The sequence below is a fragment of the Microbacterium ginsengisoli genome, assembly GCF_000956535.1.
GTDB lineage: Bacteria > Actinomycetota > Actinomycetes > Actinomycetales > Microbacteriaceae > Microbacterium > Microbacterium ginsengisoli.
This window is the reverse complement of sequence record NZ_JYIY01000076.1, coordinates 55958-158668: the sequence shown is the minus strand read 5'-3', so window position 1 is coordinate 158668 and position 102711 is coordinate 55958. Positions and strand designations below refer to the sequence as shown.

Genomic DNA, 102711 nt, shown 5'->3' with positions numbered 1-102711 from the left:
CCCCGGCACCCGCGAAACCGGCGCCGGCGCAGCCCGCACCCGCACCCGCACAGCCCGCACCCGCGCCCGCGCAACCGGACGTCACCTACAAGAACTGCTCCGAGGTGCGCGCGGCCGGCAAAGCGCCGCTGTACCGCGGTCAGCCCGGGTACGCCGCAAAGCTCGACCGCGACGGCGACGGGATCGCCTGCGAGTGAGCGCCCCGCGCGCCTAGACTGGGGGCGAACCCCTGCCCGCGACATCCGGAGCTTCGCAATGCCCACCATCGTCGTCGACGTCATGCCCAAGGCCGAACTGCTCGACCCGCAGGGGAAGGCCGTCACCGGCGCGTTCGCGCGACTCGGCGTCGACGCCTTCAGCGGAGTGCGCATCGGCAAGCGCTTCGAGCTGACCGTCGAGGGCGAGGTGTCCGACGAGGTGCTCGCCGAGGCATCCCGTGTCGCCGCCGAGGTGCTGTCGAACTCCGTCATCGAGGACGTCGTCGGCATCGAGGTCGTCGAGTGACGGTACGCATCGGGGTCGTCACCTTCCCCGGCTCGCTCGACGACGTCGACGCACGCCGCGCGGTGCGCATCGCCGGTGCCGAGCCGGTCGCCCTGTGGCACGCGTCGCACGATCTCGACGGCGTCGACGCGCTGATCCTGCCCGGCGGCTTCAGCTACGGCGACTACCTGCGTGCCGGCGCCATCGCGGCCCTCGCGCCGATCATGCGCGACGTGAAGGATGCCGCGGCGAAGGGCATGCCCGTACTCGGCATCTGCAACGGCTTCCAGATGCTCGTCGAGGCGCACCTGCTGCCGGGCGGACTCATCCGCAACGCGCACCAGCAGTTCATCCGCCGCGACCAGCGCCTGCGCGTCGAGAACACGTCCACCGCGTGGACGAGCGACTTCGCCGACGGTCAGGAGATCGTCATCCCCCTGAAGAACGCGGACGGCGGCTACGTCGCCTCCGACGACGAGCTCGACCGTCTCGAGGGCGAGGGACTCGTCGCGTTCCGCTACATCGGCGTGAACCCGAACGGGTCGCTGCGCGACATCGCCGGCCTCACCAACCCGGCGGGCAACGTCGTGGGCCTGATGCCGCACCCCGAGCACGCCGTCGAACCCGGCTTCGGTCCCTCGACCGCGGCCGCGATGCGGTCGGGCGTCGACGGCCTGTCGTTCTTCTCATCGGCGATCGCGGCCGTCGTCGGCGCCGCCGCCTGACCCGGCCGGGCGCACCACCCGACCGAGCGTGCAGCACCGCGCACACGCCGCGACCTGGCGCCCGTCGGCGCGGGGGTAACGTCGAGGTGTGACATCCCCTCTCGTCGTCTCGGTTCCCACCGAGGGCCTCGCCCGTGATCTGCAACCGCTTCCCGAGAACGTCGAGGTGGTGGTCTGGCCGATGACCGGCCCCGCCCCCTGCGACCGCATCGACATCGTCGTACCGCCGTACCAGAACCTCAACGCCGCCCTCGGGCAGCTGGCCGGGGTCGAGGTCGGACTCGTGCAGAGCCAGTCGATCGGCTACGAGGGCATCGCCGCACTGCTGCCCGCGGGCGTTCCGCTCGCGAACGCCGCGGGCGTGCACGAGACCTCCACCGCCGAGCTCGCCGTGGGTCTCGCGATCGCGTCGCTGCGGCGCCTCGACCAGTTCGCCCGCGACACCGCGACCGCCACCTGGAACCCGGTCTTCGGCACGAGCCTCGCCGACCGCCGTGTGCTCGTGCTCGGCTGGGGCGGCGTCGGGAAGGCGATCGGCGCGCGACTGATCCCGTTCGAGGTCGACCTCACCGCCGTCGCCTCGCGAGCCCGCGACGAGGACGGCGTCGCCGTGCACGGCGTCGACGAGCTCGCCGACCTGCTGCCGCGCACCGAGGTGCTCATCCTCGCTCTTCCGGGCGGCCACAGCACGCGCCACATCATCGACGCCGCCGCGCTCGCCCTGCTCCCCGATGGCGCGCTCGTCGTGAACGTCGGCCGCGGGCCGCTCATCGACACCGACGCGCTCGTCGCGGAGACCGCGTCCCGGCGCCTGCGCGCCGCGCTCGATGTGACCGACCCCGAGCCGCTTCCCGCCGACCACCCGCTGTGGCGGTCGCCGGGTGTGCTCATCGCCCCTCACGTCGGCGGGGCGTCGAGCGCGATGCGCCCCCGCCTGGTGCGCGTGCTGCGCGATCAGATCACGCGCGCCGCACGCGGCGCCGCACCGATCAACATCGTCGTCGCCGGCTGATCGCGGCTACGAGTTGGGCGTGACCGGGGTGCGGGCGACCGGGTAGGCGTCGACCGTCACGGTGGCGTCGCGCGCCGTGAACCGCAGATCGGCGCCGTCGGGGAACGCCTGCTCGACGGCGGGCGTGAAGACGACCGGACGACCGTTCGAGGCGAGCGGGTTCGTGTCCGCACTCGTGCCGATACGCACATCGACCACGACCGGAAGGGTGCCGAGTGCGCAGCCGATGAGCGAGGCATCCGGATAGACATCGGGCTGCGGGATCACGGCGATGCACCGCATGTCTCCCGCGGGCGGAATCACCGTGTAGACGGACATCCCGAGGTACGACTCGTACGCCTGCGACGAGGTGGAGGTGCCCGTGAACATGACTGCCGACGGCGCATCACCGGGGATGCGCTGCAGCACGGCGGCGTGCTGCGAGGTGACGACGTGGGTGACGAGAAGCGTCGTACCCGTCGACAGTCCGGCCACGACGACGAGGCTCGCGATCCACCAGATCGCGGTGACCCGATCGACGCGCGGGCGCATGCGACGCCACAGCGACACATCGGATGCCGCCCCATCCGCGTCGCGCTCACCCCCACCGCTCGCACGCGATCCGTCGCCGGGATCCGGCACAGCGCCCGAGTCGGTGGCCGGATCGTCCGCGGGGCGGACGACGGGCGGCTCGAGGACCGAGCGTGTCCTGACGGTCGCCGCGGGGGCCGCGGCATCCGTCGCCCTGCGGCCCTCCAGCACGTCGAGGCGCGCGAGCGCGACGGGATCTCCCGCGATGTCGGCGTGGGGTCCGTACGCGCGCAGTCGCAGCGCGGCGAGCTCGGCGCGTTCGTCGCCGGTCACGGCGCGGGCCGTTCGTCGATGTCGCGACCATCCCACAGATCGTCGCAGGCGACGAATGTCGCCCCGTGCACGGCGAGATAGGGGCCGGCACCCCGGTCGCCCGCGACGGTGGCCGCCACCTCGGCCCAGTGGTCGCGGCCGATCAGAACCGGGTGCGACGGGGCGCCCGCGACGGTCGCCTGCACGAGAGCGGATGCCGCGGCCTCCGCGGCGGCCCCGAGCACGCGCGCGACCGCGGCCGCCGGCAGCGTCGGGGTGTCGACGGGCACGATCACCGCGAGCTCCGCCCCGGTCGCGGCCGCGGCGTCCAGAGCCGAGCGCACGCTCGCCGACAGCCCGTCGTTCCAGTCGGGCACCAGCACGGCACGACCGGGGGCGGGGATGCGCCGGGCGACCTCCGCCGCGGCGGCGCCCACCGTCACGAGCACCGGGTCGCAGCCGGACGCGGCGAGAAGCGCCACCGCCCGGTCGAGCCAGGGCGTGCCGTCGGCATCGGCCGCGAGCGCCTTCGGCCCGCCGTAGCGGGTGCCCGCGCCCGCCGCGAGCACGATCCCGCAGGGTGCCCCCACGACCGGCAACGGCGTCACGTCCACCGCGCCAGCGTAGCCCGCCCGAAACACGCGAGGGCTAGCGTGGCGGCATGCTCGAGCTTGCGACCGACCTGCTGCCGCTGCTCGCGGCGGGCGAGCGCGTCGCGGTCGTGACGGTCGCGCACGTGGCGCGTTCGGCGCCGCGCGGCGCCGGCGCGGCGATGGCGATCACGTCCGACGCGCGGGCGATCGGCTCGATCTCCGGCGGCTGCGTCGAGGCGGATGCGGTCGCGCTCGCCCTCTCGTGCCTGGCGACCGGACGGGGTCAGACCGCGCGCTTCGGCTTCACCGACGAGCAGGCCTACGCCGCCGGTCTTGCCTGCGGCGGCTCGATCGAGGCTGTGGTCAGTGTGCTCGATCCCGCCGACACGGTCGTGCGCGACGCTCTCGAACGCGTCGCGGCGGGTCGCCGCGCGGCGGTCGGCATCGTCGCCGCGGGGCCCGACACCGGTCGCATCCTCCCCCTCGACGCCGGCGGCAGCGAGACGCGCCTCGGCGAGCATGACGGATGCCCCGTGCTCGCCGTCGTGCAGACGCCCCCGCCCGCGCTGTACCTGCTGGGTGCCGGCGAGCACGCCGCCGCGCTGTGCAGGGTGGCCGCCGCCGCCGGCTTCGCGGTCACCGTGTGCGACGCGTGGGAGCTGCTGGCGACGCGAGAGAGGTTCCCCGCGGCAACCCGGATCGTCGTCGACCTGCCGCACGACTTCCTCGCGACGCTCGACCCCGTCGACCTCGACGACCGCACCGCGATCTGCGTGCTCACCCACGACGAGCGCCTCGACGTGCCCGCCCTCGAGGTCGCGCTGCGGCTTCCGGTCGGCTTCGTCGGGGCGATGGGCGCCCGCTCGACCGTCGCGCACCGAGCCACGCGGCTGCGCGAGGCGGGGCTCGGCGACGACGACCTCGCCCGGCTGCACTCGCCGCTCGGGCTCGACCTCGGCGGACGCACTCCCGAGGAGACCGCGCTCTCGGTGCTCGCCGAGATCGTCGCAGCACGCCACGGCGGATCCGCGGTGCCGCTGCGAGAGCGCGGGGGCGCCATCCACGCCCGCGCCGCCGCCGACACGATGCTGCCGACCGAGGCGGATGCCGCGGCATCCGCCTGCGCCCTGCCCGCCCTCGCGACCCTGGAGGCACACCGGTGAGCCTCACCCCGCCACTGCCCGCCGACGCGCTCGCTCCCGTCGACCTCGGCCATCTCGAGCACGCGATCACCCTCGCCCGCGCCGCCCGCGACCGCGGCGACCATCCGTTCGGGGCTGTCGTGGTCGCGCCCGACGGCACGGTCGTCGAGGGCCTGAACTCGGTCGTCACACAGGACGACCCGACCGGCCACGCCGAGACGAACCTCGTGCGCGCCGCCGCCGCGCGGCTCACGACCGAGGCGCTGCGGGGCGCCACCCTCTACACGAGCACCGAGCCGTGCGCGATGTGCACCGGCGCGATCTACTGGGCGGGGATCCCGCGCGTCGTCTATGCGCTCGGCGAGGACGAGCTGATCCGCATCGTGCAGGCGCAGGAGGGCATCCCGACGCTCGCGCTCCCCTGCCGCGAGGTGTTCGCCCGCGGCGGGCGCCCGGTCGAGGTCATCGGACCGGTGCTGCTGCCCGAGGCGGCGGCTGTGCACGACGGCTTCTGGATCTGACCCGGGCCGAGAGCCGGTTCACGACCGGCGACGAGCGGATGCCGCGATCCCCCGCCGCGGCCGCAGCGTGACCGTGAACTCCAGTCGCACCGGACGGGTGACCGTGATGTCGAGCGCGCGGGTCAGCATGGCGACGATGAGGGTCGCCTCGATCCACGCGAACTGCTCGCCGATGCACCCGCGCGGCCCCGCACCGAACGGCACGAAGTCATAGCGCAGCCCGCCGGGCCGGCACTCCCACCGATCGGGATCGAACACGGTCGGCTCGTCGTACCACCGCGCGCTGCGGTGGATGACCCACGGCGACACCCCGACGACGTCGCCCGGCGACGCCTCGAATCCCCCGAACGCGATCGGCGCGTCGAGCGAGCGCCCGAACACCCAGGCCGGCGGGAACAGGCGGATCGTCTCCTGCACGACGCGCCGCGTGAACGGCAGCCGGCCGCGCGGGTCGAGCCACGAGGCATCCCCCGCCTCATCGACCTCGGCGCGGATGCGTTCGGCCAGGTCGGGGCGCGACGAGAGCTGCCAGAGGCAGAAGGCGATGGCGTTCGCGGTCGTCTCGTGACCGGCGACCATGAGGGTGATCACCTCGTCGGCGATCTCCGCATCGGTGAGCCGGTCGGCCCCGCCGCTCTCGGGGTCGCGTGCCGCCACGAGCGTCGACAGCGCGTCGCGCCCGTCGGCGCCGGACGCCCGCCGTTCGGCGACCAACCGGGTCACGAGGGCGAGCAGTCGCCCACGGGCCTCGACGATGCGACCCGACGTCACGACCTCGGCGCCCGCGCGCGCTCCGGGCCGCAGGCGCACGAACTCGGTCAGCGCTGTCTGCAGCGCCGTGCGCACCTCGTCGGCGTGGTCGTCGAGTCGCGCGCCGAGGATCGTGCGCCCCACGATCAGCAGGGTGAGTCGGGTCATCTCGGCGTGCAGATCGACGGATGCCGCGGCCAGCCGCTCGATGCTCGCCTGCACCTCCTCGACCATCACCGCGGTGTACGCGTCGAGCTGCGTGGGGGAGAACGCCGCCCCGACGAGCCGGCGCGCCCGCGCGTGAGCCGCCCCCTCCGACGTCAGCAGACCCTGCCCGAGCAGCGCGCTCGTGGCCTGCACGCCCGGCCCCTTGTGCACGTCGCCCGCGTGGGTGACCAGGAGGGTGCGCACGTCGTCGGGCTCGGTCAGCAGGAAGACCCGCCGCCGACCGCGCCCCATGCGGATTGTCTCGCGCCCGTCACGGGTGAGCCGGCGCAGCATCGCGCCCGGGTTGCGGGTGGGAAGCGCCAGGGCGCTCTGCGCGGCCACCTCGAGGATCGACCGCGGGCGCGCTCCGAGCACGGCGGGCGCGCTCATGCGCCGCACGCCCAGTCGACCTCGCCGCTGAGGGTGTGCCCGCTCTCGGTCACCGAGAGGTGCAGCGACCCGCCCGAGGCGGTCGTGGTGACCGGCACCGCCGGGAGGGCGAGCGGGTAGGTGACACCGCCCTCGGTGATCGTGCCGGAGAGCGTGCCCGACCACGACCCGGGCCCGGTGTACCCGACGATGCGCACGCTCATCGTCACCGAGTACCCCTGAATCTCGGCGGACGCGACGCTCGCGTGATACGTGCGCGCCGACACCGCGCACGCGACATCGGTGTTCACGTGCCCCGCCACCGCGAGCGGCGATGTGATCGCAAGGGTGAGCGACCCGGCGCCACCCGATCCGGTGCCGACGGCGGTCGGCGAGGGGATCGGTGCGGCCGACGGGAGCGAGGACGACGGCGTGCCGGTGGGCGCCGGCGACACAGCGGCACTCAGGTCGCTGCGCGACACCTGGCCGCAGCCGGCGAGCGCGAGCACGGCGGCGAGCGCGGCGACGAGCGCAGCGACGGCGAGGGGGGCGGATCGTCTCATGGCGGTCCCTTCGAGCGGGTGACGGGTGCGCTCACCGTATGCACGCGTCTCGGCCCCCGCAACCGTGCCACGTGGCACTCGAGTGCCATTTCACGCCGGCCCGCCCGCGGGTGAAGGATGTCTGCACAGGAGGCCCCATGACGCCCACGGATGCCCCGCCCGACCGCCGCGAGCGCAACCGCCGCCGGGTCAGGGAGGCGCTGCGCACAGCCGCGCTCGAGCTCTTCAGCGAGAAGGGCTTCGCGGAGACGACCGTCACCGACATCACCGAGCGCGCCGACGTGTCGCGCCGCACGTTCTTCCGCTACTTCGAGAGCAAGGAGGACGTCATCGGCAACGATCTTCGCGACCTCCTCCCCCGCGTGCTGCGAGAGCTCGAGAGCCGTCCGCGTGACGAGCATCCGCTCGCGTCGATCCACGCGTCGGTGCTGTCGGTCGTCCCAGAGAAGGGGCCGCCGGCCCTGGTCTTCCGCATCGGCCGACGTGCCGAGCTGCTGCCGTTCGGGCGCCGACTGCTGCCCGTGCTGATGCAGTGGGAGCAGGGCATCGCCGCGACGCTCCTGGTGCGGTGGGGCGCGACGCCGGCTGCGGCATCCGAGGAGCTGCGCCTTCGCGCCACCGTCACCGCGTGCGCGGCGACCTCGGCCCTGCGGTGCGCGGCGCTCTACACCCGCATGACCCCGACGGGGCAGTTCACCGTCGACCCCGACATCGTCTCGGTGGTCACCCGCGCCCTCGACATCATCGCCGAGGGGTGCCCGCCTCCCGGCTGAGCGGATGCCGCGGCCTCCGACACGACCGCGAAACACGCGAGTGTTAGCGTCACCAACAACGCGTGTCCTATCTACCATGACCGCCCGGATCTGGGGGCGGATCCGTCGGCTCAGGGCGGGGACGGCGACGATTCCGTTCGTCCATCCACCCCAGGAGCCGCCCCCATGTCCACCGTCGTCGACAAATCCCAGGCAGGGCTCACCGCCCGCCAGTACCACGTCGGACTCGAGCCGGGCGAGGTCTCCTCGGTCGCGCTGCTGCCCGGTGACCCGTTCCGCGTCCCCCTCGTGGCGGAGTTCCTCACCGGCGTGCGCGAGGTCGCGTGGCGCCGCGAGCACCGCACGATGACCGGCTGGTACAAGGAGCGCCTCATCACCGCGACCTCCACCGGCATGGGCTGCCCGTCGACCGCGATCGCCGTCGAGGAGCTCGCGCGCGTCGGGGTGCGCTCGTTCATCCGTGTGGGCAGCTCGGCGGGCCTGCAGCCCGGCATCGCCCCCGGTGACCTGCTCGTGAGCGAAGGCAGCTTCCGCAACGACGGCACCACCGACGCCTACCTCCCGAAGGGTTTCCCGGCGGTGCCCGATCTCGAGCTCACGACGACCCTGGCGCGCCACGCCAGCCGCATCGCGGAAGCCGCCGGAACGCGCTCGCACACCGGCATCAGCGTGAGCGACGACGCGTTCTACGCCGAGACGCCCGAATGGATCGGCGAGCTGAACCGCATGGGCATCCTGAACGTCGAGATGGAGGCATCCGCTCTCTACGTCGTCGCGCGTCTGCGGGGGCTGCGCGCCGGCATGGTGTGCGCGTGCTCGAGCAACCTCGTCGAGGGCGCGTCGCTGTACGACGAGTCGAACGCGGCCCTCAAGGACGGCTGGATGCGTTCGATCGAAGCCGCCCTCGACACCGCGGTGGAGCTTCAGCTGTGACCGCGCGTCGCGTGCTCGAGGGCGCCTACGTCGCCACGGTGGATGCCGCGGGCACCGAGCACCGCGCCGGGCACGTGGTCGTCGACGGCGACCTGATCGTCGCGGTGGGCGACGGCCCCGCCCCCGCCGAGCTGCGGGACGGCGCCGAGATCATCGACGCGCGCGGCACCCTCGTCACCCCGGGACTCGTCAACACCCACCACCACCTCTACCAGTGGCTCACGCGCGGCTACGCGCAGGATGCGATCCTGTTCGACTGGCTGACGGCGCTCTACCCGCTGTGGGCGCGCATCGACGCCGACCTCGTCGAGGCGGGCGCCGCCGGCGCCATGGCGGTGCTCGCCCGCTCCGGCTGCACCACGGTCGGCGATCACCACTACGTGTTCCCGCAGGGATCCGGCGACATCGTGGGCGGGCTCGTGGCCGCGGCATCCCGCATCGGCGTGCGTCTGCACGCGACGCGGGGGTCGATGGACCTCGGCGCCTCGCAGGGAGGACTGCCGCCCGACTTCGCGGTCGAGACGACGGATGCCGCGCTCGCGGCGTCGCAGCAGGCGGTCGAGCGGTGGCACGACGCGTCCTTCTCGTCGACGGTGCGCATCGCGATCGCGCCCTGCTCGCCGTTCTCGGTGACCGCCGATCTGCTGCGCGAGGCCGCCGTGCTCGCGCGCGCGCTCGACGTACGGCTGCACACGCACGCGTCGGAGACGGTCGAGGAGGACGCCTTCTGCCAGGAGCGGTTCGGCATGAGCCCGACCGACTACCTCGACAGCCTCGGCTGGCTCGGCGACGACGTGTGGATGGCGCACGCCGTGCACCTCGACGCCCCCTCGATCGCACGGTACGCGGCCACCGGCACCGGCGTCGCGCACTGCCCGTCGTCGAACGCGCGGCTCGCCGCCGGCATCGCGCCCGTGCACGACATGCTGCGCGCCGGGGTTCCGGTCGGGCTCGGCGTCGACGGCTCGGCGTCGAACGAATCGGGCCAGCTCGGCATCGAGATCCGCGAGGCCGTGCTCATGAACCGGCTGCGTACCGGCTCCGACTCGTTCTCGGTGCGCGACGGCCTGCGCATCGCGACCATCGGCGGCGCCCGCGTGCTCGGACGCGACGCCGAGCTGGGCTCGCTCGAGCCCGGCAAGCTCGCCGACATCGCGGTGTGGCGCATCGACGGGGTGGAGCACGCGGGCATCCTCGACCCGGTGGCCGCCCTCGGGCTGGGCGCGCTCCCGCCCCTCGCCCGCCTGTGGGTCGGCGGACGCGACGTCGTCGTCGACGGCGCCCTGGCGACCGCCGAGGAGCCCGTGCTCGCCGAGGCCGTCGCCCGCGCCTCGGCGGACCTCGCCGCCCGGGCGTAGGGCGCGCTGGGGCGCACTGCCCGGGCCCGCGAAACACCCGCGAAACCGCGGTTTGGTTTGCTGGGTCACGGAGGAATGTTGTGGACATCAACACGGTCGAGAGCTATCGGCTCGCGCGCACCCGCGGCGACCTCGCCCTCGCGCCGGGCGAGGTGATCTTCGCGGGCGGCACGTGGCTGATGAGCGAACCGCAGCCCGAGACATCCGGGTTCGTCGATATCACCGCGATGGACTGGCCCTTCCTCGAGATCTCCGCCGACGGCCTGCGCATCGGCGCGACCTGCCCGATCGCCCACCTCGTCGCGTGGGCCGAGGGTCGGGGCAGCGAGCCCGTGCCCGCCGACTGGCCGGCCGCGCACCTCGCCGTCGACGGCGCACACGCGCTGCTCGCGTCGTTCAAGATCTGGAACGCCGCGACCGTCGGCGGCAACGTCTGCCGCTCGTTCGCCGCGGCCGGCATGGTGTCGTTCGCTGTCGCCCTCGACGCCGTCGCGTGGGTGTGGCGCCCCGACGGCACCGACCTGCGACTGCCCGTGAGCGAGCTCGTCACCGGCAACGGCGAGAACACCCTCGCGGCCGGCGAGGTGCTGCGGGCGATCGAGATCCCCGCGTACGCCCTGCGCTCCCGGGCGCGCCTGCAGAAGATCGCGCTCGCCGAGCTCGGGCGCTCGGGTGCCGTCGTGACCGGCCGCGTCGACCCCGACGGCGCGAGCGTCTTCGCGATCACGGCGGCGACGCTGCATCCGGTCGTGCGACGGTTCCCGTCACTGCCGGATGCCGCGGCCCTCGCCGCCGCGGTCGAATCGGCGCCGTCGTACTACACCGACCCGCTCGGGCCGGCCGACTGGCGCCGCGGCGTGAGCCGTGCGCTCGCGGAGCGCATCCGCATCGAGCTGGAGGCGGGCGCATGAGGTTCACCGTCGACGGCACCCCGCGCGACGCCGAGCCGCGGGCGGGACAGTGCCTGCGCACGCTGCTGCGAGAGACCGGCACGACGAGCGTGAAGAAGGGATGCGACGCCGGCGACTGCGGCGCCTGCTCCGTGCTCGTCGACGGCACGCCTGTGCACTCGTGCATCACCCCGGCGCACCGCGCCCAGGGGCGGGAGGTCACGACGGCGGCGGGGCTCGCGCCCGGCGACGAGCTGCATCCGGTGCAGGAGGCGCTCGTCGAGCACTTCGGATTCCAGTGCGGGTTCTGCACGCCCGGCATGAGCGTGACCGCGTCGACCTTCGACGCCGACGACGTCGACGACCTCGACCGGCGCCTCAAGGGCAACCTGTGCCGCTGCACCGGGTACCGGCCGATCCGCGAGGCCGTCCGCGAGGCGGTGCTCGGCCCGGTGCGGGAGACCGGGGCCGGCTACACGGGCGGCGGTGCGGCCCCGGGCGCCGACACCTCCCCCGCCCCGACAGCGGGGGCGGACGGCGTCGGCCGCTCGGTGCGCCCCGCGCCCGCCCGGCGCGTGGTGCAGGGTCTCGAACCGTACACGTTCGACGAGCCTGTGCCCGGATCGCTCGTGCTGCGCGTGATCGGCTCGCCGCACGCGCACGCGCGCATCCGCTCGATCGACACCGCCGCCGCACGCGCGGCGCCCGGGGTCGTGGCCGTCTTCACCCACGAGGACGCGCCCGCCGTGCACTACTCGACGGGCCGTCACGAGCACCGCACCGACGACCCCGACGACACACTGCTGCTCGACACCGTCGTGCGGCACGTCGGGCAGCGGGTCGCGGCGGTCGTCGCCGAGACCGCCGGCGCCGCCGAGGCGGCCTGCCGTCTCATCGAGGTCGACTACGAGGTGCTCCCCGCGGTGCTCGACCCGGAGGCGGCCCGCGCACCCGGCGCCCCGCTGCTGCACGCCGACCGCACCCCCGCCGATCGGGTCGCCGAACCCCACCGCAACGTCATCGCGTCGCTGCACGAGGGGCACGGCGGTGACATCGACGCGGCCCTCGCCGAGAGCGCCGTCACCGTGTCGGGCACGTGGCGCACGCAGCGCGTCTCGCACGCGCAGCTCGAGACGCACGGCTGCGTCGGCTGGCTCGACGGCGACGGCCGCCTCGTCATCCGATCGTCCACGCAGGTGCCGTTCCTCACGCGCGACGAGATCGCGCACATCTTCGACCTCGACCCCGACCAGGTACGCGTGCACACGGCGCGGGTCGGCGGCGGCTTCGGCGGCAAGCAGGAGATCTTCGCCGAGGACCTCGTCGCGCTCGCCGTGCTGCGCACCGGCCGCCCGGTCGCCTACGAGTTCAGCCGCGCCGAGGAGTTCCAGCGCACGTCGGTGCGGCATCCGATGCGGGTCGCGGTGACCCTCGGGGCGGATGCCGCGGGCACCCTCACCGCGATGAAGATCGACCTGCTGAGCGACACCGGCGCCTACGGCAACCACGCCATCGGGGTGATGTTCCACTCGCTCGCCGAGTCGACCACGATCTACCGCGCCCCGGTGCGTCGCCTCGACGCCGAGGTCGTTTACACGAACAACGTGCCCTCGGGGGCGTTCCGCGGCTACGGCCTCGGGCAGGTCGTGCTCGCGGTGGAGTCCGCGATGGACATGCTCGCCGAACGTCTCGACATCGACCCGTTCGACCTGCGGCGCCGCAACGCCGTCGTCGAGGGCGACAACCTGCACCCCGACCAGGACGAGTACGAATCCGACCTCGTCTGGGGCAGCTACGGTCTCGACCAGTGCCTCGACCTCGCCCAGGGCGCTCTCGAGCGCGGCAACGGCGTCGACGCTCCCGACGGCTGGCTCGTCGGCGAGGGGATGGCCGCGGCGATGATCGCCACGATGGCCCCGCGCGGACACATCGCACACACCACGGCGACGCTCCGGCCCGACGGCACCTACGTGCTGCGCGCCGGCACGGTGGAGTTCGGCAACGGCACCCACACGGTGCTGCGGCAGATCGCGGCATCCGTCTTCGATGTCGGCTTCGACCGCCTCGAGGCCCGCTTCGCCGACACCGACGAGGTGCGGCACGACACCGGCGCGTTCGCGTCGGCGGGCATCACCGTGACCGGCAAGGCGCTGCATGCCGCATGCCTGACGCTGCGTGATCGGATGCGGCGCACCGCCGCCGCGCTCACGGGCACCGAGGAGTCGGCGGCCGTGGTGACCGGCGACGGGGTGCGCACCCCTGCGCGGATCGTCGGCTTCGGCGAGCTCGTGGCCGCGGCGCCCGCTGCGGAGCGCACCGAGGAGGGGCTCGTCGGCGACGGTGCCGAGTACGGCGACCTGCGCTCGCTCGCCTTCAACGTGCACGCGACCCGGGTGGCCGTCGATCCCGAGACCGGCACCGTGCGCATCCTGCAGAACATCCAGTCGGCCGACGCCGGCTTCGTCATGAACCCGGCGCAGTGCCGCGGCCAGATCGAGGGCGGCGTCGCCCAGGGGGTCGGCAGCGCGCTCTACGAGGAGGTCATGATCGGCGACGACGGCCGGGTGATCAACCCGGTCTTCCGCACCTACCGCGTGCCGCAGTCCGCCGACGTGCCCGACACCGAGGTGCTGTTCGCGTCGACGAACGACGACCTCGGCCCCTTCGGCGCCAAGTCGATGAGCGAGTCGCCCTACAACCCCGTGTCGGCGGCGATCGGCAACGCGATCAGCCGCGCGATCGGGGTGCGCGTGTTCGAGCAGCCGTTCTCGCGCGACCGCGTGTGGCGGGCCCTGCAGGCCGGCGGTCGGTGACGCGGGCAGAGGGTGACGCTCAGTCGGTCGCGGCGGAGTGCGGCGGCCGCTGCTTGACGATCAGCAGCCGGAACGGTGCGCCGTCAGCCGACCACGTGCGGTGGGCGACGCCGCCGGCGTAGTACGACGCGTCGCCCACGCCGAGCTCGGTCACCTCGCCGTCGAGGTCGAGGCACACACGTCCGTCGAGCACGTAGGAGAACTCGTCCTCCGCGTGGGCGAAGTAGTCGCCGGGCGCGGTGTTGTCGGCCGCGTAGACCATCGGATGGAACGGGCGCACCGGGTGGGCCAGCAGCCTCCCCGACCCGACGGCGAAGTCGGCTTCGAGGTCTCCGCCGGCGCCGCGGTGCACCTCGGTCGCCGGCACGTCGGCAGTCGGCGCCTCGGCGGCGGCGATCAGCTCGAGCGGGCTCGTGCCGAGCGCCACCGCGATGCGGCGCAGTGATCCGAGGCTCGGTTGGGCGAGTCCGCGCTCCAGCTGGCTGAGGAACGGATGCGACAGCTCGGTCGCGGTCGCGAGCTGCACGAGGGTGAGCCCGCGGGCCTTGCGCAGTCCGCGCACGTGCGCGCCGAGCAGTCCCGCCGCAAGCAGATCGGATGCCGCGGCACCCCCGACGATCGCGGGTTCGGCGCTCACGCGCTACACGCCCCGCTGGCCCTGCATGCCCATCCGGGCCAGCACCACGTTCTCGATGATCTGGATGACGTTGTAGAGCACGAGCGCGACGGCGGTGACCCCGGCGATCGACGCCCAGACGGCGTTGTACTGCGCCTGCGACAGGTAGCCGCCGATGCTGCCGCCGACACCGCCGCCGACCGCCAGCCATTCGGCGAGCAGTGCGCCCGTGATGGCGCCGGGCACGGAGATGCGCACGGCCGCGAAGAACGCCGGGAGCGACGAGGGCATCGCGACCTTCATGAGGCGCGCGAACGAGCCGCCACCGTAGACGGTGACGAGGTCGTTCATCTGCGGTGCGGCGGATTTCAGGCCGAACGAGATGTTCACGAGCGCCGGGAAGAGCACCACGATGCCGCCGATCACCGCGATCGACCAGACCTCGCGACCGAAGATGAGGATGATCACGGGTGCCATGGCGACCAGCGGCACCGACCTCAGCAGCATGGCGATCGGCATGAGCGCGTGCTCGGCGCCCTTGCTCAGCTGGAAGATCATGGCACCGACGAGGGCGACGAGGAGGCCCGCGATGAAGCCGACGACCGAGTGGGCGAGGGTCTCGCCGATGGTCGCGAAGATCTTGTCGCGGTTGGTCGCCGCGGCGGGAACCACGAACAGGTAGTTCCAGACGTCGAGCGGGCCCTTCGCGACGAACTTGGAGACGTTCAGCAGCGACAGGGCGCCGGCCCACAGCACGATGACCGCGACGATGGTGCCGACGAAGTTCACGACGCTCCACAGCAGCGCGCGCAGCACGCTGCGCCGCGCCTGGGCGCGCAGGGTACGGGTGAGGTCAGTGGCGGACTCGGATGCCGCGACGGCCGTCGTCATGAGCGCCCCTTCGACCAGGGCGCGATCGCCCGCGCGATGAACCCGACGAGCACGTAGCCGAGCATCGCCACGAGACCGCTCAGCAGCGCGATCGCCCACACCTGGGGCGCATTGAGCTGCTGCTGCGCGATGACCATGATCACACCGACGCCCACTTCGACCTTGCCGAAGAACTCACCGAGCACGGCGCCGAGGAACGCGGCCGGAACGGCGATCTGCAGGGCGTTGAGGATTGCGGGAAGGGCGGCGATGAGACGCACCTTCACCAGCTGCGTGAACTTCGACCCACCGTAAACCGTGACCACGTCGAGGCTCGACTTGTCGGCCGACTTGAGGCCGAGCAGCGCTCCGACGACGGTCGTGAAGAAGACCGAGAGGGCGGCGAGGAAGATCGCGGTGCCCGAGGGCTGCCCGATCGGCGGGGCGCCGATGAGCACCACGGCGATCTGGCCGAGCGCGACGATCGGAACGCAGTAGGTGAGGATCGCCAGCTGCATCGCGACCGACTCGAGGCGCGGGACGACGAGCACGACGGCCGCGAGGAGCAGCGCGAGCACGTTGCCCCAGAGGTATCCGATGCCCGCTTCCGCGAGGGTCACGGCGAAGTTCTTCGCGTAGAAGTCCCACCCGGTCTGCGCGATCGTGACGACGACCTCGAGCGGCGTCGGGATCGGCCGCAGGCCGGTCGGGGTGACCCAGGCGAGCCCGACGATCCACCACACGATCACGAGGGCGACGCCCCCGATGAGCCCCGTCATCCACGGCGGGAGACGGACGTCCTCGAACGTGACGCCGCGGCCCTTCGTCGGGGAGTCAGTGGTCATCGGTGGCTGCGCCTCCCGCGCCGAACAGCAGATCGGACGCGTGATCGACGTAGGCGTGGAACTCCGGGGTGCGCATCATCTCGGGGGTGCGCGGGCGGGGGAGGTCGATCGTCATGACCTCCTTGATGCGTCCGGGCCGCGGGCTCATGACCGCGACCTGGTCGGAGAGGAAGATCGCCTCGGAGATGCCGTGCGTCACGAGCAGGGTCGTCGCGGGCTTCTCGGTCCAGATGCGCAGCAGCTCGAGGTTCAGGCGCTGCCGGGTCATGTCGTCGAGCGCGCCGAACGGCTCGTCGAACAGCAGCACCTGCGGCTTGAGGATGAGGGAGCGGGCGATCGAGACGCGCTGGCGCATGCCGCCCGACAGCTGCGCGGGCTTGGCCTTCTCGAAGCCCTTGAGACCGACGAGCTCGATCATCTCGGTGACGTAGTCGTTGTCGACCTTCTGTCCCGCGATCTCGAACGGAAGGCGGATGTTCGACAGCACGCTGCGCCACGGCATGAGGGCCGAGTCCTGGAAGGCGATGCCGAGCTTGTGGTCGCGGCGGAGCTCCTTGGGGCTCTTGCCGTCGACGCGAGTGGTTCCGCTGGTGGGCTGCTCGAGCCCCGCCAGGATGCGCAAGATCGTCGACTTGCCGCATCCTGACGGGCCGAGCAGCGACAGGAACGTGCCCTGTGCGGTGTGGAGGTTGGCGTCCTGCAGCGCGACCACGTTCTTGCGGCCGGTCGTGAAGACCTTGTTCAGTGCGGTGATCTGAAGGCCGGTGCCCAGGTTGTCCTGGGCACCGGTCTCGACAGCGGGCTGCGTCACGACGCTCTTCTCCGTGTGCTGGTGCTGATTACTTGGCGTACTTCACGAGGCCGGGGTTCTCCTGGTAGACCTCGGTGAGCAGCGACATGTCGAACAGGTCGGAGGCCTTCAGGGTGATGCCGGCGCCCGAGAGCGACTTGATGGTTGCATCCTGCAGGGTCTGCGAGATGGTGAACAGGCCGTTCTGCGCGGTCTCGTCGGAGACGACGAGCTTCTGCGCCTGCTCGGTCGCACCGGCGATCGAGTTGGTCAGGTCGAGTCCGAGGTCCTTGCCGTAGGTGTTGACGGCGAGCTCGGCGCCGGCCTGCGGGTTGTTGACCGCGTCGGACCAGCCCTGGATCTCCGCCTTCAGGAACGCCTTCAGTTTGTCGCGGTTCTTCGCGATCTGGTCGTCGGTCGTCGTGATGGTCTCGGCGACGAACGGCAGGCCGTTGTCGGCGAACGGGAGGTTCGCGACGCTGTAGCCCTTGGCGGCCACGGTGATCGACTCGTTCGTGAGGTAGGCGATGTAGCCGTCGATCTCACCGGAGAGCAGCGGCGCCGGGTCGTACTGCACGGGCACGACGGTCAGGTCGCTCTCGCTCATGCCGTTGGCTGCGAGGAACGCGTCGAACAGTGCCTTGTTCGAGTCCTGCACGCCGATCTTCTTGCCCTTGAGGTCCGAGGGCTTGGTGATGTTGCCCTTGTCGGCCAGCGAGAGCACCGTGAACGGGTTCTTCTGGTAGGTCGTGCCGATGATCTTCAGCGGCGCGCCCTCCGAGGCGACGACCGAACCGATCGAGACGGCGTCGGAGAGGGCCACATCGGCCTTGCCCGAGAGCAGCTCGCTCGCACCGGTCGAGGGGCCGGGGGTCATGTTGACCTTCGAGAAGCCGGCGGCGGTGAAGTAGCCGTTCGCGTCGGCGAGGAACTCGCCCGAGAACTCCTCGTTCTTGATCCACGACAGCTGCAGGTTCAGCTCGCCGTAGGTGCCGGGGGCGACCGAGGCGGCGCCGGTCGACGTGGGGGCCGTCGTGCTCGACGAGCTCGACGAGCAGGCGGACAGGGCGACGGCCGACACGGCGACCGCCGCAAGGGCGACCGCCGCGCGCAGCGCGCGCTTCGAGGTGCGGATGTTCATATGCTGTGTCTCCAGATGCTGAGTGCGTCGGGTCGGGACTCGTCTCTCACGTACCCGCCGGGTGCTCTGGGAACGACGAGGCAGCGGCGCAAGGGGCGACTCACTCGACGCTAGGCGATGGAGATTTCATCAACATCCGCTCGAATGTTTCCGCGGCGTTACGCGTCGCTTCGAACCGGAGTCGGTGATCAGCGGCGCTCGTGGCCGAGGAGCACCACTGATTCTGCCAGCGCCCGGATGCCCGCGGCGACGTCGGCGGCGCTGACCGCCTCATCGGGATGGTGGCTGATGCCGTCGGGGTTGCGGAGGAACAGCATTCCGACGTCGGTGATCGCCCCGATCGTCATCGCATCGTGACCTGCCCGCGAGAAGATCGTCGCCGGATCGGATGCCCCGGGGGCGCCGGTCGCGCCGATGCCCTCGCGCACGACGTCCTGCAGCAGCGGCGCGCACATGACCGCGGCGGCGTTGTGCACCTCGCGTGAGCGCCATCGCAGGCCGCGGCGACCCATGATGCCGTCGAGCTCGCGGGAGATCTCGTCGAACACGCGGTCGCGTTCGCCGTCGAACTCGCCGCGCAGGTCGAGGGAGAAGTGGGTCTCGCCGGGGACGATGTTGACCGCCCCGGGGAAGGCCTCGAACTGGCCGACCGTGCCGATGATGTGATGCTCGGTGCGGCAGATGCGCTCGATCGCGAGCGCCGCCTCGCTCGCACCGAGCAGGGCGTCACGGCGCATGTCATAGGGAGTTCCGCCCGCGTGCCGGGCCTCGCCCTCGACGACGAGCTGGAAGCGGCGCGCCGACGCGATCGACGACACCACGGCGAGGGCCTCCCCCCGCCGGTCGAGTTCCGGGCCCTGCTCGATGTGCGCCTCGAGGTAGCCCACGAGGCTGTCGGGGCGTCGCGCGGCCTCACCGATGCGTCCGGGGTCGAGTCCGAACTCGAGGAAGGCCTGGCGCAGAGTGGTGCCCGCGGCATCCGTCAGCGCCCACCAGTCGTCGTTCCACAGTCCCGCGACCGCCGACGACCCGAGCAGCGCCTTGCCGAAGCGGGTGCCCTCCTCGTCGCTGAAGGCGACGACCTCGATCGCGAACGGGAACGGCGAGCGCCATGCACTGTCGCTGTCGCCCGCGGGCACGCGCAGCAGACGCACGATCTCGAGGCCCATGAGCACGCCCACGATGCCGTCGTAGCGCCCCGCGTCGGGCACGGTGTCGAGATGCGAGCCGATGAGGAGCGCGGGAGCGTCGGAGATCACCGCGCCCGACGGATCGAGCACATCCAGGCGGCCGAGCTGGTTGCCCGCGGCATCCTGTCGGGTGCGCATGCCGAGCTCGCGCATCCACTCCGCGGCGAGACGGTTCACTCGGGCGTGCTCCGCCGACAGGTAGACGCGCTCGATGCCCTGGTCGGCGGCGCTGACCCGGGCGAGCTCGTCGCAGCGGTTCATGACGCGCCTCGCCGCGGCCGCGATGCGGTCGGGCGATCCGAGGGACGGCAGCGTCACGCGGGCGCCCCCGCGAACACGTCGCGCGCCGCCTCGACACCGCCGCCCACGGGCACGGCCGCGCCGAAGCGCCGCAGCACGCTCTCGAGCGCCGCGAGGGTGGTGAGCACGGCGTCCTTGCGGGCGTTGTAGCCCATCGTGCCGATGCGCCACACGCGACCGTGCAGCGGACCGAACGACGTGCCGATCTCGATGCCGAAGTCGTCGAGCAGCGCGGCGCGGGCGACGTCTCCCGGAACCCCCTCGGGGATCTCCACCGCGACCACGTTCGCCATCTTGTGGGCGACGTCGCCGAAGACCGTCAGCCCCAGCGCCTCGACGCCGGCGAGCATGGCGTCACCCGCGAGCCGGTGGCGCGCTATGACCGCGTCGCGGCCCTCGCCCAGCAGCACGCGCGCGCACTCGCGGGCGGCGTAGAGCATGCTCGTCGCCTCGGTGTGGTGGTTGAGCCGGCGCGGACCCCAGTAGTCGAGGATCATGCCGAGATCGAAGTAGTTCGAGCGCACGAAATCGGATGCCGCGGCATCCCCCTCCTCGCGGATGCCGGCCTCCACGCGGCTGCGCGAGCGGACCACCTCGACCGCGCGGGGCGACAGCGTGATCGGCGCCGACCCGGACGGACCGCCGAGGCACTTCTGCAGGCCGGCGGTGGCGGCATCCAGCCCCCAGGCATCGGCCTCGAACGGGTTGCCGCCGAGCGACGCGGTCGCGTCGGAGTAGAACAGCACGCCGTGGCGGGCGCAGATCGCGCCGATCTCGTCGAGCGGCTGGTTCATGGTGGTCGAGGTGTCGCCCTGCACGAGGGCGAGCAGGGTGGGCTTGACCCGCACGATGGCCTCTTCGATGGCCGACGGGGTGAACACCTGGCCCCAGGCGGTCTCGATCGTGTGCACCTCGGCGAGCGCGCGCTCGGCGATCTCGGCGAGCAGGTGCCCGAACCGCCCGAACACGGGCACGAGCACCCGGTCGCCCGGGCGCACGAGCGAGACGATCGCCGCCTCGATGCCGGCGCGCGAGGTGCCGTCTATGAGCAGGGTCGCGTCGTTGCCTGTCGCCCAGACCTCGCGGTAGAGCTGTTGGGTCTCGGCCATCGCCTGCGTCATGAACGGGTCGTACTGCCCGACGAGCGGCGCCGACATGGCCCGCAGCACGCTCGGGTACGCCGAGATGGGGCCGGGCCCCATCAGTAGGCGCGCGGGCGGGTCGATCGGGCCGGGGAGGGTCACGGGAGGTCCTTTCGGAGGGCGAGGCCGGCGGCGAGACGACGCGCGAAGCGCACCAGCGCGACATCCGTGCCCGGCCGGGAGACGAAGCAGACGCCGACGGGGGCGGGTCCGAGCTGCGAGGGCACGGTGAGCAGCGGCACCGAGATCGCGGGCGCGCCGCCGACGGCGGCGGGGGCGGTCATGCGCAGGGTCGCCTGGCGCACCGCGTCGACGCGGTCGCCGTCGGAGGTGCGCATGGGCGCCGGGCCGGGCACGGTCGGCAGCACCAGCACGGCGTCGCGCACCAGACTCTGCACGTGGTCGCGGAGCGGCTCGAGGGCGGCGCGTGCCGCGGTCTCGTCGTCGCGGGTGACGGATGCCGCGATGCGGAACCGTTCGGCGACGGCGGCGCCCAGCGCGGTCGGGTGCGCGCGCACCCACTCGGCGTTGTTGCGCCAGGCCTCGGCGCCCTGCACGGTGCGGAACGCGGCCAGGTAGTCGTCGAGGGATCCGACGCTGACCCGGCGAAGGCTCGGCGCGTCATCGAGGCCGGCGATGCGGGCGAGCAGCGCTTCGAACGCCGCGCGCGTCTCGGGCTCGGCGGCCTCGACGATCTCGTCGGGCACGAGCAGGCGGGCGGGCAGATCGGCGCCCGACTCGCCGAAGACGCTCTCGGTCGAGGTCGACCCGTCGTAGCTCAGCGACCAGTCGACGACCCGCTGCAGGGTGTCGCCGTCGCGGGTGAGCCAGCCGATCGTGTCGAACGACTGGGCGAGGGGCAGCAGCCCCTGGCGCGGCACGAGGCCGTGGGTCGTGCGCAGTCCCCAGAGCCCCTGGTAGGAGGCGGGAACACGGATGGAGCCGGCCGTGTCGGTCGCGAGCCCCACCGACGCCTGCCCGGTGGCGACGGCCGTCGCCGGGCCGCTCGACGACCCGCCGGGCAGGGCACCAGCGAGGGCGCCGTTGGGCGGGGTGCCGTAATGGGCGTTGTCGCCGGCGATCGAATAGGCGAACTCGTCGGTGCGGGCGATTCCCCGCAGCGACGCCCCGCCGCGCAGCAGCTCCGACACGGCGGCGGCGTTCGCCGTCTCGGGGCGGGCCGTCTCGAGGAAGGTCGGGTTGCCGGCACCGATGCGATAGCCCTTGATGGCGAAGAGGTCCTTGACGGCGACGGTGAGACCGTCGAGCGGCCCCTCCCATGCGCCCTGCAGCAGCGGGTCGCCGACCGAGCGCCACACCGACCGGTCGAGCGCCTGCGCGCGCGCGGTGACGTGGGCCGCGGTGATCAGCCAGCGGCCGTCGAGGCGCTCCCAGATCTGCGTCTGCAGGCCGGTGCCGCCGCCGCGGTAGCGCGAGATCGACACGAGCAGCGCGACATCCGGCGCCAGCTCTCGGTACTCGATGCGCTCGATCTCGCGCGGCGGCACCCCGCCCCGCACCCCGCGGAACGCGCTGATCGCGTCGTGACCGACGAGCAGGCCCGCCGCGTCGCCGCGCAGGGTGCCGGGTCCGGGGGCGAACAGCTCGTCGAGCACGGCGAGATCGTTGTCGAGGATCGCCCGCTCATACCGGTCGAACGCGGTGAAGAGGGCATCGGGGATGTCGCGGCTCACGGCACCCCCGGGGCATCCGTGGTCGTGGCCGGTGTGGCGCGCGCGACCCCGGCCGCGGCGCGCGCGACCCTCGCCGTGAGAACAGGCGAACTCTCGTGCACAGGACGCTTCGTCACGTGTGGTCCTGTTCCGGCGCGTTCTCCTGCGGTCCAGCCGCGGCGGGCGTGGCGGGCGTCGCAGGCACCGCCGGCACCGCGGCGAAATCCGCCACTCGGATGCGCGCGTGCACGCCGGTGACGATGTCGACGACCTGCGAGATGTCGAAGTCGGTCGCCGCCGACAGGTAGGCATAGGCGAGGTGCTCGGACATGCCCCAGCGCGCCTGGATGAGGGCGAGCGCCGCCCGCACGCAGGCGCGCATCGCCTCATTGAGGTCGCGGTCGAGGCCGGTCGGCACGAGGTAGTCGGCGGTCTCGACGAGCGGGCCGAGCACGTCGCCGAAGGCGGCGAGCGCCTCGGCGCGCGGCACGACGTCGAAGCGCAGCGTCGCCCGCAGCGACGCCTCGAGCGCGGTGAGCGCCACCTCGCCGTCGCCCTGAGCGAAGTGCGGGTCTCCGACGTAGGCGAGGGCGCCGTCGACCTGCACGGGCAGGTAGAGCACCGAGCCCTCGGTGAGCAGCTTGATGTCGATGTTGCCGCCGAAGTTCGAGGGCGGCACCGAGTGGGGGCGCTCGTCGCTGTCGGGCGCGACGCCCATGGTGCCGAGGAACGGCGCGAGCGGGAACTCCACCACGCGCGGACCGCCGTCGGTGAGCGGGAGGGTGCCGACGAGGCATCCGTCGCGGTCCTCCACCGGGGTGAACACGCTCATCGTGCCCTCGCCGCGCGGCAGCTCGCCGGGGAGCGCGCCCTTGCCGTGCCGGTTCGAGATGACCCCGTACGGCACCCGCGGCTGCAGGGCGACGACGGTGATCTTCAGCAGGTCGCCGCGGCGGGCGCCCTCGATGCGCACGGGCCCGGTGACGACGTGCGGTCCGTCGGCGGCGGGGTCGCGCGAGAGCGCCGCGGCGATCGCGACGGCGTCGTCGAGCACGGATGCCGCGACCACCCCGTGACCGGTGAAGTAGCCGAGCGGGTCCTTGCCCTGGTCCTCGAGGATGCCCTCGTGGCTGACCGTGTCGATCGTCACCGTGGTGCCCGCGGGAACGGTGAGCACGGGCGCGTCGGCGCGCGAGGGCAGGCGCCCCCACGTGACCGTCTCGGGGCTCGCCGGCAGGTAGACGTCGGCCGGGATGGGTCCGGTGTGGGGCTGGAGGATCTCGAACGTCATCGTTCCGCTCCTGTGGGTCGCAGGGTGTGCAGGATCTCGGCGCCGGCTCGCACGCCGACCCCCTCGCCGAGGCGGAAGACCTCGTGCCCGGCGAGATAGGTGCGCTCGACGCGGCCCGTCAGGGTCTGGCCGTGCCACGGCGAGAGCTTGTTGCGGTACTCGAGCTCGGCCGCGTCGACCGTCCAGGCGCGATCGGGCGCGAAGACGGCGAGGTGCGCGGGGGCGCCGACGGCGATCTCGCCGAGGCCGGGCTGGCCGGCGATGCGCGCGGGACCCTCGGTCATGAGCGGCAGCACGCGCTCGAGGGGGATGCCGCGTCCCGCCGCCGCGGTCCAGATCGCCGCGAGCCCGGTCTGCAGCCCCGCGATCCCGCCCCACGCGAGGCCGAAGTCGCCGCCGCCCTGCTCCTTGAGCTCGCGGGTCGAGGGCGAGTGGTCGCTGACGATCGCGTCGATCGTGCCGTCGAGCACGCCCACCCACAGGAGGTCCTGGTTGGCGCGGTCGCGGATCGGCGGGCAGCACTTGAAGGCGCCCGCACCGTCTGGCACATCCTCGGCGGCGAGGGTCAGGTAATGGGGGCAGGTCTCGACGGTGAGGCGCACACCGTCCGCCTTCGCGGCGCGCACCGCGTCGAGGGCGCCGCCGTCGGAGACGTGCACGATGTGGGCGCGGCCACCCGTGCGGCGAGAGGCCTCGATGACCTGCTCGATGGCCGCCTGCTCGCTCATCGGCGGGCGGGTCGCGAGGAAGTCGGCGTAGTGCACGCCGAGCGCGCCGTCGCCGTGCAGGTGGGCGGGGTCTTCCGCGTGCACGATGAGCACGCCGTCGAATGTCGCGATCTCGGCGAGCGCCGCCTCGAGCTGGTCGGCGTCGAGGTGGCCGAACTGGTCGATGCCCGACGGAGACAGGAAGCACTTGAAGCCGACGACACCGGCGGCGGCGAGGTCGGCGAGGGAGCCGAGGTTCTCGGGCACGGCGCCGCCCCAGTAGCCGACGTCGACGGCGAGCTTGCCGGCGGCGGCGGCCCGCTTGGCGGCGAGCGCCTCGGGGGTGGTCGTGACCGGCACGCTGTTCAGCGGCATGTCGAAGAGGGTCGTGACGCCGCCGGCGGCGGCGGCGGCGGTGCCGGTGGCGAAGCCCTCCCACTCGGTGCGGCCCGGCTCGTCGAGGTGCACGTGCGAGTCGACGAGGCCCGGCAGCAGCACGGTGTCGTCGGGCAGGACGACGTCGGCGTCGGGGTCGAACGGCCCGATGGCGGTGATCACGCCGTCGACGATCGAGACGGATGCCTCGTCGAACCCTCCGGCGACGAGCACACGGCGGGCCGCGATCGTGAAGGCGGGGGTCGTGCGCGACATGGCCCCACCCTAGGGCCGGTGCGTTTCACAGATGTAACCAGGATGAACATTCTGTGACGCGTGCGGGCGGCCTCGCTCGCCGATCCGGCGGCCGCCTCGGCCACCGGATCGGCGCGAGGCGACACCTGCCGCCCGGATAGGGTGACGCCATGCGCATCGCCGAGTTCGACGCCCTGCCCGCGCGCGACGCGGAGGCCGTCGTCTCGGTGTGGGCGGCGATCCCCGCCTGGGTGACGGATGTCGTCGCCCACCGCCCGTACGGCACGGTCGAGGCCCTCGCCGACCATGCCGCGCGGACGGCGGGTGCGTGGTCCCGCGCCGACCTCGACGCCGCCCTCGCCCACCACCCCCGCATCGGCGAGAAGCCGCACGGCGCGGGCGCGGAGGCCGCGGCATCCCGAACCGAGCAGGCCGCGATGGCGACGGCCGACGACGACGTCACCGCGGCGATCGCGCAGGGCAACCGCGACTACGAGCAGCGCTTCGGGCGCGTGTTCCTCATCCGCGCGGCGGGCCGCACACCCGCGGAGATCCTCGCCGCCCTCACCCGCCGCCTCGCCCACGACCCCGAGACCGAGGAGCGCGAGGCCGCCGCCCAGCTCGCCGAGATCGCCCTGCTGCGCCTGCGCACCGCCGTCACCGAAGGAGACCCCGCATGAGCCACCTCACCACCCACGTGCTCGACGCCGCCACGGGCGCTCCGGCGTCGGGCGTCGGCGTCGTGCTCGCCCACGCCTCCGGCGCGGTCATCGCCCAGGGCGCCACCGACGGCGACGGCCGGCTCGCGCTCGGACCCGACACGCTCACCGCCGGCGACTACACGCTGACGTTCCTCACCGGCCCGTACTTCGCGGCGGTCGGCGTCGAGACGTTCTACCCGCACGTCGCCGTCACGTTCCGCGTGCAGCCGGGCCGCGCGCACTACCACGTGCCCCTGCTGCTGAGCCCGTTCGCCTACTCCACCTACCGCGGCAGCTGACCCGCGCTGCCGGTCGATCGCCGCCCGCCCGCGTCGACGTGACGGGTGCGGGATGCCGCGGGCCGCGGCATCCGGCACGAAACGCGCCCGTGATGTGCGCGCCCTAGGGTGCCGACCATGCGCGTGATCATCATCGGGGCCGGCATCGGCGGAACCAGTGCCGCCCTCGCCCTGCAGAAGCTCGGCCACGACGTGGTCGTCTACGACCAGATGCGGGAGAACAAGCCCGTCGGGGCGGCCCTGTCGCTGTGGTCCAACGGCGTGAAGGTGCTCAACTGGCTCGGCCTCGGCGACGAGGTCGCCGCCCTCGGCGGCCGCATGGACGACATGGCCTACTACGAGGGGTTCGGCGGCGCCGAGATGTGCCGCTTCTCGCTCGAGACGGTGACGACCCAGACCGGGCAGCGCCCCTACCCGGTGGCGCGCGCCGACCTGCAGGCGCTGCTGATGGAGCGCGTCGGCACCGACCGCGTGCACCTCGGCCGCAAGCTCGTCGCGGTGTCGGAGGCCGACGGGATCGTCACCGCCACGTTCGCCGACGGCACGACCGACACCGCCGACGTGCTGATCGGGGCCGACGGCGCCCGTTCTCTCGTGCGCGACTACGTGACCCGCGCCGACGAGGGCGGCACGCGCATCGAGCGCACCTACTCGGGCTACACGAACTTCAACGGCCTGGTGCCCGTCGACGAGCGCATCGGGTCGGCGACCCAGTGGACCACCTACGTCGCCGACGGCAAGCGCTGCGCGGTCATGCCGGTGGCGGGTGACCGGTTCTACTTCTTCGTCGACATCCCGCAGCCCTCGGGTCTGCCCTACGACAAGCAGGCCGACGGCAAGCGTCCGCTCGAGGAGGCGTTCGCCGGCTGGGCTCCGGGCGCCGAGGCGCTCATCGCGGCGATCGACCCCGAGACATCCCTCAACCGGGTCGAGATCTGGGACATCGACCCCTTCCACACCTGGGTGCGCGGAAGCGTGGCGATCCTCGGCGACGCGGCCCACAACACGTCGCCCGACATCGGGCAGGGCGCGTGCTCGGCGCTCGAGGACTCCTTCGCGCTCGGCATCGTGTTCGCGACCAACACCCTCGGCGTGCCCGACGCGCTGCGGCGCTACGAGAAGATCCGCGCCGAGCGTGCCGGCGACCTCGTGCTGCGCGCCCGCAAGCGCGCGTGGGAGACCCACGCGTTCGACCCGGCCGTGACCGACGCCTGGTACGAGAGCCTGCGGGGCGCCGACGGCGTCGGCATCATCCGCGGCATCGTCGGCAACATCGAGGACAGCCCGGTCAACCTCGGCGGCGGGCTGCTGTGACCGCTGCGGTCTACCGCGGCCACCTCGTGCACATCGCGGGCGCGCCCGTGGCGGGCGACGTCGATGCCTCGCTCGTCTCCGAGCCCGACGGGGTGCTGGTCGTGGACGCGACCGGACGCGTCGCGTTCTCGGGCGCCTGGCGCGATCTTCCCGCCGAGTGGGCCGAGGCCCCGGTCACCGAGACCGGCGGCGTGCTGCTGCCGGGCTTCGTCGACACCCACCTGCACTTCCCGCAGACCTTCACCACCGACGCGTTCGGGGGCGGCGAGCTGCTCGAATGGCTCGAGCACTGCGTGTTCCCCGCCGAGTCCCGTCTCGCCGACGCGGCCTTCGCCGACGCGATCGCACGGGCGTTCGTCGCCCGCCGGGTGGCTGTCGGCACGACGGCGGCGATGGTGTTCGGCTCGGCGTTCCCGGTCGCGCAGGAGGCCCTGTTCTCCCGCACCCTGCAGGCAGGCCTGCGGGTGGTGAGCGGCCGCGGCATCCAGACCGTCGGCCCCGCCTCGGCCACCGCCCTTCTCACCAGCGAGGCCGACGCGCTCGCGCTGACCCGCGACGAGATCGACGCCTGGCACGGGCAGGATGCCGCCGGCCCCGCGGCCGACGCGACGCGCGCGCTCGCGCAGGTCGCCGTCGTGCCGCGCTTCAGCCTGTCGGTGACGCCGACGACGCTGCGGGGGCTCGGCGAGCTGTACGGCGAGGCGCGCGAGCGGGGCGTCTACTTCCACTCGCACCTCAACGAGAACAACCGTCCGGGCGACGGCGAGATCGCCGCGGTGCGCGAGGTCTACGGCACCCGCACCTACCTCGACACCTACGACGGGCACTTCATGCCCGAATCGGCATACGGGGGCGAGAGCCTGCTGGGGCGGCGCAGCATCCTGGCCCACGCGGTGCACTGCGAGGACACCGAGCTCGCCCGGCTCGCCGAGACCGGCTCATCGATCGCGCACTGCCCGACATCGCAGCTGTTCCTCGGCAGCGGCACCATGCCCTGGCGTCGCACGCTCGCACACGGCGTCACCGTGGCCCTCGGCACCGATGTCGGGGCGGGCGACGAGTGGCTCATCCCGCGTGTGCTCTCCGACGCATACAAGGTGCACATGACCGAGCCCGGTGACGACGCGATCGCGCTGCACCCCGCCGAGCTGCTCTTCCTCGGCACCCTCGCCGGTGCCCGCGCGCTCGACCAGGAGCACGTGTTCGGCAACCTCGACGCCGGCAAGGAGGCCGACTTCGTCGTGGTGCGGCCGCAGGACCAGCCCGGCTTCGCCGACGTACTCGCGCACAGCGGGGAACCCGGGACATCCGCCCATCTGTTCACGCTGCTGCTGGGCATGCGCGAGCAGGCGGTCGCACAGGTCTACGTGCGGGGGCGGCGCGTCGTCGCGCGGACCGCCTGACCTCAGACAGTGAACAGGGCGTGCACGTCGCCCGTGAGCGCCCGGCCGCCGAGCGCGGTGAGCTCGAGCAGCACGGCGGTGCCCGCGACCGTGCCGCCCAGACGCTCGACGAGGCCCTGCGCGGCGGCGATCGTGCCGCCGGTCGCAAGCACGTCGTCGATCAGCAGCACCCGGGTGCCGGGGGCGATGTCGTCGTGCATCTCGATCGTCGCGGTCGCGTACTCGAGGGCGTAGTCGACGGATGCCGCGGGTCGCGGCAGCTTGCCCGCCTTGCGGATCGGCACGAGACCGGCATGACCGGCGACCGCCGCGGCGGCCGCCAGCAGGAATCCGCGCGCCTCGATCCCGGCGACGACGTCGTAGGTGCCCTCGAACGGGGCGAGGAGGCCGTCGATCACCGCACGGAACGCGTCGGCGTCGGCGAGCAGCGGCGTGATGTCGCGGAAGTTGATGCCCGGCGTCGGGAAGTCGGGAACGATCGCGATGAGACTCTCGGCGCGGGCGAGGTCGGCGGCAGACGGGGCTTCGATGGGCACGCGGTCACGATACCCGGCGCGTGTTTCCGGCGTGGGGCGGGCGTCCCTTCGCTCCCCCGGCCGCGCCACCCCTCCCGCGGCGGCGAGTCGCCGAGCTGCTGCGTTCCCGCAGCCCGCGCCCGACGCCGCCCTCAGGCGATGGGGCGGCCGCCCGCAGGCGATGGGGCGGCCGCCCGCGCGCCCGAGCGCGCCCGCGGCGACGACGATCGCGCGGCGGGCGGCGACGGTCACATCGGCGCCGTCGTAGCGAGCCGCGAGGAAACCCGCGGCGAACGCGTCGCCCGCACCCGTCGGGTCGACCACCCGCACGCGCGGCGCCGGCAGGTGCACGCCGCGCTCACCCCGCTCCGCGACGAACACGCCGTCCCCACCGAGGGTGATGACGACGGCGGGCACGATCTCGAGCAGCGCCTCGGCCGCGAGCCGCGGGTCCTCTTCGCCGGTGAGCGCCTCGGCCTCCGCGCGGTTCGGAAGCAGCACGTCGGTGCCGGCGATCGTGTCGAGGAAGGTCTGCGCGCCGATGTCCCGCAGGAAACCGGCCGACGACGGGTCGACGGTGACATCCAGCCCCGCCGCCTTCGCCCTCGGGATCAGGGCGGCCGTGTCGACCCGCCGCCACGCGTCGAGCATTGAGTGCCCGGTGAGGTGCAGAGCGGATGCCGCGTCCAGCTGCTCGTCGTCGAGCACGGCCGGGGACAGCGAGCGGGCGGCGCCGCCGTCGGTGAGGAAGCTGCGCCGGTCGCCGTCGACGATCACGATGATGCGCCCGGTGGCGAGCACCGGGTCCTCGTCGATGAGCGCCTCGACGCCGAACGCCTCCAGGGAGGCCCGGTGCCGGGGGCCGTCACCCGCGCCCACGCGACCGACGAACCGCACCGCGGCGCCGAGCGATCCGAGCCACGCGGCGACGTTCGCGGCCGACCCGCCCTGGGTCGACACGATCGTCGACAGCGTGTCGGTCTCGGGCCGGATCGGCCCCGCGGGCACGACAATGATGTCGTCGATCACGTCGCCGATCACGAGGATCGGCCGCGCGCCCCCCGTCACGGCAGGCTCAGGCCCCGGCCGCGAACGCCGTCGCGATGCGGGCCGCGAGGCGCACGTTGTTGCGGGCGATGTCGAGGTTCACCTCGAGGCTCTTGCCCCCCGACAGCTCGACGATGCGCAGCAGCAGGAAGGGCGTCACCGCCTTGCCGCGCACCCCCTGCGCGTCGGCCTCGGCGAACGCCTCCGCGAGTACCCGGTCGTGCTCGACCAGGTCCCACTCGAGCTCGGGCGGGAGGGGGTTGGCGACGACGAGGCCGGCTCCGGTGCCGAGGAGGTCCTGTGCGCGCAGGATCGCCGCGACATCCGCCGGGTCATCGACCCGCCAGTCGAGCGTCAGGTCGGACTCGCGCAGCCAGAACCGGGGGAACACGTCGGTGCCGAAGCCCACGACCGGCACGCTCAGCGTCTCGAGGCGCTCCAGGGTCGCAGGCAGGTCGAGCACGCTCTTCGCACCCGCCGAGACGACGGCGACCGGGCTGTGCGCGAGCACCGACAGGTCGGCCGACTCGTCGAAGGTGTCCTGGGCGCCGCGGTGCACACCGCCGAGGCCGCCGGTCGCGAACACGCGCACCCCGGCGAGGCCGGCGAGGTACGCGGTCGCGGCGACGGTGGTGGCACCGCTGCGGCCGAGCGCGGCGAGGATCGCGAGGTCGCGCACGCTCGCCTTGGCGAGGTCCTCCTCGGCGATGCGCCGCACCTCGTCGGGCTCGAGGCCCACCCGCGGCACGCCGTCGAGCACCGCGATGGTCGCCGGCGTCACGCCCTGCGACCGCAGGATCTCCTCGAACTCGCGCGCCGCCTCGAGGTTGCGCGGCCGCGGCAGGCCGTGGCTGATGATCGTGGACTCGAGGGCGACGACGGGACGGCCGTCGGCGAGCGCCGCGGCGACCTCGGTCGACAGGCGCAGAGCGGGGTGGATGGTCACCCGACCAGCGTAGGGCCGGTGGACCGAGGCATCCGTCGAATCGATACGATTTCTGCCGTACCCTGGTGCCCATGACCTCGACGACGGATGTCTCTCCCCTGCCGAGCACCCCCGGGCACGAGTGGTGGCGCACCGCCGTGATCTACCAGATCTACCCGCGCTCGTTCGCGGACTCCAACGGCGACGGCATCGGCGACCTGCCCGGCATCACGTCGCGCCTGGACGCCCTCGCCGACCTCGGCGTCGACGCGATCTGGCTGAGCCCGTTCATGGTCTCCCCCCAGCGTGACGCCGGCTACGACGTCGCCGACTACTGCGACGTCGACCCCCTGTTCGGCACGCTCGCCGACTTCGACGAGATGCTGGCGCAGGCGCACAGCCGCGGCATCCGAGTGATCGTCGACCTCGTGCCCAACCACTCGTCCGATCAGCACGTGTGGTTCCAGCAGGCGCTGAAGGCCGCGCCCGGCAGCCCGGAGCGCGCCCGCTACATCTTCCGCGACGGCAAGGGCGAGAACGGCGAGCTGCCCCCGAACAACTGGGAGTCGGTGTTCGGCGGCGGCATGTGGGAGCGCGTGACCGAGGCCGACGGCACCCTCGGCCAGTGGTACCTGCACATCTTCGACGTCACCCAGGCCGACTTCGACTGGGACAACCCCGAGGTGCGCGAGTACTTCCGGGGCGTGCTGCGGTTCTGGCTCGACCGCGGTGTCGACGGATTCCGGGTCGATGTCGCGCACGGCATGATCAAGAAGGCGGGCCTTCCCGACTACGTCCCGCCGGTCGACGGCGGCTCGATGGGTGGCGAGGACGACGACGTGCCCTACTGGGGCCAGCCGGGCGTGCACGAGATCTACCGCGACTGGCACGAGGTGCTCGCCGAGTACGACGGCGACCGGGCCCTGTGCGCCGAGGCATGGCTGCCCACGCCCGAGAAGACCGCCCTGTGGGTGCGGCCCGACGAGATGCACCAGGCGTTCAACTTCCCCTACCTCACCACCGAGTGGGAGGCGGAGCCGCTGCGCCAGGTGATCGTCGACTCGCTGCGCGCCTTCCCCGCCGTCGGCGCGCCCGCCACCTGGGTGCTCTCCAACCACGACGTGATCCGGCATGCCTCCCGGCTCGCCCTCACGGCGCCGAGCCCGCAGGGCGAGGGAATCGGCCCGCTGTCGGCGGCCCAGCCGATCCCGGCGCTCGGTCTGCGTCGCGCGCGGGCGGCGACATCCCTCATGCTCGCCCTGCCCGGCTCCGCCTACGTCTACCAGGGCGAGGAGCTCGGGCTGCCCGAGGCCATCGACATCCCCGACGACAAGCGCCAGGACCCGACGTGGTTCCGCACGAACCACGAGAAGTACGGCCGTGACGGATGCCGCGTGCCCCTGCCCTGGACGTCGACCGGCCCCTCGTTCGGCTTCAACTCGACGGGCGCGTCGTGGCTGCCCCAGCCGGCGGAATGGGCGGAGCACGCCCGCGACGCCGAGACCGGCGACCCCGACTCCACCCTGTCGCTCTACCGCGACCTGCTCGCGACACGTCGCGCCTACGGTCTGGGCGCCGGCGCCGTCGAGTGGCTCGACGGGTTCGGCGACGACGTCATCGCGTTCCGCAACGGCGACGTGACGGTCGTCGCGAACGTCGGGGCATCCCCGGTGGCGCTGCCCGCCGGCGACGTTCTCGTCGCGAGCGAACCGGGCATCGAGAAGACCCTGCCCGCCGACACCACGGTCTGGCTGCGCGCCTGACTCGCCGTGTCCGCGCGTCGCGCAGCGGCATGACGCGCGGACGCACTCGCCGCGGCGGCGGCTCGGGCACAGGCATGTTCGCCGCGACGGCGATCTGCCCGGAGGCGCCGGCGACCTAACCTCGCCGAAAGCCATCCACGAGCGGGAGTTCTCATGCGCATCCTCATCATCGGCGCGGGCGGGGTCGGATCGGCGGCGGTGCGTATCGCCGTACGTCGCGACTTCTTCGAGGCATTGGTCGTCGCCGACTACGACCCGGCGCGTCCGCAGGCCCTCGTCGACGCCGTCGGCGACCCTCGAGTGATCGCCGCACAGGTCGACGCCTCGAACGCGGACTCGGTCGCCGACCTCATCCGCGCGCACGACATCACCCACGTGCTCAACGCCGTCGACCCGCGGTTCGTGATGCCGATCTTCGACGGGGCGTTCGCAGCCGGCGCCACCTACCTCGACATGGCGATGAGCCTGTCGCACCCGCATCCCGACCAGCCGCACGCTCTGCCCGGTGTCAAGCTCGGCGACGAGCAGTTCGCGAAGGCCGCCGAGTGGGAGGCCGCCGGGCGCCTGGCGCTCGTCGGCATCGGCGTCGAGCCGGGCCTGTCGGACGTCTTCGCCCGCTACGCCGAAGACGAGCTGTTCGACGAGATCGACGAGCTCGGCGTACGCGACGGCGCGAACCTCGTCGTCGCCGGGTACGACTTCGCCCCGTCCTTCTCCATCTGGACGACCATCGAGGAGTGCCTGAACCCGCCGGTCATCTACGAAGAGGGCACCGGCTGGTTCACGACGCCGCCGTTCTCCGAGCCCGAGGTGTTCGATTTCCCCGACGGCATCGGCCCGGTCGAGTGCGTGAACGTCGAGCACGAGGAGGTGCTGCTCATGCCCCGCTGGACGAAGGCGAAGCGCGTCACCTTCAAGTACGGTCTCGGCGACGAGTTCATCGGCGTGCTCAAGACCCTGCACAAGCTCGGGCTCGACAAGACCGACAAGGTGACCGTGAAGGGCGTGGATGTCTCGCCCCGTGACGTCGTGGCCGCATGCCTGCCCGACCCGGCCACCCTCGGCGACAAGATGAGCGGCAAGACCTGCGCCGGCGTCTGGGTGCGCGGCACCGGCAAGGACGGCAAGCCCCGGTCGACGTACCTCTATCACGTGGCCGACAACGAGGAGACGATGCGCGAGTACGGCTCGCAGGCCGTGGTCTGGCAGACAGCCATCAACCCCGTCGTCGCCCTCGAACTGCTCGCCACCGGTGTGTGGTCGGGCACGGGCGTACTCGGCCCCGAGGCGTTCTCGGCGACCCCGTTCCTCGACCTGCTCGCCGCCGCCGCCCCGGCCGGCTACGGATCGCCGTGGGGCATCGAGGAGAAGCCGATCGACTGAGCCGCGCCGGGCGACGCTCGCGTAGGGTCGGGGCATGCCTCTCGACCTCGACGCGATCTATGTCGACCTGCACCGCCACCCCGAGCTCTCCTTCCAGGAGCACCGCACGGCCGGGGTGATCTCCGAGCACCTGACCGCGCTCGGCATCCCGCACGAGACGGGCGTCGGTCGCACAGGCGTCGTCGCGACGCTCGAGAACGGCGACGGCCCGGTCATCTGGCTGCGCGCCGACACCGACGGGCTCCCGGTGCCCGAGCAGACCGGCCTCGACTACGCGAGCACCGCGCGCGGCGTCGACCCGGCGGGCGTCGATGTGCCCGTCATGCACGCGTGCGGGCACGACATGCACATCACCGCGCTGCTCGGCGCGCTCGAGCGCCTGTGGACCGAGCGGGGCGGCTGGGCGGGCACGATCGTGGCGCTGTTCCAGCCGGCGGAGGAGTTCGGCGCGGGCGCTCGGGCGATGCTCGACGACGGCCTGCTCGACCGGTTCCCGCGGCCCGAGGTGGTGCTCGGCCAGCACGTGACGAGCACCCTCCCCGCGGGCCGTCTGGGTGCCCGGCCGGGCACGCAGATGGCCGCCGCCGAGGGCCTCACCGTCACGCTCCACGGGCGCGGCGGCCACGGCTCGCGCCCGCACGAGACGATCGACCCGGTCGTGCTCGCGGCGGCGACGGTGATGCGGCTGCAGACGATCGTCGCCCGCGAGACGAGTGCGCAGGACATCGCGGTCGTGACCGTCGGCTCCATCCACGCCGGCCTGAAGCACAACATCATCCCCGCCGAGGCGACCCTCGAGCTGAGCCTGCGCTACACGACCGACGACCAGCGCGAGCGACTGCTCAGCCAGGTGCACCGCATCGTGAACGCCGAGGCCGCGGCATCCGGGGTCGAGGTTCCGCCCACGTTCGACGGCGTCTTCACCCTGCCGCCCACCATCAACGACGAGGCGGCGACCGAGCGCGTCATGGGCGCGTTCCGCGCGGCGTTCGGCGAGCACGACGTCGTCGACCCCGGGCTGTTCACCGGCAGCGAGGATGTCTCGTGGTTCGCGCGCGACGCGGGGGTTCCCCTCGTCTACTGGTTCTGGGGCGGCGTCGACCCCGAGGCGTACGCCGCCGCGGTCGCGGCCGGCACGCTCGGTCGCGACATCCCGGCGAACCACTCGCCGTTCTATGCGCCGGTCATGCACCCGACGATCGAGCGGGGCGTCGACGCGCTCGTCGTCGCCGCCCGCGCCTGGCTCGGCTGAGCGCGCGAGACCGTGCGCGCGGCTGACCGTTCGGCGCCCCGTCGAGCACGATCGGAGAAGCACGCACAGAATCGCGCGGGGTACCGTGTGCTCGATGCCGCCGCGTGCGGCCCGAGTGGAGGAGACGCCATGACCCCGAGCGACGAGACGTTCAGCGCCGAGGAGCGCGCCGCCATGAAAGAGGCGGCAGCCGAGAAGCGCACCGCCGCCAAGCGCGCCAAGGACGCGGACAAGGCCGCCGCCGAGCTGCAGGACGTCATCGACAAGATCGCGACCTTCTCCGACTTCGATCGGCCGCTCGCCGAGAAGGTGCACGAGATCGTGACGACCGTCGCCCCGCAGCTCGCGCCGAAGCTCTGGTACGGCATGCCGTCGTACGCGAACGCCGAGGGCAAGTCGGTGCTGTTCTTCAAGGACGCCGCGAAGTTCAAGGACCACTACGCGACCCTCGGATTCCAGGCGACGGCCCACCTCGACGAGGGCACGTTCTGGGCGAAGGAGTTCGCGATCACGGCCATCGACGACGCCGTCGCCGCCCAGATCGCCGAGCTCGTGCGCCGCGCGGTGAGCTGAGGCATCCGCTCTCGATATCGCGTCGGGGATGCCGCATCCGCACCTGCGGACGGCATCCCTCACAACGATCGGGTGAACCCTCAGGAATCCGCGTTGCGGCGCCGTCGGCAAGCGCGTAATGTCGCGCGTCGTGACAAACGACGGTTCCGAACACGGCACGGACGCCACGGCGGCTGACCCGGTCCCGGACACACCCATCGCCAAGCGCATCCTCATCGGTGATCCGCTGGCCTCCACCGACGCCGAGGACCATCTGCTGCGCAAGCGCATGGCCCTTCCGATCTTCGCGTCGGACGCGCTGTCGTCGGTCGCGTACGCCCCGCAGGAACTACTCATGATCCTGCTGATCGGCGGTACCGCGTTCCTCGCGTTCAGCCCCTGGATCGCGACCGCCGTGGTCGTGCTGCTGATCGTCGTGGTGCTGTCGTACCGGCAGCTCATCAAGGCCTACCCGTCGGGCGGCGGCGACTACGAGGTCGCCCGCGTGAACCTCGGTGAGAAGTCGGGCGTCGTGGTCGCCTCGGCCCTGCTCGTCGACTACATCCTGACGGTCGCGGTGTCGGTCGCCTCCGGCGTCGACAACATCATCTCCGCGCTGCCGGTGCTCAACACGTGGCGCGTCGAGCTCTCGATCGGCTTCGTCGTGTTGCTCGTGCTCGTCAACCTCCGCGGCGTGCGCGAGGCATCCCGCGCCTTCGCTCTGCCGACCTACATCTTCATCGGCTCGATCGCGCTGATGATCGTGGTGGGTCTTGCGCGCTGGGCCGTCGGCGACACCCCCATCGCCTCGAGCGCCGGCTTCGCGGTCAAGGCCGAGGACATCACGCAGGCGGGCATCATCCTGCTCATCCTGCGCGCGTTCTCCAGCGGCTGCTCGGCGCTCACCGGCGTCGAGGCGGTGTCGAACGGCGTGCCCGCCTTCCGCCGCCCGAAGGTGAAGAACGCGCAGCGCACGCTGACCGCGATGGGCCTCATCGCGATCATCCTGTTCGCCGGCCTCACGATGCTCGCCCTGGTCGCGGGAGTGCGCTATTCGGAGGACCCGTGTGCACTCGTGGGCTTCGACTGCGTCAACCAGCCCCAGCCGAGCCTCATGGCACAGGTCGCCGCGGCCACCTTCGGCAACAACTCGATCCTGTTCTTCGTCGTGCAGGCGGCGACCGCGGCGGTGCTGCTGCTCGCGGCGAACACCGCCTTCAACGGCTTCCCGCTGCTGGGCGCGACCCTCGCCCGCGACGGCTACGCACCCAAGGCCCTCAACACCCGCGGCGACCGTCTCGTCTTCTCGAACGGCATGGTCGCGCTGGGCCTGGCCGCGATCATCGTGCTCGCCGTCACCCAAGCGAACCTCACGACACTGATCCAGCTGTACATCATCGGCGTCTTCGTGTCCTTCTCGCTCGGACAGGCCGGCATGGTCGTGCACTGGCGGCGCGAGTTGAAGAAGCTGAAGTCCCTCACGCCCGAAGCACGGGCGCAGAAGTCCGCGAGCTTCACGCACCGCGAGATCTGGAACGGCCTGGTCATCAACGCGACGGGCGCCGGCTTCACGGCGGTCGTGTTCATCGTCGTGACGATCACCAAGTTCGTGCACGGCGCCTGGCTCGTGTTCCTCGCCATCCCGATCCTGTCGCTGCTGATGATCGGCGTGAACCGGTACTACCGCGATGTCGAGCACGAGATCCGCTTCGACGACCATGTGCACTTCGGCTCCGCGGGTGACGTGGCGATCGTGCTGGTCGGCAAGCTCCAGAAGCCGGTCGCGAAGGCTCTCGACTACGCGCTCGCCGCACGCCACGACAAGACGATCGCGCTGCACGTCGCGCTCACCAAGGAGAGCGGCGACGACATCCAGAAGGAATGGGTCGACCACCGGATGCCGGTGCCCCTGGTCATCCTCGACTCGCCCTATCGCGCCTACGTCGCACCGATCGTCGGCTACATCGAGAAGTACCGCGAGAAGTACGGCCCCGCCGTCGTCACCGTCTATCTGCCGCAGTACATCGTCGGTCACTGGTGGGAGAACTTCCTGCACAACCGGCGCTCGCGGCGCATCGCGCAGCAGCTCATGCTCGTGCACGGCGTCTCGATCACCCTCGTGCCGTGGATGCTCGACTCGTCGGAACTCATCTACGGTCGTCGCTCCCGCCCGCTCCCGGGCCAGCAGCGCGCGGGTCGCGGCACCGAGCCGACGGTCGGGTCGCTGCCCGGCGCCCGCGGTCGCGACTGAGACGCCGCCGCGCCCGCCGTCCTCACGCGGCGTAGCCTGGAGGGATGACGTCGCTCGTGCCCGACCTGGCAGCCCTGCGCGCCGATTTCCCCCTGCTCGACCGTGAGATCGACGGTCACCCGGTCGTGTACCTCGACTCGGGGGCGACAAGCCAGAAGCCGCGCATCGTGCTCGACGCGGAGCGCGAGTTCCTCGAGCGCGAGAACGCGGCCGTGCACCGTGGCGCCCACACTCTCGCCGCCGAGGCGACCATCCGCTTCGAAGACGCCCGCGAGGCGGTCGCCGGCTTCGTCGGCGCCCCCGCCGAGCAGCTGGTGTGGACGAGCGGCGCGACGGCAGGCCTCAACTTGCTCGCGTACGGCATCGGCAACGCCACGGCCGGGCGCGGAGGCGCGGCATCCGCTCACCTGGCCCTGCGCCCCGGCGACGAGATCGTCGTGACCGAGGCGGAGCACCACGCGAACCTCATCCCGTGGCAGGAGCTCGCGGCCCGCACCGGCGCCGTCGTGCGGGCGATCCCGGTGCACGACGACGGCACGCTCGACCTCGATGCCGCCCGCGCCCTCATCGGCCCGCGCACCCGCGTGGTCGCCTTCACGCACGTCTCGAACGTGCTCGGCATCGTCAACCCGGTGGCCGAGCTCGTCGCGCTCGCGCACGGCGTCGGCGCCCTCGCCGTGCTCGACGCCTGCCAGTCGGCCCCCCACCTGCCGCTCGACCTGCCCGCGCTCGGGGTGGATGCCGCGGTCTTCTCGGGTCACAAGATGCTCGGCCCCTACGGGGTGGGCGCCCTCTACGGCACCGCCGAGCTGCTCGAGGCGCTGCCGCCGTTCCTCACGGGCGGCTCGATGATCACGACCGTCACCCTCGAGGGCGCGGAGTACCTGCCGCCGCCGCAGCGGTTCGAGGCGGGCACCCAGCCCGTGTCGCAGGCGGTCGCCCTGGCCGCCGCCGCACGCTACCTCGACGGCATCGGCATGGCCCGCGTGCGCGACCACGAGCACGAGCTCGAGCGACGCCTGCGCGACGGACTGCGGGAGATCCCGGGGGTGCGGCTGCTCGGCGACGCCGATGTCGAACGGGTCGGGCTCGCCTCGTTCGACGTGGCGGGCGTGCACGCGCACGACGTGGGCCAGTACCTCGACGCCCGCGGCATCGCGGTGCGCGTCGGACACCATTGCGCCCAGCCGCTGCACCGCCGGTTCGGCGTGACGGCGACGGTGCGCGCCTCGACGCACGTGTACAACACGAGCGCCGACGTCGACGCGCTCGTCGAGGGCGTCGCGGGCGTGCGTGCGTTCTTCGGAGCCGACGCGTGAACGGCCTCGAGCAGCTCTACCAGCAGCTGATCCTCGACCACTCTAAGCACCCGCACGGCTTCGGGCTCGACGCCGCCGCCGAGGGGTCGCCGCGCTCGCACCAGCGCAACCCGATCTGCGGCGACGAGATCACGCTGACCGCCACGGTCGAGAACGGCGAGGTGAGCCACATCGTGTGGGAGGGCGCCGGCTGCTCGATCTCTCAGGCCTCCGCATCGATGCTGTCCGCGCTCGTCGACGAGGAGGACGGGATGCCGCGGGCCGAGGCATCCGCTCTGATCGCCTCGTTCCGCGAGGCGCTGCGCTCGCGCGGGCAGATCGCCCTCGACGAGGAGGAGTTCGGCGACGCCGCCGCGCTCTCGGGCGTCTCGAAGTACACCGCTCGGGTGAAGTGCGCGATGCTCGCGTGGGTCGCCCTCGAGGACGTGCTCGCCCGCTCTTGAGATCCGGGCGTCGGGCCCGCCGCAGCGGACGTGGGGCCGCGTGCGCACGGATTCCGTGAGTGCCCGTGCGGGCGCCGTATGGATTCCGTAAGGACGCCGTCCGGGGTGCTCCGGGCGGTGTTCGATCGGGTGTCGTGCCCCCACCGGGCACCCGCGTCCTCGCGGATCCGCACCTCTGGAGTCCTCGTGCTCGATCTCATCTGCATCCTCGGCATCGTCGCGCTCTTCGCGATCGTCGCCCTCGTCGCCAAGGGGGTGGAGAAGCTGTGATCGTCTTCTCGATCGTCGCGGCCGTGCTCGCCCTCGCCGCGATCGCCTACCTCGTCGTCGCCCTCGTCGCCCCCGAGAAGTTCTGATGGATGCCGCGACCATCTGGGCCGGCATCGCACAGGCCGCGACCCTCATCCTCGTCCTCGTCGTGCTGTACCGCCCCCTCGGCGACTACATGGCGTGGATCTTCACCGCCCGCAAGAACCTCGTCGTGGAACGCGGCATCTACCGCGTCATCGGGGTGGATGCGGCATCCGAGCAGACCTGGCAGGCCTACCTGCGCGGGGTGCTGCTGTTCTCGTTCGTCGGCGTGATCTTCGTGTACGCCCTGGAGCGGCTGCAGCAGTGGCTGCCGTACTCGCTGGGGCTTCCCGCGGTTCCCGAGGGTCTCGCCTTCAACACCGCGATCTCGTTCGTCACCAACACCAACTGGCAGTCGTACTCGCCCGAGCAGACGATGGGCTACACGGTGCAGTTCGCCGGCCTCGCGGTGCAGAACTTCGTGTCGGCCGCGGTCGGCATCGCGATCGCCGTGGCCCTGGTGCGCGGGTTCGCGCGCCGCCGGGCCACCACGATCGGCAACTTCTGGGTCGACATCGTGCGCGTCATCTGGCGGCTGCTGCTGCCGGTCTCGATCATCGCCGCGGTCGCGCTGATCGTCGCGGGCGTCGTCCAGAACGTGTCGTCGTGGACCGATGTCACCACCGTCACCGGGCAGACGCAGTCGATCCCGGGCGGCACCGTCGCCTCGCAGGAGGCCATCAAGGAGCTCGGCACGAACGGCGGCGGGTTCTTCAACGCGAACTCCGCCCACCCGTTCGAGAATCCCACGCCGTGGACCAACCTCCTCGAGATGGTGCTGATGCTCGCGATCCCGTTCGCGCTGCCGCGCACGTTCGGTCGCATGGTCGGCGACAACCGCCAGGGCTACGCGATCGTCTCGGTCATGGGCACCCTGTTCCTCGCGTCGATCGTCGCGGTGAGCTGGCTGGAGGCGTCGGGCCTCGGCGCGGCGGCACAGGCCGCGGGCGGGGCGATGGAGGGCAAGGAGCAGCGGTTCGGCATCCTCGGATCGGCCCTGTTCTCCTCGACCACCACCCTCACCTCGACGGGCGCGGTCAACTCGATGCACGACTCGTTCACGCCACTCGGCGGCATGATCCCGATGGTCAACATGATGCTCGGCGAGGTCGCCCCCGGCGGCACCGGCTCGGGTCTCTACGGCATGCTCATCCTCGCGATCATCGCCGTCTTCGTGGGCGGTCTGCTCATCGGGCGCACACCCGAGTACCTCGGCAAGAAGATCGGCCCCCGCGAGATCAAGCTCGCGAGCCTCTACCTGCTCGCCACCCCGACCCTCGTGCTGCTGGGCGTGGGCGCGAGCTTCGCGATCCCGCCGATCCGCGACGAGATCGAGAACGTGTCGATGCTGAACCCCGGCGTGCACGGCTTCAGCGAGGTGCTCTACGCGTTCACCTCGGCCGCGAACAACAACGGCTCCGCGTTCGCCGGACTGACCGCGAACACCGGATGGCTGGACGCTGCCCTCGCGGTCGCAATGCTGCTCGGCCGGTTCGTGCCGATCGTGCTCGTGCTCGCCCTCGCCGGATCCCTCGCCGCCCAGGGCACGCTCCCGACGACGGCCGGCACGCTGCCGACGCACCGCCCCCAGTTCGTGGGCCTGCTGATCGGCGTGTCGATCATCTTCACCGCTCTCACCTACTTCCCCGTGCTCGCGCTCGGGCCCCTGGCAGAAGGACTGTCCTGATCATGACCACCACCGCTCCGGTCGCCGAGAAGGCGACTCCCCGTTCGCGCGCGTTCAGCCGCGAACAGGTGCTGCAGGCACTTCCCGGCGCCCTGCGCAAACTCAACCCCGCCACCCAGTGGCACAGCCCCGTCATGCTGCTGGTCTGGGTGGGTGCCGCCCTCACGACGCTCATCGCGATCGCCGAGCCGTTCCTGCACCAGGACGGACCGGCCGTTCCCGCAGGATTCACCTGGGGCATCGCGATCTGGCTGTGGCTGACGGTCGTGTTCGCGAACCTGGCCGAGTCGGTCGCCGAGGGTCGCGGCAAGGCGCAGGCCGCGTCGCTGCGCAAGACCCGCACGACGACGTCGGCCCGCAAGGTGGTCGCCTACGATCCGGCGACGGATGCCGCGGCCACCGCGGCCGAGACCGTCGAGATCGCGTCGGCCGAGCTGCGGCTCGGCGACGTGGTCGTCGTGACCGCGGGCGAGCTCATCCCGGGCGACGGCGACATCGTCGACGGCATCGCGACGGTCGACGAGTCGGCGATCACGGGCGAGTCCGCACCGGTCGTGCGCGAGTCGGGCGGCGACCGCAGTGCGGTCACCGGCGGCACCCGCGTGCTCAGCGACCGCATCGTGGTGCGCATCACCGCAAAGCCGGGAGAGACCTTCGTCGACCGTATGATCGCGCTCGTCGAGGGCGCGGCTCGTCAGCGCACGCCCAACGAGATCGCGCTGTCGATCCTGCTGGCGAGCCTGTCGATCGTGTTCGTGATCGTGGTGCTGACGCTGCAGCCGATCGCGGCCGCCGTGGGCGCCCCGGTGGGCATCCCGGTGCTCGTCGCCCTGCTCGTGTGCCTCATCCCCACGACGATCGGCGCGCTGCTGAGCGCCATCGGCATCGCCGGCATGGATCGTCTCGTGCAGCGCAACGTGCTGGCGATGTCGGGCCGTGCGGTCGAGGCTGCCGGTGACGTGTCGACGCTGCTGCTCGACAAGACCGGCACCATCACGTACGGCAACCGTCGCGCGTCCGAGTTCGTGCGCATGCCCGGCGTCGGCGACGAGGTGCTCGCGCAGACCGCGGCGCTCTCGTCGCTCGCCGATCCCACCCCCGAGGGCACCTCGGTCGTCGAGCTGGCGACGAGCCGCGGCATCCGTGCGGAGCTGCCGGCCGGCGCCGTGTTCGTGCCGTTCACCGCGCAGACGCGCATGTCGGGCGTCGACCTCCACGACGGCACCGCGGTGCGCAAGGGCGCCGGCTCCGCCGTCACGGCGTGGCTGACCGGCGCGGGCGTGGAGATCTCCGACCACACCCGCCAGACCCTCACTCGCATCACCGACCAGATCGCCGGATCGGGCGGCACCCCGCTCGTCGTCGCGACCCTGGACGCCGCGGGCATCGGCGCGATCCTCGGCGTCATCCACCTGAAGGACGTGGTGAAGGACGGCCTGAAGGAGCGGTTCGCCGAGCTGCGGGCGATGGGCATCCGCACCGTCATGATCACGGGCGACAATCCGCTGACGGCGAAGGCGATCGCCGCGGAGGCGGGGGTCGACGACTTCCTCGCCGAGGCAACCCCGGAGGACAAGCTCGCGCTGATCAAGAAGGAGCAGGGGGGCGGGCGGCTCGTCGCGATGACCGGCGACGGCACGAACGACGCCCCCGCGCTCGCGCAGGCCGATGTCGGCGTGGCGATGAACACGGGCACGTCGGCGGCGAAGGAGGCCGGCAACATGGTCGACCTCGACTCCGACCCGACGAAGCTGATCGACATCGTGCGCATCGGCAAGCAGCTGCTCATCACGCGCGGCGCACTGACCACCTTCTCGCTCGCGAACGACGTCGCCAAGTACTTCGCCATCATCCCGGCGATGTTCATGACGGTGTTCCCGGGCCTGGCGGCGCTGAACATCATGGGGCTGCACTCACCCGCCTCGGCGGTCACCAGCGCCATCATCTTCAACGCGCTGGTCATCATCGCCCTCGTGCCCCTCGCCCTGCGCGGGGTGGCGTACAAGCCGGCGAGCGCCGCGCGCATCCTCAACCGCAACCTGCTCGTCTACGGCATCGGCGGTGTCATCGCCCCGTTCATCGGCATCAAGCTGATCGACCTGGTCGTCGGCCTCATCCCCGGCTTCTGACCGAAGAAAAGAGACAGACATGTCCACGCTCTCGCGCACCTCGCTGCGCACCTTCGGCGTCGCCGTCCGTGCGATGCTCGTCTTCACGCTGATCCTCGGCATCGGCTACACCGCCGTGGTGACCGCGGTCGGCCAGCTGGTGTTCCCGTGGCAGGCGAACGGGTCGCTCGTCACCGACTCGTCGGGACAGACGGTCGGAAGCTCCCTGATCGGCCAGCAGTTCCTCGACACCGAGGGGAACCCCTCGCCGCGGTACTTCCAGCCGCGGCCGTCGGCGGCGGGCGAGGGCTACGACCCGACGGCCTCGGGCGGCTCCAACCTCGGCCCCACCAACCAGAAGCTCGTCGACGCGATCACCGGGCGCCGGGCGGCCGTCGCCGCGTTCGAGGGTGTCGACCCGTCGCTCGTTCCCGCCGACGCGATCACCGCGTCGGGCTCGGGTCTCGACTCCGACATCTCGGTGGCCTACGCCGACCTGCAGGTGGCCCGCATCGCCCGCGAACGGGGGCTCAGCGAACAGGTCGTGCAGCAGCTGGTCGCGTCTAAGATCGAGCCGCGAGACCTCGGGTACCTCGGCGAGTCCCGGGTCAACGTGCTCGAGCTCAACCTGGCGCTCGACGCGCTCTCGCACTGAGACCTCGGGCGAAGGACGGACGACGATGCGACGGGGGCGACTGCGGGTCCTGCTCGGGGCCGCCCCCGGCGTCGGCAAGACCTACGCGATGCTCGAGGAGGGCCACCGGCTCTCCGCCGAGGGCGCCGATGTCGTCGTCGGCGTCGTCGAGACGCACGGGCGCGCGGCCACCGCCGCGCTGACCCGGGGTCTCGAGGTCGTTCCGCTGCGACGCGACCGGCACCGCGGGGTGAGCCTCGACGAGCTCGACGTCGAGGCGGTGATCACGCGGCATCCGTCGGTCGCCCTCATCGACGAGCTCGCCCACACGAACGCGCCCGGGTCGGCGCATGCGAAACGGTGGGAGGACGTCGAGCAGCTGCGGGACGCGGGCATCGACGTGATCACGACCGTCAACGTGCAGCACATCGCCTCTCTCAGCGACGTGATCGAGCAGATCACCGGCACCGTGCAGCGTGAGACGGTGCCCGATGCAGTGGTGCGGGGCGCCGACCAGATCGAGGTCGTCGACCTCGCCCCGCAGTCGCTGCGCGACCGGCTCTCCGCCGGTCTCGTCTACCCGGCGGAGCGGGTGGATGCCGCGCTGTCGAACTACTTCCGGCTGGGAAACCTCACGGCGCTGCGCGAGCTCGCGCTGCTGTGGCTCGCCGACGAGGTCGACTCCGCGCTCAAGCAGTACCGCGCCGAGCACGACATCGACGGCACGTGGACGACGCGTGAGCGCGTCGTGGTCGCGCTCACCGGCGGGCCGGAGGGCGAGACGCTCATCCGACGCGGCGCCCGCATCGCAGCCCGCTCGGCGGGCGGCGAACTGCTGGCGGTGCACGTGCTCAGCCAGGACGGCCTGCGGGGGGCGACGCCGGGGGCGCTCGCCACCCAGCGCGCACTCGTCGAGCAGCTCGGCGGCACCTATCACCAGCTCGTCGGCGACGACGTCGCGCACACCCTGGTGGAGTTCGCGCGCAGCGTGAACGCGAGCCAGCTCGTCATCGGCGTCAGCCGCCGCAGCCGCATGAGCGCGGCACTCACCGGGTCGGGCATCGGCGCGACGGTCATCCGCGATTCGGGCGACATCGACGTGCACATCGTCACCCACTCGGCGGCGGGCGGGAAGCTGCGCCTCCCCCGCGTGCGGGGCGGGGCGCTCAGCCGCGGACGGCGCCTGCTCGGGTTCGCCGTCGCGCTCGTCGGCGGGCCGCTGCTGTCGTGGCTGCTGTTCTCGTTCCGCAGCGACGACTCGATCACCTCCGACGTGCTCGCCTACCAGCTGCTCGTCGTGATCGTCGCGCTCGTCGGCGGCATCTGGCCCGCACTGTTCGCCGCGGTGCTGTCGGGATTCACGCTCGACTACCTGTTCGTGCAGCCGCTGTTCACGATCACGATCGCCCATCCGCTGCACGCGCTCGCCCTGGGCCTCTACGTCGTCATCGCGATCCTGGTGAGCTACATCGTCGACCAGGCGGCCCGGCGTGCCCGGGTCGCCGAGCGCGCGACGGCGGAGGCGCGTCTGCTCGCCACCATCGCGGGCAGCGTGCTGCGCGGCGACAGTGCCGTCGAGGCGCTCGTCAGCCGCGCCCGTGAGGCGTTCGGGCTGCACGCAGTGCGGCTGGTCGGCGAGGGCGGCACGGTGCTGGCCGAGGATGTCGCCGACGGGCCGGCGCCCGCGAACGCCGCGTGCACGCGGCTCCCGGTCGGGGCGCGGGTGGGCGGCGCGCCGCGGGCGACGCTGGAGCTGACCGGCGACGAGCCGGATGGGGCATCCCGTCGGCTGCTCGATGTGATCGTCGCGCAGCTCGCCGCCGCGATCGACCATCTCGAACTGACCGCGGCCGCACGCGAGGCGGACGCCCTCGCCGAGACCGACCAGGTGCGCTCGGCGCTGCTGTCGGCCGTGAGCCACGACCTGCGCCGGCCTCTCGCGGCGGCGGTCGCGGCCGTCGGCGGGCTGCGGGCGGCCGATGTGCGGCTGAGCCCGACCGACCGCGCCGAGCTGCTCGAGACCGCGGACGAGAGCCTGCGCACCCTGTCGATGCTCGTGACCGACCTGCTCGATGTGAGCCGTGTGCAGGCGGGGGTGCTGGCGGTGTCGCTCGCACCGGTCGATGCCGCCGGCGCCCTGCTGGCGGCGCTCGACGAGCTCGGCTACGGCCCCGACGAGGTCGAGGTGGCGCTCGATCCCGACCTGCCGCCGCTCGTCGCCGACCCGGTGCTGCTGCAGCGGGTGCTCGTGAACCTCCTCGCCAACGCGCGCCGCTTCGCGGCACCCGGAACCCATGTGGTGGTCACGACGAGCCGGCTGGGCGAGCTCGCGCAGATCCGGGTGATCGACCGCGGCCCCGGGGTGCCGGCCGACCGCCGCGACGACATCTTCGCGCCGTTCCAGCGGCAGGGCGACACCGACAACACGACCGGCCTCGGTCTCGGGCTCGCGATTTCCCGCGGGTTCACCGAGGGCATGGGCGGCACGCTCACCCCCGAGGACACCCCGGGCGGCGGGCTCACGATGGTCGTGGAGCTGCCGGTGCAGCCGGCCGCCGAGACGACGACGCAGGGGGCGCGATGAAGGTTCTGGTGGCCGATGACGACCCGCAGCTCGTGCGGGCGCTGCGCATCACGCTGTCGGCGCACGGCTACGAGGTGATCGCCGCGCCCGACGGGGCGGCGGCGGTGACGCTCGCCGCGCAGGCGCATCCCGACATCGTGCTGCTCGATCTCGGGATGCCGCGGCTCGACGGCGTGCAGGTCATCGAGGCGCTGCGCGGCTGGACGACCGCGCCGATCATCGTGGTCTCGGGGCGCACGGGCTCGGCCGACAAGGTGGAGGCGCTCGACGCCGGCGCCGACGACTACGTCACGAAGCCGTTCCAGGTCGACGAGCTGCTGGCGCGGCTGCGCGCATTGGCGCGTCGGCGACCGGATGCCGCGGGCGAGCCGGTGGTGCGTTTCGCCGACGTGACGATCGACCTGGCCGCCAAGTCGGTGATGCGGGCGGGCGCACGCGTGCATCTGACGCCGACCGAGTGGCGGATGCTGGAGTTCCTCGCCCGCAACCCCGACGCGCTGGTCACCCGGCAGACGCTCTTGAAGGAGATCTGGGCGAGCGAGCAGATCGCCGACACCGGGTATCTGCGCCTCTACATGTCGCAGCTGCGCAAGAAGCTCGAGGCCGACCCCGCCCACCCGGTGCACCTTCTCACCGAGCAGGGCATGGGCTACCGCCTGGTGCCGGGCGACTAGCGCCCGGCACCGGGCGGCGCGCCGTCAGACGGCGGCGAGCGCGTCGAGCCGCTGGTAGCTGCGCTCCATGCCCTCGGTCATGCCGGTGGCGAGGATCATGTCGCGGGTCGCGGCATCCGGGTATTCGATCAGCAGCGTGAGAAGGGTGACGCCGTCCTCTTCGTAGAGAGTCAGGTCGTTGAGGGTCGACGGCCCGGGCATGCCGGTCATGCGCTCGGTGGTCACGACGCGGCGCGGGGCGTCGACGACGAGCGTGTCGCCCTCGAACCCGAACGCCTGGCCCTCCCCGCCCTCGACGGGAGCCCACGCGTAGCGGTAGGTGTCGCCTGCGGCGAGCCCGGGTTCGGCGATCGTCATCTCCCACCCGTCGGGGCCGAGCAGCCAGGTCTTGAGCAGCTCGGGCTCGTGGTGCGCGCGCCACACCAGCTCACGGGGGCCTTCGATGAGTCGGGTGATGCGCACGTGGGTGTCGTCGAGAACCTCGACCTGGGTGCCGGCGCCGAGGGCGTAGTCACGCAGGTCGCGCAGCACCGCGTCGAGCTGGCTGATCGCCATGGTGAAGCCTTCGCGCATGCCCATCGCGAGCATCTGCTCGAGCGCCTCGACCGAGACGAAGTGGGAGACGCTGACCAGGCGTGCGCCGGTCGGGGTGGGCTCGACGGCGAACGTCGCCCGCATGCCGGGCATGTCGGGCACGCTGTCGCCGTTCTCGTCGGCGAAGGTGTCGAGCACCTCGAAGCGGTGCGGGGCGTCGATGACGAGGAACTCCCACCGGGCGTGCGCGAGCTCTCCGCGCGGGCCGGTCATGTGGTAGCTCGCGATGCCACCGACCGTGAAGTCGAAGCGGGTGAACGAGGCAGGCCATCCGGGCGGGCCCCAGAAGCGCTCGAGCTGGGCGGGTTCGGTGAACGCGCGCCAGAGCCGCTCGGGGGTGGCGGCGACGTCGGCGATGAGGGTGAGGGTGAGGGCCTCGGGGTCGACGGTGACGGAGGTGACGGGCATGGCGAGTTCCTCTTTTCGGGGCGGATGCCGCGGCGCGGCGTCCTTCGGGGGGATCAGGCGGGGGTGTCGTCTTCGGCGAGCAGAGCGTCGAGCCGGTCGATGCGGGAGCGCCAGACGCGCTCGTACTCGGCCAGCAGGCGCCGTGCCCGCGCGATGGTGTCGGGATCGGCGCGCACGAGTCGCTCCCTCCCTTCCGCACGTTTGACGACGAGGTGGGCGGCCTCGAGCACGGCGACGTGCTTCTGCACGGCGGCGAAGCTCATGTCGTAGGCCGCGGCGAGCGCCGAGACTGTCTGCTCACCCGTGAGGGTGCGCTGCAGGATGTCGCGGCGCGTGGCGTCGGCGAGGGCCCGGAAGATGCGGTCCACGTCGGCGTCGGCGAGTTCAGTAAATACAACCATTTGGTTGTAGGTTACGACGCGCTCCCGACAGGGTCAAGCCCCCGATCACGCCCGCGCGCGATCGGCGGCGCGCTCCACACCGAGGAAGATCGCCACGAAGCCGAGGAGCAGCGGCACACCGAGCCACACGACTCCCGAGACGACGCCGACCACGGTCATCCACGCCTCGGTCAGCGGCGCGGGCATCACCCACACCACCGCCTGCATCACGGCGAACGCCACGGCGCCCCCGAGCGGAACCCAGCGCCACGGGCGCGGGACGACATCGACCCGGGCGATCTCGACCGCGGCGACGATCGCGGCACCCAGCATGAGCACCAGCAGCGCGAGGCTGTAGAGCGCGATCTCCGCGCCGCCGGCCACGGTCAGTGCCTCGTTCGCCGGAGTCGGGTCGACGTACCCCTGCACGAGCACCAGCGCGCTGAGTGCGAGCAGGGCGACCGTGCCGAGCGGGCGCCGGCCGGTGACGCTCGCCGCCCGGGTGAAGCCCACCGCGAAGAGCGCGTACGCCGCCGCGGTGAGCGCGGGCGCGATCGGCGGGGTGCCACCACGCGGAATCGCCGTCTGCGAGGTCCAGAGCGCGCCGATCACGAGCAGCGCCCCGGCAACGACCCACGATCGAGCGGTCATCATCGACTCCCTCATAGCAACATCACAGCACGTGATCCGACGGCGCACAACGGATGCCGCGGCATCCGCTCACGACGGCGGTAGCACCCGACGCGCCCCCAAGAACCATCGCGTCGGGTACTCCGCCCCACCCCCGGGCTACCGCCCGGGGGCTGTGAGTCCGAGCGCGGCGCAGAACGACGCATCGTCCTTGCCGGCCGCGTTCGGAAGTACGGCGATCCGTCGGTCCGACAGCACGCAGGCCGTCGGGTTGGGCACGTACGGCCCCGCCGGCGCGTCCTCGCCCGTGCGCACGGCCGTATAGCTCGCCTCGCACACGGCGAGAGCGGTCGCGACACGGTCGGCCATCGACAGTTCGGTGTTCTTGTCACGGTCGGTCTCGACCGACGTGGACGTGCTGTGGTTCGACGTCAGATCGGTGCTCGTGTAGCAGTCGAACGTCACGTTGCGGTCGTCGACCGAGGCGAACAGGGCCGCGACGCCCGCCGTCGAGGCGGCGAGCACGAGGGCCGTCGCACCCGCGACCCACCAGAATCGGCGGCGGCGACGCGTGCGACGCACGGCGATGGTCGTGAGCACCTCGCGACGCATGCGCGCGATCTGCTCGTCGGTCGGGGGAAGCTGAAGAGTCATGATGTCGACCCCTCCTCTTCGCCGGGCGTGAGCGCCGCCCGCAGGCGCGCACGGATACGGGACAGCCGATTGCGGATGACGCCGTGGGACACGTCGAAGGCCTCGGCGGCCTGCGCGTAGCTGAACCCGTATTCGATGCACAGGTCGAACAGGCACTGGTCGTCGAACGAGAGGGCCGAGATCGCGGAGGCGATGGCGTCGGAGAGCAGGCGCCGCTCGATCTCTTCGGCGGGTCCGGGGGCGCGGGTGGCCACGGTGTCGTCGAGATCGGTCGATCGCTGCTGGTCCCGCACGCGCTTGCGGATGTGCGAGCGGGAGACGTTGCGGCACGTGACGAGCAGCCACGGCAGCGTGGAGCCGCCGACCAGGTGGATCGCGTGGGCCTTCTCGAACGCGACCACGAAGACGTCCTGGGTGACGTCCTCCGCGGCGTGGGGGTCGAGGCCGAGGCTCGCGGCGAACCGGTAGACGGTGGCGACATGACGGTCGTACAGCGCGCCGAACGCGCGGGAGTCGCCCGTGGAGACGGCCGCGAGCAGCGCGCGGTCGTCGGAGACATCGGTCTCCGTCGCGCTCAGCTCAGCCGTCATACCTGGTAATGCCCGTCGCCTCGGATTCGTCTCAGATTCTTCTGGACTTTTTTTCGCGGCTCCCGCACGACGGCCTCCGCACCAGGATGCCCGCTGCGCGCGGGTTTGACCCGGCAGGCGCCCGTGCGCCACGATCGGCTCGGGGAGCCCTCGCAAGGGCCGATCATCAGGGGGAGATGATGGGGGAACGTTTCGCGCGGCGTCATGTCGCAGAGCTGGTGGGTGTGCTGATCGGCGCCGCGCTCGTGGTCAGTTCGGCGACGCCGGCCCGGGCGGATGCCGGGGGCGGCGAGAACTGCGGCGTCTTCCTCGAGTCCGGGCTCACGATCTGCGCCCCCGCGGGCGATGACCTCCACGCCGCAGTCACCGCGCAGACCGGCTACACGATCGTCGACGGCGACGAGACCGACGCGGGTCGTGCCACGACGGTCAGCTACCTGCTCGCGCGGCTCTACGACAACGCCGACTACGGCGGCGCGTACTACGAGGTGTGGGGATCATCTGGCTGCTCGTCGGCGGTCGGCGTGCGCGGCGTCGCCGACATCGGCGTCGGCTGGTACGGCAGGGTGAGCTCGTTCCAGGGCTTCTCGAGCTGCCGGGTCAAGGTGTGGCAGAACACGTCGTTCACCGGGTCGAGCGTCGGTTTCGCGTCATCGAGCAGCTACGTCGGCGCGGTCATGAACGACCAGACGCGTTCGGTGCAGGTCGTCTACTGAGCGGATGCCGCGGCATCCCGTTCGTCTGTCGGCACCCTGTCGCCGCTGTTCGCACCGCCGCGCCCGCAGCACCGTCATGAGCAGCCTCACCGCGGACGGATTTCGCCGAGCCCGACGGCGCCCGGACACGGCAGCGCGACGACATCGCCGACACCGAGGTCGGCGGGCAGCACCACGGTGCAGGCACCCAGCCGCCACCGGCGTTCCGCGGCGTGCGAGATGCGCCCGAGCAGTCGGGCCTCGGCCCAGCACGGCGCGAGCTCGTCGAGACGGGCGTCGAGGCGCAGCATCCCGTCGTCGCATCCGGTGACCGCCGCCACGAGCACGCTCGTCGACGCTGTCGCCGAGGGGACGCCGCCCGACAGCGGCACGATCGCGGGCGCCGTCGTCACGCACGGGGTGCCGCACAGGTCCGCGTAGCGCAGCACCGAGACGCCGGCGATCACCACGTCGCGCGTGGTCGCGTGGGTGCGGGCGGGCCAGGCGTCGCACGCGAGGGGCGCCGGCAGCGAGTCGCGCGGGGTGGGCAACAGGGAGGTGAGTGTCATGACTCCGGTCTATGGGCGACGGGATGCCGCATCCCCCGCCGCTCACGGATCCCATGCGCCCGCGCGCCCGATCCTCACGCGCGTCCGGCACGGGTGCGCCGGCGCGCGCCCCGGCTAGACTTGCCGCATCCCCGGCAGCCCTCGATTCTTGGAGACCAGCCGCGTGAGCACCCCCGCCGCTCCCCTCGGCAAGATCGCCGACACCGTCGCCGACGCCGAAGCCACCCCCGAGAAGGAGCAGCCGTACGCGGCGCTCGGTCTCAAGCCCGACGAGTATGCGCAGATCCGCGAGATCCTCGGCCGCCGTCCCACCAGCGGCGAGCTGGCGATGTACTCGGTCATGTGGAGCGAGCACTGCTCCTACAAGTCGAGCAAGATCTACCTGCGCCAGTTCGGCCAGAAGGTCAGCGACGAGATGCGCGAGCGCCTCATGGTCGGCATGGGCCAGAACGCGGGCGTCGTCGACATCGGCGAGGGCTGGGCGGTGACCTTCAAGGTCGAGTCGCACAACCACCCGAGCTACATCGAGCCGTTCCAGGGCGCCGCGACCGGCGTCGGCGGCATCGTGCGCGACATCATCTCGATGGGCGCGCGCCCGGTGGCCGTCATGGACCAGCTGCGCTTCGGTGCGATCGATCACCCCGACACTGCCCGCGTCGTGCACGGCGTCGTCAGCGGCATCTCCTTCTACGGCAACTGCCTGGGCCTGCCGAACATCGGCGGTGAGACCGTGTTCGACGCGGTCTACCAGGGCAACCCGCTCGTCAACGCGCTCGCCGTGGGCGTGCTGCGCCACGACGACCTGAAGCTCGCGAACGCGGTCGGCCCCGGCAACAAGGTGGTGCTGTTCGGCGCCCGCACCGGCGGCGACGGCATCGGCGGGGCATCCATCCTCGCGTCCGACACGTTCGCCGACGGCGGCCCCACCAAGCGCCCGGCCGTGCAGGTCGGCGACCCGTTCGCCGAGAAGGTGCTCATCGAGTGCTGCCTCGAGCTCTACCGCGACGAGCTGGTCGAGGCGATCCAGGACCTCGGCGCCGCCGGCATCTCGTGCGCCACGAGCGAGCTCGCCGCGAACGGCGGCTCGGGCATGCGCGTCGACCTCGAGAAGGTGCTGCTGCGCGACCCCTCGCTCACGCCCGAGGAGATCCTCATGAGCGAGAGCCAGGAGCGCATGATGGCGATCGTGCGCCCCGAGAAGCTCGACGAGTTCCTGGCCGTGACCGGCAAGTGGGACGTCGAGACGAGCGTGCTGGGCGAGGTCACCGGCGACGGTCGTCTCGAGATCTTCTGGCACGGCGAGAAGATCGTCGACGTCGACCCCTCGACGGTCGCGGTCGACGGCCCGGTCTACGAGCGTCCGGTGGCCTACCCGACGTGGATCGACGCCCTGCAGGACGATTCCGCCGCCGCCCTCGAGCGCAGCGCCGACGCCGACACCCTGCGTGCGCAGTTCACCGCGCTGGTCTCGAGCCCGAACCTCGCGGATGCCTCGTGGGTCACGAACCAGTACGACTACTACGTGCTCGGCAACACGGCCCTCTCGTTCCCCGATGACGCGGGCATGGTTCGCGTCGACGAGCAGTCGGGTCTCGGGTTCGCGATCGCGACCGACTGCAACGGCCGCTTCTGCCAGCTCGACCCCTACGAGGGCGCGAAGCTCGCCCTCGCCGAGGCCTACCGCAACGTCGCCGTCACCGGCGCCGTGCCCACGGCTGTCACCGACTGCCTCAACTTCGGCAGCCCCGAGAACCCCGAGGTCATGTGGCAGTTCTCACGGGCCGTCGAGGGCCTGTCGGACGGCTGCCTCGAGCTCGGCATCCCCGTCACCGGCGGCAACGTGAGCTTCTACAACCAGACCGGCGACACCCCGATCCACCCGACCCCGGTCGTCGGCGTGCTCGGCATCATCGACGACGTCGCGGCGCGCATCCCGTCGGGCTGGCAGGACGCCGGCGAGAACATCTACCTGCTGGGGGTCACCTCCACCGAGCTCAGCGGCTCGCAGTGGGCGCAAACGGTGCACGGACACCTCGGCGGCCGCCCGCCGAAGGTGGACCTCGCGGCCGAGAAGCGCCTCGCCGAGCTGCTGCGCGCAGCGGGCGACCAGGGTCTCGTCTCCAGCGCCCACGACCTGTCCGAGGGCGGGCTCGCGCAGAGCCTCACCGACGGCGTGCTGCGCTTCGGCGTCGGCGCGCGGGTGTGGCTGACGGAGATCATCGAGCGCGACGGGGTGGATGCGGCATCCGCCCTGTTCTCGGAGTCGACCGGCCGCGTGCTCGTGACCGTGCCCCGCGAGGAGGACGTCAAGTTCCGCGGGCTCTGCGAGGGGCGCGGCTACCCGGTGCTGCGCATCGGGGTGACCGACGCCCCCGCCGACGGCTCGGCCAGCGCCCTCGAGGTGCAGGGCCTGTTCACCCTGCCGGTGCCCGAGCTGCGGGCACTGTCGACCGGCACGCTGCCGGCCGCGTTCGGCGCGATCGTGACGGAGCCGGAGGTCGTGCGATGAGCGATTCACCCGATGACCTGGGGGAGCGCCCTTACACGACCCGCACGCGCATCGTCGCGTGGGTCGTGATCATCGCGCTCGTGCTCGTCGGCGGCGGCGCGACCGTCGTTTCGCTGCTGATCCACTGACCCGCGGGCCGCGCGCGGGCGCGGTTACGATGAGGGCGTGGACCAGTTCTGGGGTTTCGCCGCGCACTACTGGTGGTTGGCGTTCCCGCTGTTCGGGGTGGTCGCGGCGGCCGGCCGCGGCTGGGAGCGCAATGCCCGACGGCGCCACGAACGACGCCTCGAGGTGCTGCGCACGAAAGGCGAGATCCGTGCGGCGCAGATCGCCGCCCGGAAGGATCCGAAGGCCGTCGGCTCGGCGCGTCCCGCGCAGAAGGATGCCGCGCTCTCCCCGCTCGCCCAGCTGTTCGCCGATCACGACGAGGTGCGCCGGCGGTGGCTCGAGTACGAGCTGGATGTCTCGAAGGCGATCGCGTACCCCGCGATGAGCGACGGTCGTCAGCCGCTCACGGCCGCGTTCCTGCGCGCCGGGAAGAAGGCCGACCGGCTGCGGCCCGCCGAAGGTCGCAAGGTGTCCGCGGACGAGCTGCGCGAGTACCGCGAGGCCGTCACCGACTACGAGGTCGCGTTCGATCTCGCCGAGCGCGATGCACGACGCCTGCGCGACTCCGGGTTCACCGAGGCAGAGCGCAAGCGCCTGCACACGGCGCAGCAGCTGTTGACGGTCGCCGTCGACGAGGCGGCGACGCCCGCCGAGCGCCAGCTCGCCTACCAGCGGGTGCGCGAGGAGCTCGACGGGCTCATCTCGCTCTCCGACGAGGCGCTCGACGTGCTCGAGAAGAAGGTCGCCCTCGAGATCACCGCGCCGAAGGCGACTCCGACGGCGCACGAGGCGACCTCCGGTCCCGACCGCGCGTGAGGCAGGTTGCGGCGGGTGACAGCGCGGGTTGTGGGCGCGGGCGGGCGATTCCGAGAATGAGCGCGTGAGCTCCCTGCCCCCGACCTCCTCCCCCGCCGCGGCGGCTCCGACGCCGCGGCTGTCCGCGCGTGACGTGCAGGTGCTCGACAACCCGGCATGGTTCTCCCTGACAGGCCCGCACGCGCGATTCGCCCTCGGCGACGATCTCGCGCGACGCTATCCCGGCGACGTCGCGCCCTTCGTCGCGGTGCGCGACTGGAACGACCCCGGGGTGTGGGATCGACTGCACCGCCTGGTCGGGCCGTCGGCCGAGATCGGCCTCAACGGCGCCCCCGACGCGCTGCCGGACGGATGGGAGGTGCTCGGCGGAGGGTCGGGCGTGCAGCTGGTCGAGACCGACGTCCTCTCGCCCCGCCCGGAGCCCGAAGCGGTGCTGCTCGGTGCCGACGACGTGCCCGAGATGCTCGCGATCGTCGAACGCAACCAGCCGGGACCCTTCCTCCCCCGCACCCACGAGCTCGGACGCTACATCGGCATCCGCCGCGACGGACGCCTCATCGCCATGGCCGGTGAGCGGCTGCACCCGTCCGGCTGGACCGAGATCAGCGCGGTGTCGGTCGATGCCGACCATCGTCGCCAGGGGCTCGCGTCACGGCTCGTGCTCGACGTCGCGTTCCACATCCAGCAGCGCGGCGACCGCGCGCTGCTGCACGCGGCGGCGACCAACGTGGGCGCGATCGCCGCCTACGAGAGGCTCGGCTTCGTCCTGCGCCGGCACACCACGTTCGCCGCAGTGCGCACACCGGCGGTCGACCCGTCCTAGTCGCTCGCAAGACGTCGAGGCGGGCGATCCGCTCGACGTCGCCGCAGCAGTCGGGGGCCGCAGATCGAACCCCACGCCGGCACCCGGTTTCCGCCATACTGAAACCGGGTGCCGGGGGGCACCTGTTGATGCCGGTGCCCGCCGGCGAAAGGGGTAAGAATCATGGACTTCCTGTCGAACTTCGGGAGCCTCCTGTGGTGGTTCCTGTCGATCTTCGTGTTCGTCGCCTACCTGATGGCGCTGTTCTCGATCATCGGTGACCTGTTCCGCGACCACACGCTCAACGGCTGGTGGAAGGCGCTGTGGATCCTCTTCCTGATCTTCGTGCCGTTCCTGACCGCCCTCGTCTACCTGATCGCGCGCGGTCAGGGCATGGCCGAGCGCAGCCGCGCCCAGGCCACGAAGGCGCAGGAGGCGGCCGACGACTACATCCGCTCCGTGTCGGGAACGAGCGCGGCCGATGAGATCGCGAAGGCGAAGGCGCTGCTCGACGCCGGAACGATCACGGCAGCCGAGTACGAGTCGCTCAAGGCGCGCGCGCTCGCGGGCTGACCGATGACCGACGAACGACCGTCCCCGTCGCGCGCCCGCGCCTGGGGGCGGTCGTTCGCGTCGGGGCTGGTGCTCACGATCGCGCTCGTGCTCGCGCCGCTGTCGATCATCACGGGCTGGGCCCGGGTGCAGCTCGTCGACACCGACGCGTTCGTCGCCGCGTACGCCCCGCTCGCGCACGACCCCGCCGTCCAGCAGAGCGTCACCGATGCGACGATGACGGTCATCGCCCAGCACGTGGACTATACGGCGATCGCCGGCCAGGTCATCGACGGCATCACCTCGCTCGGCACCGGCCCTCTCGCAACCCAGGCGCTCGACGCCCTCAAGGGACCCGCCGCGCAGGGCCTCGAGTCGGTCGTGCGCACGAACGTCGCGAGATTCGTGGCATCCGACCCGTTCGCGACCGTCTTCTCGACCGCGTTGCGCACCACCCACGCCCAGCTGGTGAAGACGATGCAGGGCGACCCGAACGCGCTCGTCTCGGTCGCCTCCGACGGCACCATCGGGCTCGAGCTCGGCCCCGTCGTCGCCGCGGTCCGCCAGCACCTCATCGACTCGCAGGTGCCGTTCGCCGCGCAGATCCCGGCGGTGCAGCGCACCATCCCGATCGCCCAGGCCGATGCACTGCCGACCGCGCAGACCGGCTACGCGGTCGCGGTCGCCGTCGGCGCGTGGCTGCCGTTCGCCGCCGCGGTGCTCCTGGTCGCGGGCATCCTGCTGGCCCGCCGCCGCCACCGGGCGGCCGTCGTCGCCGGCCTCGCCCTCGCGCTCGGCACGCTGATCCTCATCATCGGGCGCGCGGTCGCGGCATCCATCGTCAGCGCCGCACTGGCTCCGCAGGGCATTTCGGATGCCGCCTCCGCGGCCCTGTTCTCGGTCGTCACCGACGGCATGGTCTCGGTCGCGGCATGGACGTGCGCGGGCGGCGTGCTCGGTGCGGTCGCGGTGTGGATCGCAGGCCCCTGGCGCCCGGCACGCGCGATCCGGGCGAAGGTGCGCACCCGGACCACGAGGACGTCCACGGCCTGAGCTGTGGATTCTCCCGGCACCGTCTCGGCGTCGCCGATTACCGTCGAGAGGTGATCCTCCCCGACGGCGCCCGCCGCACGCTCATCGTCCTGTCGATCGCGACCTGTGCCGTCGGCGTCATGGTGATGATCGCCGCCGGCCGACTCGACCTGCTCGCCGACGACAGCGCGAGAGTGCACCGTATCGGGATGTGGATCGCGATCTCCGGCGTGGCGATCGGCCTGGTGGCCGCGGCATCCGATCTGGTGCGACGCCGACGTCGCGACTGACAGGGGCGATGGCGCGCCGTCAGGACTCGACGTGCTCGCCCTCGACGGCTTCCTCCGTCGTCGAGGCCTCCACGGCCGCCGACTCCGTCTCGGCCGCGAACTCCGGCTCCTCGGAGATCACACCGGTCTCGGGGCGGATGAGCTCGCGCACCTCGGCCATGAAGCTGGTGAGCTGCTGCTGCTGCCAGCGCAGCTGCCGCGTGCGGTCCTCGGCGTCGCGCAGCACCGTCGTGGTGTGTCCGATCACGCTGTCGACGATCTTCTGCGCCTTGAGCTTCGCCTTGTCGACGGTCTCGCGGGCGCGGAGCTGGCTGTCCGCCTCGATCTGCGACGCTTGGGCGCGCATGAGCTTCTCGTAGTCATCGGCCTTCGCCGAGATGCGCTGCGCGTGGTCGAGCGACGCGGCGACCTGCTCGTTGGCGTCGGAGGTGATGCGCTCGGCGTGGGCGACCGCCTGGTTGTGCAGCACGAGGAACTCCTGCTGGGCGTCGTCCTGACGGCGGGTGAGCGCCTCCTCGAACTCGAGCACGCGGGCGTTCATCTCGCGCACGTCGCGCTCGGCGTCGGCGCGCTGCTCGGTGGTCTCGCGGGTGACCATCGAGCGCAGCGCCGCAGCGCCCTTCTCGGCCTCGGTGCGGATGGCCGCGGCCTCCTGCTCGGCCTGCGTCACCTTCTCCGCGGCGTGCGCGGCCTCGCGCTCGATGCGGGCCTCGTGGGCGGTGTACTCGGTGTCGATCTTCAGGCGCACCTGGTCGGCGTCGTGCTGCGCCTGGGCGAGGATGCGGGCGGTGTCGGAGTCGAGCGTCGCACGACGCTCGGTGATCTCCTCACGGGCGGCGGCGAGGAGGCGCTCGGCCTGCTGCGCGGCGTTCTGGATGAGCAGGTTCGCCTGCTCCTCCGCGACGTGCAGCACCGCCTCGAACTGCTGCCGGCTCTGCGGCTCGTCGCCGTCGCGCTCGAGACCGCCCCCGGCGAACTCGGTGGTCAGCGCGGTCACCCGCGCCTCGGCATCGGCGGCGCGCGCCTCCGCAGCGGCGAGGTCGGCCTTGAGCTTCGCGGTGGCCTTCTCACGGTCGGCGTCGGCCTTGGCGCTCGCACCCTTCGCCTTCTCGGCCTCCGCCTTCGCCTTCTCGGCCTCCGCCTTCGCCTTGTCGGCCTCTACGCGCTCCTCCGCGCGTGCCGCCTCGACGTCGGCGTCACGGCGCTCGGCGGCGGCGGCGAGATCAGCCGTCGCGCGCTGCAGCTTGCCCTGCAGGTCGGCGAGCGCGGTGTCGACCTCTTGTCGGTCGTATCCGCGGAACCCGACGGTGAAATAGGTGTGTTCGCCGCCGCTCTGGATGAGCTGGTCGAAGGATCCGTTGCTGCCCTGCTGCGCGGGGGTGTCGCTCATGATGCGGCGCCTTACTCGTCGAGATCGGTCATGCGCTCCGCCGGCGAAGCGCTCCTGAGCGCGCGCGTGCGGAGCGCGACGTGCAGGATTCGCGTCCATCGTAGGGGGCGAGCCCTGGGGGATTCATCCCCCAGGCGATGGATCTTCCGAGAGGAACGCTCAGCGCGCGTCGGCGGCGGCGGTGTGGTGGCGGATGACCTCGGCCACCACGAAGTTGAACCACTTCTCGGCGAAGGCGGGGTCGAGGTCGGCGTCGGCGGCGAGCGCGCGCAGTCGGGCGATCTGCTGCTCCTCACGTGCCGGGTCGGAGGCAGGCATGCCGTGCTCGGCCTTGAGATGGCCGACCTGAGTGGTGCTGCGGAACCGCTCGGCGAGCAGATAGATGAGGGCGGCGTCGATGTTGTCGATGCTGGCGCGCAGGCGGCTGAGCGCGACGCGCGGGTCGGTGGTGTCGGACAAGATGGCCTCCTCGCGCTCGACCCTAGCGCCTCCGCCTCGGCGCGATCCGCGCGGGGTGCGCCGCAGCCCTAGAGTGTGAGCCATGAGCGACGCTCCCGCAGAGGTGTCCACCGAGGCATCCTCGTCCGCCACGACCGCATCGAGAGATGCCGCGGCCTCCCGAAGGCCGAAGACGACCGCCGGGCGCGCCATGGCCGCGATCGGCAATCCGTTCGCGTTCGGCTTCTTCCTCACCCTCGGCGGTCTGGTCGCACTCGTGCTCGGGCTCGCGATCTCGAACCTGTCGACGGTGCTCATCTACATCGTGTTCGCCCTGTTCGCCGCCCTCGGACTCGACCCGGTGGTGCGCGCGCTCGAGCGTCGGGGACTGGCCCGGGTGTGGGGCATCGTCATCGTCTTCGCCGGCTTCGCCGTCGTGCTCGCCGGCGTGCTGCTGCTGATCGTCCCGACCGTGGTGACGCAGATCGCCGGCTTCGTCGCCAACGTGCCGAGCCTCATCCGCGACTTCCAGGCGTCGGACCTCTACGCCTGGCTGCAGGCGAACTTCGGCAGCAATGTCGGCGAGATCGTCAGCCAGGTGCAGGGGTTCCTGACGAACCCGGCGAACCTCACCGCGATCGGCGGCGGCGTGCTGCAGGTGACGGTGTCGGTCATCTCGACCATCTCGGGCATCATCATCGTGCTCGTGCTGACGCTCTACTTCATCGCCAGCCTGGATGTCATCAAGCAGGCCTTCTACCGCCTCGTTCCCGCCCACGGCCGGGAGAGCGTCGCCGACCTGACCGATCAGATCACGCAGTCGATCGGCGGGTACCTCATGGGGATGGTCATCCTCGCGTTCTTCAACTCGCTGTTCGCGGGGCTGCTCTACTTTTTCCTCGGGCTCCCCTTCCCGCTGCTGATGGCGGTGATCGCGTTCTGCATCACCCTCATCCCGTTGGTCGGAACGGTGGCGTTCTGGGTGATCGGCTCGTCGCTCGCGCTGTTCGCGAGCCCGGTGGGCGCGCTCGTGTTCGCGGCCCTCTACCTCATCTACATGCAGGTCGAGGCGTACGTGCTGACGCCGCGCATCATGAACCGCGCGATCTCGATCCCCGGATCGCTCGTCGTCATCGGCGCCCTCGTCGGCGGCACATTGCTGGGTCTTCTCGGCGCGCTTGTGGCGATCCCGGTGACCGCATCGATCCTGCTGATCATCAAGAAGGTCATCATCCCGAGACAGGACGCGAAGGTCTGACCGGGCACGGGGATCCCCCGGCGCCCACGAGCGCGGTCGGACTCAGCGTGCCGGGTCGGCCGCGCAGGCGGGATCGCCCGCGGCGGTGACGGCCATCCGACGGTCGGGATCGACCCGGCCGAGAATCGCGAGTACGAGGCGCGAGAGGTCGTCGACGTCCGCGTCGTCCAGGTCGGCGAGGACGAACGAGCGCACCGCCTCCTCGTAGCGCGGTCGCGCATCCGCGAAGCGCTGCTCGCCCGCGCTCGTGAGCACCGCGTTGGTCGCCCGGCCGTCCTCGGCGCAGGGCGCCCGATCGACGAGGCCCTTGCGTTCGAGACCGGTCACGACGCGGGACAGTCGCGGCAGGGTGGCGTTCGTGCGCGACGCAAGTGCGGTCAGTCGCAACCGGCGGGCGGGCGCCTCGTGGAGGGCCTCGAGCAGCGTGTACTCGAACGAAGTGAGGTCGCTCGCGGCCATCTGCTGGTCGAGCGTGCGCGGCAGCAGCTCGAGCAGTGCGTGCAGGCGCGCCACCGAAACGCGCTCCTCATATCGCAGTCCCTCGGCCGGCATGCGGCCATCCTAGCAGTTGGTTGCAATTACAAGTAAGTGGGCGTACGGTAACACTTGTATCTACAAGCAATGCCCCGTCGTCGCGGGGCACGAGGGAAGGAACCCCATGGCCCACGTCACGATCTTCGGCACCGGCAACATGGCGAACGCGATCGGCGGAGTCTTCGCCGAGGGCGGCAGCAGCGTCACCTACATCTCCGCCGAGGAGTCGGGCACCGCCCCGATCGTCGGCGACATCGTCGTGCTCGCCGTGCCTTACCCGGCCGTCGCGGGCATCCTCTCGGCGTATGGCGAGCAGCTCGCGGGCAAGACCGTCGTCGACATCACCAACCCGCTCAACTTCGAGACCTTCGACTCGCTCGTCGTGCCGGCCGGGTCCTCCGCTGCCGCTGAGATCCAGGCCGCGCTTCCGCAGAGCTCGGTGGTGAAGGCGTTCAACACCACCTTCGCCGCAACGCTCGTCGCGAAGACGGTCGGTGGAGCGCCCACCACCGTGCAGGTCGCCGGCGACTCCGCCGAGGCCAAGAGCGCGCTCATCGCGGCCATCGCCGCCGGGGGCGTGCAGGCGATCGACGCCGGCGCACTCTCCCGTGCACACGAACTGGAGGCCCTCGGCTTCCTCCAGTTGACCCTCGCCGTCCGCGAGGCCATCTCGTGGACCGGCGGCTTCGCGGTCGTCCGCTGACCCGTCCGGGCGGGGGCCAAGGCCCCCGCCCGCTCGACCTCGCTCCGCTCGAAAGGCTCCCCCCATGCTGATCCGTGAGACCGCGGCATCCGACCCTCTCGCCACCAGCGCTCCCGTCGTCGCCCTGCTGCTGCACGGCTACGGAGCGAGCGAGCGCGACCTCGCCGGCATCGGCGACCGCCTCACCGCGGGACTCCCGTGGGTGTCCCTGCGCGCGCCGCTGGCCCTACCCCAGGGCGGAGCCGCGTGGTTCCCTGTCACGGTGCCCGGCTCCCCCGACCCGCAGCCCGTCGTCGAGGCGACCGAGGCGATCTGGACCTGGGTCCAGGAGAACCTGCTGCCCGATGCCCGGATCGTGCCGATCGGCTTCTCGCAGGGAGGACTCATGGCGAGCCAGCTGCTGCGCACCCGCCCCGAACGGGTCGCCGCCACCGCGGTGCTGGGGGGTTTCGTGCTCGGCGCCGCACAGCCGGCGGACCCGCTGCTTCGCCGCATGAAGCCGGAGGCGTTCTGGGCGCGGGGTGACGCCGACCGCGTCATCGCGACCCCGGCCGTCGAACGCACCGAGGCCTGGCTCCCCTCGCACACGACCCTCACCGCTCGGGTCTATCCCGGGCTCGGCCACACGATCGATCAGCGGGTGCTCGATGATCTCGCCGTGTTCCTCGCGGCCGCCGTGCCGCTCGGAGCGTCGACGATCTGACACCGCTCATGCGCACGCTGCCCCGCCGGTGGGCGCCTGCCGTGGCGCTCAGCGCGCGACGAGGATGCGTGTGGGGTTCGGCGCCTCGGTGCGGTGCCGCACGCGTCCCGGTACGCCCGTGCGTAGGTCGAGTGCGAGCGACGCGATGCTGCCGCTGCGCTCGCCTGCGACAAGCAGGGTGTCGCGCTGCACGGTGTGGTCGCGCGGCCAGCTCACCCCCGACTCCACGAGGGCGAGCGGGGTGAGATCGGTGCCGGTGCCGGCCACGCGCACGGTGGCGATCGTGTCGCTGCCCCGCAACCCCAGGTAGACCCGCTCGGCATCACGAGAGAGCACGATGCCCGCCGCGAGGTCGCCGGCGGGCGCACCCAGCGACAGACCCGCCACGATGCGCCACGCACCCGACGCATCCGGCGCGAGCGCGAAGAGCTCGGCGCTCAGCTCGGTGACGACGTACAGGTGACCGCTCGGGTGCCAGACCGCGTGCCGCGGCCCGCTGCCCCGCGGGAGCACGACCTCTCCGACCGGACGCAGCCGCGACCCCGACGGTCGCCAGAACCGCACCAGGTCGAAGCCCATGTCGGTGGTGGCGACGAGTCCGCGCGGCAGGAAGGTCGCATGGTGGGCGCGCGAGACGCGCACTTCGGGGTCGACCTCGACGACGACGGCGGGTTCGACGGATGCCTCGGGCTCGGCGTAGTCGGGAACGAGATGCGCGAACTCCGCCCCCGCCGCCTCACGCAGGGCACGCGCCGCAGCGGCGAGATCGATCGCGTCCACCGTGGGGTGCGCGGGTGCCCGGCCCACCGACTCCCCCGCGACCGCGAAGGGGTCGCCGGACGAGAACGGATCCCCGGCTGACGCCGCGATCTCCGGCGTATGCGGGCGGCCCGCGGCATCCAGCCCCATCGCCACGACACGACCGTCCCCCCAGCAGCTCGCGATGAGCCGCGTGCCGTCGGGGTCGACGGCGACGTGGCAGACCAGGTCGCCGGCGGGAACCGGATCGCCGAGGCGGGCGAAGCCGCGCTCGCTCGTGCGACGGAAGGCCTGCACGGCCCCCTGTCCCTCGAGTGCCGCGTAGACGACGTCGAGCCTCGGGTGGGCGCTGAGCCACGACGGCGAGGATGCCGCCGCCGCCGTGCCGGCGAAGGCCAACGGCCCGCCCGCGAGGTGGTCGATCACCTCACCGGCGCGCAGCTCGCCGATGCCGGCGGCCTCGCCGCCCATGTCGGCACCGTACCCGCCGAGCCAGAACCGCATGGCGCGGGTCAGTCGACGAGATCGTGGCGCACGATGACGGCGTCGCGCGCGGGGCCGACACCGATCACCGAGATGCGGGTGCCGCTCATCTGCTCGAGCGCGAGCACGTAGTCCTGCGCCTCGAGGGGAAGCTCGTCGAAGGTGCGGGCACCCGAGATGTCCTCGCTCCAGCCCGGGAAGTACTCCAGGATCGGGGTCGCATGGTGGAAGTCGCTCTGGTTCACCGGCACCTCGTCGAACCTCTCACCGTCGACGTCGTAGGCCACGCACACCGGGATCTCGTCGAGGCCGGTGAGGATGTCGAGCTTGGTGAGCACGAGGTCGGTGATGCCGTTGATGCGCGTCGCGTATCGGGTGATGGGCGCGTCGTACCAGCCCACCCGACGCGGACGGCCGGTGGTCGTGCCGAACTCGAAGCCGCGCGATCGCAGCCATTCGCCCTGTTCGTCGAACAGCTCGGTCGGGAAGGGACCCGAGCCGACCCGCGTCGTGTAGGCCTTCACGATGCCGACGATGCGGTCGAGGCGGTTCGGGCCGACACCGGAGCCGGTCGCGGCGCCGCCGGCCGTCGCCGACGAGCTCGTGACGAACGGGTACGTGCCGTGGTCGACGTCGAGCATCGTGGCCTGTCCGCCCTCGAACACCACGACATCGCCCGCGTCGAGCGCCTCGCTGAGCAGCAGGGCGGTGTCGGCGACCATCGGGCGCAGGCGCTCGGCGTAGGAGAGCAGGTCGTCGACGATCTCGTCGACGGCGATCGCGCGACGGTTGAAGACCTTCACCAGCAGGTGGTTCTTCTGGTCGAGGGCGCCCTCGACCTTCTGACGCAGGATGTTCTCGTCGAAGAGGTCCTGCACGCGGATGCCGACACGGTTGATCTTGTCGGCGTAGGCGGGGCCGATGCCGCGCCCGGTCGTGCCGATCTGGCGCTTGCCGAGGAAGCGCTCGGTCACCTTGTCGAGGGTGCGGTGGTACTGCGTGATGATGTGGGCGTTCGCGCTGATGCGCAGGCGCGACGTGTCGAGACCGCGGGCGGCGAGCGCCTCGAGCTCGTAGAACAGCACCTCGAGGTCGACGACGACGCCGTTGCCGATGACGGGGTTCACGCCGGGCGACAGGATGCCGGAGGGAAGGAGGTGCAGCGCGTACTTCTCGTCGCCGATCACGACGGTGTGGCCGGCGTTGTTGCCTCCGTTGAACTTGACGACCCAGTCGGTGCGGTCGCCGAGCAGGTCGGTGGCCTTGCCCTTCCCCTCGTCACCCCACTGCACGCCGACGATGACAATTCCGGGCATGGTGGCTCCTCACCTAGCAGAGGGGGTTACACCCCATCCTATCGAGAGGCCCGCTCGGGAGCGGGATGGCGCGGACGCCGGTGTACAGCATCCCCCTACAGTGAGCAGATGACGACGCTGCAGACCCCCGGCTGGGCACGCACCTGGACGCTCGTGCGCGCCGCGGGAGCGCTCATCATCCTCACGGCGATCATCGGCCAGGCCGAGGTCACCTTCGGCGGCGCGATCGCGAACGGGCTCGACGTGGGCGTCGTGCTCGTGAACTTCTTCAGCTTCTTCACGATCCTCTCCAATGTCGGGTCGGTCGTGATCCTCGCCGCGGTGGCGGTGTGGTCCGTCACCGGCGGGCGGGGTGGCGTCTCGCCTCTCCCCCGGGGTCTCGCGGTCGTGCTCGCCTGCGTGAGCACCTACATGATCATCACGGGCATCGTCTACAACACCCTGCTGCGCGGCATCCCGCTGCCGCAGGGCACGACCGTCGAATGGGCGAACGAGATCCTGCACGTGGTCGGTCCGATCATCCTGTTGGCCGATGTGCTGGTGGGCGCGCGGGTGCGGTCGTTGGGATGGCGCGTGGTGCCGATCGTGCTCGCGTTCCCGATCGTGTGGGTCGTCTACACCCTCGTGCGCGGGCCGCTCGTGACCAACCCCAACACGGGGGCGCCGTACTGGTACCCCTACCCGTTCCTCGACCCGAACGCGCAGGCGTCGGGCTACGCCGGGGTGGCGCTCTGGGTCGCGATCATCTCCGCGGCGTTCATCGTGGTCGGCGTCCTCGTGGTCTGGGTGGGGCGTCTGCGCACCCGCTCCTGACCGCGCCCGAGCGCGGGGCACGCGGCATCCGGCTCGGTAGGCTGGTGCCCATGTCGAAAGTGCTGCAGTCCCTCCCCGTCGGCGAGCGCGTCGGCATCGCGTTCTCGGGGGGCCTTGACACCTCGGTCGCGGTGGCCTGGATGCGCGACAAGGGCGCCATCCCCTGCACCTACACCGGTGACCTCGGCCAGCCCGATGAGACCGACATCGATGCGATCCCGGGGCGCGCGCTCGAGTACGGTGCCGAGGTCTCGCGCCTGGTCGACTGCAAGACGGCCCTCGTCGAGGAGGGCTTCGTCGCGCTGACCTGTGGCGCGTTCCACATCCGCTCGGGCGGACGCACCTACTTCAACACCACCCCCATCGGCCGCGCCGTCACCGGCACGCTGCTCGTGCGCGCGATGAAGGAGGACGGCGTCGACATCTGGGGTGACGGTTCGACCTACAAGGGCAACGACATCGAGCGGTTCTACCGCTACGGCCTGCTCGCGAACCCCGCGCTGCGCATCTACAAGCCGTGGCTCGACGCCGACTTCGTGACCGAGCTCGGCGGCCGGCAGGAGATGAGCGAGTGGCTCGTCGCCCACGGCTTCCCCTATCGCGACAGCGCCGAGAAGGCCTATTCGACCGACGCCAACATCTGGGGGGCGACGCACGAGGCGAAGACCCTCGAGCACCTGGATGTCTCACTCGAGACCGTCGAGCCCATCATGGGCGTTCGCTTCTGGGACCCGTCCGTCGAGATCGCCGCAGAGGACGTCACCGTGACGTTCGAGGCCGGGCGCCCGGTGGCGCTGAACGGCGTCGAGTTCCGCGACCCGGTGGCGCTCGTGTTCGAGGCGAACCGCATCGGCGGCCGCCACGGCCTGGGCATGAGCGACCAGATCGAGAACCGCATCATCGAGGCGAAGTCCCGCGGCATCTACGAGGCGCCGGGTATGGCGCTGCTGTTCATCGCGTACGAGCGACTCGTGAACAGCATCCTCAACGAGGACACCCTCGCGACCTACCACGAACAGGGTCGCCGTCTCGGCCGCCTCATGTACGAGGGTCGCTGGCTCGAGCCCCAGTCGCTCATGCTGCGCGAGTCGATCCAGAAGTGGGTCGGGTCGACGATCACCGGCTCGGTGACGCTGCGCCTGCGTCGCGGCGAGGACTACACGATCCTCGACACGACGGCCGTCGGCATGTCGTACGCACCCGAGAAGCTCTCGATGGAGCGTGTCGGCGACGCCGCATTCGGCCCGGTCGACCGCATCGGCCAGCTCACGATGCGCAACCTCGACATCGCCGACTCCCGCGCGCGCCTCGAGCAGTACGCGGCGCAGGGTCTCATCGGCGGTCCGACGGGCGCTCTCGTCGGACGTCTCGAGTCGGGCGCCGCGGACGAGATCGTCGAGAACGCCGAGCCGTTCTCCGACGCGCGCGAGGCCCTCGCCGACGCGACCGACGCGGCGAACGAGTCGTCGGCCTTCGACGCCGGAACCGACTGAAAGTCATCACCCCGAATTAACTTGCACACCTCTGTGCAAGTTAGCGTAGACTGACGGGCATGCCCCCCGGTGTGCCCCCTGCCGCGCCCGCACGCGCGCGACGAGCGGATGCCGCGACCAATCGGGTCGCGCTCGTGCGGGCCGCGCAGACCGTGCTCGCCCGCGACCCCCACGCCTCGATCGACACGATCGCCCGCGAGGCCGGCCTCAGTCGTCGCGCCGTCTACGGTCACTTCCCCGACCGCGACAGCCTGGTGCGCGCGGTCATCGCGGTCGCTGCCGAGCGGTTCAACGCGATCGCGACGAGCACGCTCGACATCGACCCCGCGATCGCCCTCGCCACGCTCGCCGCGCGGCTGTGGGCGGAGGCCGCACAGGTGCAGGCCTCCGCGAGCCTCGCCGTCGACGACGACCACGTCGACGAGACCGCCCGCTCCCTCGGGCCGTTGCGTGAGCGGCTGCGCGGGATCGTCGACCGCGGCGTCGCCGGCGGCGCATTCCGCCGCGACCTCCCGCCCGCCCTCCTCGCTCGCGTCATCGAGGAGGCCGCGCGCGCAGCGCTCCGCGAGCTGACAGATATCGACGACGTCGACGCCCGCGATGTCGCCGTGCGCCTCGTGCTGAGCGTCGCGGGACTGTCATGGCACGAGGCATCCGACCTGCTGAGCACCCACCCCGCCGTTCTCGAGGAGGACTGATGCGCATCGAGCTGACCGACGTGTCGAAGGGTCGCGGCGGCGAGGCGCTGCCGTCGACCACGATCGCCTACGAGTCGGGGGTCGCCCGTCTCGCGACCGCCGAGACCGAGCAGCGGCCGACAGTGCTGGGCCTGCTGGCCGCCGGACGCATGAGCAGCGGCACCGGCGAGGTGCGCATCGACGGACGAGCGGATGCCGCGGCCCTGCGTCGACGCATCGCCCTGGTCGACGCGCCCGACGTGTGCGATCCGGCCCCCGATGTCACGGTCGCCGGCGTCGCCGCCGAGGAGCTGATGTTCGCCGGCGCTCCGTCCCACCCCCGCGCGGTGCGCGCGTGGCTGCGTTCGCACGACCTCGACGCCCATTCCCGCACGCCGATCGCCGACCTCGAGCCGGCCGCGCGGGTGAGGATGCTGCTCGAGCTCGCCCTGCTACGGCGCGGCGTCGACGGCGTCGTGCTGGTCTCCCCCGACCGCCACGGCGGCGACCCGGTCGCGTGGTGGTCGATCGCCGAGGAGATCGCCGCCCGCGACGTGGCCGTGCTGGTGATCGCCGGCGAGGCGTCGGCGATGGTGCTGGCCGGCGCCGCGGTGCGGGCGACCGACCCGCTCCCGCCCCTGCCCGTCGAGCCCGAGGGGACGGGCGACCAGACGAGCGAGCCCGAGCCGGGCGCCGACGGCGCCTCGGTGTACGCGCCCGTGGGCGACCCGACGAGCGAGCCCCTCGACTCCCCCCACACTCCCGACCCCACCGAGGACCCCCGATGAAGATCCCCGCCATGATCGCGGCGGAACTGCGCCGCCTCACCGCCACCCGCATGGCCGTCATCGCGCTCATCGCGCTCATGTGCGTGCCGATCCTCTACGGCGGCCTGTACCTGTGGGCCAACCAGGACCCGTACGGCAAGCTGGCCGACGTTCCCGTCGGCCTCGTCGTCGAGGACACCGGCGTCGCGGCATCCGGCGACCAGCCCGCGTCGAACTACGGCGAGCAGGTCGCCGACCAGCTGATGTCGAGCGGAACGTTCGCATGGCAACGCCTGACTCCTGCCGAGGCGCAGGCCTCGCTCGCGCAGGGCGGCGTCGACTTCACGGTGACGATCCCGGCCGACTTCTCGGCCGCTCTCACCTCCGCTGCCGGCACCGATCCGCACGCGGCGACGATCTCGCTGCAGACCAACGACGCGAACAACTACCTGGCGTCCACGATCGGCTCGCAGGCGGTCGCGAAGATCCAGGTCTCGGTCACGCAGCTCGTCGGCAAACAGGCGGCCCTGCGGCTGCTCACCGGCATCAGCGACATCCGCTCGAACCTGGTGACGGCGGCGGACGGCGCGACGAGCCTCGCGAGCGGGGCGGATGCCGCGGCATCCGGTGCGAACACGGCCGCCGCAGGAGCGGCGCAACTCTCCGACGGCACGTCCCAGCTCGCCGCCGGGGCGGGCACGCTCAGCGCGGGCGCCGACCGGGTGGCGAGCGGCGCCGCCCAGGTCGCCTCGGGCACGGCGCAACTCGCGCAGACGGCCGATCAGGTGGGTGCGGTCGCGAACCAGGCCGCCGGTGCGCTGCCGCAGGTGCGGTCGGCCATTGCGCAGCAGCTCGCGGACCAGGGGCTCACCCAGGCCCAGATCGACCAGGTGCTCGCGCAGCTCGATCCGCTCGGCACCCAGCTGACGGCGGCGAACACGCAGCTGCAGGCCGCTGTCGGCAAGATCGACCAGCTCAACGCGGGCGCGCAGCAGGTCTCGAGCGGGGCGAGCCAGGTCGCCGATGGCGCGTCGAGCCTGGCAAGCGGGGCGGATGCCGCGGCATCCGGTGCCTCTCAGCTGAAGGACGGCACGGCCCAGCTGGCGAGCGGGCTGACGACGCTCGATCAGGGCGCCGCGAAGCTGCGCGACGGACTCGAGAGCGGGCTGTCGCAGATCCCGGACTCGTCGGCCGAGCTTCGCGAGAAGCAGGCGGAGACGATCTCGGACCCGGTGACGGTCACCTCGGGCAAGCTCGCCTCCGCCGAGGACTACGGCGCGGGCCTCGCCCCCTTCTTCGTGGCCCTCGCCGGCTGGATCGGCATCTACGCCCTGTTCCTGATCGTGAAGCCGATCTCCCGGCGAGCCGTGACCGCGCTGCACTCGCCCCTGCGGGTGACGGTCGCCGGTTGGCTGACCCCGGGGCTGCTCGGCGGCGTGCAGATGCTGGGACTGTTCGGCGTGCTGGCGGTCGCGCTCGGGTTCACCTTCGCGAACCCCGTCGCCACGCTCGGCATCATGCTGGTCGCCTCGCTGACCTACGCCGCGATCGTGCTGGCGCTGAACGTGTGGCTCGGGTCGGTCGGGCAGTTCCTCGGGTTGGTGCTCATGGTGCTGCAGCTGGTCACCGCGGGCGGCACCTTCCCGTGGCAGACGCTCCCCGGGCCGCTCGCCGCACTGCATCATGTACTGCCGATGGGATATGTCGTCGACGCCATGCGCCAGCTCATGTACGGCGGCGACCTGTCGCGCGTTCCCGGCGATCTCGCGGTGCTGTTCACCTGGATGATCGGCGCGCTGCTCCTGGCCGCGATCGGCGTGACGCGGATGACCCACCGCCGCACCCTGCGCGATCTGCAGCCGAGCCTCATCGGGTGAGATGAGGGGGGCGGATGCCGCGGCATCCGCCCCCCTCACCCTGCGTGGCCGCGAGCGTCGCACCACAGGCGGGGCCCCGCCCGCACAGGAACTCCCGCGGGAACAGGGCGATCACGCCCGAATCGTCCTGTTCTCGCGCATTCTCCTGCACTCAGCCGCTGTAGGCGCCCGCGGCGATGTCCTCGGCGAGGGTCGGCCCGGTCGGCTCCCAGGCGAAGCGCTCACGGGTGAGCGTGGCGGAAGCGGCGATGTCGGCGGCGAAGAACCGCCCGATCCACCCGAAGTGCGCATCGGCGTCGGCGGGGGCGACAGAACGCACCGGCACGCCGAGTGCGGCACCGAGCCACGCCGCGATGTCGCGAGCCGGAATTCCGTCCTCAGCGACAGCGTGCACGATCGTCCCGGGCTCGCCGCCCTCGATCGCGAGCCGCACGAGACGGGCAGCGTCGGTGCGGTGTACCGCGGGCCAGCGGTTCATGCCGTCGCCGACATATCCGGCGAACCCCTGCGTGCGGGCGATGCGGGCGAGCTCCGCGGTGAAGCCGTGGTCGCCCATGCCGTGCACCGTCGGGGCGAAGCGGGCCGCCATGGCGCGCACACCCTGCGCCGCCCAGCCGAGCGCGAGGTTCTCGCTGCCGCCGCGCATCGATTCGATGCCGTGCTGCGTGGACGGCGTCGCCTCGGTGAGGGTCTGCCCGGGGTAGCCCGCCATGCCGGAGGCGACGATGAGCGCACCGCCACGAGGCGCGAGCGTCTCGGCGAGCGCGGCGACGGCATGGTGCTCGATCACCCCTGACTCGGCGAACCGTGCGAAGTCGTGCACGAAGGCGAGGTGGGCCACGGCGTCGGCGCCGGCGGCGCCGGCGCGCAGCGAGTCGAGGTCGGTCAGCTCGCCGCGCAGCACCTCGATGCCGCGGGCGGCGAGGGTGTCGGCGGCGGCCGCGGTGCGAGCGAGGCCGACGACCTCATGTCCTGCCGAGAGCAGTTCGGCCGACACGGCGGTTCCGATCCAGCCGGTGGCTCCGGTGACGAAGATGCGCATGATGCGCTCCCTTCCTGATGTCAGTGTGTGACATCAGGCTAGCACCCAACGTCAGTCACTGTCATCACTATGATCGACGTATGGGTCGATGGGAACCGGGAGCACGCGAGCGACTCGCGCGCGCCGCGCTCGACCTCTATGTCGAGCGCGGGTTCGACGAGACATCCGTCGGCGACATCGCCGCGCGCGCAGGAGTCACTGAGCGCACCTTCTTCCGACACTTCGCCGACAAGCGCGAGGTGCTCTTCCAGGGATCGGCCGTGCTCCAGCAGCGGGTCGTCGACGCGATCGCCGCCGCGGACCACCGACTCACGCCGTTACAGATCATGATCACGGTGATGCGGGAGACGCAGGACTACTTCCCCGACCACGATTTCGTGGCCGCCCGTCAGGCCGCGATCGACCGCAACACGAGCCTGCGGGAGCGCGAGCTGCTCAAGCTCGCCACCATGCGCGCCGCCGCCGCCGACGCGCTACGCGCGCGAGGCGTCGACGACCTGTCGGCCGACCTCGCCGCCGACGCCGGCGTCTCGCTGTTCCACCAGGGGTTCCAGCGCTGGGTGGCCGGCGCCGCCCCCGACCTCGTCTCGGGCATCGACGACGCGGCATCCGCTCTCCGCGGCCTCACCGCCTGACGCGACGCTCCGCGCTCGACATGACGGAACGCCGCACCCGAGGGGTGCGGCGTTCCGTGGGGTGGCGCTCAGAGAGCGGCGCGCAGTCCCTCGACGAGAGGCGTCGTGGGGCGTCCGATGAGCGCGGCGAGAGAGCCGTCTCCGCCGTCGAGCTGGCCCTCGGCCGTGCTCGCGTCCATCGCGGCGACGAATCCGGCCGTGCCAGCGTCGAGCCCGGCGGCCTCGAGCGCGGCGGCGCGCTCGGCGACCGTCTGGCGCACGTAGGACACCTCACGGTCGAAGATCGCGGCCGCGGCCGCGGCGAGGTCGTCGTAGTTCCAGGCGACGTCACCGGCGAGCTCATAGACCCGACCGGCCTGGTCGTCGGCCAGCAGCACCGCGGCGGCAGCGTCCGCGTAGTCCACGCGGCTGGCGCTCGCGATGCGACCGTCGCCCGCGGCGGCCGCGAGCACACCCGACGTGCCCGCGTACTGCACGTCGGCGAGCTGGTTCTCGGTGTACCAGTTGTTGCGCAGCAGCACGGCCGGAACGCCCGACGCGGCGATCGCGGCTTCGGTCTCGACATGCTCGGGAGCGAGGATGTGGGTGCTCTCCCCCGCACGGTAGATGCTCGTGTAGGCCAGCAGCTCGACGCCCGCTGCGACGGCGGCGTCGATGACGACCTGATGCTGGGCGGCACGCTGTCCGACCTCGGAGCTCGAGATCAGCAGCACGCGGTCGACGCCCTCGAGGGCTGCCGCGACGGTCTCGGGCTTCGTGTAGTCGAGCTCGACGACGCGCACGCCGAGGTCGGCGGCCTTCGCGGGAGTGCGAGCGCCGGCGACGATGTCGGATGCAGCGGCACCACGCGCGAGCAGACGCTCGACGACGAGACGGCCGAGGTGCCCGGAGGCACCGGTGACGAGGATGGTCATGGGGTTCCCTTCGACGTGCGAACGGAGGATGCAGCGGCATCGGGCATCGGCACATTCCCACCGATGGGTACCCACTTTCGGGTACGGTACTGGAATGGCGGTGAGTTTTGCGGAAATCCGGGAGGACCGCCCCGGAACTTTCACCCATTCATGCCCGACCCGGGTCGTGCTCGACCACGTGATGAGCCGGTGGGGAGTGCTCGTGATCGCCGCTCTCAGCGACGGCACGCAGCGCTGGGGCGAGCTGCGCCGGGGCGTCGACGGCATCAGCGAAAAGATGCTCGGCTCGACGCTGCGCACCCTCGTCGCCGACGGTCTCGTGGCCCGGCGATCGCTTCCCGCGGTGCCCCCGCACGTCGAGTACAGCCTCACTCCGCTTGGGCTCGAACTGGTCGAGCGCATGCTCCCGTTGCTCTCCTGGGTGGCCGACAACGCCGACGAGATCGTGGGTCAGAAGGCGATCGCCCGCACCTGACGCCCCCGGGAGAGCCGTGGCATCCATACAGGACTCGTCCAGAAATGCCCCCTAACGTGGCCGGGTCCGCCGCGGTCCCACCCGAGGGAGCGGGGCGGATGCCTCGGACTCACCCGTCCAGACGGGTGTGATGCGTCAGCGTCAGGGCACCGGAACCGCCTCGTGCGACCGTCGCCCGCCGCATCGTCCGAGGCGGCCAGCCTGCTCGGCCGCCGCCCGCTGACACGCGCGCGGCCGCCCGACGTCGTCCGCCTGGCGGGCACGCGAGGAGCCGCAGGGAAGCTCGAGAATTGGAGTTCCGTGCGCCTTCGCGTCACTCTCCCCCGTCGTAAGAGAACGCTCATCCCCCTCGCCGCACTCGCGACCACTCTCGCGGTCGGCATCCCCGTCGGCCTGGTCTCCACGGCCGCGGCCCAGACCCCCGCTCCCCCCTCTCTCGCAGGCCCCGCCGCGCGCGACGTCGATCGAGACGCCAGCCTGTACGCGGCCGTCGCCCGAGTCACGGTGACGGGAGCCTCCGGCAAGGTCGACGCCTCCGCACTCGGTGCGCAGATCGACCAGCTCACCAACTCGGAGGAGCTCCCCGCCGAGACGGTCGCCGCCCTCACCGCGAATCTGCGCGGCACGACGTCCACCGTCGCCGATCAGATCGCCGCCCACGACGCCGAGCAGGCGCGCATCGCCGCCGAGCAGGCCGCGCAGGCCGCCGCCCAGGAGGCTGCCGCGAAGGCCGCCGCCGAGAAGGCCGCCGCAGCCAAGCGCGCCGCCGCCTCGCAGGCGTCGGCGGCCGCCGCGAACGCGGCAGCCGCGGACCCCGCCAGTGCGCAGGCCATCGCCAAGCAGATGGCGGCCGCCAACTACGGCTGGGGTGACGACCAGTTCGCCTGCCTGTACTCCCTCTGGAAGAAGGAGTCGGGCTGGAACTACCGCGCCTACAACGCCTCGAGCGGTGCCTACGGCATCCCCCAGGCCCTGCCCGGCTCGAAGATGGGCGCGAACGGCGCCGACTGGCAGACGAACCCCGCGACGCAGATCGCGTGGGGTCTCGGCTACATCAGCCGCGCCTACGGCACGCCGTGCGGCGCCTGGGGTCACTCCCAGTCGACCGGCTGGTACTGATCCGCCACGCTGACGCGCTGGTGGTGCGGCCCCTAGGCTGACCACCAGCGCGTTGCCGCGCCCGCCGTCCGCGGGCCGCTCGGTCGACGCCGATGCCGACGCGAGAGGGGACGCCACGTTGGATGCCGCCTCCCCCCGCCCTGCGACACCGGCCCGGGCGGGGCTCGTGCTCACGGCATTGGTGCTCGCCGCCGTCGTCTGCAACATCAATGTCGCCGCGGCGACGGTGGCGCTGCCGTCGATCGGCGACGCGTTCGGGGCGTCCCAGACGGCCCTGAACCTCGTCGGCATCGGCAACGGGCTGGGGTTGGCGATGTCGGTGCTCTACCTCGGCGCCGTCGCCGACCGCTACGGCCGCAAGCGGCTCCTGCTCATCGGTCTCTCGCTCACCGTGGTCGCGAGCGTCGCGTCGGCTGCGGCATCCTCTGTCGAGACGCTCGTGCTCGCGCGGGTGTTCACGGGGCTCGCGGCCGGCGCCGCCTACCCGACGACCCTGTCGCTGATCACCGCCCTCTGGGCCGACGGACCGGCGCGCACCCGCGCGATCGCGCTGTGGTCGAGCGTGAGCGCGATGGCGAGCGTCGGCGGCTCTGTGCTCGCCGGTATCGTGCTGACGGATGCCGGCTGGCGCCCGTCGTTCCTCATGGCGATCCCCCTCGCGCTCGTCGCCGCGGTGCTGGTCGCGTGGGCCGTGCCCTCCCGCGTCGCGGAGTCCGAGGAGCCCGTCGATCACATCGGTGGCGTGTTGTCCGTGGTCGGCGTCGGTGCGCTCGTGCTCGGCATCGGGATCGTCTTCGATCCGGGCGAGCAGGTGCCGGGCATCGTGCTGGTGCTCGTCGCCGTCGTCGCGATCGGCGGGTTCGGGTGGCGGCAGCGTCGTACCCGCTTCCCCCTGTTCGACCTGCACATCGCCCGACGACGCCTGTTCTGGGCGCCTGCCGTCGCCGGCACCATCGCGTTCGGTGCGCTGCTGGGTGCGATCTTCGTCGGTGAACAATTCGTGCAGAACGTGCTCGGCTACGACCCCTTGAAGGCCGGCGCCGCCGTCATCCCCGCCGCCGTCGGCCTGCTGATCGCGGTGCCGTTCGCCGCTCGGCTGGTCGGTACGCGCGGCACCCGGTGGGCGATGCTTCTCGGCTACGCGATCATCCTCGCCGCGTTCCTGACGATGCTCGGCTGGCGCGAGAGCACGCCCTACGTGCTCGTCGGCGTCGGCTTCCTCTTCGTCGGCGCGGGAGCCGCGTTCGTGATGACCGCGTCGTCGCGCTCACTGACCGGATCGACGCCCGTTCGACGCGTCGGCATGGCCTCCGCGGCATCCGACCTGCAGGGCGACCTCGGCGGGTCGATCATGCAGGCGCTTCTCGGTGCGATCCTCGCTGCGGGGTTCGCGGGCGCCGTCTCCCGCCACATCGCCGACTCGGGACGCGCGGGGGAGATCGGCGCCGAGGTGACGGCGGCGCTGCAGGCGTCGTTCGCCTCCGCGGCCCATGTCGCCCAGGCCTATCCGGCGGATGCGGGCCAGATCCTCGCGGCCGCGCGCGAGTCGCTGGCGGCCGGAGCGTGGGCCGCCTACCTCGTCGGCGCGATCGTGCTCGTCGCCGGCGCACTCGTCGTGCGCTTCGGTATCCCGGACCGCGGGGGCGAGGCGCGCCTGCACGAGCGCTACCGCGCCGACGACGAGCGGATGCCGCAGCCCGGCGCCTAACGCGACGGGCCGGGCTCCTGGGGGCCGGCGCCGCCGGCGGCCTCGCGGTCGATCGTCGAGGCTTCGTCGACGTCGCGTCCGGCGAGCTCATCGACCACGAGGGTGTCGGCGTCGAACGAGCCGTTGCGGTAGGCCTGACGACCGACCATGTGGGCCGACAGCGGGGCGGTCGCGAGCTGGAACATGACGACGGGCACGAGGAACGCCACCACCGGCCACGACCGCAGCGACAGCGCGATCGCCAGGCAGATGAGCACGAGTCCGAGCACCTGCGGCTTCGTCGCCGCGTGCAGGCGCCCGGGGACGTCGCGCAGCCTCACGACGCCGATGGCTGCCGTGAGGCACAGCAGGGCGCCGATGAGGATCAGCACGAGCGAGGCCGTGTCGAGCACGCTGTCGATGGTCATCGCCGATCCTCTCTTCTCGCGACGAACCGCGCGATCGCGACCGACCCGAACACACCGATCGCCGCGAGGCACAGCAGCACCGGCAGCGTGCGGGTGTGGTGGTTTATCGCCATGTCGGCGCCGAGCACGCACATCACCTCGGTGAGGAGCACATCGGATGCCACGGCCCGGTCGAGGATCGACGGGCCCTTCACGATGCGCCACAGCGTGAGAAGCGCGGCGAGCGCGAACACGATGTAGATCGCGACGAGCAGGGGGTTCACGAGGCTCCTCCCGCCGCGGCATCCGTCACTGTCTTCACCTGGGCGCGCGATCCGAACGCCTGCACGACGCGACGTTCCCACGCGAGCACCGTGCGTCGCTGGCGCTCGGTGTCCTCCGCGCTGCGCACGCCGATCACGTGCAGGTAGAGCACCCGCCGGTCGCGATCGATGTCGATCAGCAGCGACCCCGGGATGAGCGAGGACGTGACGGCGGTGTGGGTCATGATGAGGTCGTCGTCGACCCGCAGTGGCACCGCGATGACCGCGTTGCGCGGCTGGCGGCGCACGTCGAGCACGATCCAGGCGACCGACAGCGAGCCGCGCACGACCGCGAACGCGAACATGACCACGAAGACGAGCGCGTGCCACGGATGCAGCCGGCCCGACAGCTCGACCGGCGGCAGCCGGAACACGCGCGTGACGATCAGGGCGACCACGATTCCGGTGAGCGCAGCGAGCACCGTGAACTGGCCCCAGAGCAGCATCCACAGCAGCACGAGCCAGATGAAGAACGGCAGCTGGCGCCACGCGCGCGCGGCGGCGGAGCGACGCACCATCAGTGGCCCCCCTCGCCGGTCGTCGTGTCGCTGATCACCTGGGCGACGTGCACCGGCTCGCTCAGCTGAGCGCCGATGCGCGCGCACAGGTCGAACAGGGGTCCGGCGAACACGGTGAGCGCGATCGTGACCACCACGAGCCCGGCGGTCGAGGCGGTCATGACCTTGGGGATGACGCGGCGCTCGGTCTGGACGGCTGCAGCCGGCGCCGACCCGAGGAAGCGGATGCGGTCTTCGACCTCGGGCTCTTCGGCCGAGGTGCTCTCCCGCCAGAAGCCGAGGTTCCACGCGCGCATGAGCGTGTACAGGGTGAGCAGCGACGTGATGACCCCACCCACGATGAGCACGATCATGAGAGGCGTGCCGACCTGCGCGGCGGCGTCGAAGAGCGCGAACTTGCCGATGAAGCCCGAGAACGGTGGCAGACCGCCGAGGTTGATCGCCGGGATGAAGTAGAGCAGCGCGATCAGCGGCGCCCCCGTCATGAGGCCCTTGAGCTTCAGGATCGACGTCGTGCCGGCCCGGCGCTCGATCAGTCCGACCGCGAGGAACAGCGTCGTCTGCACGACGATGTGATGCACCATGTAGTACACGGTCGCGCCGATGGCCGCCGGCGTCGCGATCGCCAGCCCGAAGATCATGTAGCCGACATGGCTGACGAGTGTGAACGACAGGATGCGTTTGAGCTCGGCCTGGGCGACGGCGCCGAGGATGCCGACGATCATCGTCGCAAGCGAGACGATCAGCAGCAGCGTGTTGATGTTGCTGTCGGGGAACAGCTGCGTCTCGGTGCGGATGATCGCGTACACGCCGACCTTGGTCAGCAGGCCCGCGAACACCGCCGTGACAGGGGCGGGGGCGGTCGGGTACGAGTCGGGCAGCCAGAAGGAGAGTGGGAACACGGCCGCCTTGATGCCGAAGGCGAGCAGCAGCATGAGATGCAGCACGAGCTGCACGGAGGGCGGCTGCAGCGCCATGCGCTCGGCGATCTGCGCCATGTTCACCGTGCCGAGCGCCGCGTAGATGGCCGCGATCGCCGAGAGGAACAGCACCGAGGAGACGAGCGAGACGACGATGTACACGACGCCCGAGCGGATGCGCGCCTCGGTGCCGCCGAGCGTGATGAGCACGTACGACGCGACCAGCAGGATCTCGAATCCGACGTAGAGGTTGAAGAGGTCGCCCGCGATGAACGCGGTGTAGATGCCCGCCGCGAGGATCAGATACGAGGGGTGGAAGATCGAGACCGGGGTGTCCTCGTCGCCGTCGGCAGCGCCCTGGCCGACCGAAAACAGCAGCACCGCGAGCAGCACGATGCTGGAGATCACCACGAGCAGCGCTGCGAGGGTGTCGACGTACAGCACGATGCCGAACGGCACCGGCCACCCGGCGACCGCGACGGCGAGCGGGGCGTGGGCGTCGACGTAGACCAGCAGCACCGACGCGATGACGAGCACCGCGGTCAGCGTGACGATCGACACCCACACCTGCACGCGCCGACGACGACCGAAGATGAGCGCGACGGCCGCGCCGAGCAGCGGCAGCGTGGTCAGCAGGGGGACGAGGGAGCTCACGAGTCATCCCCCCGTCGTCCGTCACCGGTGGGCCGGTCGGTCGGCGCGTCATCGGCGAGTGCATCGAAGTCGAGGCTCGAGAGCACGGTGATCGGGGCGACCTCCGAGTCGACGAAGTCGGTCGTGGCGTCGTCGTCCTGCTCGGTGATCTCGTCCTCCGTCTCGAGAGCGTCGGCCGGCTCGGCGGCCCGTTCGCGCAGCGCGACATCGGCCTCGTCGTCCTCGACGGTGTCGGCCTGGCCCAACTGCCACGAGCGGTAGATCAGCGCCAGCAGGAACGCCGAGACCGCGAACGTGATGACGATGGCGGTGAGCGAGAGGGCCTGCGGCAGCGGATCCGAGAAGGACGCGGCATCCTCGGCAGACCCGAAGAAGGGGGCGACGCCGGGCTTGCCGAGCACGATCAGCAGCAGCAGGTTCGCGCCGTTGCCGAGCAGCAGGAAGCCGATCAGCACGCGCGTGAGCGAGCGTTCGAGCATGGCGTAGACGCCGCAGGCGAACAGCGCCGCCATCACGACGATGAGCACGACCGAGACGCTCATTGCACGCTCACCCCCCGGGCACGAAGCTCCTGCGTCTGACGGTCGACCTCGGCGCCGAGGCTGCGCAGCACGTCGAGCACGAGCCCGATGACCACGAGGTAGACCCCGATGTCGAAGATGGTCGACGTCACGAACTCGATGTGCCCGATGACGGGGATATCGGCCTCGAGGATGCCGCTGGTCAGCGGGGCCTCACCGAACAGCAGCGGCACGATCGCGCAGGCGACCGCGAGGGTCATGCCGACGCCGAGCAGGCGTCCGGCGTCGGTCGGTGCGGCGGCGCCGAGCTCGTAGCGGCCGCCCGCGATGTAGCGCATGACCAGGGCCATGCCCGCGACGAGGCCGCCGGCGAAGCCGCCGCCGGGAAGGTTGTGGCCGGCGAAGAGCAGGTAGATCGACACGACGATGATCGAATGGAACAGCACCCGCACGATCACCTCGAGCATGATCGAGCGGTTCTCGGCGCGCACCCTCTGACCGGCGTACAGCCAGGCGCGACGGGTCGAGTCGCTGGATGCCGCGGGGCGCAGTCCCTCGTCGGTCTCGACGAGCACGCGGCGTCCGGTCTGGCGGGGGATGGGCCGGGTGAACGACGACAGGTTGTCGGCGCGGTGCGTGACGAACACGAGCGAGGCGACGCCGGTCGCGGCGAGCACGAGCACCGACAGCTCGCCCATCGTGTCCCACCCGCGCAGGTCGACGAGGGCGACGTTCACGACGTTCTTGCCGTGCCCGATCTGGTAGGCGAGCGCCGGGAAGTCGAGCGAGATCGGCGGCAGGGTGCGGGCTCCCGTCGCGACGATCGCGACGAGGGCCATCGTCGCACCCACCGCGATCGCGAGCACCGCCCGACCGATGGGCGCGACCGACGCGTTGTGGTCGCCGAGCCGCGAGGGGATGCGGCGCAGCACGAGGGCGAACGCGACGAGCGTCACGGTCTCGACGAGGATCTGCGTGAGTGCGAGGTCAGGCGCCCCGCTCGTGGCGAACAGCACGACCATGCCGAGTCCGGTGACCGAGACGAGCACGACGCCGGTGTAGCGCTTCTGGGCACGCACGGCGAGGATGCCGGCGACGATCATGACGGGGGCCACGGCGAGCTGCGCGGGCGTGTGCCACGCATCCAGCTGAGCCTGCCACGAGGGGCTCGCGAGGAGGGCGGTGCCCTCGGCGACGACGAACACGGAGAAGATCACGCCGAGGTGCAGGGGCAGGGATCCGCGCTGGGTGAGCGTGGTCGAGGAGACCGCGAGCCGGATGACCCCGCGCAGCGCCGCGTTGTAGACGTCGACCGCGGTGAACGGCAGCACGCGACGACGCTCGGCCCAGCCGACGCGCAGCGCGAGCCAGAAGACGAGCGCGCCGACCGCGAGGGAGCCGAGCGAGATCCACAGCGCGGGCTCGAACCCGTGCCAGAGGGCCAGGTGCGCGGCCTTGGTGTGGTCGCCGACGCCCTCCGCACCGGCGGGAACGGTCGCCGCGTAGGGGGCGAGAGCGCCATCCACAACGGATGCCGCGGCCCCCAGCACGAGCGTGAGCACCGCGAGGGCGACCGGTGCGAACGAGAACCCGAACGGGGGAGAGGGCCACTCGGTGCGCGGACGCGGGGAGCCCGCGGCATCCTTCTTCGTGAAGAACGCACCCCAGACGAACCGGATGCCGTACGCGGCGGTCAGCACCGACCCGAGCACGATGGCGACGAGCCCGACGCTCGCCCACGGGGCCCCTTCGCTGGCCTGCTCGAGGAACGCGGCGAGCACCGACTCCTTCGCGACGAACCCGATCGTGGGGATGACACCGGCCATCGAGCACACGGAGATGATGGCGGCGGCGGCGAGCACCGGCGCCTGCCGGCCGACGCCCGAGAGCTCGCGGATGTCACGGGTCGACAGCTGCCGGTCGACGATGCCGACCACGAGGAACAGCGCCGACTTGAACAGGGCGTGGCTGATGAGCAGCGCGAGGCCGGCGAGCGCGGCGTCACGGGTGCCGTAGCCGAGCACGATCGCGAGGAATCCCAGCTGGCTGACGGTGCCGAAGGCGAGGATGCGCTTGAGGTCGTACTCGCGCAGCGCCTGGATGCCGCCGAGCAGCATCGTGAACGCACCGAGGCCGATGACGATCGGCCGCCAGGTCGGGTCGATGGCGAACACGGGGGCCAGGCGCGCGATGAGGTAGATGCCCGCCTTCACCATGGCGGCGGCGTGCAGGTAGGCGCTCACGGGGGTCGGTGCGGCCATCGCGCCCGGAAGCCAGAAGTGGAACGGGAAGATCGCCGACTTCGACAGCGCGCCCACGAGGATCAGCACGAGCGCCGCGTCGACGACCGGGCCGGTGGGCGCCGCCGCGAGGATCCCCGCGATCCTCGTCGTGCCCGTGTGCACCACGAGCAGCACCACGCCGATGAGCATGATGAGGCCGCCGAGGGTCGTGACGAGCAGTGCCTGCAACGCCGCGCGACGGCTCGCGCCGCGCGCGCGGTAGTAGCCGATGAGCAGGTACGACAGGATGCTCGTGATCTCCCACAGCATCACCAGCACGACGATGTCGTCGGTCAGCACCAGTCCGTACATGGCCCCGGCGAACGCGAGCAGCACCGCGGCGAAGAGCCCGACGCCCTGTGTCTTGCCCGCGAAGTACCAGCGGCAGTAGAGCAGCACGAGCGCGCCGACGCCGGTGACCACGAGCGCCATCACCCAGGCGAGGGTGTCCATGCGCATCGTGAGCGAGATGTCGAGACTCGGAATCCACTCGAGTGTCTCGGTCGGCGGGGTGTCGGTGCCGACCAGGGGGAACAGCGACACGGTGTGCACGAACGCCAGCACGGGAAGGGCCGCGGCGACGAAGAACGCGCGCGAGCCGATGCGGGAGACGAGCCACGGGAGCAGCAGGGGCAGGAGGGCGAACGCAGCGAGAAGGACCAGCACGAGGCCTCCTCGGGGTCGTCGGGCCGGGCTCAACGAGGGAGCGCCCAGGCGATCGGGGTTCGGGCCCTCAGTCTATCGGGCGGCCCATAGGAGGCGTGCGGCGTTCGCCCAGACGGGCGTGCCTATGCCTGCGGCGCGGGACCGGTGGTGTTGCCCTCGCGGAAGCGGCTTGCGAAGTCGACCCCCGACGTGGGCGTCCCCTGGATTAGGGCGGCGAGCACCTCGCCGGCAGCCCTGCCCTTGTCGGCGGCGGGCTGCGCCATGGTCGTCAGGCGGTGGGGGGCGATGCCGTCGGCGCGGATGCCGTCGAATCCGGTGACGCTGAAGTCCTCGGGCACCCGCACGCCCGCGTCGAGGGCCGCGCGCACGATGCCGACGGCGAGCAGGTCGGTCTGCGCGATGGCCGCCGTGGGCCGCGGATCGAGCGCGAGGATGGCCTGGCCGGCGGCGTACCCCTCGTCGATGAGACTTCCGGTGGCGTGGTAGATCGGGGCATCCGGATACACCTCGAGGGCGCCGCGCAGTCGGTCGCGGGTGACGTCGACAGTGATCGCGTCGAGGTCGACCGACGGAGCCCAGCCGGCGCGGGTCGACGCGTCGAACGCCATCGTCACGTGCACGACCCGTTCGTGTCCGAGACCCTTCGTGTACTCCGCGATGTGCCGCTGCGCGGCCTCGTTGTCGAGTCCGATCTGCGGCACCCCCTCGCCCGCATCGCCCTCGATGACGACGACCGGGATGCCACGCCCACGCACATCGTCCAGCGACGAGCGCATGTGCGCGCTGCACCCGAGGAGCACGGCTCCGTCGATGGGCGCGGTCATGAGCGACGGCCCGGTCTCGGTCGCGTCGTCGCGCAGCAAGAGGATCGCCGCGTCGAGTGGGGCGATGCCCTCGGAGATGCCGTCGAGCACGACGGTCGTGACGGGGTCGAGGAACGCCGAGCGCAGGCGTCCGCCGAGCACGACGCCGATGATGCCGCTGCGCCCGCGACGCAGCGAGGCGGCGCGGGGGTCGGGGCCGGTGTAGCCGAGGGCGGATGCCGCGGCGAGCACGCGTTGGCGCGTGGCATCCGTCACCTGGGTCTTGCCGCTGAACACGACCGACGCGGTCGACGGCGACACCCCCGCCTCGCGGGCGACGTCGGCGATGGTGGCTCGGCGTGCGCTCATGTTGCACCGATGCTAACCCGTCGGAGGCTTGGTGTGTCGAATCGATTCGATTAGGGTGTGCTGCATGCTCCACTCGACCGACCGCCGCGCCTTCGTGCGCTGGCGCGCCGCGATCTTCGTCGTGTTCGCGCTCTCCGGGCTCAGCATCGCCACCTGGGCGTCGCGCGTGCCCGCGATCAAGGCGGCACTCGGCATCTCGCAGCTCGAGATCGGTCTGCTGCTGCTCGGCGCCGGAATCGCGTCCGTCGCGGGCCTCTCCCTCGCCCCGATCGTGTTCACGCGGATCGGCGCGCGGCGCACGATCATCGCGGCGATCGCCGTGTTCGCCGCGGGCGTGCTCGTGATCGGCGTCGGCACGGACCTCGTGCACAGCTACGCCGTGGTGCTCGCCGGGCTCGTGCTGTTCGGGCTCGGCAACGGCGCCGTCGACGTCACGATGAACGTCGAAGGGGCCGCGATCGAGAAGCAGCAGGGCACGACGATCCTGCCGCTGTTCCACGCGTTCTTCAGCTTCGGCACCGTCATCGGGGCGAGCCTCGGCGCCCTCGCTGTCGCGCTCGGGTTCGACGTGTTCACGCACGCCGCCGTGATCGCCGTCACCCTCGTCGTGGCCGGGCTGATCGCCGCGAGCCAGGTTCCGGCACACATCCCCGCCGACGCCGCACCCGCGACCCAGCGCACCCCGTGGCGGGAGCGTCTCCGCATCTCGCTCTCGGCCTGGCGCGAGCCGCGCACGTACGCGATCGGCGTGGTCATGCTCGGCATGGCCTTCGCCGAGGGCGGCGCGAACGACTGGCTCGCACTCAGCGTGAGCGAGGGGCATCGCCAAGGCGAGGCGGCCGGGGCGATCGGCCTCGCCGTGTTCTCGGTGAGCATGACCGCCGCGCGCGTGCTCGGTGGCCCGCTCGTCGACCGCATCGGCCGCGTCGCGACGCTGCGCATCCTCGCGACGACCGCGACGGTCGGCATGATCCTGTTCGTCTTCGCCCCGAACCTGCCGCTCATCTTCGTCGGCGCGTTCCTGTGGGGCGCGGGGGTGTCGATGGGCTTCCCGCTCGGCATGTCCGCCGCGGCCGACGATCCCGCGCGCGCGGCCGCCCGGGTGAGCGCCGCAGCGACGATCGGCTACGTCGCGTTCCTCGCCGGACCGCCGCTGCTCGGCTTCCTCGCCGAGCACATCGGGCTGCTCCCCACGCTGCTCGTGCTCGTGGTGCTGGTCGTCGCCTCGGGTCTCGCATCGGGCGCCGCGAAGCCGCTCACGCCGGTGGCGTCCGCACCGCGGGGGGCCGCGGCATCCACCGACGCCTGAGGCGGCGCTCAGCCGGCGTCGGGGTCGGCCCAGAACGGCGAGAAGTGGTAGCCGTCGGGGTCGTCGAACTGTCGCTGGTACATGAAGCCGTACTCGTCGGTGTCGCCGAGGCGGCCCCCGGCGGACTCGGCGGCGACGGCGAGCGCATCGACGGCGTCGCGCGTCGGCACGCTGAAGGCGACCGTCACCGGCGACGGGGTGCCCGGCCCGCCCACGAGCTCCTCGGTGCCGCCGAGGCTCTCGTAGAAGCTGCGGCTGATGGCCATGATGTGCGTGTCGCCGTCGATGCGGAAGCAGGCGGCGTTCTCGTTGGTGAACTCGGCGACGGCGCTCCAGCCGAGCGTCGAGTAGAAGTCGGCGGAGCGTGCGACGTCCGCGACGGGGAAGTTCACGAAGATGCTCATGGCCCGATCGTCGCGCGCGGCGGCGAGCGCGTCAACGGCGTCGCCGGGGCGGGGCGGGCGCCGGTACCGTGGTCGGGTGCGTCTCGTCATCGCCCGCTGCTCCGTGGACTACTCGGGGCGCCTCAACGCCCATCTGCCGCTGGCCACCCGGCTCCTCGTACACAAGGGCGACGGCTCGCTGCTCGTGCACTCCGACGGCGGCAGCTACAAGCCGCTCAACTGGATGAGCCCGCCGTGCACGCTCGCGGTCGAAGAGGTCGATGAGGATGCCGCGGCATCCGGTGTCATCGAGCAGTGGCGCGTGACCCACCAGAAGTCCGGCGACGCGCTCGTCGTGAAGCTCTACGAGGTGCTGCACGACTCGTCCCACGAGCTCGGCATCGACCCGGGCCTGCAGAAGGACGGCGTCGAGGCCGACCTGCAGCGCCTGCTCGCCGAGCAGGTCGACGTGATCGGCGAGGGACTCACCCTGGTGCGGCGCGAGTTCCCCACTGCGATCGGCCCGGTCGACCTGCTGCTGCGCAACCCCGAGGGCGGCACGATCGCCGTCGAGGTGAAGCGCCGCGGCGACATCGACGGCGTCGAGCAGCTCACCCGCTACCTGGAGCTCCTGGGTCGCGACCCCCACCTCGCGCCGGTCACCGGCGTCTTCGCCGCGCAGGAGATCAAGCCGCAGGCGCGGGTGCTCGCCGGCGACCGCGGGATCCGCTGCGTGACCCTCGACTACGACGGCATGAAGGGCGTCGAGTCGGGCGCACCCCGGCTCTTCTGACGACCGGATGCCGCGGCATCCCGTGCCGTCGGCGACGACTACCGTTAAGGGGTGTCCCTCCCCTACACCTGCGTCCTCTGGGACGTCGACGGCACGATCGTCGACGCCTCGGTCGGAATCCTCCGTCGGCTGACGATCTCGCTCGAGCGTCTCGGGCTGCCCGCCCCCACTGAGGCGGAGCTCACCCACTGGATCGGCCCGCCGATGTTCGAGTCCTTCCAGACGCAGGCGCACCTGAGCCCGGAGGAGGCAGAGAAGGCCGTCGCGCACTACCGCGAGCTCGGCAAGGCCGACGGGTACACCACCGACGTGCGGCTGTACCCGGGGGTCGCCGACCTCATCCACGAGCTGCACGACCGCGGCGTGCCGCAGGCCACGGCGAGCTCCAAGCCCGAGGTGCAGGTGAAGGCGATCCTCGAGCACTTCGGGCTCGCGCCGCTGTTCGCCTCGATCACCGGTGCCACCGCCGATGAGCGCACGCTCGGCCGCAAGGCCGACATCGTCGCCGAGGCCCTCCGCCGCCTCGAGGCCCAGGGTATCGACGTCTCGCGTCCCGTGCTCATCGGCGACCGCCACCACGACGTCGAGGGCGGCACCGAGCGCGGCGTGCCCGTGATCTTCGTCGACTGGGGCTTCAGCAGCCCGGGCGAGGCCGAGGGCGCGGTCGCCGAGGCGGCTGACATCGAGGCGCTGCGCGCACTCGTGCTGCCGGCCGCCTGAACCCCTCGTCGACCGGCGACCCGGTCGGTAGGCTGGCCGACATGACGGATGCGGCGGCTCCGACGAGGCATCCGGTGATCACCGTCGTCGCGCGCATCCCGGCGACGCTCATCACCCTCGGTCTGGTGCTCGTGGCCGGACTCGTGAGCGCCGCGCTCTGGTTCCCGCTGCGCGAGAACCATGCCTGGCGCTACCTGGCCTACGGCCTGCCCTCGCTCCTCGAGGGGCACTGGTGGACGCCCGTCACCGGTGCACTGCTCGTGCACTCGCCGATCCTCTACCCGGTCGTGATCGTGAGCTTCGCCGGCATGGCGTACCTCGAGTTCCACCGCGGGTGGAAGGTCGCGACCCGATACTTCGTCATCGGCCAGATCGGCACCGTGCTGGTCGCGGCTCTCATCGTGTGGCTGCTCGCGATGACCGGGTGGCCGTGGGCCGTGGCGCAGTCGCATCACCTCGACGTCGGCCCCTCGGGCGGCACGATGGCGTGCATCGCGGCAGCCGTCGGGCTCTTCCGCCCGCCCTGGCGGGTGCGCGCCTGGCTCGTGCTGCTCGCCTTCGTAGGTGTGACGATGGTCTTCTGGGGCAACCTCGGCGATCTCGAGCACGCCGTGTCGGTCATCGGCGTGCTGATCGTCGACCGGTCGCTGCGCCTGCGCAAGGCGTCGCTGCGCGAGAAGCGCTTCATCGCCTTCGTCGCCGTCCTGGCGCTCGGGGCGCTCGAGATCATCGTTCTCGTGGTGCCGACAGCGGGCATGTTCGGCAGTACGACGCCGGACCCCGGTCCGATCCTCGATGTGACGGTCGATGTCGTGGTGATCGTGCTGATCGCCCGCGGCCTGCTGCGCGGCCGGCGCTGGACGTGGTGGGTCGCCGCGGTCTTCGCGGGCGGCAACATCCTCGCCGTGGTCTTCGTGCTCATCGGCGCCGAACTGGTCGGGTGGAGCGAGGTGACGGACGCGATCTCCGGCGATCCCGCCCTCACGATCGTGAGCGGGGTGCTGTGGGCGTTGCTCCTCGTCTACCTGCTCATCGAGCGACGCGCGTTCCGCGCGGGGCGCGGCACCCGCCTGTCGGCCCTGCCTCCGCCCACGCGGGCGGAGGTGCGACGCGCCCTTCATCGTGACGGCGGCGGCACTCTGTCATGGATGGCCACGTGGGACGCCAACTCGACGGTGCGGACGGCGGCGGGCGGGATGCTCACCTACCAGCGGCGCAACGGGGTGGCCCTGGCGCTCGGCGATCCGTTCGGCCCGCCGTCCGACGCCCCGGGTGTGGTCGACGCGTTCGTCGACGGTGCGGAGCACGCCGGGCTCGTGCCGTGCTTCTTCAGCGCGAGCGAGTCGACGCGCGCGCTGCTCCCGTCCACGTGGAGGAGCCTGGTGGTCGCCGCCGACACGATCGTCGATCTTCCGGGGCTGCAGTTCACGGGCAAGAAGTGGAACTCGGTGCGCACGTCCCTCAACCGCGCCGACCGCGAGCAGGTGGAGTTCCGCATGACGCACCTCGTGCACGAGTCGTGGGGCGTGCGCCAGCAGATCCGTGCGATCTCCGAGGAGTGGCTCGGCGACAAGGACCTGCCCGAGATGGGCTTCACCCTGGGCAGCCTCATCGAGGCCGCCGATCCGGAGGTGCGGATCGCCCTGGCCGTGACACCGTCGGGCGATGTCGATGGCTTCTTGTCCTGGCTGCCGGTCTACGGCGCTCAGGGTATGGTCCGCGGGTGGACGCTCGACCTCATGCGTCGCCGCGAGGGCGGCTTCCCCTCGGTGATGGAGTTCCTCATCGGATCGTCCGCCCAGCAGTTCGAGGCGGAGGGCGCCGAGTTCATGTCACTGTCGGGTGCGCCGCTGGCCCACGATCTCCCGCAGGAGGCCGGCGGCCTCGCCGCGCTGGGCGACCGGCTGGCCGAATCGCTCGAGCCCGTCTACGGATTCCGCTCTCTGCAACGCTTCAAGCAGAAGTTCCATCCCCGCCACGAGCCGCTCTACCTGCTCTACCGCGACGAGAGCGACCTCACCCGCATCGGTCTCGCCCTCGTGCGCGCGTTCCTGCCGACCGCGACGCTGCGTCAGCTCGCGGCGGCGGGGGTGGACGTCGTGCGCGCCGGCTGAGCCCGAACATGACGAGGGGACGGGATGCCGCGGCATCCCGTCCCCTCGAACGCTTCGGTCAGAGCGCGCGAATGCTCGCCGCCTGCAGTCCCTTGGGACCCTGTTCGACCTCGAACTCGACCCGCTGGTTCTCTTCGAGCGAGCGGTATCCGTTTCCCTGAATGGCCGAGTAGTGCGCGAAGACGTCGGCGCCGCCCTCATCAGGAGCGATGAAACCGAAACCCTTCTCCGAGTTGAACCACTTGACCGTACCCGTCGTGCTCATGAACTGCCGTTCTCTACTGCAACCGGCGCCCAGTGCACCGGTGTTCGCTTCACGCTAGCGGGCATCACGGCTCGGGGCGAGGGCGATCGCAGATCGTTAACGCAACCGTTGCGTGGGAGGACCCCGCCTGAGCGCCCGAGCGGGCCCTTAACCCATACGACGCCCGGGCCGAGTGAACTCAAGGCCCGGGCGTCGACGGATCCCCCCGGATATGCCACGCCATGCGTGACAGCGTTCACTCTAATGACCTCGAAACTGCCGCGCATAGCGGGTGAGCCGTGAGAAATCGATGAGCTGCGCGACGTCGGTTCGACGTCGTCGCCGGGGCTGTGCGCCCCACCGGATGAGGGCTGCGAGTTCGCGCCAAGGCAGAGAAGAGCCCCCTCCCGGCTGGGGGATCAGGAGGGGGCTCTTGTGGATCCCTCCGCTGGGGGCACGAGGGATGCGAGTCGTTACGTTACGCGGCGGCGGCGGCGCGTGGGGGTGCCCGCGTCGATCTTGCGGCAAGCGCATAAGCAACGCCCAGTCTGACTGTCCGGGAATGCACGATGGTCTTCGACAGTTGTCGAACAAGGACAACCTTTCAGGCTGCCCTACGGCAGGCGCACCCGCGCCGCCGCCATCGGCCGGCGCCGCCTCATCACGGTCACGCCGGATGAGGAAAGGAATCGACATGGCTGTGTACGACGTCGCAGAACGTTCGGCGATCGTGACGGGAGCGGGGTCGGGGATCGGTCGCGCCGTGGCGCACACCCTGGCGGCGAGCGGCGCGAGCGTGCTCGTCACCGACATCAACGCGGATGCCGCGGCATCCGTCGTCGACGAGATCACCGCCGCTGGCGGCACCGCGAGCGCCTTCGTCGGCGACGTGAGCGACACCGCGTGGATCGACGAGTCGATCCAGCGCGCCAACGCCCTCGCGCCGCTGCGCATCGCCGTCAACAACGCCGGGATCGGCGGCGCCGCGGCCCCCGTAGGGGAGTACCCCCTCGACAGCTGGCAGAAGGTCATCGAGGTCAACCTCAACGCCGTGTTCTACGGCGTGCGCGCGCAGGTCGTCGCCATGGCAGCCAACGGGGGCGGCTCGATCGTCAACATGGCCTCGGTGCTCGGCTCCGTCGGCATCCCCTTCTCGTCGGCCTACGTGACCGCGAAGCACGGCCTCATCGGCCTCACCAAGAACGCCGCCCTCGAGTACGGCGCGCAGAAGGTGCGCGTCAACGCGGTCGGCCCGGGGTTCATCGCCACCCCGCTGCTCGACAAGAACCTCGACCAGGCCACCAAGGACGCCCTCGCCGCCAAGCACGCGCTCGGCCGTCTCGGCACCCCCGAGGAGGTCGCCGCGATCGTCGCCTTCCTCTCAAGCGACGCCGCCAGCTTCGTGACCGGCTCCTACCACCTGGTCGACGGCGGCTACGCCGCCCAGTGACCTCAACGACGAAGGCCCCCGGGATGACCGGGGGCCTTCGTCATTGTGCGGTGCGCGAGGGGGGAGTTGAACCCCCACGCCCTTTCGGGCACTGGCACCTGAAGCCAGCGCGTCTGCCTATTCCGCCACTCGCGCGTTCGGAGAGGATGCCGAGGCATCCGCCCACTCAACCTCCCGAGGATACCACGGGGCCGCGGCCGGCACGCACGTCGGGACGCGTTGTTCACGGCTCCTCCAGGGTGTGCAACTACGATGAAGCAACCCGTCGGCCTGCCTGAGGAGTCACGTGGGACTACTAGACAGCTTCGAGAAAGGTCTCGAGCGCGCCGTCAACGGCGCCTTCGCGAAGACCTTTCGCAGCGGTATCGAGCCCGTCGACATCGCGTCGGCGTTGCGCAGCGACATGGACAAGAAGGCCGCGATCGTCTCGCGTGAGCGCATCCTGGCTCCGAACGCCTTCGTCGTGCATCTCTCCCCGTCCGACGAGGAGCGCATGAGTGCGCTCGGCACCCCGCTGCAGGCGGAGCTGCGCGAGGTCATCACGACCCACGCCCGCACGCAGGGCTACACGCTTCCGTCCGCGCTGACGATCTCGCTCGTCTCCGACGACCGCCTCTCCACCGGCACACTGCGGGTCGAGTCGCAGATCGCCGAGGGTCGCGTCTCCTGGCAGGCGGTCGTGGATGTCGCGGGTCGCCGATACCCGATCGCCGGTGCCCGCACGGTCATCGGCCGTGGATCGGATGCCGACATCACGATCTCCGACGCGGGAGCCAGCCGCACGCACGCCGAGATCCTGTGGGACGGCGAACGCGCCATGGTGCGCGACCTCGGGTCGACGAACGGCACGAAGCTCGCCGGCCGCAAGATCTCCGAGGCGGCACTGCCGAGCGACGCCACCATCTCGATCGGCAACACCAACCTCGTCTTCCGCGTGATCGCATCGACCGAGGCGCCCCGGCGCCCGGCACCCGCGGCGGCCGACGATACGACGCGCGCGTTCGATGTACGCGGCGACAACTGGGGGAGTCCGCTGTCATGAGCGATGTGAGCGAGCTCACACTTCTGCTGCTGCGGATCGGCTTCCTGCTGATCCTGTGGTTCTTCGTGTTCGCCGTCATCTACTCGCTGCGCGCCGACCTGTTCGGCGTACGAGTGCGCAAACTCCCCGACGCCGGGGCCGCATCCGGGCCGGTGCGTGCGGCCGCCCCCGCCGCCGCCACCGCGGCGACCGCAGCCCCCCTCGTCGCCGGCACCGGACCGACCCTCGCGACCTCGCCCACCTCCGCGGCCCGCGCCTCGGCGAAGAAGGGCGGGAAGGCGACATCCGAGAACGCCCATCGCATCGTGATCACGAGCGGGCCCAAGGCCGGACTCGAGCTGACGCTCGGCACCGAGCCACTGACGATCGGGCGCTCCAGCGAGTCCGGTCTCGTCATCCGCGACGACTACACCTCGAGCCACCACGCACGCCTGCTGCTGTGGGGCGAGCAGTGGATGATCCAGGACCTCGACTCGACCAACGGCACGTGGCACGACGGCGACCGCGTCAGCTCACCCGTGCCGGTTCTGCTCGGCGCGCCGATCAAGGTGGGCGCCACGACCTTCGAGCTGCGGGACTGATCGCGCCCGATGGTCTTCCAGGGATCGAGCACAGCGCTCTCGCACACCGGCAAGGTGCGATCGAACAACCAGGACTCCGGCTACGCCGGGTCGAACCTGTTCGTCGTCGCCGACGGCATGGGCGGCCATGCCGGCGGGGATGTCGCGTCGAGCATCGCGGTCGACCGGCTCGAGGAGCTCGACCGCCCGTTCGGCTCGTCGCTCGACGCCGAGCGCGCGCTGCAGGAGACGATCCATGAGACGGCGACCGACCTGATCGACACGGTCGCCACCCGCCCGGAGCTCGCCGGCATGGGCACCACCGTCAGTGCGATCGTGATGGTCGACGACTATGCCGTGATCGCCCACATCGGCGACTCGCGCATCTATCTCTTCCGCGACGGCGCGCTCACCCAGATCACGACCGACCACACCTTCGTGCAGCGTCTGGTGGACTCCGGGCGGATCACGCCGGAGGAGGCGCGCTACCACCCGCGGCGCTCGGTGCTGATGCGGGTGCTCGGCGACATGGACCCCGACCCCGAGGTCGACTCGTTCATCATGCCCACCCGCCCGGGCGACCGGTGGCTGCTGTGCTCCGACGGGCTCTCCGGCGTCGTCGACGACACGCACACGGCGAAGGCGCTCGCGGCGGGCCACGCACCCGCCCGCACCGCCGACATGCTCCTCAAGCAGGCCCTCGACGCGGGTGCCCCCGACAACGTGACCATCGTCATCGTCGACGTCGGGGGGCAGCATCCGGTCTTCTCCGGCACGCCGACGATCGTGGGCTCCGCCTCGAACCCGACGGGCGTCGTCGTCACCGCCGCCCGTCCCGGCCGATCGTCCTGGCTGCACCCGGTGCGGCAGGCCGCGAACGAGCCGACGCACTTCGAGCCGCAGCCGCAGTTCCTCGAAGAGCTCATCGAAGAGGACCGGCGGCGCGCGCGACGCCGGCGGATCTCCTGGATCGTGGGTCTGGTCATTGTCATCGCGCTCATCGCGGCCGCGCTCGCGGGCGCGTACGCCTGGACGCAGACGCGCTACTACGTCGGCGCCGACAACGACACGGTGGTGATCTACCGCGGCATCCAGGCGAATATCGGACCTATCCACCTGTCCGAGCTCTACCAGGACACCGGCATCACGCTCGACTCCCTCGCGCCGTTCGACCGTGCCACGGTGACGGCGACGATCTCCGCCGGCTCCCTCGCCGAGGCGCAGAGCATCGTGGAGCGCATCACTCCCCAGAAGGGATCCGGCGGATGACGACCACCCCGGCCGACGCGCCGATCCAGGCCGACACCGCGGTGCTGCGCGCCCTGCGCCGCATCCGCTCGCCGCAGACCCTGCGCAACCGGGAGCTGGGGCTGCTGATCTTCGCGTGCCTCATCTCCGCGGCCGCGATCGTGCTCGTGCAGCTCGGCGCACTCGGTCAGGTGGATGTCACGATCCTCACCTACTCCGGCGGGCTCACCCTGCTCGCGCTCGGTCTGCACGTCGTGCTGCGGTTCCGGGCACCCAACGCCGACCCGTTCGTGCTGCCGATCGCGACCCTCCTCACCGGGCTCGGCATCGCCGAGATCTACCGCATCGACATCGCGTTCCGCTACACCGGGTGGGCGGCCTACTCCACCCGCCAGCTGGCATGGGCGGCGATCGCCATCGCGGGCTCCATCCTCATCGTGGTGTTCCTGCGCAACTACCGCGTGCTGTTCCGCTTCACGTACGTGTTCGGCTTCGTCGGTGTGCTTCTGCTCGTCCTCCCCCTGATCCCCGGCCTCGCCATCAACGCGAACGCCGCCGTCTGGGTGAACCTCGGCATCTTCTCCTTCCAACCGGGCGAGCTCGCGAAGATCGCCCTCGCGATCTTCTTCGCCGGCTACCTCGTGCGCACACGCGAGAGCCTGTCGTCGGTGGGCAAGCGCTTCCTCGGCATCACGTGGCCGCGCGCGCGCGATCTCGGCCCGCTCCTCGTGGTCTGGGTGATCTCGGTGGGCATCATCGTCGCCCAGCACGACCTCGGCAGCGGCCTGCTCATCTTCGGCATGTTCGTCGGCATGCTCTATGTCGCGACGGGCAAGACCGGCTGGGTGCTGCTCGGCGTCGCGATGGCGGCCGGAGTCGCCGTGGCCGCCGCCCAGGTACTGCCCTACGTCGGTGCCCGGTTCACGAACTGGCTGCACGCGTTCGACCCGTCACTCATCAACAACAGCAGCTACCAGCTCGCGCAGGGCATCTTCGGAATGGCCCACGGCGGCCTGCTGGGCACCGGTCTCGGTCAGGGGCGCCCCCAGATCACGCCGCTCGCGCAGAGCGATTACATCTTCCCGAGCCTCGCCGAGGAGCTCGGGCTCGTCGGAGCCTTCGCGATCCTCTGTCTCTACATGGTCTTCATCAGCCGCGGCCTGCGGGTCGGCATCGCCGGCCAGGACGACTTCGGAAAGCTCCTCGCGACCGGCCTGTCGATCACGATCGCGCTGCAGGTGTTCATCATGGTCGGCGGCGTGACACGGGTCATCCCCCTCACCGGCCTCACCACGCCCTTCCTCGCCGCGGGAGGTTCGTCCCTCGTCGCCAACTGGCTGATCGTCGCCATCCTGCTGCGCATCTCCGACGCCGTGCGTCGCCAGCCGCGGGCGGTGATCGGATGACCCGTCCCGCACGCGTGATCGCGTTCGCCACCGGCATCCGGGGGGAGGCACGATGACCAAAGAGCTCCGGCGCATCAGCATCGTGCTGCTCGCCATGTTCCTCGTTCTCTTCGGCTCGACGAGCATCATCCAGGTCGCGCAGGCCCAGAACCTCGCGGCGAATCCCGCCGACCGCCGCAGCCTCTACGACTCCTACTCGATCGAGCGCGGCGCGATCATCGCGAGCGGCACGGCCATCGCCTCATCGGTGCCGTCGAGCGATGTCTACAGCTGGCAGCGCCAGTATGTCGACCCGCAGATGTGGGCTCCGGTGACCGGATACTTCAACCCCGTGCTCGGGTCATCGACCGGCATCGAGAACGCGATGAACCAGGACCTGAGCGGCACCGGCGGGTCGCAGTTCCTCGCGCGTCTCGAGCAGATCATCTCCGGCAAGCCCGCGCGCGGATCGAACGTGGTGCTCACCCTCGACGCGAGCGTGCAGAAGGCCGCCTACGACGCACTCGGGTCCCTGCAGGGCGCTGTGGTCGCGATCGAACCCTCGACCGGACGCATCCTGGCGATGGTCACGAGCCCCAGCTACGACACCAACTCGCTGGCCGGCCACGACGCGACCCAGGTGAACACGACCTACGACCAACTCGTCGCACAGGCGACGAACCCGCTCTACAACCGGGCGATCGGCGGCAACCTCAACCCGCCCGGCTCGACGTTCAAGCTCGTCACGGCGTCCGCCGCTCTCGCCACGGGAAACTACACGCCGCAGTCCCTGCTCCCCAACGTCGCCAGCTACACGCTGCCGGGCACCTCGACCTCGATCAGCAACGACACCGGAGGCACCTGCGGTCCGGGCGACCAGGTCTCGATCGCCGACGCCCTCCGGCTGAGCTGCAACATCCCGATGGCGGAGCTCGCCGCGCAGCTCGGCGGCGAGACCATCCGCAAGGAGGCCGAGAAGTACGGCTTCAACACGAGCTTCGATCTGCCGATCACCAGCACCGCCTCGGTCTACCCGAGCAACCTCAGCGACACGCGCGCCGCCCTGAGCGGCTTCGGCCAGGGCGATGTGCGCGCGACCCCGCTGCAGATGGCGATGGTGTCGGCGGGCATCGCGAACGGTGGCGTCGTGATGAAGCCGCGCATGGTGGACCAGGTGATCGGGTCCGACCTGTCGGTTCAGCAGACCTTCGGCAACGAGCAGTTCGGACAGGCACTCGACTCGACATTGGATGCGGAGATGGTGCAGATGATGGTCGCCAACGTCAGCAGCGGAATCGCGACGAATGCAAGAATAGACGGCGTCAGTGTGGGCGGTAAGACCGGCACGGCGCAGAACGGTCCCACCGACCCGTACACGCTGTGGTTCACCGGCTTCGCGCCCGCAGAGAACCCGAAGGTGGCCGTCGCCGTGGTCGTCGAGAACGGCGGGGGACGAGGACAATCGGGCAGCGGCAATTCGCTCGCGGCGCCCATCGCAAAGAAGGTCATGGAGGCGGTGCTGGGCAAATGAGACCTACGCAGGGTGCGATGTTCGGGGGACGCTACGAGCTCGAGTCCAGGATCGCCATCGGCGGCATGGGCGAGGTCTGGGAGGCGACCGACCATGTGATCGGCCGCACGGTCGCGATCAAGATCCTCAAGGACGAGTACATGGGGGACCCCGGGTTCCTCGAGCGGTTCCGCGCGGAAGCGCGCCATGCCGCACTCGTGAACCACGAGGGCATTGCGAGCGTCTTCGACTACGGCGAGGAGAACGGCAGCGCCTTCCTCGTGATGGAGCTCGTGCCCGGTGAGGCGCTCTCCACGATCCTCGAGCGCGAGGGGTCGCTCTCGACGGACAAGACGCTCGACATCGTCGCGCAGACGGCGTCCGCGTTGCAGGCGGCTCATGCCGCCGGTCTCGTGCACCGCGACATCAAGCCCGGCAACCTCCTCATCACGCCGGACGGCCGGGTGAAGATCACCGACTTCGGCATCGCGCGCATCGCCGACCAGGTGCCGTTGACCGCCACCGGTCAGGTCATGGGCACGGTGCAGTACCTCTCGCCCGAGCAGGCGTCGGGTCACCCCGCGACCCCGTCGACCGACATCTATTCGCTCGGCATCGTGGCCTACGAGAGCCTCGCCGGAAAGCGCCCGTTCACGGGCGAGTCGCAGGTCGCGATCGCGATGGCGCAGATCAACGAGCAGCCGCCGCCGCTGCCTCCGACGGTCGCCGAGCCGGTGCAGAACTTCGTCATGGCGATGATCGCCAAGAAGCCGGAGGACCGCCCCGGCTCTGCGGCGACCGTGGCCCGCGCGGCGACCGCGCTGCGTCGCGGGGACGTCGCCGCGGCCGCGGCGGCCGTGCCCGCGATCGCCGGTGGGTTCCTCGCGACCGATGCCGCCACCCAGCTGCTGGGCACATCGCCCGCGACGGCAGCGGCGACGCAGCTGCTCGCGGCGGCTCCGGTGGCAGCCACGGAGCAGAAGCGCAAGCGCAGCCCGTGGACATGGCCCCTGATCGCGCTCATCGCCCTGCTGGTGATCGTCCTCGGCGGCACGTTGATCGCCCTGTTCGCGAACCGGGGCGATTCGGCGCCGCCCTCGACGCCGAGCGTGTCGAGTTCGACCCCGTCGAACAGCCCGACGCCGTCCGAGTCGGCCACCCCGGTGAGCATTGCGAGCCTCAACCTCGTCGGAATGACCTGCACCGAGGCCTTCTCGAAGGCCACGAGTGCCGGCCTCACCCCCGCGACCGGGGCGAACCCGCCGGCAGCACCGTCGAGCGACAAGGTGAACACGGTCGCATCGACGTCGCCGAGCAGTGGCAACGTGCCGGCCGGATCCACGATCACGATCACCTGTTACGGCGCGGTGCAGTCGCTCCCGGCCCCGTCCGCAGGCGTGACCTATGAGATCGCCGGTGTGCCGGTGACGCAGGTTCCGGCGGGAAGCACCGTCACGGTGAAGTGGAGCGCCTACACGTGCCCGAGCGGCACGGGGTCGGTCTCGAGCTACACGGTGCAGATCGTCCAGAACGCGGTGTTCGCGAACGGAACTCAGACGCTCACGGTCGACGCGAACACGACCACCGCGCAGATTCAGGTCACCGGTGCATCCGGCAACCGCGTCGGAGTCACCTACACGGCGACCTGCAGCGGTGGGACCGGGCAGACGCAGCAGACCACGCCGCAGGCGCCCCAGGTGGAGGCGACGATCGTCGGCGCGTCCACCCCGACACCTAGCGCGACCACTCCCTGAACACCCCCTCCATGGGGTCGGTCCTCGGCAGGCCTAGGCTTGCCGAGGACCAAGGAGTGATGTGAGCGACGAACCACGCGTGCTCGACGGGCGCTACCGCCTCGACGAGCTCATCGGACGCGGCGGCATGGCGAGCGTCTACCGCGGCTACGACGTGACCCTCGGGCGCGAGGTGGCCATCAAGCTCCTCGCCCGCGAACTGGCGTCTGACGACGGCTTCCGCACGAGGTTCCGTCTCGAGGCGCAGTCGGCATCGAGGATGTCCCATCCGACGATCGTGCGGGTGTACGACGCGGGGGAGACGACGACGACCTTTCCCGACGGCACCGTGGTGCCGGAGCCGTACATCGTCATGGAGCTCGTTCGCGGCACGCTCGTGAAGGATCTCATCGGCGACGAGCCGCTCTCCGTCGAAGACGCCGTGCGCATCACCGACGGCATCCTCGAGGCTCTGCAGTACTCCCATCGCGCTGGCGTCATCCACCGGGACATCAAGCCGGGCAATGTCATGGTGACGCCGACCGGTCAGGTGAAGGTGATGGACTTCGGCATCGCCCGCGCCGTCTCCGACGGGTCCTCGACGGTGGCCGAGACGACGCAGATCCTCGGCACGGCCTCGTACTTCTCGCCCGAGCAGGCCAAGGGCGAGACGGTCGACGCCCGCGCAGATCTCTACTCGGCGGGCGTCGTGCTGTTCGAACTGCTCACCGGGCATCCGCCGTTCCGGGGCGACACTCCGGTCGCCGTCGCGTACCAGCACGTGAGCGAGGCACCGGCCGCGCCGAGCGATGAGCGCGATGACGTGCCGCCCATCATCGACGCCGTCGTCTCCCGGGCTCTCGCGAAGGATCCCTTCGACAGATTCCCGGATGCCGCGGCCTTCCGCGGCGCGCTCGCCTCCGCGCTCCGGGGGGTCGCGTCCGACGAACCGCCCGCTCCGACGCCCACCGAGGTCTCCGACGTGCTGTTCGCGCCGAGCACCCGCGAGGCGACGGCCACGGCGCAGTCGCTGCGGCGCCTGTCGACGACCCGCGCGACGACGAGGACCTCGCCCGCACCGACCACCCTCTGGATCTGGATCGGAACCGCGATCGCGGCGGTCGTGCTGATCGCCGTGCTCGCCTGGGTGATCGCGGCCCGAGCCGGCGCCGGCGCCGAAGCCCCGCCCCACACGGTGCCCGACGTCGCGCAGGTGGCCTTCACGAAGGCGAGCGGCACGCTCAGCGAAGCGGGCTTCACCGTGCAGCAGCGCGCCGAAGCGAGCACGACGGTCGCGTCCGGCAATGTCATCCGCACCGATCCCGCCGCGGGCACCGTGAGTGCGCAGGGAGCGACCGTCGTGGTCTACGTGTCGACGGGTGTGCCCATGGTTCCCGTGCCGACGCTGCAGGGCCTTTCCCAGGATGCCGCCACCTCCGTACTCACGAACGCCGGCCTCGCTCTCGGCGCGGTGACCCAGCAGGACGATCCGACGGCGAAGTCCGGGACGGTGCTGTCCGCGAGCAGCGCGGCGGGCACCAACGTCCCGGCCGGCACGTCGATCGCACTCGTGGTGGCGACCGGAAAAGTCGCTCTCCCCGACCTGACCGGCTTCACGGTCTCCGCCGCGGAGTCCCAGTTGCAGAAGCTCGGCTTGACCCCTGCGCAGACCAATGATCAGACCTGCACGGCGAGCAAGCCGCCCACGGTGAAGGTGATGTCGGTCGCGCCCGGCGAGGTGCCGATTCAGTCGACGGTCACGCTCACGGTCTGCGTCGGCTGAGCCAACACACCCCGGTGCGGGGAGAGGGCGGATCCGCGCGTCGCGCCATCCGGAATCCCCACGGATTCGAGCCAGGTGCCCAGCAGCAGATATCCGCCCTCGGTGAGCACGCTCTCGGGATGGAACTGCACACCGTCGACCCGCGCAGTGCGATGGGTGATCGCCATGACGGTTCCGCTCGACGTGCGCGCGGTGACCCGCAGCTCGTCGGGGAGCGCCTCCTCGACGACAGCCAGCGAATGGTAGCGTCCGACGATCGCGGGACGAGGCATCCGCGCCAGCACGCCGCTCGCGTCGTGCTCGATGCGCGACGTCATCCCGTGGCGCAGTTCCGGCGCCTCCTCGACGCGCCCGCCGAGGGCCACGGCGATCACCTGATGGCCGAGGCAGACACCGAGCAGAGGGATGTCCCGGCTCATCGCCAGCGCAACGGCCGCGAGCGAGGCCCGAGCGTCCTCGGGCCGGCCGGGGCCCGGCGAGATCACGACCGCGTCGGCGCGCTGCACGAGCGCCTCGACATCGGCCGTCGCGAGATGGGTCGCGTCGCTCACGTCGACCTGCGCCCCGAGCTCGCGCAGATACCCGACGAGGGTGTGGACGAAACTGTCGCGGTTATCGAGGACGACGACGCGTGCGGTCATCCCACCGTGACGTCTTGATTGCTGGTGATCGAGGCGATGAAGGGGAACGCCCAGAACACGAGGCCGTAGAGCACGGCCGCCGCGAGCACGACGAGGATGATGACCCGAACCCACCAGGGGCCGGGCAGGATGCGCCAGAGAGCTCCGTACATCAGGGGGACACCTCCGTGAGGGACGCCGGCGGTCCTGCCGAGCGCGGGGTGAAGGACTCGAACACGCTGTAGGCGACGATGCGCTCGTCCGCCGAGTACATGGGGCTGCAGCTGG

At 71.6% G+C, this 102711-nt stretch carries 102 protein-coding genes, 1 tRNA gene and 1 pseudogene (1 of these 104 running past the window's edge); 61 read left to right on the top strand and 43 right to left on the bottom strand.

All coding sequences use genetic code 11. The features are described 5' to 3' along the window. From RR49_RS15495 to RR49_RS10395, 4 genes are all read left to right on the top strand, one after another. On the top strand, positions 1–197 hold a 197-nt coding region (locus RR49_RS15495; protein ID WP_169815902.1), incomplete at its 5' end, for an excalibur calcium-binding domain-containing protein. 58 nt (positions 198–255) lie between these two features. Further along, complete coding sequence (gene purS / locus RR49_RS10405) at positions 256–504, top strand: phosphoribosylformylglycinamidine synthase subunit PurS (protein WP_045248005.1); 249 nt, start codon at positions 256–258, stop codon at positions 502–504. After that, complete coding sequence (gene purQ, locus RR49_RS10400) at positions 501–1208, top strand: phosphoribosylformylglycinamidine synthase subunit PurQ (RefSeq protein WP_045248004.1); 708 nt, start codon at positions 501–503, stop codon at positions 1206–1208. The genes purS and purQ overlap by 4 nt, the downstream gene beginning before the upstream one ends. Before the next feature lie 88 nt (positions 1209–1296). Further along, positions 1297–2220, top strand: coding sequence for a 2-hydroxyacid dehydrogenase (locus RR49_RS10395; RefSeq protein WP_045248003.1), 924 nt, complete (start codon positions 1297–1299; stop codon positions 2218–2220). 6 nt (positions 2221–2226) lie between these two features. On the opposite strand, the gene RR49_RS10390 is transcribed toward RR49_RS10395, so the two are convergent. Both RR49_RS10390 and RR49_RS10380 read right to left on the bottom strand, forming a co-directional pair. Then, the gene (locus tag RR49_RS10390; protein ID WP_048808988.1) at positions 2227–3063 is read right to left on the bottom strand and encodes a hypothetical protein; all 837 of its coding nucleotides are present in this window, start codon (positions 3061–3063) and stop codon (positions 2227–2229) included. Continuing rightward, a complete protein-coding gene (locus tag RR49_RS10380) occupies positions 3060–3656 on the bottom strand; it encodes a nucleotidyltransferase family protein (protein WP_245610978.1) in 597 nt (198 codons plus the stop codon). Before RR49_RS10380 ends, RR49_RS10390 begins: the two co-directional genes overlap by 4 nt. Before the next feature lie 47 nt (positions 3657–3703). Between RR49_RS10380 and RR49_RS10375 the strand changes: the two genes are divergently transcribed. Together RR49_RS10375 and RR49_RS10370 are read left to right on the top strand one after the other, a co-directional pair. Next, positions 3704–4798 (top strand): XdhC family protein, encoded by a 1095-nt coding sequence (locus tag RR49_RS10375; RefSeq protein WP_048808986.1) that lies wholly within the window; start codon positions 3704–3706, stop codon positions 4796–4798. Continuing rightward, on the top strand, positions 4795–5298 hold the full coding sequence (locus RR49_RS10370) for a nucleoside deaminase (protein ID WP_048808985.1): 504 nt from the start codon (positions 4795–4797) through the stop codon (positions 5296–5298). The genes RR49_RS10375 and RR49_RS10370 overlap by 4 nt, the downstream gene beginning before the upstream one ends. Positions 5299–5316: 18 nt before the next feature. Here the strand turns inward: RR49_RS10370 and RR49_RS10365 are convergent, their stop codons facing one another. Both RR49_RS10365 and RR49_RS10360 read right to left on the bottom strand, forming a co-directional pair. Then, complete coding sequence (locus RR49_RS10365; RefSeq protein WP_048808984.1) at positions 5317–6645, bottom strand: cytochrome P450; 1329 nt, start codon at positions 6643–6645, stop codon at positions 5317–5319. Continuing rightward, the gene (locus RR49_RS10360; RefSeq protein ID WP_045248000.1) at positions 6642–7187 is read right to left on the bottom strand and encodes a hypothetical protein; all 546 of its coding nucleotides are present in this window, start codon (positions 7185–7187) and stop codon (positions 6642–6644) included. Before RR49_RS10360 ends, RR49_RS10365 begins: the two co-directional genes overlap by 4 nt. Positions 7188–7324: 137 nt before the next feature. Between RR49_RS10360 and RR49_RS15160 the strand changes: the two genes are divergently transcribed. The 5 genes from RR49_RS15160 to RR49_RS10335 all read left to right on the top strand — a co-directional run bounded on the left by RR49_RS15160 (position 7325) and on the right by RR49_RS10335 (position 13954). Further along, a complete protein-coding gene (locus RR49_RS15160) occupies positions 7325–7960 on the top strand; it encodes a TetR family transcriptional regulator (protein WP_048808983.1) in 636 nt (211 codons plus the stop codon). A gap of 165 nt (positions 7961–8125) precedes the next feature. Beyond that, on the top strand, positions 8126–8893 hold the full coding sequence (locus RR49_RS15995; protein WP_045247999.1) for a nucleoside phosphorylase: 768 nt from the start codon (positions 8126–8128) through the stop codon (positions 8891–8893). Beyond that, complete coding sequence (locus tag RR49_RS10345; RefSeq protein WP_045247998.1) at positions 8890–10251, top strand: 8-oxoguanine deaminase; 1362 nt, start codon at positions 8890–8892, stop codon at positions 10249–10251. Before RR49_RS15995 ends, RR49_RS10345 begins: the two co-directional genes overlap by 4 nt. A gap of 80 nt (positions 10252–10331) precedes the next feature. After that, a complete protein-coding gene (locus tag RR49_RS10340; RefSeq protein WP_045247997.1) occupies positions 10332–11162 on the top strand; it encodes an FAD binding domain-containing protein in 831 nt (276 codons plus the stop codon). Continuing rightward, complete coding sequence (locus RR49_RS10335; RefSeq protein WP_045247996.1) at positions 11159–13954, top strand: molybdopterin-dependent oxidoreductase; 2796 nt, start codon at positions 11159–11161, stop codon at positions 13952–13954. The genes RR49_RS10340 and RR49_RS10335 overlap by 4 nt, the downstream gene beginning before the upstream one ends. Before the next feature lie 19 nt (positions 13955–13973). Here RR49_RS10335 and RR49_RS10330 read toward each other — a convergent pair whose 3' ends face one another. From RR49_RS10330 to allB, 10 genes are all read right to left on the bottom strand, one after another. Continuing rightward, entirely contained in the window at positions 13974–14591 is a 618-nt protein-coding gene (locus RR49_RS10330; RefSeq protein ID WP_048808982.1) for an XRE family transcriptional regulator, read from the bottom strand. Between the two features lie 3 nt (positions 14592–14594). Beyond that, positions 14595–15461, bottom strand: a complete 867-nt coding sequence (locus RR49_RS10325; protein WP_045247995.1) for an ABC transporter permease — start codon at positions 15459–15461, stop codon at positions 14595–14597. Further along, on the bottom strand, positions 15458–16285 hold the full coding sequence (locus tag RR49_RS10320; protein ID WP_048808981.1) for an ABC transporter permease: 828 nt from the start codon (positions 16283–16285) through the stop codon (positions 15458–15460). Before RR49_RS10320 ends, RR49_RS10325 begins: the two co-directional genes overlap by 4 nt. Continuing rightward, on the bottom strand, positions 16275–17096 hold the full coding sequence (locus RR49_RS10315; RefSeq protein ID WP_045247994.1) for an ABC transporter ATP-binding protein: 822 nt from the start codon (positions 17094–17096) through the stop codon (positions 16275–16277). Before RR49_RS10315 ends, RR49_RS10320 begins: the two co-directional genes overlap by 11 nt. Before the next feature lie 28 nt (positions 17097–17124). Next, positions 17125–18216 carry an ABC transporter substrate-binding protein gene (locus RR49_RS10310; RefSeq protein ID WP_045247993.1) on the bottom strand — a complete coding sequence of 364 codons (1092 nt, stop codon included), beginning with the start codon at positions 18214–18216 and terminating at the stop codon, positions 17125–17127. Between the two features lie 188 nt (positions 18217–18404). After that, positions 18405–19724, bottom strand: a complete 1320-nt coding sequence (locus RR49_RS10305; RefSeq protein WP_045247992.1) for an allantoate amidohydrolase — start codon at positions 19722–19724, stop codon at positions 18405–18407. Then, complete coding sequence (locus RR49_RS10300; protein WP_084603867.1) at positions 19721–20908, bottom strand: pyridoxal-phosphate-dependent aminotransferase family protein; 1188 nt, start codon at positions 20906–20908, stop codon at positions 19721–19723. Before RR49_RS10300 ends, RR49_RS10305 begins: the two co-directional genes overlap by 4 nt. Before the next feature lie 38 nt (positions 20909–20946). After that, entirely contained in the window at positions 20947–22542 is a 1596-nt protein-coding gene (locus RR49_RS10295) for an AtzH-like domain-containing protein (RefSeq protein ID WP_048808980.1), read from the bottom strand. Between the two features lie 112 nt (positions 22543–22654). Continuing rightward, the gene (locus RR49_RS10290; RefSeq protein WP_045247990.1) at positions 22655–23812 is read right to left on the bottom strand and encodes an acetamidase/formamidase family protein; all 1158 of its coding nucleotides are present in this window, start codon (positions 23810–23812) and stop codon (positions 22655–22657) included. Next, positions 23809–25170, bottom strand: a complete 1362-nt coding sequence (gene allB, locus RR49_RS10285) for an allantoinase AllB (RefSeq protein ID WP_045247989.1) — start codon at positions 25168–25170, stop codon at positions 23809–23811. The genes RR49_RS10290 and allB overlap by 4 nt, the downstream gene beginning before the upstream one ends. A gap of 149 nt (positions 25171–25319) precedes the next feature. Between allB and uraD the strand changes: the two genes are divergently transcribed. The 4 genes from uraD (at position 25320) to RR49_RS10265 (ending at position 28866) form a co-directional block, all read left to right on the top strand. Next, a complete protein-coding gene (gene uraD, locus RR49_RS10280; RefSeq protein ID WP_045247988.1) occupies positions 25320–25829 on the top strand; it encodes a 2-oxo-4-hydroxy-4-carboxy-5-ureidoimidazoline decarboxylase in 510 nt (169 codons plus the stop codon). Beyond that, on the top strand, positions 25826–26149 hold the full coding sequence (gene uraH, locus RR49_RS10275) for a hydroxyisourate hydrolase (RefSeq protein WP_045247987.1): 324 nt from the start codon (positions 25826–25828) through the stop codon (positions 26147–26149). Before uraD ends, uraH begins: the two co-directional genes overlap by 4 nt. 117 nt (positions 26150–26266) lie before the next feature. Further along, a complete protein-coding gene (gene hpxO / locus RR49_RS10270; RefSeq protein ID WP_045247986.1) occupies positions 26267–27463 on the top strand; it encodes an FAD-dependent urate hydroxylase HpxO in 1197 nt (398 codons plus the stop codon). After that, positions 27460–28866 (top strand): amidohydrolase family protein, encoded by a 1407-nt coding sequence (locus tag RR49_RS10265; protein WP_045247985.1) that lies wholly within the window; start codon positions 27460–27462, stop codon positions 28864–28866. The genes hpxO and RR49_RS10265 overlap by 4 nt, the downstream gene beginning before the upstream one ends. A gap of 2 nt (positions 28867–28868) precedes the next feature. Here the strand turns inward: RR49_RS10265 and RR49_RS16130 are convergent, their stop codons facing one another. The 3 genes and pseudogenes from RR49_RS16130 to RR49_RS10250 all read right to left on the bottom strand — a co-directional run bounded on the left by RR49_RS16130 (position 28869) and on the right by RR49_RS10250 (position 31374). Beyond that, positions 28869–29402 carry an adenine phosphoribosyltransferase gene (locus RR49_RS16130; protein ID WP_045248021.1) on the bottom strand — a complete coding sequence of 178 codons (534 nt, stop codon included), beginning with the start codon at positions 29400–29402 and terminating at the stop codon, positions 28869–28871. Between the two features lie 177 nt (positions 29403–29579). Next, positions 29580–30422: pseudogene (locus RR49_RS16125) on the bottom strand (carbohydrate kinase family protein); the annotation flags it as partial. Between the two features lie 34 nt (positions 30423–30456). After that, entirely contained in the window at positions 30457–31374 is a 918-nt protein-coding gene (locus tag RR49_RS10250) for a pseudouridine-5'-phosphate glycosidase (RefSeq protein WP_045247984.1), read from the bottom strand. A gap of 71 nt (positions 31375–31445) precedes the next feature. Here RR49_RS10250 and RR49_RS10245 point away from each other — a divergent pair, with 71 nt between their 5' ends. The 14 genes from RR49_RS10245 to RR49_RS10180 all read left to right on the top strand — a co-directional run bounded on the left by RR49_RS10245 (position 31446) and on the right by RR49_RS10180 (position 48354). Beyond that, positions 31446–33116 (top strand): glycoside hydrolase family 13 protein, encoded by a 1671-nt coding sequence (locus tag RR49_RS10245; RefSeq protein WP_045247983.1) that lies wholly within the window; start codon positions 31446–31448, stop codon positions 33114–33116. A gap of 153 nt (positions 33117–33269) precedes the next feature. Beyond that, entirely contained in the window at positions 33270–34499 is a 1230-nt protein-coding gene (locus tag RR49_RS10240) for a saccharopine dehydrogenase family protein (protein ID WP_045247982.1), read from the top strand. A gap of 34 nt (positions 34500–34533) precedes the next feature. Next, on the top strand, positions 34534–35751 hold the full coding sequence (locus RR49_RS10235; protein WP_045247981.1) for an amidohydrolase: 1218 nt from the start codon (positions 34534–34536) through the stop codon (positions 35749–35751). A 129-nt stretch (positions 35752–35880) separates the two neighbouring features. Further along, a complete protein-coding gene (locus RR49_RS10230) occupies positions 35881–36324 on the top strand; it encodes a DUF1801 domain-containing protein (protein ID WP_045247980.1) in 444 nt (147 codons plus the stop codon). A gap of 118 nt (positions 36325–36442) precedes the next feature. Continuing rightward, a complete protein-coding gene (locus RR49_RS10225) occupies positions 36443–38554 on the top strand; it encodes an APC family permease (RefSeq protein ID WP_045247979.1) in 2112 nt (703 codons plus the stop codon). Positions 38555–38598: 44 nt separating this feature from the next. Further along, positions 38599–39873, top strand: a complete 1275-nt coding sequence (locus RR49_RS10220) for a SufS family cysteine desulfurase (RefSeq protein WP_045247978.1) — start codon at positions 38599–38601, stop codon at positions 39871–39873. Further along, positions 39870–40316 (top strand): Fe-S cluster assembly sulfur transfer protein SufU, encoded by a 447-nt coding sequence (gene sufU / locus RR49_RS10215; protein WP_045247977.1) that lies wholly within the window; start codon positions 39870–39872, stop codon positions 40314–40316. Before RR49_RS10220 ends, sufU begins: the two co-directional genes overlap by 4 nt. A 105-nt stretch (positions 40317–40421) precedes the next feature. After that, a complete protein-coding gene (locus tag RR49_RS10210; RefSeq protein WP_048808978.1) occupies positions 40422–40586 on the top strand; it encodes a hypothetical protein in 165 nt (54 codons plus the stop codon). After that, positions 40583–40672 (top strand): potassium-transporting ATPase subunit F, encoded by a 90-nt coding sequence (locus tag RR49_RS10205; RefSeq protein ID WP_045247975.1) that lies wholly within the window; start codon positions 40583–40585, stop codon positions 40670–40672. The genes RR49_RS10210 and RR49_RS10205 overlap by 4 nt, the downstream gene beginning before the upstream one ends. Further along, positions 40672–42354 (top strand): potassium-transporting ATPase subunit KdpA, encoded by a 1683-nt coding sequence (gene kdpA / locus RR49_RS10200; protein ID WP_045247974.1) that lies wholly within the window; start codon positions 40672–40674, stop codon positions 42352–42354. Before RR49_RS10205 ends, kdpA begins: the two co-directional genes overlap by 1 nt. Positions 42355–42356: 2 nt before the next feature. Further along, positions 42357–44483 (top strand): potassium-transporting ATPase subunit KdpB, encoded by a 2127-nt coding sequence (kdpB, locus tag RR49_RS10195; protein WP_045247973.1) that lies wholly within the window; start codon positions 42357–42359, stop codon positions 44481–44483. Between the two features lie 19 nt (positions 44484–44502). After that, the gene (gene kdpC, locus RR49_RS10190) at positions 44503–45117 is read left to right on the top strand and encodes a potassium-transporting ATPase subunit KdpC (RefSeq protein WP_045247972.1); all 615 of its coding nucleotides are present in this window, start codon (positions 44503–44505) and stop codon (positions 45115–45117) included. Positions 45118–45142: 25 nt separating this feature from the next. After that, on the top strand, positions 45143–47680 hold the full coding sequence (locus RR49_RS10185) for an ATP-binding protein (RefSeq protein ID WP_045247971.1): 2538 nt from the start codon (positions 45143–45145) through the stop codon (positions 47678–47680). Continuing rightward, the gene (locus tag RR49_RS10180) at positions 47677–48354 is read left to right on the top strand and encodes a response regulator (protein WP_045247970.1); all 678 of its coding nucleotides are present in this window, start codon (positions 47677–47679) and stop codon (positions 48352–48354) included. Before RR49_RS10185 ends, RR49_RS10180 begins: the two co-directional genes overlap by 4 nt. Positions 48355–48378: 24 nt before the next feature. Here the strand turns inward: RR49_RS10180 and RR49_RS10175 are convergent, their stop codons facing one another. The 5 genes from RR49_RS10175 to RR49_RS10155 form a co-directional block, all read right to left on the bottom strand. Then, complete coding sequence (locus RR49_RS10175) at positions 48379–49356, bottom strand: SRPBCC family protein (protein WP_045247969.1); 978 nt, start codon at positions 49354–49356, stop codon at positions 48379–48381. A gap of 53 nt (positions 49357–49409) precedes the next feature. Further along, a complete protein-coding gene (locus RR49_RS10170) occupies positions 49410–49757 on the bottom strand; it encodes an ArsR/SmtB family transcription factor (protein WP_045247968.1) in 348 nt (115 codons plus the stop codon). Positions 49758–49802: 45 nt separating this feature from the next. Next, positions 49803–50390 (bottom strand): hypothetical protein, encoded by a 588-nt coding sequence (locus RR49_RS10165; RefSeq protein WP_045247967.1) that lies wholly within the window; start codon positions 50388–50390, stop codon positions 49803–49805. Between the two features lie 135 nt (positions 50391–50525). Further along, a complete protein-coding gene (locus RR49_RS10160) occupies positions 50526–51020 on the bottom strand; it encodes a hypothetical protein (RefSeq protein WP_045247966.1) in 495 nt (164 codons plus the stop codon). Beyond that, a complete protein-coding gene (locus RR49_RS10155; protein ID WP_045247965.1) occupies positions 51017–51610 on the bottom strand; it encodes an RNA polymerase sigma factor in 594 nt (197 codons plus the stop codon). Before RR49_RS10155 ends, RR49_RS10160 begins: the two co-directional genes overlap by 4 nt. 179 nt (positions 51611–51789) lie before the next feature. On the opposite strand from RR49_RS10155, the gene RR49_RS10150 reads away from it, so the two are divergent. Beyond that, positions 51790–52326: a hypothetical protein gene (locus RR49_RS10150; RefSeq protein WP_048808977.1), complete on the top strand. Its 537-nt coding sequence runs from the start codon at positions 51790–51792 to the stop codon at positions 52324–52326. Positions 52327–52412: 86 nt separating this feature from the next. Here the strand turns inward: RR49_RS10150 and RR49_RS10145 are convergent, their stop codons facing one another. After that, positions 52413–52874, bottom strand: a complete 462-nt coding sequence (locus RR49_RS10145) for a hypothetical protein (protein WP_048808976.1) — start codon at positions 52872–52874, stop codon at positions 52413–52415. Between the two features lie 163 nt (positions 52875–53037). Between RR49_RS10145 and purL the strand changes: the two genes are divergently transcribed. From purL to RR49_RS10115, 7 genes are all read left to right on the top strand, one after another. Beyond that, entirely contained in the window at positions 53038–55383 is a 2346-nt protein-coding gene (purL, locus tag RR49_RS10140; RefSeq protein WP_045247963.1) for a phosphoribosylformylglycinamidine synthase subunit PurL, read from the top strand. After that, the gene (locus RR49_RS16180; protein WP_048808975.1) at positions 55380–55511 is read left to right on the top strand and encodes a hypothetical protein; all 132 of its coding nucleotides are present in this window, start codon (positions 55380–55382) and stop codon (positions 55509–55511) included. Before purL ends, RR49_RS16180 begins: the two co-directional genes overlap by 4 nt. Positions 55512–55548: 37 nt before the next feature. Continuing rightward, complete coding sequence (locus RR49_RS10135) at positions 55549–56307, top strand: hypothetical protein (protein WP_045247962.1); 759 nt, start codon at positions 55549–55551, stop codon at positions 56305–56307. 73 nt (positions 56308–56380) lie between these two features. Further along, positions 56381–57130, top strand: coding sequence for a GNAT family N-acetyltransferase (locus RR49_RS10130; protein WP_045248018.1), 750 nt, complete (start codon positions 56381–56383; stop codon positions 57128–57130). 162 nt (positions 57131–57292) lie between these two features. Then, a complete protein-coding gene (locus RR49_RS10125) occupies positions 57293–57682 on the top strand; it encodes an SHOCT domain-containing protein (protein ID WP_045247961.1) in 390 nt (129 codons plus the stop codon). 3 nt (positions 57683–57685) lie between these two features. Next, positions 57686–58714, top strand: coding sequence for a hypothetical protein (locus RR49_RS10120; protein WP_048808973.1), 1029 nt, complete (start codon positions 57686–57688; stop codon positions 58712–58714). A 50-nt stretch (positions 58715–58764) separates the two neighbouring features. Next, positions 58765–58983 (top strand): hypothetical protein, encoded by a 219-nt coding sequence (locus RR49_RS10115; RefSeq protein ID WP_045247960.1) that lies wholly within the window; start codon positions 58765–58767, stop codon positions 58981–58983. Positions 58984–59002: 19 nt separating this feature from the next. Here RR49_RS10115 and RR49_RS10110 read toward each other — a convergent pair whose 3' ends face one another. After that, positions 59003–60373, bottom strand: coding sequence for a hypothetical protein (locus RR49_RS10110; protein WP_048808972.1), 1371 nt, complete (start codon positions 60371–60373; stop codon positions 59003–59005). Positions 60374–60532: 159 nt separating this feature from the next. After that, positions 60533–60832: a chorismate mutase gene (locus RR49_RS10105; protein WP_045247959.1), complete on the bottom strand. Its 300-nt coding sequence runs from the start codon at positions 60830–60832 to the stop codon at positions 60533–60535. A gap of 82 nt (positions 60833–60914) precedes the next feature. On the opposite strand from RR49_RS10105, the gene RR49_RS10100 reads away from it, so the two are divergent. Then, a complete protein-coding gene (locus RR49_RS10100) occupies positions 60915–62069 on the top strand; it encodes an AI-2E family transporter (RefSeq protein WP_045247958.1) in 1155 nt (384 codons plus the stop codon). A 42-nt stretch (positions 62070–62111) separates the two neighbouring features. Here RR49_RS10100 and RR49_RS10095 read toward each other — a convergent pair whose 3' ends face one another. Further along, positions 62112–62621 (bottom strand): MarR family winged helix-turn-helix transcriptional regulator, encoded by a 510-nt coding sequence (locus tag RR49_RS10095; protein WP_045247957.1) that lies wholly within the window; start codon positions 62619–62621, stop codon positions 62112–62114. A gap of 106 nt (positions 62622–62727) precedes the next feature. Between RR49_RS10095 and RR49_RS10090 the strand changes: the two genes are divergently transcribed. Together RR49_RS10090 and RR49_RS10085 are read left to right on the top strand one after the other, a co-directional pair. Next, positions 62728–63306, top strand: coding sequence for an NADPH-dependent F420 reductase (locus RR49_RS10090; protein WP_045247956.1), 579 nt, complete (start codon positions 62728–62730; stop codon positions 63304–63306). A gap of 64 nt (positions 63307–63370) precedes the next feature. Continuing rightward, the gene (locus tag RR49_RS10085) at positions 63371–64009 is read left to right on the top strand and encodes an alpha/beta hydrolase (RefSeq protein WP_045247955.1); all 639 of its coding nucleotides are present in this window, start codon (positions 63371–63373) and stop codon (positions 64007–64009) included. 48 nt (positions 64010–64057) lie between these two features. Here RR49_RS10085 and RR49_RS10080 read toward each other — a convergent pair whose 3' ends face one another. Both RR49_RS10080 and RR49_RS10075 read right to left on the bottom strand, forming a co-directional pair. Next, entirely contained in the window at positions 64058–65272 is a 1215-nt protein-coding gene (locus RR49_RS10080; RefSeq protein WP_045247954.1) for a lactonase family protein, read from the bottom strand. Positions 65273–65280: 8 nt separating this feature from the next. Then, complete coding sequence (locus tag RR49_RS10075; protein WP_045247953.1) at positions 65281–66567, bottom strand: adenylosuccinate synthase; 1287 nt, start codon at positions 66565–66567, stop codon at positions 65281–65283. A 108-nt stretch (positions 66568–66675) separates the two neighbouring features. Between RR49_RS10075 and RR49_RS10070 the strand changes: the two genes are divergently transcribed. The 5 genes from RR49_RS10070 to RR49_RS10050 are packed head-to-tail and all read left to right on the top strand — an operon-like array spanning position 66676 to position 72194. Then, complete coding sequence (locus RR49_RS10070; RefSeq protein ID WP_045247952.1) at positions 66676–67380, top strand: Pr6Pr family membrane protein; 705 nt, start codon at positions 66676–66678, stop codon at positions 67378–67380. Positions 67381–67430: 50 nt separating this feature from the next. Next, positions 67431–68873, top strand: coding sequence for an argininosuccinate synthase (gene argG, locus RR49_RS10065; protein WP_045247951.1), 1443 nt, complete (start codon positions 67431–67433; stop codon positions 68871–68873). A 59-nt stretch (positions 68874–68932) separates the two neighbouring features. Further along, positions 68933–69571, top strand: a complete 639-nt coding sequence (locus RR49_RS10060; RefSeq protein ID WP_045247950.1) for a TetR/AcrR family transcriptional regulator — start codon at positions 68933–68935, stop codon at positions 69569–69571. Beyond that, a complete protein-coding gene (locus RR49_RS10055) occupies positions 69571–70338 on the top strand; it encodes a hypothetical protein (protein WP_048808971.1) in 768 nt (255 codons plus the stop codon). Before RR49_RS10060 ends, RR49_RS10055 begins: the two co-directional genes overlap by 1 nt. Then, the gene (locus tag RR49_RS10050) at positions 70335–72194 is read left to right on the top strand and encodes a YhgE/Pip family protein (RefSeq protein WP_045247949.1); all 1860 of its coding nucleotides are present in this window, start codon (positions 70335–70337) and stop codon (positions 72192–72194) included. Before RR49_RS10055 ends, RR49_RS10050 begins: the two co-directional genes overlap by 4 nt. 151 nt (positions 72195–72345) lie before the next feature. Here the strand turns inward: RR49_RS10050 and RR49_RS10045 are convergent, their stop codons facing one another. Beyond that, positions 72346–73236: an NAD-dependent epimerase/dehydratase family protein gene (locus tag RR49_RS10045; RefSeq protein WP_045247948.1), complete on the bottom strand. Its 891-nt coding sequence runs from the start codon at positions 73234–73236 to the stop codon at positions 72346–72348. A gap of 80 nt (positions 73237–73316) precedes the next feature. On the opposite strand from RR49_RS10045, the gene RR49_RS10040 reads away from it, so the two are divergent. Continuing rightward, positions 73317–73871, top strand: coding sequence for a TetR/AcrR family transcriptional regulator (locus RR49_RS10040; protein WP_045247947.1), 555 nt, complete (start codon positions 73317–73319; stop codon positions 73869–73871). 68 nt (positions 73872–73939) lie between these two features. On the opposite strand, the gene RR49_RS10035 is transcribed toward RR49_RS10040, so the two are convergent. Continuing rightward, a complete protein-coding gene (locus tag RR49_RS10035) occupies positions 73940–74785 on the bottom strand; it encodes an NAD(P)H-binding protein (RefSeq protein ID WP_045247946.1) in 846 nt (281 codons plus the stop codon). 94 nt (positions 74786–74879) lie between these two features. Here RR49_RS10035 and RR49_RS10030 point away from each other — a divergent pair, with 94 nt between their 5' ends. The 3 genes from RR49_RS10030 to RR49_RS10020 all read left to right on the top strand — a co-directional run bounded on the left by RR49_RS10030 (position 74880) and on the right by RR49_RS10020 (position 78087). Continuing rightward, positions 74880–75260 (top strand): winged helix-turn-helix transcriptional regulator, encoded by a 381-nt coding sequence (locus RR49_RS10030; RefSeq protein ID WP_045247945.1) that lies wholly within the window; start codon positions 74880–74882, stop codon positions 75258–75260. A gap of 300 nt (positions 75261–75560) precedes the next feature. Next, positions 75561–76379: an aggregation-promoting factor C-terminal-like domain-containing protein gene (locus RR49_RS10025; RefSeq protein WP_045247944.1), complete on the top strand. Its 819-nt coding sequence runs from the start codon at positions 75561–75563 to the stop codon at positions 76377–76379. Positions 76380–76431: 52 nt separating this feature from the next. After that, on the top strand, positions 76432–78087 hold the full coding sequence (locus RR49_RS10020; RefSeq protein WP_245610977.1) for an MFS transporter: 1656 nt from the start codon (positions 76432–76434) through the stop codon (positions 78085–78087). On the opposite strand, the gene mnhG is transcribed toward RR49_RS10020, so the two are convergent. The 7 genes from mnhG to RR49_RS09985 form a co-directional block, all read right to left on the bottom strand. Then, positions 78084–78494 (bottom strand): monovalent cation/H(+) antiporter subunit G, encoded by a 411-nt coding sequence (gene mnhG / locus RR49_RS10015; protein ID WP_045247943.1) that lies wholly within the window; start codon positions 78492–78494, stop codon positions 78084–78086. The genes RR49_RS10020 and mnhG overlap by 4 nt on opposite strands. Beyond that, on the bottom strand, positions 78491–78757 hold the full coding sequence (locus tag RR49_RS10010; RefSeq protein WP_045247942.1) for an MrpF/PhaF family protein: 267 nt from the start codon (positions 78755–78757) through the stop codon (positions 78491–78493). The genes mnhG and RR49_RS10010 overlap by 4 nt, the downstream gene beginning before the upstream one ends. After that, the gene (locus tag RR49_RS10005; RefSeq protein ID WP_045247941.1) at positions 78754–79314 is read right to left on the bottom strand and encodes a Na+/H+ antiporter subunit E; all 561 of its coding nucleotides are present in this window, start codon (positions 79312–79314) and stop codon (positions 78754–78756) included. Before RR49_RS10005 ends, RR49_RS10010 begins: the two co-directional genes overlap by 4 nt. Then, the gene (locus RR49_RS10000; protein WP_045247940.1) at positions 79314–80888 is read right to left on the bottom strand and encodes a Na+/H+ antiporter subunit D; all 1575 of its coding nucleotides are present in this window, start codon (positions 80886–80888) and stop codon (positions 79314–79316) included. The genes RR49_RS10005 and RR49_RS10000 overlap by 1 nt, the downstream gene beginning before the upstream one ends. Continuing rightward, the gene (locus tag RR49_RS09995) at positions 80885–81430 is read right to left on the bottom strand and encodes a Na(+)/H(+) antiporter subunit C (protein ID WP_045247939.1); all 546 of its coding nucleotides are present in this window, start codon (positions 81428–81430) and stop codon (positions 80885–80887) included. Before RR49_RS09995 ends, RR49_RS10000 begins: the two co-directional genes overlap by 4 nt. After that, positions 81427–84357 carry a Na+/H+ antiporter subunit A gene (locus RR49_RS09990; RefSeq protein ID WP_045247938.1) on the bottom strand — a complete coding sequence of 977 codons (2931 nt, stop codon included), beginning with the start codon at positions 84355–84357 and terminating at the stop codon, positions 81427–81429. The genes RR49_RS09995 and RR49_RS09990 overlap by 4 nt, the downstream gene beginning before the upstream one ends. Before the next feature lie 122 nt (positions 84358–84479). Then, positions 84480–85529 carry a LacI family DNA-binding transcriptional regulator gene (locus RR49_RS09985; RefSeq protein ID WP_045247937.1) on the bottom strand — a complete coding sequence of 350 codons (1050 nt, stop codon included), beginning with the start codon at positions 85527–85529 and terminating at the stop codon, positions 84480–84482. Positions 85530–85593: 64 nt separating this feature from the next. Between RR49_RS09985 and RR49_RS09980 the strand changes: the two genes are divergently transcribed. Continuing rightward, the gene (locus tag RR49_RS09980) at positions 85594–86838 is read left to right on the top strand and encodes an MFS transporter (RefSeq protein WP_045247936.1); all 1245 of its coding nucleotides are present in this window, start codon (positions 85594–85596) and stop codon (positions 86836–86838) included. 8 nt (positions 86839–86846) lie between these two features. Here the strand turns inward: RR49_RS09980 and RR49_RS09975 are convergent, their stop codons facing one another. Beyond that, the gene (locus tag RR49_RS09975) at positions 86847–87242 is read right to left on the bottom strand and encodes a VOC family protein (protein WP_045247935.1); all 396 of its coding nucleotides are present in this window, start codon (positions 87240–87242) and stop codon (positions 86847–86849) included. A 76-nt stretch (positions 87243–87318) separates the two neighbouring features. Between RR49_RS09975 and nucS the strand changes: the two genes are divergently transcribed. The 3 genes from nucS to RR49_RS09960 are packed head-to-tail and all read left to right on the top strand — an operon-like array spanning position 87319 to position 90848. Then, a complete protein-coding gene (gene nucS, locus RR49_RS09970; RefSeq protein ID WP_045248013.1) occupies positions 87319–88014 on the top strand; it encodes an endonuclease NucS in 696 nt (231 codons plus the stop codon). Positions 88015–88065: 51 nt separating this feature from the next. Beyond that, a complete protein-coding gene (locus RR49_RS09965; RefSeq protein WP_045247934.1) occupies positions 88066–88734 on the top strand; it encodes an HAD hydrolase-like protein in 669 nt (222 codons plus the stop codon). A 41-nt stretch (positions 88735–88775) separates the two neighbouring features. Then, positions 88776–90848, top strand: a complete 2073-nt coding sequence (locus RR49_RS09960; RefSeq protein ID WP_045247933.1) for a bifunctional lysylphosphatidylglycerol flippase/synthetase MprF — start codon at positions 88776–88778, stop codon at positions 90846–90848. 58 nt (positions 90849–90906) lie between these two features. Here RR49_RS09960 and RR49_RS09955 read toward each other — a convergent pair whose 3' ends face one another. Continuing rightward, the gene (locus tag RR49_RS09955; protein WP_045247932.1) at positions 90907–91113 is read right to left on the bottom strand and encodes a cold-shock protein; all 207 of its coding nucleotides are present in this window, start codon (positions 91111–91113) and stop codon (positions 90907–90909) included. 673 nt (positions 91114–91786) lie between these two features. Here RR49_RS09955 and RR49_RS09950 point away from each other — a divergent pair. Beyond that, positions 91787–92542, top strand: a complete 756-nt coding sequence (locus tag RR49_RS09950) for an SDR family NAD(P)-dependent oxidoreductase (protein WP_045247931.1) — start codon at positions 91787–91789, stop codon at positions 92540–92542. 51 nt (positions 92543–92593) lie between these two features. On the opposite strand, the gene RR49_RS09945 is transcribed toward RR49_RS09950, so the two are convergent. After that, positions 92594–92677 (bottom strand) — tRNA-Leu (locus RR49_RS09945). 151 nt (positions 92678–92828) lie between these two features. Here RR49_RS09945 and RR49_RS09940 point away from each other — a divergent pair. From RR49_RS09940 to pknB, 7 genes are all read left to right on the top strand, one after another. Next, positions 92829–93584 (top strand): FHA domain-containing protein, encoded by a 756-nt coding sequence (locus RR49_RS09940; protein ID WP_045247930.1) that lies wholly within the window; start codon positions 92829–92831, stop codon positions 93582–93584. 5 nt (positions 93585–93589) lie between these two features. Next, positions 93590–94165, top strand: coding sequence for an FHA domain-containing protein FhaB/FipA (locus RR49_RS09935; protein WP_045248012.1), 576 nt, complete (start codon positions 93590–93592; stop codon positions 94163–94165). A 9-nt stretch (positions 94166–94174) separates the two neighbouring features. Continuing rightward, complete coding sequence (locus RR49_RS09930) at positions 94175–95413, top strand: Stp1/IreP family PP2C-type Ser/Thr phosphatase (RefSeq protein WP_045247929.1); 1239 nt, start codon at positions 94175–94177, stop codon at positions 95411–95413. After that, positions 95410–96798, top strand: a complete 1389-nt coding sequence (locus RR49_RS09925; RefSeq protein ID WP_045247928.1) for an FtsW/RodA/SpoVE family cell cycle protein — start codon at positions 95410–95412, stop codon at positions 96796–96798. Before RR49_RS09930 ends, RR49_RS09925 begins: the two co-directional genes overlap by 4 nt. 52 nt (positions 96799–96850) lie before the next feature. Next, positions 96851–98308: a peptidoglycan D,D-transpeptidase FtsI family protein gene (locus RR49_RS09920; RefSeq protein WP_045247927.1), complete on the top strand. Its 1458-nt coding sequence runs from the start codon at positions 96851–96853 to the stop codon at positions 98306–98308. Beyond that, positions 98305–100041 carry a protein kinase domain-containing protein gene (locus RR49_RS09915; RefSeq protein ID WP_045247926.1) on the top strand — a complete coding sequence of 579 codons (1737 nt, stop codon included), beginning with the start codon at positions 98305–98307 and terminating at the stop codon, positions 100039–100041. Before RR49_RS09920 ends, RR49_RS09915 begins: the two co-directional genes overlap by 4 nt. A 61-nt stretch (positions 100042–100102) precedes the next feature. Continuing rightward, positions 100103–101803, top strand: a complete 1701-nt coding sequence (pknB, locus tag RR49_RS09910) for a Stk1 family PASTA domain-containing Ser/Thr kinase (RefSeq protein WP_045247925.1) — start codon at positions 100103–100105, stop codon at positions 101801–101803. Here the strand turns inward: pknB and RR49_RS09905 are convergent. The 3 genes in view from RR49_RS09905 to RR49_RS09895 are tightly spaced (each overlapping or abutting the next) and all read right to left on the bottom strand, a layout consistent with a single transcriptional unit that may run on beyond the window. After that, a complete protein-coding gene (locus RR49_RS09905; RefSeq protein ID WP_045247924.1) occupies positions 101767–102444 on the bottom strand; it encodes an anthranilate synthase component II in 678 nt (225 codons plus the stop codon). The genes pknB and RR49_RS09905 overlap by 37 nt on opposite strands. Beyond that, on the bottom strand, positions 102441–102596 hold the full coding sequence (locus RR49_RS15880; protein ID WP_045247923.1) for a hypothetical protein: 156 nt from the start codon (positions 102594–102596) through the stop codon (positions 102441–102443). Before RR49_RS15880 ends, RR49_RS09905 begins: the two co-directional genes overlap by 4 nt. Further along, positions 102596–102711 carry the 3' end of a class E sortase gene (locus RR49_RS09895; RefSeq protein ID WP_235557456.1) on the bottom strand. It continues 694 nt past the right edge of the window, so the window shows 116 of its 810 coding nt (coding positions 695–810); its start codon lies beyond the right edge, outside the window; its stop codon occupies positions 102596–102598. The genes RR49_RS15880 and RR49_RS09895 overlap by 1 nt, the downstream gene beginning before the upstream one ends.

Bases quoted from the DNA above. Each gene is read 5' to 3' on its own strand.
- RR49_RS10145 (WP_048808976.1), bottom strand. From the start codon at position 52,874: ATGACACTCACCTCCCTGTTGCCCACCCCGCGCGACTCGCTGCCGGCG.
- RR49_RS10095 (WP_045247957.1), bottom strand. From the start codon at position 62,621: ATGCCGGCCGAGGGACTGCGATATGAGGAGCGCGTTTCGGTGGCGCGC.
- RR49_RS10005 (WP_045247941.1), bottom strand. From the start codon at position 79,314: ATGGTGCGTCGCTCCGCCGCCGCGCGCGCGTGGCGCCAGCTGCCGTTC.
- RR49_RS15160 (WP_048808983.1), top strand. From the start codon at position 7,325: ATGACGCCCACGGATGCCCCGCCCGACCGCCGCGAGCGCAACCGCCGC.
- RR49_RS10160 (WP_045247966.1), bottom strand. From the start codon at position 51,020: ATGACTCTTCAGCTTCCCCCGACCGACGAGCAGATCGCGCGCATGCGT.
- RR49_RS15995 (WP_045247999.1), top strand. From the start codon at position 8,126: ATGTCCACCGTCGTCGACAAATCCCAGGCAGGGCTCACCGCCCGCCAG.
- RR49_RS10080 (WP_045247954.1), bottom strand. From the start codon at position 65,272: ATGCGGTTCTGGCTCGGCGGGTACGGTGCCGACATGGGCGGCGAGGCC.
- RR49_RS10030 (WP_045247945.1), top strand. From the start codon at position 74,880: ATGGCGGTGAGTTTTGCGGAAATCCGGGAGGACCGCCCCGGAACTTTC.
- uraD (WP_045247988.1), top strand. From the start codon at position 25,320: ATGCGCATCGCCGAGTTCGACGCCCTGCCCGCGCGCGACGCGGAGGCC.
- RR49_RS09905 (WP_045247924.1), bottom strand. From the start codon at position 102,444: ATGACCGCACGCGTCGTCGTCCTCGATAACCGCGACAGTTTCGTCCAC.
- RR49_RS10310 (WP_045247993.1), bottom strand. From the start codon at position 18,216: ATGAACATCCGCACCTCGAAGCGCGCGCTGCGCGCGGCGGTCGCCCTT.
- RR49_RS10300 (WP_084603867.1), bottom strand. From the start codon at position 20,908: ATGGGGCCCGGCCCCATCTCGGCGTACCCGAGCGTGCTGCGGGCCATG.
- RR49_RS10045 (WP_045247948.1), bottom strand. From the start codon at position 73,236: ATGCGCATCTTCGTCACCGGAGCCACCGGCTGGATCGGAACCGCCGTG.
- uraH (WP_045247987.1), top strand. From the start codon at position 25,826: ATGAGCCACCTCACCACCCACGTGCTCGACGCCGCCACGGGCGCTCCG.
- RR49_RS10360 (WP_045248000.1), bottom strand. From the start codon at position 7,187: ATGAGACGATCCGCCCCCCTCGCCGTCGCTGCGCTCGTCGCCGCGCTC.
- RR49_RS10240 (WP_045247982.1), top strand. From the start codon at position 33,270: ATGCGCATCCTCATCATCGGCGCGGGCGGGGTCGGATCGGCGGCGGTG.
- RR49_RS10125 (WP_045247961.1), top strand. From the start codon at position 57,293: ATGGACTTCCTGTCGAACTTCGGGAGCCTCCTGTGGTGGTTCCTGTCG.
- kdpC (WP_045247972.1), top strand. From the start codon at position 44,503: ATGTCCACGCTCTCGCGCACCTCGCTGCGCACCTTCGGCGTCGCCGTC.
- RR49_RS16180 (WP_048808975.1), top strand. From the start codon at position 55,380: ATGAGCGATTCACCCGATGACCTGGGGGAGCGCCCTTACACGACCCGC.
- hpxO (WP_045247986.1), top strand. From the start codon at position 26,267: ATGCGCGTGATCATCATCGGGGCCGGCATCGGCGGAACCAGTGCCGCC.
- RR49_RS09950 (WP_045247931.1), top strand. From the start codon at position 91,787: ATGGCTGTGTACGACGTCGCAGAACGTTCGGCGATCGTGACGGGAGCG.
- purS (WP_045248005.1), top strand. From the start codon at position 256: ATGCCCACCATCGTCGTCGACGTCATGCCCAAGGCCGAACTGCTCGAC.
- RR49_RS10085 (WP_045247955.1), top strand. From the start codon at position 63,371: ATGCTGATCCGTGAGACCGCGGCATCCGACCCTCTCGCCACCAGCGCT.
- RR49_RS10100 (WP_045247958.1), top strand. From the start codon at position 60,915: ATGAGCGACGCTCCCGCAGAGGTGTCCACCGAGGCATCCTCGTCCGCC.
- RR49_RS09915 (WP_045247926.1), top strand. From the start codon at position 98,305: ATGAGACCTACGCAGGGTGCGATGTTCGGGGGACGCTACGAGCTCGAG.
- RR49_RS10035 (WP_045247946.1), bottom strand. From the start codon at position 74,785: ATGACCATCCTCGTCACCGGTGCCTCCGGGCACCTCGGCCGTCTCGTC.
- allB (WP_045247989.1), bottom strand. From the start codon at position 25,170: ATGTCGCGCACGACCCCCGCCTTCACGATCGCGGCCCGCCGTGTGCTC.
- kdpB (WP_045247973.1), top strand. From the start codon at position 42,357: ATGACCACCACCGCTCCGGTCGCCGAGAAGGCGACTCCCCGTTCGCGC.
- RR49_RS09985 (WP_045247937.1), bottom strand. From the start codon at position 85,529: ATGAGCGCACGCCGAGCCACCATCGCCGACGTCGCCCGCGAGGCGGGG.
- RR49_RS10070 (WP_045247952.1), top strand. From the start codon at position 66,676: ATGACGACGCTGCAGACCCCCGGCTGGGCACGCACCTGGACGCTCGTG.
- RR49_RS15880 (WP_045247923.1), bottom strand. From the start codon at position 102,596: ATGTACGGAGCTCTCTGGCGCATCCTGCCCGGCCCCTGGTGGGTTCGG.
- RR49_RS10060 (WP_045247950.1), top strand. From the start codon at position 68,933: ATGCCCCCCGGTGTGCCCCCTGCCGCGCCCGCACGCGCGCGACGAGCG.
- RR49_RS09975 (WP_045247935.1), bottom strand. From the start codon at position 87,242: ATGAGCATCTTCGTGAACTTCCCCGTCGCGGACGTCGCACGCTCCGCC.
- RR49_RS09920 (WP_045247927.1), top strand. From the start codon at position 96,851: ATGACCAAAGAGCTCCGGCGCATCAGCATCGTGCTGCTCGCCATGTTC.
- RR49_RS09925 (WP_045247928.1), top strand. From the start codon at position 95,410: ATGACGACCACCCCGGCCGACGCGCCGATCCAGGCCGACACCGCGGTG.
- RR49_RS10040 (WP_045247947.1), top strand. From the start codon at position 73,317: ATGGGTCGATGGGAACCGGGAGCACGCGAGCGACTCGCGCGCGCCGCG.
- RR49_RS09980 (WP_045247936.1), top strand. From the start codon at position 85,594: ATGCTCCACTCGACCGACCGCCGCGCCTTCGTGCGCTGGCGCGCCGCG.
- RR49_RS10155 (WP_045247965.1), bottom strand. From the start codon at position 51,610: ATGACGGCTGAGCTGAGCGCGACGGAGACCGATGTCTCCGACGACCGC.
- RR49_RS10365 (WP_048808984.1), bottom strand. From the start codon at position 6,645: ATGAGCGCGCCCGCCGTGCTCGGAGCGCGCCCGCGGTCGATCCTCGAG.
- RR49_RS09930 (WP_045247929.1), top strand. From the start codon at position 94,175: ATGGTCTTCCAGGGATCGAGCACAGCGCTCTCGCACACCGGCAAGGTG.
- RR49_RS10320 (WP_048808981.1), bottom strand. From the start codon at position 16,285: ATGACCACTGACTCCCCGACGAAGGGCCGCGGCGTCACGTTCGAGGAC.
- RR49_RS09995 (WP_045247939.1), bottom strand. From the start codon at position 81,430: ATGAGCGTCTCGGTCGTGCTCATCGTCGTGATGGCGGCGCTGTTCGCC.
- RR49_RS10170 (WP_045247968.1), bottom strand. From the start codon at position 49,757: ATGGTTGTATTTACTGAACTCGCCGACGCCGACGTGGACCGCATCTTC.
- RR49_RS10075 (WP_045247953.1), bottom strand. From the start codon at position 66,567: ATGCCCGGAATTGTCATCGTCGGCGTGCAGTGGGGTGACGAGGGGAAG.
- RR49_RS09960 (WP_045247933.1), top strand. From the start codon at position 88,776: ATGACGGATGCGGCGGCTCCGACGAGGCATCCGGTGATCACCGTCGTC.
- RR49_RS10235 (WP_045247981.1), top strand. From the start codon at position 34,534: ATGCCTCTCGACCTCGACGCGATCTATGTCGACCTGCACCGCCACCCC.
- RR49_RS10335 (WP_045247996.1), top strand. From the start codon at position 11,159: ATGAGGTTCACCGTCGACGGCACCCCGCGCGACGCCGAGCCGCGGGCG.
- RR49_RS10165 (WP_045247967.1), bottom strand. From the start codon at position 50,390: ATGATGACCGCTCGATCGTGGGTCGTTGCCGGGGCGCTGCTCGTGATC.
- RR49_RS10055 (WP_048808971.1), top strand. From the start codon at position 69,571: ATGCGCATCGAGCTGACCGACGTGTCGAAGGGTCGCGGCGGCGAGGCG.
- RR49_RS10225 (WP_045247979.1), top strand. From the start codon at position 36,443: ATGTCGCGCGTCGTGACAAACGACGGTTCCGAACACGGCACGGACGCC.
- RR49_RS10245 (WP_045247983.1), top strand. From the start codon at position 31,446: ATGACCTCGACGACGGATGTCTCTCCCCTGCCGAGCACCCCCGGGCAC.
- RR49_RS10180 (WP_045247970.1), top strand. From the start codon at position 47,677: ATGAAGGTTCTGGTGGCCGATGACGACCCGCAGCTCGTGCGGGCGCTG.
- RR49_RS10185 (WP_045247971.1), top strand. From the start codon at position 45,143: ATGCGACGGGGGCGACTGCGGGTCCTGCTCGGGGCCGCCCCCGGCGTC.
- RR49_RS10090 (WP_045247956.1), top strand. From the start codon at position 62,728: ATGGCCCACGTCACGATCTTCGGCACCGGCAACATGGCGAACGCGATC.
- kdpA (WP_045247974.1), top strand. From the start codon at position 40,672: ATGGATGCCGCGACCATCTGGGCCGGCATCGCACAGGCCGCGACCCTC.
- RR49_RS10175 (WP_045247969.1), bottom strand. From the start codon at position 49,356: ATGCCCGTCACCTCCGTCACCGTCGACCCCGAGGCCCTCACCCTCACC.
- RR49_RS10290 (WP_045247990.1), bottom strand. From the start codon at position 23,812: ATGACGTTCGAGATCCTCCAGCCCCACACCGGACCCATCCCGGCCGAC.
- RR49_RS10325 (WP_045247995.1), bottom strand. From the start codon at position 15,461: ATGACGACGGCCGTCGCGGCATCCGAGTCCGCCACTGACCTCACCCGT.
- RR49_RS10375 (WP_048808986.1), top strand. From the start codon at position 3,704: ATGCTCGAGCTTGCGACCGACCTGCTGCCGCTGCTCGCGGCGGGCGAG.
- RR49_RS10230 (WP_045247980.1), top strand. From the start codon at position 35,881: ATGACCCCGAGCGACGAGACGTTCAGCGCCGAGGAGCGCGCCGCCATG.
- RR49_RS10120 (WP_048808973.1), top strand. From the start codon at position 57,686: ATGACCGACGAACGACCGTCCCCGTCGCGCGCCCGCGCCTGGGGGCGG.
- RR49_RS10220 (WP_045247978.1), top strand. From the start codon at position 38,599: ATGACGTCGCTCGTGCCCGACCTGGCAGCCCTGCGCGCCGATTTCCCC.
- RR49_RS10050 (WP_045247949.1), top strand. From the start codon at position 70,335: ATGAAGATCCCCGCCATGATCGCGGCGGAACTGCGCCGCCTCACCGCC.
- mnhG (WP_045247943.1), bottom strand. From the start codon at position 78,494: ATGACCATCGACAGCGTGCTCGACACGGCCTCGCTCGTGCTGATCCTC.
- RR49_RS09955 (WP_045247932.1), bottom strand. From the start codon at position 91,113: ATGAGCACGACGGGTACGGTCAAGTGGTTCAACTCGGAGAAGGGTTTC.
- argG (WP_045247951.1), top strand. From the start codon at position 67,431: ATGTCGAAAGTGCTGCAGTCCCTCCCCGTCGGCGAGCGCGTCGGCATC.
- RR49_RS10150 (WP_048808977.1), top strand. From the start codon at position 51,790: ATGGGGGAACGTTTCGCGCGGCGTCATGTCGCAGAGCTGGTGGGTGTG.
- RR49_RS10110 (WP_048808972.1), bottom strand. From the start codon at position 60,373: ATGAGCGACACCCCCGCGCAGCAGGGCAGCAACGGATCCTTCGACCAG.